The organism is Aeromonas sp. (assembly GCF_051657805.1).
Classification (GTDB): Bacteria; Pseudomonadota; Gammaproteobacteria; order Enterobacterales; family Aeromonadaceae; genus Aeromonas.
In genome coordinates this window covers 286956-400371 of the sequence record NZ_JBOFLJ010000010.1, presented here as the reverse complement: position 1 = coordinate 400371, position 113416 = coordinate 286956, and the positions used below count along the sequence as shown (strand labels likewise).

Genomic DNA, 113416 nt, shown 5'->3' with positions numbered 1-113416 from the left:
TTGCGACCCGCCCCCGGCCGTTCTGGCCAGAGCACCGTAAAATCTAGCCCCTGCCACTGCCAGCGCTGACCCCGTCGGCACAGCCGGGTATCCCGGCTGAACGGGAAGGAAGAGATCTCACTGCGCACCGGCAGGGCCTGTAGCAAGGCGAGGCGGTTGCCCGCGTGATCCTTGTCCTTGTGGCTGATGATGAGGGCATCCAGCACCCGTATGCCGAGCCGGTTCAGTATCGGCAGGATGGCGGCGTCGGCCATGTTGTAGCCGCCAGGGTAGCGATCCCCTGTGTCATACAGGATGCCCCGCTCCCCGCGAGTGATGAGCACGGCAAGCCCCTGCCCCACATCCAGCACCCGCAACTGCCAGGGGCTGGGCGTGGGCCAGGCGGCCAGCAGCAGGGCGGCCCCCACCGGCAGCGCCAGATAGCGGCCACCGGGCAGTCGCCAGCCAGCCCACAGCAGGATGAACAGCAGGCTCGCCGGCATCAGCCAGCCGGGCACGGGCCACCAGAGTTGCAGATGACTGGCCAGCAGGTTCAGCCCCCAGAGCACCCACTCCAGGCCGCACGCCGAGAGCCAGAACAGGCCGTGGGCAAGGGTGGTGGAGATGGGGGCAACCAGCACGCCGATCAGCGCCAGCGGGATGATCCCGATGCAAAACAGCGGCAAGGCCAGCAGATTGAACAACAGCGCCAGTGGCGCCATCCCCTCGAACAGCAGCAGTTGCAGGGGCAGCAGGCCGAGTAGCAACAAGAGTTGCAGACGCACCAGCCCGGGGCTGGCGGCTAGATGGCTCGCCAACAGCAGGAGCGCCACCGCCAGGAAGGAGAGCCAGAAGCCCGCCGAATAGAGGGCGAAGGGATCCCAGAGCGTGAGCACGACCCAGGCCCACAGCCAGATGCGGTGGCTGGGCCAGTCCCGCCTGCGCCAGCGCAGCAGGCTCCAGACCGCCACCATGATGAGGGCCCGTTCGGTGGCCACCGCAAACCCGGCGAGGGAGCTGTAGGTCGCGGCAAACAGCAGGGAGATCAGGATGGCCGAACGCAATCCGAACAACCGCCCCAGCCACCAGCCGAGCACGGCCACCAGGGCGATGTGTTGGCCCGAGATGGCGATGATGTGGGTCAGACCGCTGCCACGAAACAGATCCCACTGGGCATCCGTGATCCCGCCTTGTTCTCCAAAGGTCAGCGCCGCCAGCAGGGGGGCCTGAGCCAGTCCTTCCCAGGCGAGGCTGGCATCGGCCAGCCAGCGCGCCCGCCAACCGGGGGCGACCGCGTCCATCGCCACCACCCGGCGCAGGTTGCCGGTGGCGGTGATCCCCTTGCCGAGCAGCAGCCGTCGTCCATCCAGCCCCGCCTCGTTGGCGAGCCCGTGCGCCGGCTTGAGGGTACTCACCAGGGTGATCTGGCTGCCGGCAGGCAGATCAGGCAACGCCTGGTAGGCGTTGATGCGGATAAGGGGAGAAGGCCGGATGCGCGCGTCATCCAGCGTCTCCAGGCGCAGCAGCAGGCGGACAAATTTCTCACCCTGAGGTTCTGTACTTTGCACCCGTGCGGTTATCATGTGGGTTGTCTGCTCCTCCAGCCTGTCGAGCCAGGCCAGCCGGTATTGCAGACTGGCCTGCATCCAGAGCATGCCAAGCAGCAGGAACAGCCAGGGCCAATGACGCCCATGGGCCAGCCAGAGGGCGAGCACCAGCAGCAGGGCGCCCCATGCAACCGAGGGGAGCCAGGGCCAGAGCAGGGAGGAGCTTGCCCCGAGGGCAAACGACAACAGACGCAGATCCATTGAGCAAGTATTTAGCAAGGTTTCAAACATGCCCAAACGACTCATCAAACGCTGGCTACCCGATCAAGAGAAGCTCAAGGAGCACAAGCATTTGCGGCTGTTTGGCAAGCTGCTGCTCGATGCCAACCTCTGGCACCTCAACCGCCGCTCCGCCGCCGGCGCCTTCGCGGTCGGCCTCTTCATGGCCTGGATCCCGCTCCCCTGCCAGATGTTGCTGGCCGCCGGGGGCGCCATCGCATTTCGGGTCAACCTGCCCCTCTCGGTAGCCCTGGTCTGGCTCTCCAACCCCTTCACCATGCCGCCGCTGTTCTACGGCGCCTATCTGGTGGGCTGTCACCTGCTGGGTCAGCCCTATCAACATATCGAGATCGAGTTCACCTGGGCCTGGCTGGTCTCAGTGTTCGAGACCCTGGCCCCGCCCCTGCTGCTGGGATCGCTCGTGCTCGCCCTGCTGAGCTCCCTGCTCGGTTACGCCTTTATTCGCACCTTCTGGCGCATCAATACCGTGCGCCAATGGCAGAAACGCAAGGTGGCGCGGGCATGCTGAAGCAGTGGATTGCCCGCCTGAAACTGGATCCCGAGACCCTGCGCCAGCAAAAATGGTTTGCCCTGTTCGGGGAACGGCTGCTCTCCCCGGCCCTGTGGCAGGGTGGGCGCCGCGCCCTCTGCGGCGCCATCGCCTCCGGCATCTTCGCGAGCTGGGTTCCCATGCCCATGCACTCTCTGGTCGCGGTGGCGCTGGCCCTCGCCTTCAGTTTCAACCTGCCGCTGGCCCTGCTGGCTGTCTGGTTCAACAACCCACTGACCCTGCCCTTCATGTATCTGTGGGCCTATCGCACCGGCTGTCTGGTGTTGCATCAGACTCCCGAACCCTTCCATCTCACCTGGTCTTTGCACTGGCTGGAGCACGAGGCGGCCACCCTGGTGCCCCCCTTCCTGCTCGGCAGCCTGCTGCTCGCCATGATCACGGCCGCCGCCGGAGCTCTGCTCACCCTGCTGCTGCTGCAACTGGGCCGTCTCGGCAAGGGTCATCCCCAGCGCCCTTGAACCCTTAACTTTGAGGCGAATGAATGACATAAGGGAGGCCGGTGCGGGGCCTTCCCTTGCCATCATCTGGCTCTGCCACCACACTCCTATCAGCCTGTTTCCTCTTTGGTCGACTGCGATAAGGAGCCCTCCATGGCCGAACCACTGACCCTCGCCTACGCCAATGGCCAGCCCATCAGCCTGCTGCCCGCGCTGGCCAATCGCCACGGTCTCATCACGGGTGCCACGGGGACCGGCAAGACAGTCACCTTGCAGGTAATGGCGGAGGGGTTCTCCCGCATCGGGGTACCAGTGTTTCTCGCGGATGTGAAAGGGGATCTCGCCGGGCTGGGTGCCCCAGGTGCCCCCTCCACCAAGCTCGATGCCCGCCTGGCCCAGCTCGGGATCCCCGCCCCCCTGTTTGCCGCCAGCCCGACCCTCTTCTGGGATCTCTTTGCCGAACAGGGCCATCCGGTGCGAGCCACCGTCTCCGACATGGGCCCCCTGCTGCTGGCCCGATTGCTCGGTCTGAACGACACCCAGAGCGGGGTGCTGGAGCTGGTGTTCAAGGTGGCGGACGACGAGGGGCTGCTGCTGCTCGATCTGAAAGACCTGCGGGCCATGGTGCAGTTCGTGGGGGAGAACGCCAAGTTCCTCACCACCCGTTATGGCAATGTCTCCACCGCCTCCGTCGGCGCCATCCTGCGCAACCTGCTCACCCTGGAGAGCGCCGGCGGGGATCACTTCTTCGGCGAGCCCATGCTGGATATCCAGGATCTCCTGCAGACCAATCAGGCTGGCCACGGCCATATCAATGTGCTGGCCGCCACCAAACTGACCCAGTCCAGCCGGCTCTATGCCTGCTTCCTGCTCTGGCTGCTCTCCGAGCTGTTCGAGCAACTACCCGAGGTGGGGGATCCGGAAAAACCCGTGCTGGTGTTCTTCTTCGACGAGGCCCACCTCCTGTTCAACGACGCCCCCAAGGCATTGCTGGAGAAGATCGAGCTGGTGATGCGCCTCATCCGCTCCAAGGGGGTCGGCGTCTATTTCGTGACCCAGAGTCCGGCCGATATCCCGGACACCGTGCTGGGACAGCTTGGCAACCGGGTGCAGCACGCCCTGCGTGCCTTCACCCCGAGCGATCAGAAGGCGGTGCGGATCGCCGCCAACACCCTGAGGGCCAACCCGGCGTTTGACGCCGCCGGCGTCATCACCGAGCTCGGGGTCGGCGAGGCCCTCATCTCCCTGCTCGATGAGAAGGGACGCCCCAGCGTGGTGGAGCGGGCCTTCATAGCCCCACCCGCCAGCCGCATCGGACCGCTGACGGAGGCCGAGCGCCAAGCCCAGATCCTGGGCTCGCTGCTGCACGGCCGCTATGAGCAGACAGAGGATCGGGAGTCAGCCTTCGAGCGGCTCAAGGGAAATGGGGCTCAAGGGGAAGAGGCGCCGGATGGGAGATCAAGCGGCTCCCCGACCCAGAGGAACCAGCCTGCGGGCGGTGGTCTGCTCGATGCCCTCAATGGCATGCTGTTCGGCCGTACCGGCCCCCGCGGCGGCCAGCACGACGGCGTGGTGCAGACCGCCGCCAAGAGCGTGGCCCGCACCCTGGGCAACGAGGTGGGACGCCAGCTGATCCGCGGCGTGCTGGGATCCCTGCTGGGGGGCAAGGGGCGTCGCTGAAACCAGGCGACAGAGTGATGCGATAAGAAATGAAAAAGCCCGCCAAATCTGGCGGGCTTTTTGTCAGCATTCAACATCAATCCAGGTATGCAGGCTCTCGCTTACAGTACCTTGGCGATGGCGTCGCACAGCGGATCTATGTTGGCGCGGGTGATCCCGGCCACGCTGATCCGGCCGGAGCCGACGATGTAAATGGCAAACTCGCTCTTGAGGCGCTCCACCTGATCCTTGGATAGGCCGGAGAAGGAGAACATGCCGTTCTGCTCGCGGATGAAGCCAAAGTCCTGGCTCACGCCCAGGGCCGCCAGCTTCTCCACCAGCAGCTCGCGCATCTCGCGAATGCGCACCCGCATGGCGGTCACCTCTTCCACCCACTCGGCATAGAGGGCCGGATCGCTGACGATGGCGGTGACCACGGCGGCGCCGTGTGACGGCGGATTGGAGTAGTTGGCACGGATGACGGTCTTCACCTGAGTGAAAGCCACGTCGGCCACGGCCTTGCTCACGCTCACCAGGGTGAAGGCGCCGACCCGCTCGTTGTAGAGGCCGAAGTTCTTGGAGAAGGAGCTCGCCACCAGCAACTCATCGTGGCACTCGGCGAAGATCCGCAGACCTTGCGCATCTTCCTCTATACCCCGGGCGAAGCCCTGATAGGCGAAGTCAAACAGCGGCAGCCAACCGGCGGCCGCACTCTGTTTGGCGAGGGCCTGCCACTGCTCGGTGGTCGGATCGATACCGGTCGGGTTGTGGCAACAGCCGTGCAGCAGCACCAGATCGCCGGCCTGCACCTCGGAGAGCGACGCCTGCATGGCGGCAAAGTCCAACCCCTTGGTGGCGGCGTCGTAGTATTTGTACCATTTAACGGAGAGACCCGCGGCCTGGAACACGCTCACGTGGTTGGCCCAGGTGGGGTCGGAGATCCAGATGGTCTTGGCCAGCCCGTTGCGAACCACGAACTCGGCGGCGATGCGCAGGGCCCCGGTACCGCCCGGCGCCTGCGCCGTCTTGGCACGGCCGCTCGCGATCAGAGCCGCATCCTGCCCGAACAGCAGTTGCTGCACGATGTGGGCATATTCGATGTTGCCCTCGATGCCGAGGTAATTCTTGGTCTTCTCGTCACTGAGCAGCTTCTGCTCGGCTTTCTTCACGCAGTGCAGTATGGGGGTGGCACCGGATTCATCCTTGTAGATCCCGACCCCCAGATTGATCTTGTGGCTGCGAGTGTCGGCACGGAAAGCTTCGGTCAGGCCCAGGATAGGATCCGCTGGGGCGGCAACAACCTTTTCAAACATGGTAGTCCCTGTATTCCATTGAATGTGTTGGGTGGCAGGCGCGTTTTTGAAACAAAAAAGTGGCAAACAAAAGCGCCCGCAGGCGAGCGCATCGTCAGCTCTTTATACCACCGTGCTCAATAGGGGAAAACCGCTTTTTCGCAGGCATCTTTGACCGGATCCACCAGCCTATCCACCGACCGCATGCCACTCTGGTGCCAGGGCGCAGACTTCGGTGGACAAACCCCTGTTTGACTCGATCAAATCGCTACAAAGTGCCAACAGTGGCCGCGGGATCCGGCTCGGCTCCCAGGGGCGGGAATCCCCCAAGGGGGATGCATAGGCCTCCTTGATGGGGGCCAGGGTCAGTGGCAGCCACCAGCTCGCCGGCCGACCCAGCCGCTCGGCCAGCGTCAGTACCCGATCTACTCCGGCCGGATCCAGGGCGCCAAGATGGCTCCAGACGACATGGGGAGGCAAAGCGGCAACCAGGGATTGCAAGGCGCCGGGCTCGCCCGGGGGGAGCCAGACCAGCAGGGCATCGACGGGCAGGGCCAGCTCGGCAAAGGCGCCGATGGAGTCGGTGCTGATCACCCGCAGGATCTCCCCTTCCCCCCACAAAACCTTGCCAAGTCCCCCCAGGGTGCGCACGGGGAGCGCCACCTCCCCGAGGCTCTCCAGCCAGGGGCCCGCATCCAGCAGTCGCCCCCCACTGAAGAACAGGCTGAAAGGGTGCATCGCCCGCAGCCGCAGGGATTGATCCCGGCAGAGTCCTATCCCCTTGTCCTCAAAGTTGATCTGCTCGATGGGGCTGAAACTTCCCTGTCCCTTGCGATAGAGCGCCGCCAGCACGCGCTCGTTGACGCGATCCCCCAGCTGCCAACCCTGTTCATGCAGCCACTCCTCCGGCTCGAGGGGCGCGCACGCCATCTCGGCCAGGGTCAGCTCACGGGTCAGATAACGGCGGCCCGCCGGGGTCAGCTCATAGCGATGGTTGCCGAGGGCCAGCAGCAGTTGATTGTCCCTGAGCATGCCGATGAGAGGCTGCCACTGGCGCGCACGGAGCACGGGGGCGGATTCCGCCAGCAGCTGCTGCGCCAAGGCCCGCCACTCGGGGTGGGTAAAATCGATCAATCCAGTGCTTCCCTGTCGGTCAATGTTCCTTCAACGAGTTGAATAATCTAGCGATCCAACCTGGGAGAACCAAGGGAAAAAACGTGGCAACGTGATGCTGCGCGGGAATGGGCGGTGAAATGGGGGAACGAGGGCACAAAAAATAAAACGGCCAAGCTAGGCTTGGCCGTTTCTTCACTAACTCAGTGCCAGGACTGGATTAGAAGTTGTACTGCAGGGCAACGGTGAATTCGTCATCCAGGTTGTCGATACCCTGGATCTTGTACTCGGTGTATGCCTTCAGCTTGGAAGTGAAGTTGTACTGCACGCCCAGCAGGGTTTCGTCAACGATGTCTTCGTAAGAAGCACCGGCAGAGTTGGAAGCAACCTTACCTTCGGTGAAGTTGTAACCGGCCAGGAAGGTCCAGGCGTCAACGTTGTAGGAAGCAGCCAGCTCGTAGCCACGGCCCTTGTCCTTGTTGCTACCGGCAACAGTGTTGTCGTAGCTCAGGTCAGCCTGGGTGTACACACCGGCGAAGTAGAAGCCGTTGATGGCGTAGTGTGCGCCCAGGGCCCACTCTTTCTTGTCGCCAGAAGCGCTGCTGGTGGTGCTTTCCAGATCGGAGTAAGCGTAACCGGCATCGAAGCCCAGACCGAAGTCGAAGTCATAGCCAGCTGCGGCGGCGTAGCCATACTTGCGCTTCACGTTCTTGCCGTATACGGCGTCTTCTTTGATGCCTTGACCGATGTCGGTAACCTTGACGGCTACGTCATCGTTGGTCTGGTAGGACAGCTTGCCGCTGAAACCGCCGAAGCTGTTGGAGTAGATGATCTGGCCTTCTTGACGACCGTCGTAGAAGTTACCTACGTCACCCCATTCGTTGAAGATATCGGTCGGCTCCAGCACGTCGTAGAACGCGGTGTCGGTTTGACCAAAGATGATCTTGCCGTACTGGGTGCCGTCGAAGCCGACGTAGATGTGACGGGAGTTGAACTTGTTGTCGGAGTTTTCGGCAGAAACTTGCCACTCGGTCTTGGCGATACCGGACCAGGTGTTGTTCAGCGCAACTTTACCGGACCAGCCCAGACGGGAAGAACCAACCAGTTCACCATCCACATCAGAGTAGTGTGCAGGAGTACCTGGAGTGAACTCAGGAGCACCAGTGTCACTGAAACCCCAAGAACCGTCAGTTGCGCCAACAGACTTGTTATGGTCTGCATAATAGTTAGCCTGAACACGGCCGTAGATATCAAAAGTGACACCGTCTTTGTCATAAACGACTGCGGCGTTAGCGGCAGAAGCGAACAGAGCCGGGATAGCAATAGCCAGAATTGTCTTTTTCATAATTGTTTCCAATGCCTACTGTAATTAAACACTAAGTCCTTGTTATTCCCTGTGTTAGCGATGTTCTTTGCATCACTATGGGGCCGAGACTATCACCGGGTTTTCCAATCCGCAACGAAAAAACTTGGAACTTTTTGCGAAATGCTTAGTCAAAGCAAAAATTTTGTGAGCTGACTCCCACATTGCCAACCCCACCAGGGAAAACGTTTACAGTCATTCTCTCTGCCTTAACAACCCGGCACTGGTGATTTATTGCACCGATTTGAGTCCTCATACTATAAATGCCGAATCGAGGATGAAGCCCCTGTCGCTCCCTGCCTCGACCCCGGCGCCCCGTTGCGGGTATCCTGTCTCCATCCCCCCCGACACGGCCAGAACTCATTTATGCTATCTACCCGCCTCAAAACCACCATTCGCAATACGTATCGACAGATTGCCGATGGCTTGCCCGGTTTTGTGCCCCGTAAAGAGCAGAACTTTCTGGTGGCCGAGATCGCCAAAACCCTGACCGGTGAATACGACAGGGCCCGCCGCATCCTGGTGGCCGAGGCGGGCACCGGCATCGGCAAATCCCTCTCCTATGCCCAGGGCGCCATCCCGGTGGCGCGCCTCACCCAGAAGAAGCTGGTGATCTCCACCGCCACCGTCGCCCTGCAGGAGCAGCTCATCCACAAGGACCTGCCCTTCTACCACAGGCACAGCGAACTGCCGTTTCGCTTCATGCTGGTCAAGGGGCGCCAGCGTTACTGCTGCGAGTACCTGCTGGAGCAGGCGGCCAGCGGCGGCGAGATGGCCAACTTCGAGCTGGATTTCGGTGCTTTGAGCAAACACAAGCCCTCCGATGCCGACAAGGCTCGCTATCAGGCCCTGTGGCAGGCCTATACCGAGGGGAAATGGGATGGCGATAGAGACAACTGGCCCAAACCCATCCCGGATCTCTGCTGGGACAGGATTGCCGCCGACCGCCACAGCTGCAACAAGGCCCTGAGCCATCACCAGCACTGCCCCTTCCACCGCGCCCGCAACGACATGGACGCCGCCGACGTGCTGGTGGTCAACCACGCCCTGCTGCTCTCCGACCTCACCATGGGTGGCGGCATCATCCTGCCGCCACCGGACGAGTGCATCTACGTGCTGGACGAAGCCCATCACCTGCCCACCATAGCGCGGGATCACGGGGCGGCCTCCGCCAGCGTCAAGGGTTCGCGCCGCTGGCTGGAGAAGCTGGTACAGAGTGCCGGCAAGCTGGCCCGGGCCCTCAACAAGGAGAGCCTGCTGGACCCTCAGCTCAAGTTGCAGGACGCGCTGGCCTCCCTGCAGCCGGACCTCAAGGCGCTGGAGCAGTGGCTTGCCGGCAACGATCATCTCTTTGGCTGCGAGCAGCACTATCGCTTCGCCGATGGCGTGCTACCGGATCCCCTGCCCATGCTGGCGGAGAATCTGAAAGAGGCGAGCAAGAAGGCGCTGCGAGCCCTGGACAGGATGCAGGGGGCCATCGGCGAGGCCCTCAAGGATGGAGAGATCCGCCGCAAGGAGGCCGAGCCCCTGTTGGCGGAGAGCGGCTTCCACCTGCAGCGGCTGGAGAGCTTCTGCGCCCTGTGGGAGATGCTGAGCCGCCACGTGCCTACCGGCAAGACGCCGCTGGCCCGCTGGATGGCCAAGGGGGAGGAGGGCGACATCTGGCTGCACGCCTCCCCCATCGAGGTGGGTTACCTGCTGGAGGAGTGGCTCTGGTCAAAATGCCTCGGCGCCGTGCTGGTGTCCGCCACCCTCACCGCCCTCTCCTCCTTCAGTTACTTCCGCCATCAGGTGGGGCTCAAGGAGCACGATGGCACCCGCTACCTGCGCCTGCGCTCCCCCTTCGACTACCACAAGGCGGAGCTCTATCTGCCCAGGATGGCCCATGAGCCCAGCGCCCCGGCCTTCACCCAGGAGCTGATAGACACCCTGCCCCGGCTGCTGGCGGGCAAGGAGGCGAGCCTGGTGCTCTTCTCCTCCTACCGGCAGATGAACGAGGTGGCGGTGGGACTCCGGGCCAAGGGGCTCTCCCTGCTGGTGCAGGGGGAGGCATCCCGCAGCGCCCTGCTGACCCTGCACAAGCAGAAGTGCGACGGCGGCCAGGCCAGCATACTGTTTGGCACCGGCAGCTTCTCCGAGGGGCTGGATTTGCCCGGCCATTACCTCACCAACCTGGTGATCACCAAGCTCCCCTTCGCGGTCCCCAACTCGCCGGTGGAAGAGGCCACCGCCGAGTGGATCGAGCAGCGTGGCGGCAATCCCTTCCTGCAGCTCACGGTGCCGGAGGCCTCCCGCAAGCTCATCCAGGCCTGTGGCCGCCTCATCCGCAAAGAGGCGGATCGGGGACGGGTCACCATTCTCGACCGACGCCTGCTGACCAAGCGCTATGGCAAGGGGCTGCTGGATGCCCTGCCCCCCTTCACCCGGCGCGTGGAGTAGGCCACAGGAGAGACGGCCCGGCCCTTCTTCTGCGAGAAAAGACGCTGCCAACCCTGTCAGAGACGCCCTAAACACCTATTGCCGCTCTGCGGCAAACCTGTAAAAATGAGCCCCTATTTTTCAGTGGGCACTCGCCTGACTGTTCAAGGAGATGAAATGAAACTGACTGTTCTGGTACCGGCCCTGGCTGGTCTGTTGTGGGCAGGTAGCGCCCTGGCCGCCAGCCAACTGGAAATAACGAACCCCTATGTCATCCAGCTGCTCGATGGTGAACCCGTCAACCCCCAGCTGCTCGACAAAGCCACCGTCTTCTCCCTGGAGCCCGGCAAGCACCAGGTCGTCGTCGCCTTCGAAGGCAACTACTCCAGCCGCAGCGAAACCAAGCTGGTGACCGCCGAGCCCCTGGTGATCAACTTCACCGCCGCCGACAACCAGCAGCTGTTCCTCGACTTCAAGAAGCCCCGCAAGGAAGACGAAGCCAGACGTTTCGTCAAGGATCAGAACGTCGTCCTGAAAGACAAAGCCACTGGCCAGGCCCTGAAATCCGAACAGTTCATCATGCCGACCGTGGGTGGCTTCCAGCTGACCCGGGACTATCAGCAGGAGCTCATCAAGATGGGCAAGGCGTTCAACCAGCCCAAGACAGTTGCCGTCTCCACCGCTGCCGTGATGGCCGCCGCCAGCGCACCGGTGGAAGTGGCCCCGAGCAAGGCCATGAGCAACCCGGAAGCCCTGACCCAGCTGCAGAGCTGGTACAACAAGGCTGACGCCGAGACCCGCAAGGCCTTCCAGATCTGGGTGATCCAGCAGCAATGATGGCGCTTGAGTGCCAGTAATCAGGGGAGCCAGGCTCCCCTTTTTCATTTCGCACGGACTCGGATCCCATGTCCCTTCGCATCTTCCATCACCACAGCTACTCCGCCCTGACGCTGCCCGAACGCCATCGCTTTCCTCTGGCCAAGTATCAGGCGCTCTACCAGATGCTCTCGGAGCAGGGTTATCCGCTCACCCTGGCCAGCCCCGCCAGCCGGGCGCAGCTGATGCGAGTCCATGACGCCACTTATGTGGATGCCGCCCTCGCCGGCACTCTGGAGCGGGACGCCATCCGCCGGCTCGGCTTTCCCTGGTCGCCACTACTCATCGAACGCACCCTCCATTCTGTCGGTGCGACCCTGGCCGCCAGCCGCCATGCCCTGGCCGAGGGGTGCGGCCTGCAGCTCTCCGGCGGCTATCACCACGCCCACCGGGGCTTTGGCAGCGGTTTTTGTCTGTTCAACGATCTGGTGATAGCGGCGCAAACCTGCCTCGACGAGGGGCGCTGCGAGCAGGTGCTGATCGTGGATCTCGACGTCCATCAGGGGGATGGCAGCGCGGCCCTGTGCGCAGACCGCCGGGACATCATCACCCTCTCCCTCCATGGGGAGCGCAACTTCCCCTTCCACAAGCCCGCCTCCCATCTGGACTTCCCGCTGCCCGGCGGCATGCAGGACGATGCCTACCTCACCACATTGGAGCAGGCCCTCACCCTGGCCCTGCGCCTCTATCAGCCGGATCTCATCCTCTATCAGGCCGGCGTGGATGTGCACCATGCGGACGAGCTGGGTTTCCTCTCCCTGAGCGACGCCGGGGTACGCCAGCGGGATGCCATGGTGTTCGATTGCGCACGGCAGCACGGGCTGGCCATCGCCGCCGTGCCGGGAGGCGGTTACCGGCGCGATTGGCAGACACTTATCCCGCTGCATCTGTCCCTGTTTGAGGAGGCGCGCCGCCGTTTCGGCTAACCTTTCGCGCCCCCCATTCACCGTTTGCCCCAAACGAAGAGGCGACCCCAGGGTCGCCTCTTCTTTATATAAAGCACAACAGTGATCCCATGAGCCCGCTCCCGAGCGCTACTCGTCAACAAATGGTTCTATCTCGCAGGGTCATCAGGCATGGGCCACCGGCGTCCTGTGTTCGCCCATCTTGCGCAGCAGCATCAGCAGATAGACAAGGGAGACGCCGGCTATCATGACGAACAGCAGGTTATCGGAGTAGTGTTCCATCAGCAGCGCCGTCAGGGTCGGCCCGAGCAGGCTGCCTATGGTGTAACTCAGCAGCAGCGCCTGGTTCATCGCCACCAGCTGATGCTGTTCGACCTTCTCGCAGGCCCAGGCCATGGCCACCGGATAGAGCGTGAAGCCCGCTACGCCAAGGATAAACAGCGCCGGCCCCATGGCCAGGTTGCCTAGCATTCCCATGGCCCCCAGGATCACCACAAAGACCTGTACCCTCAGCACCGGCAGTCGCCCGAATCGATCTGCCAGGCGGCCGATGGGCCACTGACCCAGGATGCCGGCACTCACCATCACCGCCATCCAGAAGCCGATGCCGGCATCACTCACCCCCTGATGATTCAGGTAGAGCGGCATCAGGCCATACAGAGACCCCAGCACGATGCCGGAGATGATGCAGCCGTTGACCCCGAGGCGGGCCTGACGCAGGCGCAGCATGGGCCACACCAGGGTGGTGGCTTGCGGCTCGCCGCGCTCGTGAACGATGCGGGTGAACAGCAGCGGCAAGATGGCCGCCAGCACCAGACCGGTGACCCAGGGCAGCACCTCCATCAGCCCCGTCGGCACCTTGCTGACCAGCAGTTGCCCCAGCACTGTGCCCACGTAATAGACCATCATGTAGGCGGCCAGCAGACGGCCCCGATTGCGGGCGGTGCCGCTGCACATCAGCGCGCTCTCCACCACCACCCAGATCATGGCGCAGCCGACCCCGGCGATGAAGCGCCAGCCGAGCCAGCTCCAGAAGCCCAGGGTGACGCCTAAGCCCACACAGCCGGCGGCAAAGATCAGGGAGGCCAGGTAGTAGCTGCGGTTGAAGCCGACCCGCTTGATCAGCGACCCCGCCAGCAGGGTGCCCAGCAGGTTGCCGCAGAAATAGGAGGAGCCGACCATGCCCACCTGCCAGGTCGGCAGCTTTTCATGGGCGAGCCAGAGCGGCACGAGTGTGTTCAACACCGCGATGGCCAGGGTAAGCAGCAGCAGGCCACAGAGCAATAACAGCACCGGCCGGGTGTAGGTAGTCATGGGTAAAACCGTGAGGAGAGGCAAAATGCGAGCGCATCATGCCACCGCCGATTGGATTGTCAATCCGCCAGAGATGGCGCCGGCGGCACTTTTCTCACCAAAGGGGTTGAGCCGTTTCTGCTGATGGCCGGACGCATGCCAGACATCACACTTATCCCCTTGATTGACTGGCGTTTTATCTGTCCGCACCAGACATGCATGGGCGAGAAATGTCATCGCACCTTTAGGCAAGCAATCAGGATTAAAGGAGTTGCCGGCCTTCTGCAAAAACGGGCAACGCAACAAGGCCACGGGGATGGCTATCGGCACAACTGGCAGCCACTACCCCCGCGGTCCCTTCCCTATTAAAGAAGACATCATGTCGACCAAGGTACGCCACTATCCTGGCTGGCCCCAGTCCCGGGAAGCCCATACGAGAAGAGGCGACCCTGGGGTCGCCTCTTCTTTATACCAAGCACAATAGCGGCTATTTTTGGCGCTTCTTGGCGTACTTGCGACGGGCGCGAGCCTGGCGCTCCTCTTCCCGTTCGGCCTTCTCCTTGGCCTTCTGTTCGGCCTCGGCATCCGCTTCCACGATTTCGACGGCCACCATCTCCGGGGTCTCCAGGGAGATGCGACCCAGCATGCCGGAGCGGAACTCGTTCACCAGGATCTCGGACGCCTTGTGCAGATCCGCCAGCCCCCCCTTGCGCATGAAGCCGCGCTGGCGGGCGATGAGCTCGAGCAGCTCGATCTCGGTTTCCGGCAGCTCGCTCAGCTGGTAGCGCGCCTTGATCCGCTCGGGGTACGCCTTGATGAAGTAATCGGCGGCGAACATGGCGATGTCGGCGTAGTCGAACACCGTGTCCTTGATGGCCGCGGTGATCGCCAGCCGGTAACCGCAGGAGGGCGGGTTCAGCTTGGGCCAGAGGAACCCCGGGGTATCGGTCAGGATGACGTTGTTGTCCAGCTTGATCCGCTGCTGGGACTTGGTCACCCCCGCCTCGTTGCCGGTGCGGGCTATGATGCGCCCCGCCAGGGTGTTGATCAGGGTGGACTTGCCCACGTTGGGGATGCCCATGATCATGGCGCGCACCCCGCGCAGGTCGAAGTTGCGCTCCGGCAGCATTTCGTGGCACAGGGTCAGCAGCGCCTTGATCTTCTCAGGCTCCTGCTGGGTCAGGGGCAACGCCTTGATCCCCTTCTCTTTCTCCATGTGCGCCACCCACAGCTCGGTGATCTCGGGATCGGCGAGGTCTGCCTTGTTCAGCACCTTGATCACCGGGGTCTCACCACGCAGCTCGGGCACCAGGGGATTTTCGCTGGAGAAGGGGATGCGGGCATCGATCATCTCTATGATGACATCGACCTGGGGCATGACCTCGGCAATCTCTTTGCGGGCCTTGTGCATGTGGCCGGGGAACCAGTTGATGGACATATCCGTGACTCTCTGTAAGGGCTGCGGGCGCTGGCGTGCGGGAACGAGCGGCGAGCGATGGCGGACGTCTGGCGTCGCAAGGGGGCGCATTTTACCCGTTGGCGCCTCAATTTGACAGGTCATTCTAGCCGGATGAAGGCAAACCACCAAGCCACGGCCCCCACCCGACGCTCTTCATCAAGGGCGGTTAAATAACAGAAGCATCATCAATAAGTGGTTGATACAACATAACATTTAGATAACACTTTCATCGGATTGTCATCCAATTTCACTAAAAGTGTCATCTGACGCCTCTAGGCTGCGCTCAGGTTTTACAAGGAGCGAACCCCAATGAGAAAGATGGCAGGACTTGCATTGATGATCGGCGCCGCCCTGGCCGCCGGCTGCAACTCCACGAACGACAGCAATCCCCCCGAGCCCATCGCCAGGAACGTGATCTTCTTCCTCGGCGATGGCATGGGCCTCAACACCCTGACCGCGGCCCGCATCTACGGCGTCGGCGAAGAGGGCAGCCTCACCATAGACACCCTGCCGGAGACGGCCTTCATCAAGACCTTCTCTCACGACTCCCAGGTCACCGACTCGGCCCCCTCCATGGCGGCCTACATGACGGGGGTCAAGAGCAACAACGGCGTCATCAGCATGGACAGCGACGCCACCCAGGAGAGCGATTGCAGCAAGAGCGCCGGCAAGCCGGTCACCACCCTGCTGGAGCTGGCGAAGGCCGACGGTCGCGGCACTGGCGTGGTCACCAGCACCCGGGTGACTCACGCCACTCCGGCCGCCACCTATGCCCACATCTGCAACCGGGATCTGGAGGCCGACATCGCCGCCCAGCTGGTCCCGGGCGGTGCCGGTTACAACGGGGCCCTGAAAGAGGGGCTGGACGTGGTGCTCGGCGGCGGCAGCAGCTTCTTCCTGCCCACCGCAGCCAAGGGCAAGCGCACCGATGGCCGCGACCTCATCGCGGAGATGCAGGCCAAGGGCTATCAGTTTGCCAGCAATCTGGATCAGCTGAACCAGGCCGAGGTGGGCAAGCCGCTGCTGGGGCTGTTTGGCTCGAGCCACATGAAATACGACCTGGACAGGCCCGCCAGCGAGCCGTCCCTGAGCCTGATGACCCTGGCCGCCATCAAGCAGCTCCAGGGCAAGGAGAAGGGTTACTTCCTGATGGTGGAAGGGGGGCGCATCGATCACGCCCTGCACGATACCAACGCCAAGCGCGCCCTGCAGGACACCCTCGCCTTCGACGACGCCATCAAGGCCGCCATCGACGAGGTGAAGAAGACCGACCCCGAGCTCAAGAACACCCTGATCGTGGTCACCGCCGATCACGACCACACGCTGGTGCTGAACGGCTATGCCAAACGTACCGGCAAGACAACGGCCAGCAACCCTGGCGTGCTTGGCCTGGTGAAGAACTACGAGACCGGCGAGCCCAGCAAGGACAGCGATGGCATGCCCTACACCATCATAGGTTTTGGCAACGGCTACAACCGGGTGGAGGGTCCGCGCAGCAGCGTGGCCGCCCTCGATGACACCACCGTCTCGGCCAACGACTATCACCAGGAGGTGGTGGTCAGCACTGGCGACATCGGCAACGAAACCCATGGCGGTACCGACGTCTTCCTCGGTGCCATCGGCCAGGGAGCGGACAGCTTCCACGGCTCTCTCGATAACACCGCCGTGTTCGGCAAGGTCAAGGCTGCGGCCAAGCTGTAAGGAGCATTCTGATGAAATCAGCCATGAATAAAACCCTCGTCTGTACCGCCCTGCTGGGCGCCCTGGCGGGTCAGGCCCAGGCAGCCGATGCCAAGAACGTGATCCTCTTCATCGGTGACGGCATGGGCCCCACGGTGCTCACCGCGACCCGGCTGTTCAAGGTCGGGGAAGAGGGGGATCTGGAGATGATGAAGCTGCCCCGAAGCGCGCGCATCAAGACCTTCTCCAACGATGCCCAGACCACGGATTCGGCCCCCTCCATGGCGGCCTACACCACGGGGGTCAAGATGAACAACGAGGTGATCGCCATGAGCAGCGACACCAAAGCCGTGGCACCCGGTAAGGATGTGAACGGCAACAAGGGGGTCAACAACTGCGCCGGTGACAACGGCACGTCTGTGCCCACCATACTGGAGCTGGCCAAGGCGGCAGGCAAGTCCGTCGGTGCCGTCACCACCACCGAGCTGACTCACGCCACCCCGGCCGCTACCTACTCCCACATCTGCCACCGGGATGCGGCCTATGCCATCGCCGAGCAAGCGGTACCGGGCGGCGCTGGTTTCAACCAGGCGCTCGGGGATGGCGTAGACGTGCTGCTGGGGGGCGGCGCCAACCACTGGACGCCCTACAGCGCCAGCAACAAGGGGGGCCGCGCCGATGGCCGGGATCTCACCGCCGAGCTCAGCGCCCAGGGTTATCAGTACGTCACCACCCAGAGCGATCTCGCCAAGGTGCAAAACGGCAAGGTACTGGGGCTCTTCAGTGCCAAGTCCCACCTCGACTATGAGCTGGACCGCGTCGCCAAGGGGGCCGCCAATACCCAGCCGTCTCTGTCCGAGATGACCGCCAAGGCCATCGATCTCTTGAGCCAGAACAGCGAAGGCTACTTCCTGATGGTGGAAGGGGGGCGTATCGACCATGCCCTGCACGCCACCAACGCCAAGCGCTCCCTCACCGATGCGGTGGCGCTGGACGAGGCGGTCAAGACGGCGCTGGGCAAGGTGGATTTGAGCAACACCCTGATCGTGGTGACGGCGGATCATGACCACACCATGACCATCAACGGCTACTCCGCCAAGGGCAACCCAGTGCTGGATCTGGTGAAGAATCCGGACGGTTCGACTCAGAACGATGCCCAGGGCAAGCCCTTCACGACCCTGGTGTTCGGCAACGGCCCGAACCGCCCGGATGTTCGCCCTACCCTCACCAGCGATCAGGTGATGGCGGATGACTATCTGCAGGAGACAGGCGTCAAGCTGAGCTCCGAGACCCACGGCGGCGGCGATGTCATGCTGTTCGCCGGTGGTGCCGGCAGCACCCGCTTCAAGGGCACGCTCGACAATACCAAGGTGTTCGGCAAGCTGCGGGAGGCGCTCGGCCTGTAAGTGGCAGGGGCCAGCCGATAAACTCTGGCCCCTGCTCTTTCGAGCGAACATCATGATTCGAATCCTGTTTCCTTTATGGCTGCTCGCCAGCCCCTTGATGGCCCAGGCCTATTTCGACGACGTTCCGGATCTCGCCACCCGCATCAGCTACCAGAATCGCGTCACCGGCGCCGATGGCATCGCCCGGGAGAGCCACTGGCAAGAGAAATGGATGCGGGTCGGCAACCAGGTGTGGAGCCAGCGGCTCATCCCCCTGCCGCTCGCCCGCGCCTATCACGCTACCCATGACGCCAATCCGGGTCACAAGCACTTCACCCACCAGATGGCGGCCCGCTGGGTCACGCACGGGGAAGAGGGTGAGCTGCAGCTGCGCTACGCCGACGCCTGGCACAACCAGCTGGTGGAGGTCCCTGCGGAGGAGTACGGCCAGGTGGGCTTCACCCCGGACTGGGACAAGATCCGCCATCTGGTGGATCCGGCCCTGCTGCAGGGGATGACGGCACTGGATGAGGCGGCCCCCGCCCAGGCGCGCTGGTACGAGAAGCGCGAAGGCAAGCAGCGCACCCGCATCCTCTGGTCGAGCCAGTGGCAACTCCCCCTGGTGGTGGAGTCCGCGAGCCTCGACGGCTATCGCAGCTACCGGATGGAGGTGACCCCGAGGCCATTGCCCAAACAGCTGCCCTGGCAGCAACTCGGCGGCTACCAGAGCCTGGATCTGCGGGATTTCTTTGACTGACCCCTCTTATCTATATGGGGCTGGCGGATCCGGGCCGGCAGGATGGTACACTCCCAGGCCTCATCCCCTGGCCGGCTCCCTATGCGTCTTCTTGTCTCCCCCTTCCTCGTCGTCCCGTTCTGGCTGGCGGCCCAGACAGCCCAGGCCGTCACCGTCATCGCCGCCGAGGTGCCGCCCTATGTCATTCGCAGCCAGCAGGGGGCGCCGAGCGGCATGGCCATCGAGGTGCTGGAAGAGGCGGCGCGCCGCCTGCGCGAGCCCCTGACCATAGAGCTGATGCCGCTGGCCCGCGCCCTCAGCCAGGCCCGCTATCGACCCGATACCCTGCTGCTCCCCCCGGTCAGGAACCCCCAGCGGGAGCACCAGTTTCTCTGGGTCGCCCCCCTGCTGGAGGAGGCCTTCGTGCTGGCCAGCCATCGCGACCATCACCCTGCCCCGCTCACCCGCCGCGAGCTGCCAACCCTGGCGCTCGGGGTGATGCGCGGCTCCTACGGCCAGAGCCTGAGCCAACCCCTGCCCAAGGGGAGGGAGGAGGCGGTGACGGAGGAGATAAGCAACGCCAGCAAGCTGGCCATGGGCCGCATCCAGGGCTGGGCCGTGGCCTGGAACACGGCCCGCTACACCCAGCAGCAGGCCGGACTCCCCCTCGCGGACCTGGTGCGGGGCGAGACCCTGCAACAGACCGCCATCTACCTCGCAGCTCACCCCGACTTCTCCCCCAGGGAGGCCGCGCGCTGGCGCCAGGCCATCGAGGGGATGCGACAAGATGGCAGTCTGGCCCGCATCCTCAGGCAGTACGACTATCAGGCCCCCTGAGCGTTAGTGTGGGCAATTGCCAAAGCCGTCAGGAATGGTTATGGTATCCACATGAAAGCGCTCATGATTTTTTCCAGTCTGCTCACACCCCGCTGAGCCCCCGCCCTCGCCCCGCTGCGCGAGTCGCTCGGGGGCATCGCGCTTGCGATCTCATTACACAACCCATATTCATCTTTCGACCAGCTTGCCCGTCATCCTGGTCCCGTCAGCCATTGATAAGGAATGCCCTATGAAACAGCCACATCTCGTGATTTCCAGCCTGGATCTCGATCGCATCGAGCAACTGCTCGGCAACCACCCCCAGCACCTGGCCCTGCAGGAGGAGCTGGATCGTGCCGAGATCCGCGAGCCCGCGGACATGCCGCCGGACGTGGTGACCATGAACAGCACGGTGCGCTTCAAGATGCAAAACAACGACAGTGACTTCTGTCTGACGCTGGTTTACCCCAAAGATGCACTGGGGGATGAGACCAAGATCTCGGTGCTCGCCCCGGTCGGCAGCGCCCTGCTCGGACTGAAGGTGGGCGACAGCATCGCCTGGCCGGGTCCCGCCGGTCGCACCATTCAGGTGGAGATCCTGGAAGTGGTCTATCAACCCGAGCGCGCCGGCGAGCTGCACCGCTGAGCCAGAGGGGCACGCGCTGCCCGCGCCCCGTGGCGCACGGCGCGTGCCCGGCCTGATCCGGATCAAGCTTTGGGCACGGATCGCCACTTATCTTGCTCACAATTTCCCCTCCCCCTTGAGCCAAGGTGACGCCACGGGTATCTTGTTCGCCGCGCCAGCCCCCCTAGGCGCCCATCTCAGGCTGACATCATGATAAACATTGCCCTCATCGACGATCACCAGATCGTCCGCTCCGGCTTCGCCCAACTGCTCAATCTGGAACCCGATCTGCGGGTCGTCGCCGAATTCGGCTCAGCCAAAGAGGCCCTCGCCGGCCTGCCCGGCAGCGGCGTCCAGCTGTGTGTGTGCGACATCTCCATGCCGGATCAGTCCGGCCTGGATCTGCTCAGGCAACTGCCCGTCGGCCTCGCCGTGGTCATGCTGTCGGTGCACGACAGCCCGGCCCTGGTGGAGCAGGCCCTGCAGGCGGGGGCCAAGGGCTTTCTCTCCAAGCGCTGCAGCCCGGATGAGCTGATCGCCGCGGTGCGTACCGCCGCCCTTGGCGGCTGTTACCTGACCCCGGACATTGCCCACAAACTCGCCTGCAACAGCCGGGATCCCCTCACCAACCGGGAACGGGAGGTGGCGCAGCTGCTGGCACGCGGGTTGGAGGTCAAGGCCATCGCCGAGCAGCTCGGCCTCTCCCCCAAGACGGTGCACGTGCACCGCGCGAACCTGATGGACAAACTCAAGGTCAGCAACAACGTGGAGCTGGCCCACCGCATGCTGGACAGCTGGTGATCCCCCGCCTCGCCAGCTATGCCGCCATCTCCCTGGCGGCCAGCTTCATCTTCGCCGCCGGCTGGTTCTGCCTCTGGAGCATAGGCCTTCACCTGGTGGAGCACCCGTCCCTGGCGGTGCTGCTGTTCCCGTTCGGTCTGCGGCTCGGCCTGCTGTTGCAAAGCCCGCTCCCCTACTGGCCGCCACTGCTGATCTGCGAGGCCCTGCTGCTACATTGGCTCGATCAGGAGGTCGGCATCCCCCTGTGGCCATTTCTCCAGGCCGGCAGTCTGCTCACCCTGGTGCCCCTGCTAGTGGCCCGCCGCCAGCGCGTGCGCAACGACTGGCAACAACTGCTGGTGCTGCTCGCCACCGTGACGGTGGCGGCTCTGCTGCAATCCCTGCTCTGGTATCTGGCGGGAGAGGAGGCACTCACCGCCCTGCTGCTGACCCTGACCGGTGGCCTGACCCTCACCTCCACCTGCATGCTGATCTGGCACTACCTGACCCGGGCAACCTGGGTGCCCCTCGGCCCGGCCCTCATCGATCAACCGGTGGACTGGCGCTTTCGCCACCTGTTCTGGTATCTGCTGCTGTTCGTGCTGAGCCTCTGGTTGCAGCTCGGCCTGCCGGACTCCCTGGTGCGCTTCACGCCGTTTTGCCTCGCCATCCCCATCATGGCCATGGCCTGGCGTTACGGCTGGCAGGGGGCCCTGCTCGCCACCCTGATGAACACGGTCGCCCTGATGGCGAGCCAGGCCTGGCACGAACATCCCCTGGATCTGCTGCTCTCCCTCTTGGCCCAGAGCCTGACCGGCCTGCTGCTCGGCGCCGGCATCCAGCGCCAGCGGGAGCTAAACCAGGCGCTCAGCCGCCAACTCGCCCACAATCGCCAGCTCACCGAGCGGCTGCTGGAGACCGAGGAGTGCATCCGCAAGGAGGTGGCCAGGGAGCTGCACGACGACATCGGCCAGACCATCACGGCCATCCGCACCCAGGCGGGCATAGTGCGGCGGCTCGCCCCGGACAATGCCGGGGTCGGCCAGAGCAGCGCCCTCATCGATACCCTGTCGCTGGGCATCTACGACGCGGTGCGCGGCCTGCTCGGTCGCCTGCGCCCCCGTCAGCTCGACGACATGAGCCTGGAGCAGGCGGTACAGGGGCTGCTGCGAGAGCTCGAACTCGAGCGCCGCGGCATCGTCACCCGCCTCGAGTGGCAGCTGCGGGATAGCGATCTCTCCGATGCCCAGCGGGTCACCCTGTTTCGGGTCTGCCAGGAGGGGCTCAACAACGTGGTGAAGCACGCCAATGCCAGCTCGGTGCGCATCCAGGCCCGCCAACAGGACAGCCAGTTGCTGCTGCAACTGGAGGACGACGGCTGCGGCCTGCCCGAGCACAGCCCCCAGGGTTATGGCCTGCTCGGCATCCGCGAGCGGGTACAGGCGCTCGGCGGCACCTTGCAACTTTCCTGCCTGCACGGCACCGAGCTGACCCTCTGCCTGCCCCGCCGCAAACGGGAGGAACCCCATGCCTGAGTCCTTGTGCCAGAAGAGATTGCCATGCTGAGCTTTATCAAGAGCCGCCCACCGGTGCCGCCGCTGCGGGATAAGCGGGAAATAGACGCGACCTATCGCCACTGGCGCATCCACCTGCTGCTGACCATGTATCTGGGCTACGCGGTCTTCTACTTCACCCGCAAGAGCTTCAACTTCGCCATGCCGGACATGCTGGCAAACGGCCTGCTGGACAAGGCCGACATCGGTCTGCTCGGCACCCTGTTCTACCTCACCTACGGGGTGTCCAAGTTCCTCTCGGGCATCATCAGCGACGGAGCCAACCCGCGCTATTTCATGGGGCTCGGGCTGATGGCGACCGGGGTCATCAACATATTGTTCGGGCTCTCGTCGTCGCTCTGGCTGTTCGCGGCACTGATGGTGGCCAACGCCTTCTTCCAGGGCTGGGGCTGGCCCCCCTGCTCCAAGCTCCTCACCAGCTGGTATTCCCGCACCGAGCGCGGCGCCTGGTGGTCGGTCTGGAACACAGCCCACAACGTGGGGGGCGCTCTCATTCCCCTCATCGTCAGCTCCATAGCCCTGCAACACGGCTGGCGTTACGGCATGATAGTGCCCGGCATCATCGCCATCCTGGCCGGACTCTTCCTCTGCTGGCGACTGCGGGACACCCCGAGCACCATGGGGCTGCCGACGGTGGGCCAGTGGCGAAACGATGCCCTGGAAATCGCCCAGCAGACCCAGGATACCGGCCTCACGCCCCGCCAGATCCTGCACAAATACGTGCTCGGCAACCCCTATATCTGGCTGCTGGCCTGCTGCTACGTGCTGGTCTACGTGGTGCGCACCGCCATCAACGACTGGGGCAACCTCTATATGACGGAGGAGCGCGGCTTCAACCTGATGAGCGCGAACTCGGCGATTTCGATGTTCGAGGTGGGAGGCTTTATCGGCGCCCTGGTGGCGGGCTGGGGATCGGACAAGCTGTTCAACGGCAACCGGGGGCCCATGAACCTCATCTTCGCGGTGGGGATCCTGCTCTCGGTGGGCTCGCTCTGGCTGATGCCCTTCTTCAGCTACGTGATGCAGGCAGCCTGTTTCTTCACCATCGGCTTCTTCGTGTTCGGGCCCCAGATGCTGATCGGCATGGCGGCGGCGGAGTGCTCCCACAAGGATTGCGCCGGGGCCGCCACCGGTTTTGTCGGCCTGTTTGCCTACATGGGGGCGGCGCTGTCGGGCTACCCCCTGGCCAGGGTGCTGGAGATCTGGCACTGGAACGGCTTCTTCGTGGTGATCTCGGTGGCGGCGGGCGTCTCCGCCCTGTTGCTGCTGCCTTTCCTCAAGGCCCAGGCGCCGCGCCCACTCACCACCGAGCCGGCCTGAGCGCCAACGTGAATGGAGCGCCCCGTCAGGCGCTCTGGCAGACCCGGTTCTTACCGCTACCCTTGGCTCGGTAAAGCGCCCGATCCGCCTGGCTGAACAGGGTATCGAAGTGCCAGCCGTGCTGGCAGGGCACCAGCCCCATGCTGACGGTGATCTGGATGCCGGCCAGCGGCAGCGCCGCTATCTCCTCGCGGATCTGCTCGCAGCGCGCCTGCTGGGCGATCGGCTCGCGCTCCGATAGCAACAACACGAACTCCTCCCCCCCGAAGCGGCCGGCCACCAGATCCCGCTGGGCGGCGAGATAGGCCCCCACCGCCGCCAGCACCTTGTCCCCCGCCTCGTGGCCGTGGCGATCGTTGATCTGCTTGAAGTCGTCGAGATCCAGCACCACCAGGGCACCTCGTCTGGATGACTTGGCACAGCGCGCCATAAAGCCGCGCCTGTTCAGCAAGCCGGTCAGGGGATCCTGGCTCGCCTGCTGGCGCAGGGCCAGGGCCCGGTACTGAGTGCAGAGCAGCAAGACCCCGAAGGTGGAGAGGTAGTTGCCCATCAGCATGGAGAGGAAGGGCAGCACATTGACCGCGTGCTGATCCATCAGCACCCGCACCTCGCCGCTGAACAGGGCCCCCATCCGCACCAGGTTGAAGCCGTACAGCAGCACGTTGACCACGGTGAACACCAGCACGGCGGGCAGGTAGGCGGGATAGCCGTGGCGCCACACCTGCCGAACTATCACGGCCCCGATCACCATGTAGCTGAGGCAAGCCAGCAGCACCCTGGGCGCCATATGATCGTTGAACAGCACGGTCCAGCAGAGGAGCACCACATAGATCGCCATGAAGAGTGCGAACGCCCGCCAGCTCGGGGCCTGACCGAAGAAGCGTTGCAGCGCCAGCGGCATCAGGGCGATGCAGAAGGTGATGAGCAGGTTGGCGAACCAGATCCCCGCCAGGTTGGGGGAGAAGGCCTGCAGGAAAAACAGGGACTGGGCCGCCAGGGCACAGAGACTGGACCACCACCAGAGCCCGAGGCCGGGGATCTCCCTGTGGGTTGCCCAGATGATGGAGAGGGTGATGAAACCGAGACTGTAACCCCCGAGGGCCATCAGCATCAGGGTGAATACGTCCAGTTCGAGCAGTATTGAGGTGTCCATACCCGGGCCTTCCTGTGAGGATGGCTGAGTATATGGGAAGGCCATGGCAAGACACAGAGGGAGCCCACCCTCCCGCTCAAATAATTCCAGGGTGCACCTTGGACGCGGCAACATAGAGTGTCATATGACAACACACATCAAGGGAAGCGCGCTCGTTTGATCCCCCTCAGCCATGGGAAAGTCGCGCAAAGTGACCCCGACGGCGTTTTGCACTTGAACCCGCGCCATTAGATAGATATGTTGTTTTCGTGTGGTTTTATGAGTCAAGCCACGAGGAAAAATCGTCACTAACTTATTGAGTCTTCTAGCACAATCAAGTTTTGGTACATTTTTCACTCAGCAGACCATTCATAGAATCTCATATGGGGCTTTTGCCCGACCCAAGACAATAATCCTGTCTTGCCTGTTGCCGGATGCAGCAGTCTCTTGTGCCATGGAGTCGCACGGGAGCAGGTTCAAGGCCGAACACACTTTCGACAGAGACGTCACCGATATGATCAAAAAACTCATTCTCTCTACCCTGCTGCTGTGCGGGCTGGCCAACGCCGCCGCCCCCAGTTCCACCCTGGACGCCGTGCTGGAGCGCGGCGTGCTGCGGGTCGGCTTCGACGCCGGCTATCAACCCTTCGAGATGACCAACAAACAGGGCCAGTACATCGGCTTTGACGTGGATCTGGCCAAGATGGTCGCCAAGGAGATGGGGGTCAAGGTGGAGTTCGTCAACACCGCTTGGGACGGCATCATTCCGGCCCTGCTGACCGACAAGTTCGACGTCATCATGGGCGGCATGACGGTCACTCCCCAGCGCAACCTGCGGGTCAACTTCGCCGATCCCTATATCGTCGTCGGCCAGACCATAGTGCTGCGAAAGGACAAGGCGGGCGAGATCAAGTCCTTCCAGGACTTGAACGATCCCAAGTACAAGATCGCGGTCAAGCTCGGTACCACGGGTGAACAAGCGGTCAAGCGCATGATCCCCAAGGCAACCCTGCTGCAGTTCGAGACCCAGGACGACGCCAAGCTGGAAGTGATCAACGGCAAGGTTGACGCCTTCATCTACGACCTGCCCTACAACGCCATCTTCGCCTCCCAGAACCAGGGCGCCGTGGTCCACCTGGACAAGCCGTTCACCTTCGAACCCCTGGCCTGGGCCATCCGCAAGGGGGATCAGGACACCCTCAACTGGCTGAACAACTACCTGCGCCAGATCAAGGGCGACGGCAGCTACGACCGTCTCTACAAGAAGTGGTTTGAATCCACGACCTGGTTGAATCAACTCAAATAACCTCTCAAGGGGCGGCTCGCCGCCCCTTTCACGCAGTCTTTTCCCACAATAACGACAAGAGAGGTTGTGACAGTGATCAACCCCAAATCCACAAGACAGATGGAAAAACAGCCCAACCAGCTGCTCTGGCACGGCGTCTTTCTGCTGATGCTGCTGGTTGCCGTCTTTGGCATCTACAAGGCCGTGCAGGCCGTCGATTACACCTGGCGCTGGGAGCGTATCCCTCAATACATCGCCTATCAGGCCGAACAGAAACATTTTGCCGAATTTGATGGCACCGTGGTCGCAGAGAAGGGACAACTCTTCCTGCAAGACGATGCCGATGCCAGCCGTCGTCAGGCCATCGCCCCCCAGGGCGCGCAGGTGGCCGAAGGGGATACCGTCTTCCTCGGTGATACGCTAGACACTCAGTTAAGCTGGACCGCCGGCCCCATCGCCTGGGGTGTCTGGATGACGGTCAAGCTCTCCCTGGTGGCAGGCGTCTTCGCCATCCTGCTGGGCACCCTGGCGGGCCTTGCCCGCCTCTCCCCCAATCCCGCCCTGCGCAACCTGGCGGTGACCTATGTGGAGCTTATTCGCGGCACCCCGCTGCTGGTGCAGATCTTCATCGTCTACTTCTTTATCGGCACCGTATTAAATCTGGATCGCTTCACCGCCGGGGTGGCGGCGCTGGCGGTCTTCACCGGCGCCTACGTGGCGGAAATCGTGCGTGCCGGCATCACCTCCATCCACAAGGGGCAGATGGAGGCGGGCCGCAGCCTTGGCATGACCTCGGCCCAGACCATGCGCTACGTGATCCTGCCCCAGGCCTTCAAGCGCGTGCTGCCGCCGCTGGCGGGCCAGTTCATCAACCTTATCAAGGACTCCTCCCTGGTCTCCGTCATCTCCATCACGGACTTGACCAAGGCCGGGCGCGAGGTGGTGAGCTCCACCTTCAGTCCGTTCGAGGTGTGGTTCACCGTGGCCCTGCTCTATCTGGTACTCACCGGTACCCTCTCCTTCCTGGTCCGCCGTCTCGAGGTGAAATATGCAAAAAGCAACTAACCCCATCGCTCGAGCCCGGCAGGAGTCTCAACACTTTGCGACGACCGACACGTCCCGCGCCTTTCCGGCCCGGCAGTTGGAGGTGACATATGCAGAAAGCCGCTGATCCCATCATCAAGGCGACGGGCGTCGAGAAGTTTTACGGCAGCGAGGTCCATGCCCTCAAGAACGTCAGCACCCAGGTGGCCGAGGGGGAGGTAGTGGTCATCGTGGGGCCGAGCGGCTCCGGAAAATCCACCTTCCTGCGTACCCTCAACCAGCTGGAGACCATCAACGACGGCCACATAGTGGTGGACGGCATCAGCCTGACCGAGCCCGGTGACGTCAACAAGCTGCGGGAAGAGGTGGGCATGGTGTTCCAGTCCTTCAACCTCTTCCCCCATCTCAGCGTGCTGGACAACATCAGTCTGGCTCCCCAGAAGGTGCGGGGGCTCTCCCGCGCAGAGGCCGAAGAGAGAGCCAAGGCGCTGCTGCTCAAGGTAGGCCTCTCCAACAAGGCCCAGAGCTACCCCTCCCAGCTCTCCGGCGGTCAGCAGCAACGGGTGGCCATCGCCCGGGCGCTCGCCATGCAGCCCCGCATCATGCTGTTCGACGAGCCCACCAGCGCCCTGGATCCCGAGATGGTGGGGGAGGTGCTGGACGTGATGAAGGGGTTAGCGAAAGAGGGCATGACCATGGTGGTGGTGACCCACGAGATGGGCTTCGCCCGGGAGGTGGCGGACCGGGTACTCTTCATGGAGAGCGGCGAGCTGCTGGTGGACGAGAAGCCCGGAGACTTCTTCGACAATCCGCCCTCCCCCCGCCTGCGCCAGTTCCTGAGCCAGGTGCTCTAATCCTGCAAATCAGCTGACAAAAGAGGGAGCCCAGGCTCCCTCTTCTCATTCAGACGACGCCGAGCCAACTTGCCATCAGAAACGATAGTTGCTCACCAGCCCCACATAGTGCGCCTCGGGCAGCACCACGGGTGCCAGCAGCCAGCGATCCGTGCCATAGGCCCCGAGGGCAGCCCCCAGCGCATTGGCGCCCGCATCCAGGGCCGAGAAGTCATCCCCCGATGCTTGCTCGACCAGCTCGCCGGCGATGCCGATGCCGGTGGAGACGCCGAAACCGATCCAGCCCCTGTGTTCCCGATAGCCAAAGTGATCCGCAATGGCCGTAAAGCCCGCCCCCATGGCCGCACCGCCGGCAAAATGACTCAACTCGCTGTTGAAACTGTCATTGGCCCCTGCACTCGCGGTCAACAGGCTGAGCATGACGCAAACCTGGTTTGCTCTCATTCTCTCCTCCTCAGCTGACATCATGCCGCTCGTGGCACCACAGACTCTGGCGCCCGTCCCTTCAGCCTACGTGAAGATCCCGGCCGACAGAGGCCAGGGCTGAAAGCCATGAAATGTTAATGAATTTTTAAATCTCTTCGGTATGCTGGACACCAACTGGTCCAACCGGATGACTGACATGGATGTGCAACTGCTGCTGCTCTACCTCTCCCCCCTCTTCCTGGCCTTCGTCGGCTGGGAGATGCTCTACCTGCGCAAACATGGCGCCGCCTTCCCCACCGCCGGCTATCAATGGCGGGACCTGTTCGCCAATGCCTCCCTGGCCCTGATGCACCAGGGAGGCGATGCCCTGGCGGCCATCGCCATCGCCTACCTCTACGACGGGCTCTGGGGCTGGCGGCTACTGGATATCGAACTCAACCTCTGGAGCCTGCTGCTGCTGTTCCTGCTGCAGGATCTCTGTTACTGGCTGTTCCACTTCGCGAGCCACCACGTGCGCTGGCTCTGGGCCTCCCACGTGGTGCATCACAGCTCGGAGCGACTCAACCTCTCCACCGCCTTCCGCCAGAGCCTGATGTACCCCGTCTCCGGCATGTGGCTGTTCTGGATCCCCATGATCCTCATCGGCTTCCCCCCCGAGGCCGTGGTCGCCACCGTGCTGCTGAGCCTGGGCTTCCAGTTCTTCGTCCACACCCAAGTAGTGGGCAAGCTGGGCTGGCTCGAAGTCATCTTCAACACCCCCTCCCACCACAGGGTGCATCACGCCAGCAACGCCAAGTACATAGACCGCAACTTCGCCGGCGTGCTCATCATCTGGGACAGGCTGTTCGGCACCTTCGTGGAAGAAGATCCCGCCGAACCCTGCCGCTTCGGCATCACCAAGCCCATCCACAGCTTCAACCCGTTTACCCTCACCTTCCACGAGTGGCGCGACATGCTGAGGGACGCCCGCGGCCTGTCCTGGCGGGAGAAGTTCAAGGTGCTGTTTGGCAAGCCAGCAGGCCCTGCCGCCTCCTGAGCCGGCTCAGCGCCAGCAATAGATGAGGCCACCCCGGGGTGGCCTCATGCATTCTATCTTTAGGTGGCTTAGCGTCCCGCCAGTACCCGCTTGGTCTGCTTGACCCAGTCGGAGACGCGCCCCTGCTGGGAGTAGCCTTGCCAGATCTGCTCCCACTGGGCGGGGCTCAGGGGACGACCCAGCCTGCGCTGCACCCCGGCGTAGAGGTAGTCGTGGGCCGTGGTACGGGCCTGGGCCGAGGTGAGGAACTTGGAGACAGGGTCCGTCAGACGCACGTCCCGCATGCCGAGCAGGGGGTAGTCGCTGTGCACCGCCGCCAGCATGGTCTCGCGCATGGCCGATTCGATGTAGCCGCGGGCAAACAGGGCCGTCACCGACTCCAGCGACCCCTGATCCGGGCCGTGGTACTCCTCGTCGAACACAGGGTTCGGCTCCGCCACGGCGCTCTGCACCACGGCATCGGGATCGGGCTGGGGCACCACCACGGCGGCCTCTGGGGCAACGGGCTTGGGCGCGGCGGCTGGCTTTCGCGGCGCGCTCTGGCTACAGGCCCCGAGGGCAAGGGCCAGGGCCACACAGCCAAGGGCACGGGAATAAGACGGCATCTTCATGACTCCTGAACGACCTTCTCGGTCACTATGGTTTCCATTCATGGGTTCCACTTGGCCAGGCAGCTTGTCACCCAGCCCTTTCAACTTGTTGTGCTCGCATATTATCGAAAAACGGCCCATATAGGGCCATTTTTATGCACTGAGGCGGGCGCTACCACTCAAGCCGCCGGGTGCGACTCCTGGGGCAACTTGTCGGCGGCCACGGGCTCGACCCGGGTCACCAGCAACTGATCGATCTTGTAGCTGTCGATGTCCACCACCTCGAACTTGTAGCCCGCGTACTTGACCGAGTCGGTGCGCTTGGGGATCTTGCGCAGCATGTACATGATGAAGCCGGCGATGGTCTCGTAGTTCTGGTTCTCCGGGAACTCCTCGATGTCGAAGGCCCGCATCACGTCCGAGATAGGGGTTACCCCGTCCACCAGCCAGGAATTCTCGTCCCGCTGGACGATCTGCTCCTCCACCACGTGGGTGGCCCACTCCCCCATGACGGTGCTCATCAGGTCATTCATGGTAACGATGCCCACCACCAGGGCGTACTCGTTCATCACCACGGCGAAGTCCCCGCGATGATTCTTGAAGTACTCCATCGCCTCGTAGAGGTTCAGGGTATCCGGGATGATGATGACGCTCTGCACCAGGGAGCCGCTGTTGAGATCGATGCTCTGACCGCCGATGACGCGGATCAGCAGCTCCTTGGAGTCGACGAAGCCCTTGATGCTGTCGAGGTTGTGGTCACACACCAGGAACTTGTTGTGGGGATGTTCGGCGATCTTCGCCTTGATGCTCTCCTCCCCCTCCTGCAGGGTGAAGTAGATGAGGCTCTCACGGGCCGTCATGGCGGATGTCACCCCGAGGGATTGCAACTCGAACACGTTCTCGATGAGCTGATGCTCCTCGCGCTGGATGACGCCGGCCTCGGCCCCCGCGTCCATCACCGCATAGATGTCGTCCGAGGTGATCTCGTCGTTGCGCACCATGGAGATGTGCAGCAGGCGGAACAGGCCGTTGGCCATGCCGTTGAACAGCCACACCAGGGGCATCAACAGGGTGACGCACAGCATCATGGGACGCACGACGATCACGGCGATCCGCTCCGGCATGGTCATGGCGAGGCGCTTTGGCATCAGATCCGCGATCAGGATGAACATGCCGGTGACGAACACGAAGGAGGCGGCTGAGCTTATCTCCGAGAGCCAGGGGCCCTGATAAAACTCGGAGATGAAGGTCTTGATGGCGGGGTTCAGGGCGGACTCGCCCAAAATGCCGCCCAGGATGGCGACGGTGTTGAGACCGATCTGCACCACGGTAAAGAAGTTGCCCGGCTGGGCCTGCAGCGCCAGCACCTTTTCGGCATGGCGGTTGCCCTCGTCGGCCATCACCTGCAACTTGATCTTGCGGGAGGCGGCGAGAGAGATCTCGGAGAGCGAGAAGAACACGCTGCTGGCGACCAGCAACATCAGGAAAAACAGACTATCGGCAAAACTCATGATTGACCTATTGCGACAGCCGCCTTGACACAAGACGGCAAACTGGGCCCGGGAAACCGGGCCGTGAGTCCATCCGGGACTCACACAGGGGCCATATTCTAGCAGATAAAGCCTCCATGGGGTGGCGTTATCTTAAGATGACTCTCAATGCAACAAAAAAGGCGCTTTGCGCGCCTTTTTATTCACTTTTTGCTCAGTGCTTGCCCAGCAGGTCGCTCAGCTCGTCCGCCTTGGTGTGGCGCACGTCCTTGCCTTTGACGTAGTAGACGATGTACTCGCAGATGTGCTGGCAGCGATCGCCGACCCGTTCGATGGCCCGCGCCGCCCACAGCACGTTCAGCACCTGAGGTATGGTGCGGGGATCTTCCATCATGTAGGTCATCAGCTCGCGGATGATGGACTCGTACTCCCGATCCACCTTGTCATCTTCCTTGTAGACGACGATGGCCGCATCCAGATCCATGCGCGCGAAGGCGTCCAGCACGTCGTGCAGCATCTTGATGGTGCGGCGGCCCATGTTCTCGAGCGACACCAGCGGCGGCTGCGGCTTGTTGGCGTTGTCGGTCAGCATGCGGGCGATCTTGTCCGCCACGTCGCCGATGCGTTCCAGATCCGTGATGGTCTTGATGATGGCCATCACCAGGCGCAAATCGGAGGCGGTGGGCTGACGCTTGGCGATGATGCGAGTGCACTCTTCGTCGATGGCCACTTCCATGGCGTTGACCTTGTGGTCGTTGGCCACGATTTTGCGCGCCGCGTCCAGATCCTGGGTGTGAATGGCGGCGATGGCGTCGGTCAGCTGCTGCTCCACCAGGCCCCCCATCACCAGCACCTGGTTGCGGACGTTCTCCAGCTCGGCATTGAACTGACCGGAGATGTGTTTATTGAGGTTCATATTATCCATACGAGTAATCCTTGATGCTCCGATTATGCCTTAGCCGTTGAACCGACTACCAATCTGTTCACTGATATTCATGCGCTTCATCCCCTTGCCCCTGTTCCCTGCGACGACCTTAGCCATAACGGCCCGTGATGTAGTCTTCGGTCTTCTTTTTGGCCGGGGTGGTGAAGATGGTGTTGGTGTTCGAATACTCGATGAGCTCCCCCATGTACATGAAGGCGGTCTGATCCGAGACCCGCGCCGCCTGCTGCATGTTGTGGGTGACGATGACCACGGTGAACTGGCTCTTGAGCTCGTTGATCAGCTCCTCGATGGTCAGGGTGGAGATGGGGTCGAGCGCCGAGGTCGGTTCATCGAGCAGCAGCACCTCCGGCTCGATGGCGATGGCGCGGGCGATCACCAGACGCTGCTGCTGGCCACCGGACAGACCGAAGGCGTTGTCGTGCAGGCGATCCTTCACCTCCTCCCAGAGGGCGGCGCCGCGCAGTGAACGCTCGGCAGCCTCATCCAGGGTGCGTCTGTCGTTGATGCCCTGCAGGCGCAGGCCATAGACCACGTTCTCGTAGATGGATTTCGGGAAGGGGTTCGGACGCTGGAACACCATGCCCACCTGACGGCGCAGGGCGGAGACATCCACCCCCTTGTCATAGATGTTGTGGCCGTGCAGCTGGATCTCCCCCTCGATGCGGCAGATATCCACCAGATCGTTCATCCGGTTGATGCAACGCAGCAGGGTGGACTTGCCGCAGCCAGACGGGCCGATGAAGGCGGTCACCTGACCTTTCGGGATCTTCATGTTGACGTTGAACAGCGCCTGCTTGTTGCCGTAGTACAGGTTGAGATCCTTGACCTCGAGGGCCGTCTGCTCAGGGGTCAGGTTGAGCAGGTCGGTCGCGGTATGCTGGGTCGAGTTCGGTGTTACGTTGATCATCTATTACCTCAATCTATTCAAGGTGGCCGGAGCGACTCCAGCGACCGTCTCATGCGTTGTTTCGAAGGTGCGGCCCGCCCTCGGGCCGCACCTTCCTCATCTCAGTCTGGGTCAGCCGGATCAATGTTCCAGCGACCGGAATGTTTCGCGTAAATGGTTCCGGATGCCCGTGATGCCGGTCAGCTTCACCTGCATCAATGTTCCAAAGAGCGGAATTTCTCGCGCAGGTGGTTACGTATGCCGATGGCTGTCAGGTTCAGACCCACGATCACCGTCACCAGCAGGAAGGAGGTGGCGTAGACCAGGGGGCGCGCCGCCTCGACGTTCGGGCTCTGGAAGCCCACGTCATAGATGTGGAAGCCCAGGTGCATGAACTTGCGCTCCACGTGCAGGTACGGGAAGTTGCCATCCATCGGCAGGGTCGGCGCCAGTTTCACCACCCCCACCAGCATCAGGGGCGCCACTTCACCCGCCGCACGCGCTATCGCTAGGATAAGGCCTGTCATGATGGCCGGGCTCGCCATGGGCAACACGATGCGCCACAGGGTCTCGGCCTGGGTGGCCCCCAGGGCCAGGGAGCCCTGGCGTATGGTGCTAGGGATCCGGGCCAGCCCCTCTTCGGTGGAGACGATCACCACCGGCAGGGTCAGGATGGCCAGAGTCAGGGCCGACCAGATGACGCCGGGGGAACCAAAGGTCGGGCTCGGCAGCGCCTCGGGGTAGAACAGCTGGTCTAACGAACCACCGAGCGTGTAGACGAAGAAGCCCAGACCGAACACCCCGTACACGATGGAGGGCACACCCGCCAGGTTGATCACCGCGATGCGGATGATCTTGGTCAGGCTGTTCTTGCCCGCGTATTCGTGCAGGTAGACCGCCGCCACCACCCCGAGGGGGGTCACTATGATGGCCATCAGCAGGACCATGAAGACGGTGCCGAAGATGGCCGGGAAGACGCCGCCCTCGGTGTTGGCCTCACGGGGATCGTCGGAGACGAACTTGCCTATCTGGTGGAACCAGTGCCCCACCTTGGCCGGCAGGCTCATGTCGTTGGGCCAGACCACGTCCAGCACCCTGGACATGGGCATGGTCACCAGCTCGCCGCGCATGTCCTTGACCGTGATGCTGTCCCTGTCTGCCTGGGTGCGCAGGGAGAAGAGCTCCTTCTCCAGCACCTGGTAGTTGTCGTTGAGGGCCTGACGCTGACGTGCCAGATCGGCCTTGAGTTCGTCGGTCAGCTTGTCTTCCAGCTCGGCCTTGCGCTCTTTCAGGCGCAGCCGCTCCAGCTGGTAGTTGATGCTGCCGATGTCACCCTTTTGCAAGTCATTGGCTTTCTCGGACAGGGCGTTGGCACGCTCCAGCACCCGCTGCAGGGCGGGATGCAGGTCCTCGGTCAGCGCCTTGCCATCCTCCTTCACCCCGACGATGTAACCGTAGAAGTTGCCGTTGGTGGTGCGCTCGACCATGGCGAGCTCGGCCGGCTGGGTCTGGGACTTGATGTCCGTCTCCAGGATCCAGCGAAAATCGAGGTCGACGAACTCCCGGTTGCCGGTCTTGACCAGATAGCGGGTCAGCAGCTCGCGCTCCTCCCCGGCCAGGGCCAGCCCGGCGGAGCGCAGCCGCTCCACCGGCACCTGCTCGCGGTCGTTGATCTCGCCGATGAGCACGCTCTTGTTGCCCTGCTCATCCTGCAACTGCCACTCATAGATGGGGTGAGGCCAGAAGTAGACCAGACCACGCCAGCCTATCAGCAGCAACAGGCCCAGTACGGCAACCAGACTCAGGCTGACGGCACCGCCTGTCATCCAGATCCAGGGAGCCCCTGATTTAAACCACTTACCCATTGTCGATTCCTTGTCCATGACAGAGTCGTTCCTTACAGAGAGCTGTATTTTTCACGCAGCCGCTGACGCACGAACTCTGCCAGGGTGTTGAACATAAAGGTGAATACAAACAGGACGAAGGCCGCGAGGAACAATACCCGGTAGTGGGAGCTGCCCACTTCCGATTCCGGCATCTCCACGGCGATGTTCGCCGCCAGGGTGCGCAGCCCCTGGAACATGGAGAAGTCCATGATGGGGGTGTTGCCGGTGGCCATCAGCACTATCATGGTCTCACCCACGGCGCGGCCAAGGCCCATCATCACCGCCGAGAAGATGCCCGGACTCGCGGTCAGGATCACCACCCGGCTCAGGGTCTGCCAGGGGGTCGCCCCCAACGCCAGTGAGCCCTGGGTGAGGTGCTTGGGCACCGAGAAGACCGCATCTTCGGCGATGGAGAAGATGGTGGGGATGACCGCGAAGCCCATGGCGATGCCGACCACCAGGGAGTTGCGCTGGTCAAACTTGATGCCCATCTCGTGGGTCAGCCAGATGCGCGAATCACCGTGCATGAAGGCGTTCTCGATGAGCGGGCTCAGGGCGAAGGCCCCCCAACCGATGAAGAGCAGCACCGGAATGAGCAGGATGGCGTGCCAGCCGTCCGGCAGCCAGGTGCGGCCGCGCTCCGGCAGGTAGTTCCAGATAAGCGCCGTCAGCAGCATGCCCATGGGCAGCAGGATCAGCAGCAATATCACCCCGGGCAGGGCCCCTTCGATGATGGGGGCGAGCCAGAGACCGGCCAGGAACCCCAGGATCACGGTCGGCAGCGCCGCCATGATTTCCACCGTCGGCTTGACGTATTTGCGCAGGCCCGCCGACATGAAGTAGGCGGTATAGATGGCACCGGCCACGCCCAGCGGCACGGCAAACACCATGGCGTAGAAGGAGGCCTTGAGGGTCCCGAATACCAGGGGCACCAGGCTCAGCTTGGCTTCGAAGTCGTTGCTCGCCGAGGTGGACTGCCACACATACATGGGCTCGGGGTAGCCTTCGTACCACACCTGCTGCCAGAGCGCCGACCAGGTCACCTCGGGGTGATCGTTTTCCACATCAAACAGCTTGAACCCATCCCCCTGCTGGGCCAGCAAGAGGTTGTGGCGCGGGGAGATGGCGAGCGCCGCCATGGCGCCGCCTTCCACCTTCTCGGTCAGCAGCTTGGTCTCGCCGGTGGCGTGGAAGAAGTTGATGGTCCCATCCTGAGCCGCACTGATGAAGCCCTTGCGAAAATGCTCGGGAGTCAGCAGCGCCACGGCGCCATCGCCCTTAAAGTCACGGATCTGGGTAAACTGGCGCTTGCCATCCTTCGCCACTTCGAACCACTGGGAGATGACACCGTTGTCGTTGCCCACCAACAGGGAAGAGGCGCCGGAGAGCAGCTCGACCCGGGTCACGTTGGCATCGGGGGCGTTGATCTCCATGACGTCCCGCAGGGAGATATCGTTCAGGTTGTGAATGTCGTAAACGGAGAGGCGGTTGCCATCGCGCACGAACAGGATGCGCAGGTTAGGGGTCAACAACATCTGATCCACGTGACGCGGCAGGGAGGGAATGGCGTAGTTCTCGCTACTCCACTCTACTTCCCCAGAGAGGAAGTTCTCCTCGCCGCTCATCACCGTCATCACACCGCGGCCGTCTTCGGTCACGGCGGCGGCGGCCATCTTGTCCTTGGTCGCCTCGAACACCAGGCGTGTCAGGGCCTTGCCCTGCGGATCCACCACCATGGGCTCATCGCCGAAGGGATGCTGCAGGCTGGGCTCGATGACCCGCACGTCATTGGGATAGGAGACCTTGAAAGCGGGCTGGACCACCAGCGCCTTGCCATCGGCGAAGCCGTAGGCGATGAGTTTCTGGCCCGGGGCCGGAGCCGCCACCGAGGTGATCTGGCCGGCCACCTGGCTCTGACCCAGCACCTGACCCACCTTGAGGTTGCCATCGGCCTGGACGGCGAAGAAGCTGACCTGGCCCTGGTCGCTGAAGCGGTAACCGATCTCGTTCTGCTCCTCGACACCGAGCCAGGCGGTCTTGCCCTGCACCGGCAGCGTGAAGGAGGAGGTCGCTTCCATGCTGGCGCCATTGAAGATGGGCTTCACCACATAGAGCAGGTAGAAGAAAATAAGCAATAAGGCCACCAGCACCAGGCCACCACCCGTGGTGACCCCGTACTTGGCCAACTTGTCCTTGATCCGGCGTTTTCTACTGCCCGCCATGACCAGGTTGATCGATTCCGATGACATGCAAAACCTCAATGTGAGCTAGGCTTGGCGGCATTATATGGCGGTTGCATGACAGTTTTGTTACATGAATACGCCGATGAGACGCTTCTTTTCGGGGCGGGAAACCGGGCCGATCGGCCGGTAAATAGGGAGTGCTTCTCCCACCTTATATAGGCAGGGACGAGAAGGGACCAGGTTGCTCCGCCCGACATAGGCAAAGCCCCAAATAGGCCAGGCCCCAAGGGGACAGGGAGCCCCGCCAGATCAGGCTGAGGGGAGTTCCGTTGGCTTGGCAGCCTGCTTCGCCGCCTTCTTTTCGGCGCGGCGCCGCTTGAAGAAAGCAGACAGCTGGGCCGAGCAAACCTCGGCCAGCACGCCCCCCTGCAGTTCAACCCTGTGGTTGTGACGAGGGTCCTGCAGGATCTCGAACACAGATCCCGCTGCTCCCGTCTTCAGATCCTTGGCCCCATAGACCACTCGTTTGACCCGGCTGTGAATGAGGGCGCCGGCGCACATGCAGCAGGGCTCCAGGGTCACGTAGAGCACGGTATCGAGCAGCCGGTAATTCTGCAGCCGCTCGCCGGCGGCGCGGATCGCCATGATCTCCGCATGGGCGCAGGCGTCGTGCTCGCTGATGGAACGGTTCCACCCCTCCCCCACGACCTCACCGTCTCGCACCAGCACGGCACCGACCGGGATCTCGCCGATCCCCTCTGCCTTGTTGGCCAGCGCCATCGCATGCCGCATCCAGCGCTCGTCTTGCGCCGTCTGGCTCATCTCGTCACTCTTCTCTGATGGCGTCACGCCCGCTCCTCTCTCGTCAATCCCGGATATTCTGGCCACGGGCAAGGGTTGTTGCTGCCGCAGCAGGCTGCGCACGCATGGCGCTGTGCCGAGTGGGCGGCGATTATGCCAAATCTCCCGCCGGCGCCCAAGTTGCATCGACTCTGAACAATAAAGAAGCAGTCGGCATCTCTCTGATAAAAAAGGAGTTGCGTCCGCAGAGCCAGTTCATTAGACTCCTTTCCCGTCAGCCGAGCTGACTCCGTCGGTGTGTAGCGCAGCCAGGTAGCGCATCTGCATGGGGTGTAGAGGGTCGGAGGTTCGAATCCTCTCACACCGACCAAATTCCCCGAAAATAGCCCAGTCCCTCGACTGGGCTATTTTTTTATTCGCGTGTCCCGACACCTCCTGCATGTCACCCTCCTCCATCACAGTCCATCGACGCTCTGTTTCTTAGGGCGCTTTATCCCTGTTTTTTTCTGATATGGCTGTTTTCACTGCGCATTCATGCTGCCATCAAGGGAAAACACAGCGGCGGCATGTTTTTTATACAGAACCGCTTGAAGCTTTTTGAAAGTCTCGCTAGGATACGCCACTTTTCCGCCGGCCATGCAAACAGGGAGGTGGATATTCGGGTGAGGGAGTCACCAACCGGCTTGCAATCCAATGAGGCAAGCACCCATGACGCAAGCAGTTGATACCCAACCCGACCAGCCCCTGCTCCCGACCCCGGCCAGCGAATCCGGCAGCACAGAACACGGCAACATGGTGCACCTCGACGTGATCGATCTCGCCGCCCCGGACGAGGACTATTGAGAGACATTCAGCCCTCCACCCTGGTCAATGCCCCCTCCATGAGGGGCTTCTTTTCCCTCCCAAACCCCATCTGGAAGTGCTTCCTTCCCCCGATGTTTAAAATAACAACAAAACGCTACTAAACACCAAACCAACAGCATAATCAGCTAGTCCATTCTGTTGCACCCTCGCCTCCGAGCCATCGGCCCTCCGATACAAACCTACGTTATTGCCCGTCATTTTCAGGGGGCATGCCCGCCTGCGACGCTTGCTCGATTTTCAGTCATTCAGTTTTAAACAGCAGTTCATCATCAAGCCCTCTGCTGAGTTGGACGCCGACTGAGTTTACGATGGGAATTTCATACAGATGTTTTTTCAAAGCCTGGAGTGAGGTCGGGATTTGTTTTTGCAATGGTAATTTTATTACGTAATAAATTACATTTTCTATTCCTGACCCCATCCCCGCCCCCACCCTCTGGCGAAGCCTAGAGGTGAGAGCATAACCATCTGCACAGAGCTTTTGCACTAATCACATAAATCCATTAAAAACAGCATCTTAACCATCAGTAAAAAACAGGCGTTTTAAAAATCAGGTTGACGAGCCGGACAAACTTTTGCACCTTATGAATCGTGTTACCCCGCTGTTACGGGGTCTTTAAGAAAAACAGGGAACGACGTTAGTCGTAGTTAATAAGTTCAAAATGTAACTTTCAAAGGAGTGAGCCCTATGTCGGCACCGGCCCAGACCATCAGCAGCACCCGTCTGCGCATACAAGGCGAGATGCTTCCCGAATACGCGCAAATCCTGACGCCGGATGCGGTGGCCCTGGTATCCGAACTGGTGGAGCGCTTTGCCCCCCAGCGCAATGAACTGCTCAAACAGCGCGTGGCCCGTCAGGCACGCATCGATGCCGGTGAATTGCCCGATTTTCTGCCAGAGACCGCCCATATCCGTGAAGGGGGCTGGACCATACGCGGCATCCCCGCCGACCTGCAGGACAGGCGCGTGGAGATCACCGGTCCGGTCGAGCGCAAGATGGTGATCAACGCCCTCAACGCCAACGTGAAGGTCTTTATGGCGGACTTCGAGGATTCATTGGCCCCGGCCTGGAATAAGGTGATCGAGGGTCAGATCAACCTGCGTGACGCGGTCAACGGCACCATCTCCTACCAGAGCCCGGAGGGAAAATCCTATTCCCTCAAGGTCGATCCCGCCCTGCTTATCTGCCGGGTGCGCGGCCTGCACCTGCCGGAGAAACACGTCACCTTCGACAATGACCCCATTCCCGGCGGCCTGTTCGACTTCGCGCTCTACTTCCTGCACAACCACAAGGCGCTGCTGGCCAAGGGCTCCGGCCCCTACTTCTACCTGCCCAAGCTCCAGAGCCATCTGGAGGGTCGCTGGTGGAGCGAGGTGTTCGCCTGGACCGAAGACCGATTCGGCCTGCCCCGCGGCACCATCAAGGCGACCGTGCTCATCGAGACCCTGCCGGCGGTGTTCGAGATGGACGAGCTGCTCTATCAGATGAAGGATCACATAGTCGCGCTCAACTGCGGCCGCTGGGACTACATCTTCAGCTATATCAAGACGCTTAAAAATCATGGGGATCGGGTACTGCCGGACCGTCAGGTAGTGACCATGGACAAGCCGTTCCTCTCTGCCTACTCCCGCCTGCTGATCCAGACCTGCCACAAGCGCGGCGCCCTGGCCATGGGCGGCATGGCGGCCTTCATCCCGGCCAAGGATCCGGCGGTAAACGCCGAGGTCTTCGCCAAGGTGAAGGCGGACAAGGAGCGTGAGGCCAACAACGGCCACGACGGCACCTGGGTGGCCCACCCCGGTCTCGCCGATACCGCCATGGCCGTGTTCAACGCCGCCATCCCGGCTGGCGCCAGCAACCAGATCGGCGTACTGCGCGAGCAGGATGCTCCCATCACGGCCGCCGAGCTGCTGGCACCCTGCGAGGGCGAGCGCACCGAGGCGGGCATGCGCACCAACATCCGGGTCGCCCTGCAATATCTGGAGGCCTGGATCAACGGCAACGGCTGCGTGCCCATCTACGGCCTGATGGAAGATGCGGCCACCGCCGAGATCTCCCGTACCTCCATCTGGCAGTGGATCCACCACGGCAAGTTCCTGTCAAACGGCCAGGCGGTAACCAAGGCCCTGTTCCGCCAGATGCTGGCCGAGGAACAGGAGGTGGTCAGACGCGAAGTGGGTGAGGCCCGCTGGCAGGCTGGCCGCTTCGCGGAGGCGAGCGAACTGATGGAGCAGATCACCTGCGCCGACACCCTGATCGATTTTCTGACGCTGCCCGGTTACGAGCGGCTCTGAAGATGAGCCCCTCGCGGGGCCTACCAATAACAAGTCAATGGACACGTGAAATCAATGAAAGAGGGAACTGATATGGCACTGACCCGTGAGCAACAGATCCAGGCTATCGAGAAAGACTGGGCGGAAAACCCCCGCTGGAAAGGGATCAAGCGCGGCTACAGCGCCGAAGACGTGGTGAACCTGCGCGGCAGCTTGCAGCCGGTGCACACTCTGGCCCAGCGCGGTGCCGACAAGCTGTGGGAGCTGATCCACGGCGGCGCCAAGAAGGGCTATGTCAACTGCCTCGGCGCCCTGACAGGCGGCCAGGCGGTGCAGCAGGCCAAGGCGGGTATCGAGGCCATCTACCTCTCCGGCTGGCAGGTGGCGGCGGACAACAACTTGTCCTCCACCATGTACCCGGATCAGTCCCTCTACCCAGCCAACTCTGTGCCGTCCGTGGTGGAGCGCATCAACAACTCCTTCGCCCGCGCCGACCAGATCCAGTGGGCCAACAAGGTGGGGCCGCAGGACAAGGGCTTCATCGACTACTTCCTGCCGATCGTGGCGGATGCCGAAGCCGGTTTCGGCGGCGTGCTGAACGCCTTCGAGCTGATGAAGGGGATGATCGAAGCGGGCGCCGCCGGCGTGCACTTCGAAGATCAGCTCGCCTCCGTCAAGAAGTGCGGCCACATGGGCGGCAAGGTGCTGGTGCCGAGCCAGGAAGCGGTACAAAAACTCATCGCGGCCCGTCTGGCGGCGGACGTGTGCGGCACCACCACCCTGGTGATCGCCCGTACCGACGCCAACGCGGCCGACCTGCTGACCACGGACGCAGACCCGTACGATGCAGGCTTCCTGACCGGTGAGCGCACCAGCGAGGGCTTCTACAAGGTGCAGGCCGGCATCGAGCAGGCCATCTCCCGCGGCCTGGCCTATGCCCCCTACGCCGACATGGTGTGGTGCGAAACCGCCAAGCCGGATCTGGACGAGGCTCGCAAGTTTGCCGAAGCCATCAAGGCGCAATACCCGGACAAGATCCTGGCCTACAACTGCTCCCCGAGCTTCAACTGGAAGAAGAACCTGGACGATGCCACCATCGCCCGCTTCCAGCAGGAGCTGTCCGACATGGGCTACAAGTACCAGTTCATCACCCTGGCGGGCATCCACAACATGTGGTTCCACATGTACGAGCTGGCCTACCAGTACGCCCGTGGCGAAGGGATGAAGCACTACGTCGAGATGGTGCAGCAGCCTGAGTTCGCCGCCGCCGAGCGGGGCTACACCTTCGTTGCGCACCAGCAGGAAGTGGGCACCGGTTACTTCGACAAGGTCACCACCGTCATCCAGGGCGGCCAGTCCTCGGTGACCGCTCTGACCGGCTCCACCGAAGAAGATCAGTTCCACTGATAACTTGCTGATAGCAATAAAAAACCCCGGCCTGGTGCCGGGGTTTCTTTTGGTGTTTTTTCTCACTCTGTCGAGAGTCAGCCCTAGGCCATGTCAGCGCGGGATCAAAGCTCGAGGATCTCTTTGACAAAGGGAATGGTCAGCTTGCGCTTGGCGCGAAAGGAGGCGTTGTCTAGCTGATTCAAGGTAGTGAGCAGGGTGCGCATGTCGCGCGACAGCCGGTTGAGCAGGAAGCGGCCCACATCGATGGGGAGCTTGAAGCCTCTCAGTTCGGCGCGCAGCTGCAGGGCGCTGAGCTTGCCCTCGTCATCCAGCTCGTCCAGATGAAAGCTCACACCCCAGTCGAGGCGAGAGGCGAGATCCGGCAGTTGCAGCCCCAGCTTGCGCGGCGCGCTGCAGCCGGTCACCACCAGCGTCCCCTCTCCCTTCTCCTTCCAGCGATTGTAGAAATCGAACAGGGCCCGCTCCCACAGAGCATTGCCGGCGATGGCCTCCAGGCTGTCGAGGCAGACCAGGGGCAGACTCTCGAGGGCGTCGAGCATGCTGGGATCCAGCTTCTCGAACTGATCGAGGGAGAGGTAGGCGGCGGCGGCGTCGCGGGCATTGACCTCGGCGCAGGTAGCGTGCAGCAGGTGGGAGCGCCCGGAGCCCTTGGCACCCCAGAAATAGAGGAAAGGCGAGCCCTGACCGATGGCCGCGTTCTTGAGGGCGGTGATCAGATGGGCGTTGTTGCCGGGATAAAAACTGACGAAGGTTTCATCATCCGGTAATTGTACGGCTAAAGACAGTTGGGCCGGTTGCTTCACTCGTTGGGCTTTGACTGTGATATTTGTTCCCAAGTGTACCACCCAAGCAGCAGATAGAGAACCGCCCGGACTCGGCCGGGCGGTTGGGATCCTCGAATTGGATCAAGGGTGCGACCCTAGGTAGCGCAGGCGGCGACGCCTCAGACTACGAGGAGAACCGCGCAACGACGCTCAGCCACCTACATCAGGATCAGGGCTGCGACCATTGATAGCGCAGGCCCTGCTCATTGTCTTCAACCTGGCGCAGTCGGCTCTCCAGTTTCAGACCCCGCACCAGCTCGGCCTTGTCTCCCTGCAGGGTGAGGTTGAAGGTGACTCTGTCCCCTTCCAACTGGCCGATCGTCACCTTGGTGACCGTGGCCATGCCCTGCAGCATCTTCTGCAGCTGGATCATGCCATCGATGCCGGAGAGGCCCTCCACCACCAGCACCTGGCTGGAGACGACCCCCGAGATGCGCGAGCCGTAGTGCTCCACCAGCCAGCCGGCCAGGGCATCCGCAAACCCTTGCGCCACCTCGGCCTGAGTGCCAGAACCCGCCCCCTTGGTCAGCTCGGTCAGCTCACCGCCGCTCTGGGCACCCTGCTTGGGACCGTAGAGGTCCCAGTCAATGCTCCACTTGCCCTCTTCCTTATCGTCAGGGGTCAGCTTGCCGAGCACCACCATCTCGGCGCCGTAGCGCTGGCTCGCGGCGAGGATGGGATCGGCGAAGCGGCCCCAGACATCGGTGGCATTGACAGCCATGTTGTCATCGAGATCCATCAAGGGGATGCTCACCGGCAGCCCCATGGCCTGGGCCTGGGTGCGCAGGGCGGCGGCCCAACCATCGCTGGACTGATCCGCTAGGATGCGGCGCTCCCCCTGATCCACCACCAGCCAGATGGCCATCTGCGGGCGCGCGGGCCCGAGCAGGGCAAACTTGCTCTGACCGATCAGGGCGTTGACCTTGGCGACGTTGAAGTCCGCCTTGAGAAACTTGACCGGCCCCACGTCCTGATAACCATATTGCTGCACATAGTCCGCCGGTGCCGCCAGCGCCTTGACCACCTCGGGCTGGGTCAGGATGTCGCGTTTGCCGCTCACCTTAATGAGCACCTCCCCGAGTGCCTGGGACTGGGCGGCGGCCGTATCGCCACTGGTGGGCGCCTTGCCCTGATAGAGATCACTCACCTGGGCTGCCGACACCACCAAGGGCAGACAACAGCAGAGAAGTGTTGCTAAGCGTTTCAGCATAAAGAAGATTCTCGAAATGGGAGATGGTGCTTATGGTAGCGGCAAGGCCGCTTTCTCAGCAAGGCGAGCGGCCGGTGCAGCACCAAAAAGCGTGAAGCCGGCGCTGGGCCGGCTTCACGGAGAGAGAACCAGGACTTACTTGGTGCCGAATATCTTGTCACCGGCATCGCCGAGGCCAGGGACTATGTAGCCCTTCTCGTTCAGACCCTGATCGATGGAGGCGCAGTAGAGCTCCACGTCCGGGTGAGCGGCTTCCAGCGCCTTGATGCCTTCGGGGGCGGCGACCAGCACCAGCACCTTGATGGACTGGCAGCCCTTCTTCTTGAGGAGATCTATGGTGGCGATCATGGAGCCGCCAGTGGCCAGCATGGGATCGATGACCAGAGCCAGACGCTCCTCGATGTTGCTGACGATCTTCTCGAAGTAGGGCACCGGCTGCAGAGTCTCTTCGTCGCGGTAGATGCCGACCACGCTGACACGGGCACTCGGCATGTGCTCGAGCACACCGTCCATCATGCCAAGACCGGCACGCAGGATGGGCACGACGGTGACCTTCTTGCCCTTGATCTGGTCAACTTCTACTGGCCCGTTCCAGCCATCGATGGTAACCTTCTCCGTTTCGAAGTCAGAGGTCGCTTCGTAGGTCAACAAACTGCCCACTTCTTTGGCCAGTTCACGGAAACGCTTGGTGCTGATATCGCCTTCACGCATCAGACCGATCTTGTGCTTGACCAGGGGGTGTTTGACTTCAACGACTTTCATTATTATCTCCTCTAACTGCCGCAAAAAAATCGCGGAATCATACAACAAAAGCTGCCGCTTGTAGAGCATTTCCGCGCAAAAACGCGCAAACGATTTCCTTTCTGCTTTTACCCTCCCACTGTTAGAATACGCCCCGAATTTTACCCTCCACTTGTTTATATGACGGGGAATACGCGTGACTGACAAAACCTCACTGAGCTACAAGGATGCTGGCGTGGATATCGATGCCGGCAATGCACTGGTTGAACGTATCAAGGGCGTGTCAAAACGCACTCGTCGTCCTGAAGTCCTTGGTGGTCTTGGCGGCTTTGGGGCCCTGTGTCAGATCCCTGCTGGCTACAAGGAGCCGGTGCTGGTCTCGGGCACCGACGGGGTGGGCACCAAGCTGCGTCTGGCCATCGATCTGAAGAAACACGACACCGTCGGCATCGATCTGGTGGCCATGTGCGTCAATGATCTGATCGTCCAGGGCGCCGAGCCCCTGTTCTTCCTCGACTACTACGCCACCGGCAAGCTGGACGTAGACACCGCCGCCGCCGTGGTGACCGGCATCGGCGCCGGTTGCGAGCAGTCCGGCTGTGCCTTGGTGGGCGGCGAAACCGCCGAGATGCCGGGCATGTATGAAGGGGAAGATTACGACATCGCCGGCTTCTGCGTCGGCGTGGTGGAGAAGAGCGAGATCATCGACGGCAGCAAGGTCGGTGACGGGGATGCCCTGATCGCCCTGGCCGCGAGCGGCCCCCACTCCAATGGCTTCTCCCTGGTGCGCAAGATCCTGGAAGTCTCCAAGGCCGACGTGCATCAGCCGCTGGGGGATACTACCCTGGCCAACGCCCTGTTGGAGCCGACCCGCATCTACGTGAAACCCGTGCTCAAGCTCATCAAGGAGTGCGAAGTTCACGCCCTGTCCCACATCACAGGCGGCGGCTTCTGGGAGAACATACCCCGCGTGCTGCCCGCCAACACCCAGGCGGTGATCGACGAGCAGAGCTGGCAGTGGCCGGCGGTGTTCAGCTGGCTGCAGCAGGCCGGCAACGTTACCCGCCACGAGATGTACCGCACCTTCAACTGCGGCGTCGGCATGATCATCGCCCTGCCAGCGGATCAGCTGGAAAAAGCCCTGACCCTGCTCAAGGCAGAGGGCGAGAACGCCTGGCACATCGGTCATATCGCCAAGGCGGCCGATGGTGAGGAGCAGGTCATCATTCAATGAATGATCGGATCAACAGCCAAATGACCTCTCCGATGAAACGCATCCTGGTGCTGATCTCCGGCAACGGCAGCAACCTGCAGACCGTGCTGGACCATTGCGCCAACGGCAAGATTGTGGGTCAGGTGGTCGGCGTCATCAGCAACAGGGCCGATGCCTATGGGCTGGTGCGTGCCCAGGAGGCCGGCGTCGCTACCAGCGTACTGGCTCAGCAGCAGTTTGCCTGCCGGGAGGATTACGATCTCGCCCTGCAGGGGCTGATGGCGGGCTATCAGCCGGATCTGGTGGTGCTAGCGGGCTTTATGCGGATCCTGAGCGGCGATCTGGTACGCCACTTCGCCGGGAAGATGATCAACATCCACCCCTCCTTGCTGCCGAAGTACCAAGGCTTACACACCCACCAGCGCGCCATCGACGCCGGTGACAGTGAACACGGTGCCAGCGTCCACTTCGTCACCGAGGAGCTGGATGGCGGTCCCGTCATCCTGCAGGCCCGCGTGCCCATCTTCAAAGGGGATGACGCAGACGAGGTGGCGGCCAGGGTGCAGGCCCAGGAACACAGCATCTACCCCCTGGTAGTGCAGTGGTTCTGCGAAGGGCGCCTGCGGATGCAGGAGGGCGCGGCCATTCTGGATGGCGTGACGCTCGGCCCTGCGGGTTATGCCAGCGAATGAGCCGATCCGATTCGACCTGTGAAAAAGGAGGCCCATGGCCTCCTTTTTATTTCTTTAAATTCGTCTTTGTCAGCACATCTACAAACTTGATATCCATTGCATAGCCTGAATATCCATCACGGCGATTTCAGGCTGTACGATACGCTGCTCTTCTAGACCGGGTTATCGATATCGATAAAGGTGACATCCAGCCCGTGCACCGTCGCCAGCCACTCCCCCAGCGCCTTGACGCCGTAGCGTTCGGTGGCGTGATGGCCGGCGGCGTAGAAGTGCATGCCCATCTCGCGGGCGGTGTGGATGGTCTGCTCCGAGGCTTCTCCCGAGATGAAGGCATCGATACCCTGCTCCGCCGCCTGGCTGATGTAGCTCTGACCGCCGCCGGTGCACCAGGCCACGGAGCGGATGAGCTCGGGGCCGCTGTCACCACAGTGGAGCGGCTCGCGGCCGAGGCGCTCGGCGATGAGTTTCGCAAAATCGCTGCCGCTCATGGGCTCCTCCAGCTTGCCCACCATGGCCACGCTCTTGCTGTTCCAGGGCTCCAGGCCGCGGCGCACCTTGATGCCGAGCAGCTTGGCGAGCTGGGCGTTGTTACCCACCTCGGGGTGCACGTCGAGCGGCAAATGATAGGCGAACAGGTTGATGTCGTGGGTCAGCAGAGTCTTGAGGCGACGCTGCTTCATGCCGGTTACCTGAGCCGGCTCACCGCTCCAGAAGTAGCCGTGATGAACCAGGATGGCGTCGGCGTTGACCGCCACCGCCGCATCGAGCAGGGCCTGGCTGGCGGTGACGCCGGTCACCACCTTACGGATGCGCTCACGCCCCTCCACCTGCAGGCCGTTGGGACAGTAGTCCTTGATGGCGTGGGGTTCGAGCAGGTGGTTGAGCAGGGATTCCAGTTTTCGATGAGAGATCATGGGGGTCTCCTAACAGGGGCTGTCGCCGGCCATGGCGGCGCCAGCCCGGATACGGAACATCAGGTCCCCATGATAATCGAGCCGGGCCGGCAAGGCCACGGCGCAGGAGGGCGAGTGTCAGGCGGGCAGCTCGATGCCGGCGTCCCGCATCTGTGCCAGCTTGTAGCGCAGGGTGCGCGGGCTGATGCCGAGCCGATCCGCCACCGCCTTGCGGCTGCCGTTACACTCCTGCAGGGTGTCCAGGATGATCTGGTGCTCCTGCAATTTCAACTCGCTGCCGAGCCCCTCGCTCGCGGCTGGCCGCTCCAGCGGGCGCAGGGCCTCGCTCATGTCCTCGTCGCTCTCCTCCAGCAGCAGCTCGGGCTCCCCTATTACCCCGTCCGGGCTCAGGATCAGGGCGCGCTGCACCACGTTGTCGAGCTCGCGCACGTTGCCGGGCCAGGGGTGGGCCAGCAGCCGTGACTTGGCGCTCTCCTTGAGTCTTGGGGCTGGCAGCCCCATCTGGCTGGCGTGCAGTGCCAGCAGGTGCTCCGCCAGGGGGATGATGTCGCCGGGTCTCTCCCAGAGCGCCGTCCAGCGCAGGGGGAATACGTTGAGGCGGTAGTAGAGATCCTCGCGGAACAGGCCGTCCTGCACCGCCTTCTTGAGATCCCGGTTGCTGGTGGCGATGACCCGCACGTCCAGCGGGATCATCTTGCGGCTGCCGAGCCGCTCCACCTCTTTCTCCTGCAGCACCCGCAGCAGCTTGGCCTGCAGGCCGAGATCCATCTCGGTGATCTCGTCAAGCAGCAGGGTGCCGCCCTGGGCCTGCTCGAACTTGCCGGGGCAGCCCTGCACGGCGCCGGTGAAGGCGCCCTTCTCGTAACCAAACAGGGTCGCCTCCAGCATGTTCTCCGGAATGGCGGCACAGTTGATGGCGATGAAGGTCTGCTCCGCCCGGTTGGAGTTGTCGTGAATGTAGCGGGCCAGCACCTCCTTGCCGGTGCCGCTCGGGCCGGTCACCATGACGGTGGCCTCGCTGCGCGCGACCCGGGTCGCCAGCTGGAACAGCTCGGCGGTCTTGGGATCCCCATGGACCACGGCCCGCTTCTCGATCTTCTGGGGTGGCACGTAGCGGCTCACCTGGTTGAGCAGCACCTCGGGGGAGAAGGGCTTGGCGAGATAGTCGATGGCCCCCTCCCGCATGGCCCGCACGGCGCCGTCGATGTTGGCGTAGGCGGTCATCAGCAGCACGGGCACCTGGGGATATTGCAGGCGGATGTTAGCCAGCAGGGTCAGACCGTCCATGCCCCCCATCTGGATGTCCGAGATGACCATGTCGAAGCTCTGGCGAGAGAGCGCCAGCAGGGCCCGCTCGCCGCTGTCGGCCTCGCGGCACTCGTAACCGCCGAGCAACAGGGTATCCACCAGGGCCTCGCGCAGGCCGCCGTCATCCTCCACCACCAGAATACGGGCCTGAGTCATGCCACACCTCCAAGGCGCACCACGGCCTGATGCAGGGGGAAGGAGAGGGTAAAGCAGGTCCCCTCACCGGGCACGGAGGCGACGCTGACCTCCCCCTGATGGGCCCGCACCACGGATTGCACCACGGCCAGACCGAGGCCTGTGCCCTGGGAGCGGGTGGTGAAGAAGGGTTCGAAGATCTGGTTGAGCAAGGCGGCGGGCATCCCCTTGCCGTTGTCGAGCACGCGCAGCTCCACCCGGGCGCCGCGGCGCACCGCACTCACCAGCAGGGAAGTCGCACCAGCCTGCTGGGCGTTGGCGATCAGGTTGTTGATGGCCCCGGCCAGGGCGCTGTTGTTGGCCAGCAGGCAGAGATCCGGCTCGGGAGCCTCGATGTGCAGGGTGCAGCCCTGCTGCTGGCAGAAAGCCTCGGCCCCCGCCTGCACCTCAGCCAGCAATCCCTGTACCGAGACCGGGGCCACCACCTGGTTGTCGCCGTTGCGGGCGAACAGCAGGATGTCGTTGATCTGCTTTTCGAGATCCTGGAGCCTGGCCATCAGTTTTTGCTGGAACTGGCTGCGGGATTCGGGTTTGAGGGTACGGTTCGCGAGGTTGGCCGCGTAGAGCATGGCGGCGGAGAGGGGGGTGCGGATCTGGTGCGCCAGGGAGGCGGCCATGTTGCCGAGGGCAGACAGCCGCTTCATGTGGTTGACCCTGTCCTGCAACTGGCGGGTCTCGGTGAGATCCGTGATGAACACCAGCTGGCCGGGTTGATCCGCCAGGGGCTGGGTCGAGAGCTGGACCCGGCGCCCGTCCCGCAGGGAGATCTCATGGCCGTCGTCTTCACGGGGCTGGAAGCTGCGGGCGATGATCTCGCGCCAGGGCTGACCCTCCAGCGGCTCCCCCAGCAGCGCCAGGGCGGCCGGGTTGGCGCGGGTGATACAGCCCTCCCCGCCCAGCAGCAATACGCCGGTCGGCAGTGCCTGGAAGATGGCGTAGAGCTGGCTCACCTCGTGAGACTGGAGCGGATTGTCCTGCTGGAGAATTGTCATAAACCTGACCTCAAACTGGGTTTGGGGTAAGCCTATTCAATTTCCATGCCATTAAAATATCTGTTTAATATCAATATGTTGAAGTCAGGCGTCAAAGCCTTGACCTCAGGCTTCCTTGCTCATGCCGTACTTCTTCATCTTCTCCACCAGGGTGGTGCGGCGCATGCTGAGCAGGTCGGCGGCGCGGGCCACCACCCCGTCCTGGGACTCCAGGGCCTGGCGGATCAGCTCCACCTCCAGATCCGCCAGCATCTCCTTGAGATTGACCCCCTCCTGGGGCAACTGCATGGGCAGTGCCACGGCGACCGGGGTGTCCAGCTCGGGGGGGCTCTGGAACACGGCGGCCAGGGCGTCCCGCTCATCCATCTCGGTGAGGCGCTCGTCCCGCGGCTCGCAGGGGAGCAACCGGTAGCGGCCGGGCAAGTCCGCCACGTCGACGATCTGGTTCGGGTAGAGGATGAGCAGCCGCTCGATGAGGTTCGAGAGCTCCCGCACATTGCCGGGCCAGGGGTACTGCATCAGGGATTCCATGGCGCGCTGGGTCAGGCGGATGATGCCCTTGTGCTGCTCCGCGTGGCGGTTCAGCAGCTCCTGCAGCAGCAGGGGGATGTCGTCCGAGCGCTCGCGCAGGGGGGGCGTCTCGATGGGGAAGACGTTGAGGCGGTAGTAGAGATCCTCCCGGAACACCTGGGTGCGGATCATCGCCTCCAGATCTCGGTGGGTCGCGGCGATGACTCGCACGTCCGCCTGCACCGGCTTGCCGCCACCGACCCGATCAAATTGACGCTCCTGCAGCACCCGCAGCAGCTTGACCTGCATGGGCAGCGGCATGTCGCCTATTTCGTCGAGGAAGAGAGTGCCGCCCTGGGCCAGCTCGAAGCGACCGCGACGGGCGGCGATGGCACCGGTGAAGGCCCCCTTCTCGTGGCCGAACAGCTCGCTCTCCAGCAGCTCGGCCGGGATGGCGCCGCAGTTGATGGGGACGAAGGGGCCCTGGTTTCGGGCAGAGAGTTCATGGATGGCGCGGGCCACCACCTCCTTGCCGGTCCCGGATTCGCCGAGGATCAGCACGTTGGCGTCGGTCTCGGCCACCTGGCCGATGAGGCGGCGCACCTCCTGAATGCCCCTCCCCTTGCCCACCAGCAGGCGCAGCAGGGCCTGGCCCTTGTCGTGCAGTTGCTGACGGGGATGCAGGGAGAGGAAAGCCTGACAGAAGTGCAGATGGCGGGTCAGGGATTCATAGGTGAAGGGCTCGTCGCTGCCACCGATGAAGTTGCTGTTGGGGTGATCCGCCTGCTGCAGGGAGAGGAAGGGGATACGGGGGAAGGCGCCGAGCAGCTCGACGAGGGGGCGCTCAAGCAGCTCGCCCGCCAGGATCCCTTGCAGTGGGCCCGAAGACTCAACCGCCATGTCGAGCTCGGCCTCTTCCACCTCCTGCCAGGGGATCCCCATGAAGGAGAGCACAGTACCCAGTTGCTGACGCCGCTGTTCATCGGCATCGACAATCAATACCCCCATCGCCATCATATCCATCCTGTCGAAGCCTCTGAAATAACTTATTGTTTTTTAACTATTTTAATCTGGACGCGTCGATGCATCGCCCATTTTGTCGAGATGCACAAGGTGCCAAAATTCTGGCGGATTGTCAAAAAGTGTCGCATCTGACCCGTCCCTCTGTGGGCGGGATCACGGTGTGGGCATCTTGCCTGAGGAACAGGGAGAGAAGATGACAGGGGAAAGTCGGTAAAAAGAGGAAGGGCCCGCAAGGGGGCCCTTTTGGAGACTCAGTGGCGCATCTGCTCCCGGGGAGCGGCGTAACGGCATGCCGGGAAACGGCTACAGGCCAGGAACAGACGACCGGCATGGGGGCCCTTCTTGGCCTCTCGCTCCACCAGCAGGGCATCGCAGCGCGGGCAGTGGGGCTGCGCCTTGGGATGCTCCTCTTCGTCATCCGGATCGCTGAACAGGTTGTCCAGCAGCTCGGGCTCCGGCAGCCCCTTCCCCGGTGCCGCCGGAGCTGGGTCTGGCTGCGGGTTGCCCAGCTTGTGCCCATGATGGCTCTCGCTCAAGTCCACTCCGTCGAGTTGCAACGGATTGAAGGTCGGCTCGCGGCGCTCACCGGGCAGCAGATCCTCGGTGGGGGCCGCCGCCCTGGAGAGCAGCGGCAACAGCTGCTCGCGCAGCTCCTCCACCTGATAGTGGCTGCTGGCGGGGATCTGCAGCAGGGGCAGGCCGGCGCTGTCGCAGGCCTCCTTCAGGAATTGATCCCGCGCCTTGCGCTTCTGGTGGCGGTGGGAGCTGTCATCGAGCTCGACCGCGCAGAGGAAGGAGAGATCCCCCGGGTGGCAGAGCAGGTAGTCAAAATGCTTGGCGCTGATCTTGTTGAAAGCCTGCTGCCACTTGCTCTTGCCCATGCGCGCCTCCGGCGTCAGCACGTCCGCCACCCGCACCTTGGCAAAGACCCGCGCCTTGTCACCCACAGCGAGATCCAGCACCCCGAGGAAGGAGCGCTCCGCCGGGCTGAACAGGGTCTCCTGCAGATCATAGGGCAACGTCTTGCCTTGCTTGCCGCGGGACCAGAAGATCGCCAGCAGCAGGAGCACCAATAACACCAATCCCGATACGACAAGGGTATTCATGAGGGCACTGTCCAGTTCACAAAATGAGAGAGAAGGAGCGCCACTCTAACACAGGGGGGCGACGACACGCATCGCCCCGCGAACGGCGACCGCGGGTATCGGTGTTTTTCATGCGATTTGCGCGTGACGGGGCTTCATATGACCTGCCACAGCAGGCACAATGCTGGTGGAACTCATTCAAAGGAGAGCAGGATGCAAAAGCAATTGGTGGTCACCGTCATCGGGGCAGACAAGCCGGGTATCGTCGAGAGCCTGGCCAATACCATCAGCCATGAGCAAGGGAACTGGCTGGCCAGTTCCATGAGCGAGCTGGCCGGACAATTTGCCGGCATCTTGCACGTCAGCGTCCCCGATGAGCACTATCGCAGCCTGTGCGAAGCGCTGGTGATGCTGCCCGGCCTCACCGTCAGCTTCGCCGAAGGCCAGCTCAGCCCGGAACCCGCCCGCCAGGTGATGCTGAGCGTCACCGGCAACGACAGGGCCGGCATAGTCCACGAGGTGGCCAGCATCTTGCGCCAGCTCAACATCAACGTGGCCGATCTCACCACGGGCTGCGAGCCTGCGCCCCACTCCGGCGCCCCCCTCTTCTATGCCCATGCCCTGGTGGCCCTGCCCCCCCAGCTCGAGCTGGATGCCCTCATCAGTGCGCTGGAGTCCCTCTCCGATGATCTGGTGGTCGATATCGATCAAGACCTCACCGAATAGCGCTGGCTGTCATAAATTTGTCATGGTTTGACCCCATAACTGCCGCCCAGACGCAAGCTGATCACAGAGGCACATATGAGCACCGACAAGCAGTATGAAGAGAAAGAGCTGAGTTGGCTCTCATTCAATGAACGGGTGTTACAAGAGGCGATGGACAAGACGGTCCCCCTCATCGAGCGGGTCCGCTTCCTCGGGATCTTCTCCTCCAATCAGGACGAGTTTTTCAAGGTAAGGGTCTCGGACGTCAAGCGCCGCATCCTCATCAACGAGGTGCACGGCGGTGACGACGAGGCCAAGGTATTGCTGCGCGCCATCCAGCAGAAGGTGATGGCCCTTGGGGAGGCGTTCGACAACACCTACAAGGATCTGCTGATCGCCCTCGCCCGCCACAACATCTTCCTGGTCAACGAGAACCAGCTCTCCGACGCCATCCAGCAGTGGCTGCGGGTCTTCTTCAAGGAGAAGGTGCTGCGCCACATCATTCCCATCCTGCTGAACAAGGAAGTGAACCCGGTCAAGTTCCTGAAGGACGAGCACACCTACCTCGCCGTCGAGATGAAGAAGGCCGGCCAGGTGATCCAGTACGCCCTGGTGGAGGTCCCCACCGACGATCTGCCCCGCTTCTTCCAGCTGCCGCCGGAGGGCACCCGCCGCAAGAAGCAGATCATCATATTGGACAACGTCATCCGCTTCTGTCTGGACGAGATCTTCAAGGGCTTCTTCGACTACGACGAGATCGCGGCCTATGCGGTCAAGCTGACCCGGGACGCGGAGTACGATCTCTCCGACCAGCTGGACTTGAGTCTGGTGGACAAGATGAGTGATGGCTTGAAGCAACGCCTCACCGCCATGCCGGTGCGCTTCGTCTACGAGCGGGAGATGCCCGCCGCCATGATAAGCTTCCTGAAACTCAAGCTGCAGATAAGCTCCTACGACGCCATCATGCCCGGCGGCCGTTATCACAACTTCAAGGATTTCATCGGCTTCCCCAACGTGGGTCGGGACTATCTGGAAAACCCCAAGCTGCCGGCCCTGGATTGCCGCGACTTCGACGGCTTCGTCAACGCCTTCGACGCCATCGCCAAGCAGGACATACTGCTCTATTACCCCTACCACAAGTTCCATCACTTCACTGAGCTGGTGCGCCAGGCGGCGTTCGATCCCATGGTGAGCGCCATTCGCATCAATATTTACCGGGTCGCCAAGAAGTCGCGCATCATTCACTCCCTCATCGACGCCGCCAACAACGGCAAGAAGGTGACGGTCGTGGTGGAGCTGCGCGCCCGCTTCGACGAGGCGGCCAACATCGACTGGGCCAACATACTCACGGATGCGGGAGTCAAGGTGGTGTTCGGGGTGCCGAGCCTTAAGATCCACTCCAAGCTCTGCCTCATCACCCGCCACGAGCACGGCGAGGCGGTGCGCTACGCCCATATAGGCACCGGCAACTTCAATGAGAAGACGGCGAAGATCTACACCGACTTCTCCCTGCTGACCCGCCATCCGGACATCACTGCCGAGGTGGAGGGAGTGTTCGAATACATCGAGTACCCCTATAGGCGCTACAAGTTCAACCACCTGCTGGTCTCTCCCATCAACAGCCGCCGTCAGCTCTATCGCCTGATCGACAACGAGCTGGCCAACGCCAAGGCGGGGCAACCGAGCGGCATCACCCTCAAGATCAACAATCTGGTGGACAGGGATCTCATCAACCGGCTCTACGCGGCCGGTCAGGCGGGGGTGCCCATCCAGATGATCATCCGCGGCATGTGCGCCCTGCGCCCAGGGGTGCCGGGCCTGAGCGAGAACATCCAGGTCATCAGCATCATAGACCGCTTCCTCGAGCACCCGCGGGTCATGGTGTTCCACAACAAGGGCAACCCCCAGCTGTTCATCTCCAGCGCCGACTGGATGAGCCGCAACATCGACGGCCGGATCGAGGTGGGCACCCCCATCTACGACGAGCGCCTCAAGCAGCGCATCCTGGACATACTCCAGTTGCAGCTGAGCGACACCTGCAAGGCAAGGGTCATCGATGCGGATCAGAGCAACGAATACGTGAAGCGGGGCAACCGCCGCAAGGTTCGTTCTCAGGTCGCGATTTACGATTATCTCAAACGCATAGAGTCAAACCATGGACAATAGTCTGTACGCCGCTGTCGACCTGGGCTCGAACAGCTTCCACATGGTCATAGCCCGCCTCGCCGAGGGGCGGATGCAGATCGTCGATCGCATCAAGGAGCGGGTCCGGCTGGCGGAGGGGATGGACGAGCAGCGCCGCATGTCCGAGGAGGCCATGGCCCGCGGCCTCGACTGCCTTGGCCTGTTCGCCGAGCGCCTCACCAACATCAAGCCGGATCAGATCCGCATCGCCGGCACCTACACCCTGCGCCGCGCCAGCAACGCCCGTGAGTTCGTGCGCGAGGCGGCCCAGGTGCTCAATCACCCGGTCGAGATCATCAGCGGCCAGGAAGAGGCCCGCCTCATTTATCAGGGGGTGGCGCACACCCAGCATATCGAAGGTCAGGTGCTGGTGGTGGACATAGGCGGTGGCAGCACCGAGCTCATTATCGGCGAGGGGTTCGAACACAAGGCCCTCACCAGCCGCAAGATGGGTTGCGTCAGCTTCACCCAGAGCTTCTTTGCCAACGGCAAGCTGAGCGAGAAAGCCTTCAACAACGCCGTGTTGGAGGCTCAACATCAGCTCGCCCCCATCGTCAACCAGTACCGCAAGCTCGGTTGGCAGAGCTGTCTCGGCAGCTCCGGCTCCATTCGCACCGTGCGCGACGTCTTGCAGGGGGAAGAGTGGACCGATGGCAGCATCACGCTGGCGGGGCTGGAGCGCCTCAAGGCCGAGATGCTCAAGCACAAGAAGGTCGATCAGCTCAAACTTGTGGGTCTGACCGAAGAGCGCCAGGGGGTGTTCGCCGCCGCGGTCGCCATCCTGCTCGGGCTCTTCACCTCCCTGCCCATCGAGCGGATGGAGTATTCCGACGGCGCCCTGCGCGAAGGCCTGCTGTACGAGTTCGAGGAGCGGCTGCAGCACCACGACATCCGCGAGCGCACCGCCCTTGCCCTCATCAGCCACTACCGCATCGACAAGCGTCAGGCGGCCCGGGTCGAGCAGAGCGTGCTCTCATTGTTTGATGCCCTGAGCGATCCCTGGCAGATGCCCATCGAGCCCTACCGCGCCATCCTCGGCTGGGCGGCGCGGCTGCACGAGATTGGCCTTGCCATCAACTACAGCGGCATCCACAAACACTCCGCCTACATATTGCAAAACACCGACCTGCCCGGTTTCAACCAGGACGATCAGGCCCTGCTCGCAGCCCTGGTGCGCTTCCAGCGTAAGGGGCTCAAGCTCTCGGAGCTGCCCGCCCTGCCCAACCATGACGAGCAGACGGTGCTGCGCTGCATCCGCATCCTGCGCCTCGCGGTGGCGGCCCATCACAGGCGCCAGGACAATTTGCTGCCGCCGCTCAATGTGCTGGCGGCCGGGGATCAGCTGGTGGTCACCTTGCCGACCGAGTGGTGTGAAGACAACCGCCTGCTGATGCAGAACCTGGAAAAAGAGCACCGCTATTGCCAGGAGCAGGGCTGGCCCCTGCTGTTTCAACTGAGCTAGGTTCGATTTCCCCATGCAAAAGAGGCAGCCCATTGGCTGCCTCTTTGTTTATCGCGGGTTTATTGTCTGCTCAGTGCAACTCCGGCAGCAGCAACTTGGCTATTTCGAAGTAGATGATGAGGCCTGTGCCATCCACCAGGGTGGAGATGAAGGGGGCAGAGACCACGGCCGGATCTATCTTGAAGCGGCGTAGCACCATGGGGATCACGGAGGCAACGGTGGCGCTCCAGAGCACGATGGCGATGATGGTCAGGGTCACGACCATGCCGATCTCCGGGCCCACCCCCAAGCTCCAGGCCCGTACCCAGGCCGCCAGCGCGATGGCCACCGAGATGAGCAGACCGGTGGAGAGCTCCTTCTTGAGCACAGTGCCCAGGTTCTTCATGCTCACCTCCCCCACCGCCATGGCACGCACGATCGTGGTGGTGATCTGGGTGCCGCTGTTACCGCCGGTGCCGATGAGCAGCGGAATGAAGAAGGCCAGGGCGATGGCCGCCTCCAGCTGCTCCTCGAAGGCCCGCAGCACGGTGCCTGTGTAGGCTTCGGCCACGAACAGGATCAGCAGCCAGCCCACCCGCTTGCGCCACAGCTGCCAAGGCGTTGCCTGCAGATAGGGGATATCCAGCGGCGATGAGCCCCCTTGCAGCTCGGCATCCTCGGTGGATTCGAGCTCCAGGATGTCGGCGGCATCGTCCACGTGGAAGACCCCCACCAGCCTGCCCTGCTCCTCCACCGGCAGGGTCGAGATGTCGCGATCGATGAGCAGACGGGCCGCCAGCTCCTGATCCGCCCGGGCGTTGATGCGCACCGCCTCTCTGTCCATCAGCTCGCTCACCGGTCGCAGGGGATCGGCGATGAGCAAGGACTTGAGGGAGAGGCTGCCGAGCAGACGCTGATCGCCGTTGACCACGTACAGCTGCTGGAACAGCTGGCCCTTGTCCCAGGCGTCGTGGATCAGCTGCTTGGCGTTGTCGACCGTCTCCCCCTCGTGGATGGAGAGAAACTCGTGGCGCATGTTGGCCCCCACCGATTCACTCGGCCAGTTCAGCAGAGCATAGAGGCCCGACTGCACCGACTCGGGGAAGCGGGAGAGCAAGGTGTTGCGATCGCTGTCATTGAGCTTGCGCAACATCCCCAGCAGCTCGCGCCGCGGCATGGCCCCCTGCAGCACGCCGACTATGCTGGCATGCAGCCGCAACAGGAGGCGACCGGCACAGTCCGGTGGCAGGGAGACGAGCAGCTCGGCTCCCTTGGGTATGGGCAGGGTATCGAAGATACAGTTGAGCTCTTCCGGACGCAGGGTCAGCAGTTGGTCGGCCCGCTGCACCGGATCCAGGTTGCGGGCAAGCCAGCCCTGCAGGGCGGGGAGATCGAGCAGTTGATGACGGTTGAGCAGGGTGTGTGTTTTCTTCATCACAGATGTCCTCATGTGATTCCGGGTCAGGCCCGGAAGCAGCCGATACGGCCGCCGTTTGCAAGAAAACAGCAATTTGATTGACGAGTAACAGGCAGGAAATGACGCCGTCCGGCGTGTATTCATCCCCACGTACCAGCTTTAGCACTGCATAACGTATCCGGCATGCCGGAAGCCACTTGGGTTAACACCTTAATCCGATGAAAACTGTCCTGATCTTGGGCGTCTCTGGACGTCGTGAGATCAGTGGCCTGTGTTTATGCAGGAGCCTCGCCTAACGAGATGCTGCGAAATAGGCAGGGCCTTGGGCCATGCGGGCGGCATCATCGGCGAGGCGCCGGCCCGAGTCAAGCCAAACGGTCACTCAGCAATGGGTTGTTACAAATGGCGGGAAGCAGGGCAGATAAGATGGAAACACGATGGAAAAGATGACGCAGCGGTGAGCGAGGCTCCCCCGCAGGGGAGCGCAACGGTCAATGGACAGGCATCAGCGGATATAGTCGAACAGGGTCAGCCGGCTTATCTTGCTGAATGCGAGCTGGGAGGCGCTCATGGCCGCGTCTTCCTTGGAGAGGGTCGCGATCACTTCATACATGTCCGCCTCCGAGACCTTGGCCCTCGCCTGCTGATTCAGGGTGCTGAGGCCATCGTTCGAGCTCATCACCTGCTCCAGGCTGTTGAGCCGGCTGCCCAGATCCCCCTGCCCCCGATCGACCTGAGTCCTGGCATTGCTCATGTGGGTGGTGGCATCGGCCACCGCCAGCTGGAAGTCATCCGCCGAGATGTTGGGGTCGCGCAGGGCTGAGATGAAGTCGGACATGCCGTTGAGCACGTTGTCGTTCTTGGGGGCATCGAGGGCGAAGGTCTGATCCGCTCCGCCAGCGGGCAGGTCTAAGGTGAGCTCCAACCCGTTGAACGAGATCTTGTTGCCCGCGCTGTAGTCGCCGCTTTGCATCACTGTGCCGCCAGCATCCTTGATCTCGTAGCTGGCCGGCGGCCCCGCCAGGGTACTCACCGTGAAGCTGTTGCTGGCCAGCGACGAGTCGTAGTTGTTGCGATAGAAGCTCTCGAAGTTGCCCTGATCCCCCACCCCCACCTTGATGTTGGCGCTGGTGGCACTGGCGGTGCGCCGGGTCGCCACCATCTCGAACAGATCGAACCCCGAGTCGTTGGCCGGGATCTGCACAGTCGGAGAGACCTGGATGCTGCGCTGACCCGTGTCCCCCTGGAACACATAGTTGCCGCTCGCATCCTTGACGAAGGGCTGGGTCTTGCTCTGGTTGCCGCCGAAGATAAACTCCCCCTGGGAGTTCTTGCTGTTCATCAGGTCGAACATCTGCTTTTGCAGCCCCTCCAGCTCGCTCGCGATGGCGTTGCGCTCCTCGGAGCCCATGGCCGAGCTGTTCGCCTTCTGGATCAGGGTCTTGGCACTGAGCATGGCGTTGTTGATGGAGGTCAGCACAGTATCCGCGTGACCCAGGCTGTTCTCCAGCAGGCTGCCGTTGACGCCGTACTGCTTGAAGAGATCTATCTCCTTGGTCAGGGCCAGCTTCTGGCTCATACCGGAGGGGTCCTCCCCCGCCCGGGTGAACTTGTCCCCTGTCATCAGCTGGTTGTAAGCCGTGTTCTGGCGCTCGCTGACCTTGCTCATGGTGGCCAGATTGCGATCGTAGATCATGTTGGTGGTGATGCGCATGGGTTACCTCACGGAGGAGAGCAGGGTGTCGAAGATGGTCTTTGCCGTGTTGACTATCTGGGCCGAGGCGGCATAGGACTGCTGGAAGCGGATGAGGTTGGCCGCCTCCTCCTCCAGGTTAACCCCGGAGACGCTCTCGTAGATGCCGGTGCTCTGGGTCAGCTTGGCCTCGTTGGCCTGCAGCAGTGTCTTGGCCTGGCTGGTCTTGTTGCCCACCCCTGTCACCAGGGCGCTGTAGGCGTCGTTGAAGGTCATCTTGTCGTTGCTGGTGGCGGCGTTGTTGTTCTTGCGCACCAGCTCCTTGTTCTGCAGCTCCGCCAGGGCCAGACCGTTGGCGTTGTCGGCAAAACCATTCTTGTTGTAACTCAGGGTGAAGCTGTCTTTCGCCTCCACCTTGCCGGTAATGCTGAAGTCATACCCCGGCGCCGTCTTGGGATCGGCATAGACCTTGGGGCCTCCCAGCGGGCTCTCGAGGGCGGCCATCAGGTTCTGCCCCTTGCTGGAGGCCGGCGCCACCCCGATGAGGGTGGTGCCATCCGCCGCATAGACTTCGTAGTTGCCGCTGTTGTCTATCTTCACTACCTGAGGCGCCGCGGGATCCAGGCTGTTGGTACCAAAACCCGAGCCTGTGCCCGTGTTGTAGACACCTGTCATCTTTATCTCGCCAGAGCCGATGTTCTGAGCGTTCTTATCCGCCTTGATGGGGGAAGCCAGCGCGATATCCTCCGGGCGAGTGATGGCGGCTTCGAGTCCTGCGGCGGCATGCTTGGTCGGCTGCAGCAGTATCTTGTCGCCGGCGGCCGGGGTACCGGAGAGATCGATCTCGATGCCATGCCCCGCCACGCCCACCTTGGCGGGCGGCGTGGTACCCGTCATGAGGGAGGTACGGTTGCCGCTGCCATCGATGGAGAAGATCTCATAGCCGGTGGCGCTGCTGAACTGCACCTCGTAATCGAAGGTGGTCACCTCGGTGCCCTTGCCGGGTACGAAGCTGACGCTGGCGGCGCCGCTGCCGGTGTTGCTGCCATAGGGCAGCCCCTGGCTGGGCTTGAGGGAGAAGAGATCCCCGCCAATCTCGTTGTCCAGATCCATCCCCAGGCGGTTTTGCTGGTTCATGGCATCCGCCATGGCGGCAGCCAGCTGCCCCAGCTCCCGCTTGGTGGGCTCCAGATCCCGACGGGCGGCGAAGAGGCCGCCGATGCCGCCACCTATGTCCTTGTCGTTGACATCGGCCTTGTTGTTGCCGAGGGTGAGCTGCAGGGTCGAGTCCCGGGAGTCCGGGTTGCCCGCGACCACCTTGAACTGTGCCACCCCGCCGTCCAGCACCAGGGAGTGACCCGTGCTCATGTTCACCAGCATGCTGCCGTTGGGCTGGGTCACGGTGCGGATCTCCATCTTCTCGGAGAGCTGGCGCACCGCCTCGTCCCGCTGATCGAACAGCATCAGGCTCTCTTCCGGCGTCCCCTGGGTACGGATGATGGCCTGGTTCAGATCGTTGATACTGTTGAGCAGGCTGTTGACCCTGTCGGTCTCGTCGCTGATGGTGGCGTTGATGGTGTCGGACTGCTTGTCGAGCTGGGCGGAGAGGGTGTGGTACCTGTTTACCATGCCGTTCAGCTCGCTAAGCGTGGTCTTGCGACCGCCGATCTCGGCCGGCGACTCGTTGGCGGTGTGGAATGCCTTGAAATAGGAGGTGATGGTGGTGCCCACGCTGTTGCTGCTGTCGCCGAGCAGGCTGTCGAGCTGGAATAGCTGGTCGTAGCGATTGCCGGAGGCGTGGTAGGCGGAGGTATCGCGGCGCACCTCCCCCTGGGCATAGCTGTTGATGACCCGCTGGGTCACCATGTCCCCCGTCCCCAATCCGACGGAATTGGTGTACACCAGGGTGCGCTCACGTACATAGCCCTGGCTATTGACGTTGACGATGTTGTTACTGGTGGTCTGCAGCAACCGCTGCTGGGCCATCACACCCGAGGTTCCAATTCCAAGCAGATCGCTTGCCATAGCTTACAACTCCATCTCTGTGTTGCTGCTTGCGGAGTAGCCGGCGATGGCGTCACTGCGCAAGACCTGTTTCAGTTTGCTGGCGTATTGGGGATCAGTGGCATAACCGGCCTGCTGCAGTGCCTCGAAGTAGCGATCCGGACTGTCCACCTTGGCCAGCGCCCCCTTGTAACGGGAGCCGGAGGTGAGGAAGTCCACGTAGTCGTTGAAGCTCTCCTCGAACGACTCGTAGGAGCGAAACGCCGCCTTCTGGCGAGAGGCCACCCCTTGCTCATACTCCAGGGTACTCACCACCGCCTTGGGCCCCTCCCAGCGGGGATCGGCCTTGATGCCAAACAGGTTGTGGGTTATCTGTCCCTCCCCGTCCTTGATGACCCGCTTGCCCCAGCCGCTCTCCAGCGCCGCCTGGGCCACCAGTACCGCCGGGCTCAGCCCCAGCTTGTCCGCCGCCTTCTTGGCGAGCGGCATCAGCCTCTCGACGAACTCTTCCGGGCTGTCGAACACCAGCGCCGTCTTGTCCAGGACCCGGTCACGATGCACGGCCTGTATGCCTTGCGCCGGTCCCATGGGGGGAATAGCGCGACGACGGTGAGAGCTGGCCGTCGATTGGCTCCCTCCCATCTCGTTATCAGCAAAATCTTTGCCAACTTTTGAGGCGGCTATCAGATCGTTCGGCGCCGAGGTAGGGGGCTGGTAGGGTTTGTAGACCCGCTCGGTACGCTCCGGCAGCCTGAGCACCCGGCCGTCGTTGTGAGTGAAGGTCTTCTGCTCGGGGGCCAGCTGCTTGGCCACCATCTCGGCGATGCCAATCCCCCCCTTGCTCGACATGTCGGCCACCCGCTGCTCGTCCAGCATCCCCTCGTAGAACTGGGTGTAGCTGCTGTTCATGGGGTTGCCTTCCGTCAGCACGGAGTTGGCCTGGCGCATCCCCTTGAACAGGGTCTGGGTAAAGATGGACTCGAACTGGCGGGCCGCCGCCATCAGCGCCTCCCCCTTGCCTTCCTTGCTCTGGCTCATACGGCGCAGCTTGTCCAGATTCTGGACGTCCTGCACCATGCCAAGGTTGATCCCGCTCTGGGTGTCGAACTCTGCCATAACCTACCTCTTTGCCGCCCGTGGCAAGCCCTTGCCGCCCAACACCGACCGGATGGCCGCCCGCCCAGCGGCGAGGCCCATCATCCCCTCATCACCCCAGCGACCCATTTACAGGATCACCAGCTGACCCTGGATGGCGCCCGCCTGCTGCAGGGCCTCCAGGATGGCCATCAGATCGCCGGGAGCCACTCCCACCTGATTCACCGCCCGCACCAGATCGTCCAGGGTCGCGCCGGTGTCGAGTTTGAACATACGTCCGGGTTCCTGCTGCACGTTGATGGTGGAGTTGTTGGTGATGGCGGTCTGGCCGCCCGCCAGCGGATTGGGCTGGGAGACCTGCTGGTTCTCGGCGATGGTGACCGTCAGCCCCCCGTGGCTGATGGCCGCCGGCCGCAGCTTGACCTGGCTGCCGATGACTATGGTGCCGGTACGGGAGTTGACGATGATCTTGGCGGCTTCGCTCGCCGGATCCACTTCCAGGTTCTCTATGGTGGAGAGATAGGAGACCCGCTGGCCCGGATCCCGCGGCGCGAACACCTTGATGGAGGTGGCATCCAGCGCCTGTGCAGTGTTCGGCCCCACCAGATCGTTGACCACGTCTGCCACCCGCCTGGCCGTGGTGAAGTCGGGCCGGTTCAGGTTGAAGGTGATGGTGTCCCCCTGGCTGAAGGAGTTGGGTACCTCCCGCTCCACGGTGGCACCGTTGGCGATGCGCCCCACGGTCGGGGTGTTGACCACCACCTTGGAGCCATCCGCCCCCTCGGCCCCGAGGCCCCCCACCACCAGGCTGCCCTGGGCAACCGCATAGACACGGCCGTCCAGCCCCTTCAGGAAGGTCTGCAGCAGGGTGCCGCCCCGCAGGCTCTTGGCCTCACCGATGGCGGAGACGGTGACGTCTATGGTCTGACCCGGCTTGGAGAAGGCGGGCAGATCCGCGTGGATGGCCACCGGCGCCACGTCCTTGATCTTCGGCTTGATGTTGTCCGGCACCTTGATGCCAAAGTTGTTGAGCATGGTCCTGAAGGTCTGCTCGGTGAAGGCGTTGTTCTTCTCCCCCGTGCCGGGCAGGCCCACCACCAGGCCGTAGCCGATCAGCTGGTTGCTGCGCACCCCTTCCACCGAGGTGAGATCCTTGATGCGGGAGGCGTGCGCCAGCCCGAGCGGCAGGCAGCAGCACAGCAAGGCGAGCAGACGAAGTCGATTCATGAGAGCTCCTAAAAGACCACCAGGGCCCTGAATGCTAGATGGGCCACCAGGGGCCGTTGAAGAAGCTGGTGAGCCAGCCCTGTTCCTGGGTATTGGCCAGATCGCCGGTACCGCCGTAGTGGATGCGCGCGTTGGCGACCCGCTGGGAGGAGACGCTGTTTTCCGAGCTCACGTCCTCCGGGCGCACCAGGCCGGTGATGCGGATGTATTCGTTGCCGTTGTTGAGCATGATCCACTTCTCGCCGCGCACCAGCAGGTTGCCGTTCGGCAAGACCTTGACCACGCTGACCGAAATGTTGCCCTGCAGGCTGTTGCTCTGATCCGCCTTGGCCTGGCCCTTGAAGGCGCTGCTCTGATCCACGGAGGCCGACAGGTTGTAGGGGCTGGCCGTCACCGGCACCCCGCCAAGGCTCACGGGTGACAGGTCAAAGCTGTTGTCCTTGCCGCTCTGGGTATTGGCCTTCTTGGACGCCGAGGTGGACTCCGCCAGCTCTATGGTGATGATGTCGCCGATCTTGTGGGCCTTGATGTCCGAATAGATGCCGTTGACCTGCTCGGGCTGGAAGATGGCGCCGGTGGGGCGCACCGACACGGGCTCGGATTCGCCGTAGACGGGGGCGAATTCGGGATCATCGGGCCTGGCGGTGTTGGGGGTACTGGTACAGCCTGCCAGCGTCAGCAGGCTCAGCATCCATATGGCTTTCATCATGGGTCTCCTACATCAGGTGCGCTGGGTCAGGAAGGACATCATGGAGTCCACCGCCGAGATGACCTTGGAGTTCATCTCATAGACCCGCTGGGCTTGAATGAGGTTCACCAGCTCCTCGGTCACGTTGACGTTGGAGGTCTCCAGCATGCCCTGCTTGATGACCCCGAGCCCGTCCGCACCGGCGGTGCCCTGAATGGGCGCGCCGCTGGACTGGGTCTCGAGGAAGAGGTTTTCCCCCATGGGTTGCAGGCCGGTGGGGTTGACGAAATCCGTGGTGTTGATCTGGCCCACCACCTGGGACTGGCCATCCCCCTTGAGCTGCACCGACACCTGGCCATCCTCCCCCACGGTCACGCTCTGGGCGTTCTCGGGGATCTGGATCTCAGGCTGCAGCGGGTAACCGTTGCCCGGGGTGACGATAGTGCCCTCGTCGTTCAGGGTGAACTGGCCGTTGCGGGTATAGGCCGCGCTGCCATCCGGCAGCTGAATTTCGAAGTAACCGCGCCCGCTTATCATCAGATCCAGGGAGTTGTCCGTGGTCTGCACGTTGCCCTGACTGTGGTTCTTCTGGGTGGCGACCACCTTGGCCCCCGCCCCCAGCATCAGGCCGGAGGGCAGCTCGGTATCCGCCGAGGAGCGACCACCCGGCTGGTTGATGTTCTGATAGAGCAGATCCTCGAAGATGGCGCGCGCCTTCTTGTAACCGACCGTGCTGGCGTTCGCCAGGTTGTTCGAGGTGACCGAGATGTTGGTCTGCTGGGCATCGAGGCCGGTCTTGCTGATCCAGAGTGCAGGATTCATTTAATGCTCCTTGATTAGCTGATACGCAGCAGCTGGGTTTGGGCCTCGTCATTCTCCTCGGCGGTCTTCATGATCTTGACCTGAGTTTCGAACTGACGTTGCAAGCGAATGAGGTTGGTCATCTCGTCGACCACGTTGACGTTGCTGCCTTCCAGCGAGCCCGCCAGCAGGCCGACATTGGCGGAGGCCGGTTCAGTCTGGCCATCCTTGCGACGGAACAGGCCATCCTGCCCCTTAGCCACCGCATCGGCGGGAGGATTGACCAGCTTGATGCGCTGGAAATCCTCCGGCAGGTTGGCGGCGGCCCCTTCCGGACGACCGCTGATGGTGCCGTCCCGGTTGATCTCGATCTTCTCCATGGGCAGGGGCAGCACGATTGGCTGACCGCCGTCATCCACCACGTTGAGACCGGTGGAGGTCTGCAGGTTGCCGGCTTCGTTCAGCTGCAGGTTGCCCATACGGGTATAGGCCTCACCGCCGTTGGGATCCTGCACCGCAATCCAGCCCGGACCGTCGACGGCGACGTCAAGATCCCGACCCGTGGTCTGCAGCAGGCCATGCTGCAGGTTCTGACCCGGACTCTCCGTCATGGCAAACACCCGCGTGGGCAGCCCTTCGCCAAACGCCTGCATGCTGCGTGCCTGCTCGAAGTCAGACTTGAAGCCGATGGTGTTGGCGTTGGCCAGATTGTTGCCACGCACAGCCAGGCTGTTCATGTTCTCCTTGGCCCCGGACATGGCGATATAAAGCAGGTGATCCATGGGATCCTCCGTCAAACTGATGACTCTCGGGGGACAACTGCAAGTAGGATGCCAAGTGAGGGGAGTGGCTAGACAGGCAAGGAAAAAGGCAAGGAATAAAGAGAACGACAAGGGGCGCCGAAGCGCCCCTTTATGACCGGCCTGCAGATTAGCGGATCTGCAAGATGCTCTGCTGCAGGGAGCTGTTCACCTCCAGGGAGCGGGAGTTCGCCTGGAAGTTGCGCTGGGCGGTGATGAGGTCCACCAGCTCAGTGGTCAGGTCCACGTTGGACTGCTCCAGGGCCGAGGACTTGATGGAGCCGAAGGTGCCGGAGTTCGGGGTGCCCGGCAGGGCGTCACCGGAGAGCATGGACTGACGCCAGGAGGTGTCCCCCACCTGGGTCAGCCCCTGGGAGTTGGCAAACTTGGCCATGGCCACCATGGCCACCTTGACCGTGGTCGCGTTGCTGTAGGTGGCGGAGACGATGCCGTCCGCCCCGATCTCGACCTTGGTCAGACGACCGACGGTGGATCCATCCTGGGTCAGCTTGCTCACTTCAAAGGGCGAGGCGTACTGGGTGACTGTACCCAGCTTGAGCTCGATCTCCTGGGTGCCGTCGGCACCATTGGTGATGATGCCGGCCCCCGCCGCCCCCAGTTGTTCGGTCTTGATGACGGCCGGCGTGGTCGGCGTCACCATCTTGCCGGAGGCATCGAAGGTCACGCGGGCACTCAGAGGCGCCTGGCTGACGCCGGTCGCCATGGTAGTGGCAACCCCACCCGCGACGTCGATGGGCTTGTCCCCCTGATAGAGGTACATGCGCCAGGCCGTCGGCACAGCCGCCTGGGTCGGATCGGCCGGATCGGCTTCTTTCACGAAGTACTGGGTGATGGTGTGGGGCTCACCCAGGGAGTCGTAGACCACCACTGAGGTGGAGGATGAGTAGGTGCTCGAATCCTTGGGATCAAACTTGGAGGCATCCCCCGCTCCATTGCCCGCCGCCAGCGCCTTTGCCGTAGAAGGCAAGTTGAAACCGGCCTCGACCTTGGAGGTCTGTACCGGCTCACCGGCCCTGTCCGGGATCTGGATGGGCTTGGTGGCGTTGATGCTGACTGCCTTGGGGGTGCCGTCTGAGTTGATCTCATACCCCTGCAGGTAGCCGCCGGAGTTGCTCACCATGTAGCTGCTTTCGTTCAGCTTGAAGGCGCCGGAGCGGGTGTAGGTACGATCCAGATTGGACAAGCCATCAGAGGTCACGAAGAAACCGTTGCCCTGGATGGCGAGATCCAGTGCGTTGTTGGTAAATTGCAGCGCCCCCTGGTGGAACTGCTGGGCCACGGCGCCGGTCGCCACACCATTACCCACCTGGGTCTTGGCGTTGACGAAGATGGAGTTCGCATAGACGTCAGCAAACTCGGCGCGGGACTCCTTGAAGCCGGTGGTGTTGACGTTGGCAATGTTGTTCGCGGTGACGTTCAGGTCTTTTTGAGCCGCATTGATGCCGCTGAGGGCATTGTTGAATGACATGTCTTTATCTCCTTAGATCACTGCGTTAGGGGCCGGTTCCGGGGTCGTGGTCGACTTGCCGGTCGTCCCGCCAATTTCCAATACGTCGGTCAGATAGATGCCACCCAGTCCCTTGAGTTTGAGGGTGCTGGGGTTGGAGCTGGTACCCAGGGTCACGCTCTCCACCTTGGCGTAGGTGAGGGCCGGCATGCTCTCGGACTTGCCATCCACTGTGCCGTGCGCCTCGATACTGTATTTGCCGCTCTTGACCAGGTTGCCGTCCTTGTCCTTGCCATCCCACTCGAAGGCCACGTTGCCCTTCTTGTCTCCCTCGAGGGAGAACTCCTTGATGACTTGGCCGCTCTCATTCTTCACCGTCACCTTGATGTTGCTGGCGCCGTCGCCGGTGGCGATCACACCCGAGATGTTCTCCCCCTTCTCCAGGTAACCGGTATTGGAGGGTATCAACACGTTCTGGCCCACCAGGGCCGACGCCTGCAGCGCCTGGCTGGAGGTCATCAAGCTGTTGAGACTCTCCATCTGGGTGGAGAGGCTGCTGATCCCCTGGGAGGTCGACATGGATGTCATCTGGGACAACATCTGGGCGTTATCCACCGGCTTGAACGGATCCTGATAGGAGAGCTGCATGGTCAGAAGCTTGAGGAAAGACTCCTGATCCAGCTCCTTCTTCTGGGTGCTGGTGTTGGCCGTACTGGTCTGGTTCGTGGTCCGGTTGACCCCCAGCAGGCTGTCGTAGGTATCTGCCATCTGTGCGCCCCCTTATCAGGACTTGCCGAGGCCAAGGGTCTGCTGCAGCATCTTCTTGGCTGCATCGGCGACCTGGACGTTGGTCTGGTAGCTGCGGGAGGCGTTGATCATGTCCGCCATCTCTTCCACCATGTTGACGTTGGGCTTGAAGATGAAGCCGTCCTTGTCCGCCATGGGGTGATTGGGGTTGTACTCCTTGAGCAAGGGGGCATCGCTCTCGACGATCCCCTTCACATCCACCCCGACCGAGGCCTGCTTGTCGGACATGGCCTGATCCAGCTGGGCGGCAAAGACTGGCCGCCTGGCATGGTAAGTTTTTTCCACGCTGGAGCTGACGCTGTCGGCGTTGGCCATGTTGCTGGCCACCGTGTTGAGGCGAACGGACTGCGCGCTCATGGCAGAGCCTGCAATGTCAAAGACCTTGAACAAACTCATTACTGTTCTCCTTTCAGCGCCTTGAGCAGGCCGCTTATCTTGCCGTTCATGAACTCGAGGGAGGCCTGGTACTCCAGGCTGTTGCGCAGGAACTCGCTGCGCTCCTCCTGCACATCCACGGTATTGCCGTCACCGGTATCCGGTTGCAGGGGGTTGCGGTACTGGGTCGTGCCCGGGGCATCCATCTGCAAGGCGAAGTGTTTCTCGCTGGTGGTGGCAAGACCGAACCCTTGCTGGCTCTGGGCTTGTTGCAACGCCTGTGAGAAATCGATGTCCCTGGCCTTGAAGCCCGGGGTATCCGCGTTGGCGATGTTGCTGGATAGCACCTCGGCACGCTTGGCGCGAACGCTCAGCGTGTACTGGTGAACCCCGAATGCCTTGTCGAATGAAATTGCCATAGCACACCTCCTGCTTCACGAATGTTTAGCAAGAGGTGTGCCAAAGAGGGACTAGAAGGGTGTTATTTGACTTTGTAGACGATGCCGGGATTGCAGCGGATCATCTCGAACTTGTCGGTGAGGCCGGCCAGGGACTCCGAGGCCCCCAGCATCAGATAGCCGCCAGGATTGAGGCTGCTGGCAAACTGGTTGAGGATCTTGGACTTCACCTCGGGGGCGAAGTAGATGAGCACGTTGCGACAGAAGATGATGTCGAACTTGCCGAGCAGGCTGTAGCTCTCCAGCAGATTCAGGGGACGGAAGCTGGTCAATTTTCTGACACGCTCCGACACCCGCATCTTGTTGTCACCGCAGGGCTCAAAGAACAGCCGCTTGCGCTCGGGGGAGAGGCCTCGGGCCAGGGCCAGGCTGTCATAGACCCCCTCCTTGCACTGGTTCAGCATGGTGCTGGAGATGTCGGTGCCCACGATCTGCACGCCCCCTGGCAGGGTACCCGGCCGCTTGACCTGCTGCTCCAGCGCCGTCATGGCGATGGAATAGGGCTCCTGGCCGGAGGAGGAGGCGGCAGACCAGATTTTGATGGGACGGCCGCTCTTGCCCAGCTCGGGGAAAATCTTGTCGCTCAATAACTGAAACGGATAGGTATCGCGAAACCACAGGGTCTCGTTGGTGGTCATGGCGTCCACCACGGCCATCTTCAGCTCCCGCTCCCGGATCCCCATGGAGCGGGTCACCAATTCAGACAGACTCTCGATACCAAACTGAGTCATCAAGGGCGACAGGCGGCTCTTGACCAGATACTGTTTGTTGTCACCCAGCACGATCCCGCTCTGTTGCGCCAGAAAATTGCTGAATTGTTTGTATAAGTCGTCCGAAAGTGTCTTCATGCAGTTTTTTCTTCTTTATTAGAGTGCGCCTTGTACGGCCTTGGCCAACTCATCCGGCTGGAACTTGGCGATGAAGTTGTTTGCACCAACCTTCTGAACCATGGCCTGATTAAACACCCCACTGAGGGAAGTGTGCAGAATAACATGCAAATCCTTGAGTGCGGGATTGTTGCGGATCTCGGCGGTGAAGGTGTAACCGTCCATCTCCGGCATCTCGATGTCCGAGATGACCAGGGCCAGCTGATCCAGGATGGGCCCCTGCTTGGCCATCTCCAGCAGCATGTTGAGGGCCTCGCGCCCGTCCTTGGCCAGCACACACTGCACGCCGATCGCCTCCAGCGCCCGCTGCACCTGCTTGCGCGCCACCGAAGAGTCGTCCGCCACCAGCACGGGACGGCCGTGGGGATTGCGCTCCACGCTGGCATCCACCAGCTCGGCGCTCACCTCGGTGGAGACCGGCGAGATCTCGTTCAGGATCCGCTCCACGTCCAGAATTTCCACCAGCTCGCCGTCCACCTCTGTCACCGCCGTCATGTAGTTGATGCGACCGGCCCCCTTGGGAGGTGGCAGGATGGACTCCCAGTTCATGTTGATGATGCGCTCGACCGAATGCACCAGGAATCCCTGAATGGATCTGTTGTACTCGGAGATGATGATGAAGCACTTGGAGAGATCCTGGATGGGGCGCTTGCCCATCGCCATGCTGAGATCGATGACCGAAATGGTCTGGCCACGGATGTGAGCCACCCCGCGGATGCAGGAGTTCAGCTTGGGCATGACGGTCAGGGGAGGACACTGCAGCACCTCGCGCACCTTGAAGACGTTGATGCCAAATCTTTGACGTCCGTTGAGACGAAACAACAATAACTCCAGCCGGTTTTGCCCCACTAGCTGGGTACGTTGATTGACCGAATCGAGAATACCCGCCATAAACACTCCCTAAAAACGCTTGGCATTAATCATGCATATGTCTTCGCATACAGGCTGGCGTGCGTCAGACTCTTGTTGTCTGGGCTGCCGAATTCTGCAGCAAGCATAGTTAACTACGGTGGTATACGTGAACAGCTTATCGACCGGCAAGCAAAAATGATTAGTAGACTTTTCCTCATCTTACTGCCCTTTTGCGGCCTCTCTCAGGCCATGGCGTCCGAGGTCACCCAATACCTGCAAGAGCAGGCACAGGAGTTCGTGCTCGGCCAGCTGGATATCCCCCTGGATGCCCAAGCCGAGGTGACCGCCGCATCCATCGATGAACGCCTCCCCTTGAACCGCTGCGAAGAGGCGCTGACCATCTCCTTCCCCGGCAAGATAGAGATCCGCCGCAACACCACCGTCTACCTCAAGTGCGAGGGGGACAAGCCCTGGGATCTCTACCTGCCGGTGCGGGTCAGCATTCAGAAACCCTATGTCACCGTTTCGGCTCCCGTGGCCAAGGGGGATATCCTGAGCGAGGGCATGCTGACCCTGGCCTATCAGGATCAGACCCTGATCCGCGGCGACTATCTCAGCGACCCCGCCCCCCTCATCGGGGTGCGCAGCAAGCGCGAACTCAAACCGGGCCAGCCCATCCGCCTCACCCAGGTGTGCGTGGTGTGCAAAGGGGATCAGGTCACCCTGAGCGCCGAAAACAGCAGCATGCAGATCAAAACCATGGCCCGAGCCTTGCAAGATGGCAGCTTCGGAGACATGATCAGGCTCGTCAACATCCGCTCGGGCAGGCAGGTACAAGGCAAGGTCGATGCCGTCGGCTCGGTGGTGGTCACGTTCTGATTGTTTTGTTAATGATCCGATATTTTTTTCTAAAGTTCTGACCGCCGTCACCGATAACCAGATAAGCGAACAGCAAAGCAGACGAAGGTAACCCTATGGCTATCAACAATATCAACAACTTGGCTAACAGCCGGCTGCAAAATAATGCAACCAGCACCGCCAACAAGTCTACGACTTCGGCCGAAGGCAGCCGCGCGACCCCCGTCAAGGCTGACTCTGTCTCCTTGACCAGCGAGGCACAGCAATTGCAACAGATGAGCAAAACCCTCAACACCGTCTCGACCGGCAACGAGAGCCGCGTCGAGAGCCTGAAGAAGGCCATCGCCAGCGGTGAATACAAGGTCGATAGCGAAGCCGTCGCCAAGAAGATGTTCAGCTTCGAAGCGGATCTGGATAAACGGCTCGGATGATGGACCTGCCTTCGCTGCTCCGCACCCAGGACGACAACCTCTCCCAGATGCAAGGCGTACTGGCAGAGGAGTTTGACCTGCTCAAACAGCACAGGGCATTGGCCCTACCGGCCCTGGCCGAGCGCAAGCAGCAACTGCTGACAGCCATCGAAGCCCTGGACAAGACCCTGGCCGAGCAGCCGGATCTGCGCCAGCAGCTCAGCGCCTTCCCCGCCCAGTTGCAAGCCCTGCAAAGCAAGCTGGATGCCTGTCAGGAGCAAAACGACCTCAACGGCCGCCTGCTCGAACTCAGCATCATCTCCAACCGCCGTCTGGCCAGCTTCCTCAGCAAGCTGAGAGACAGCAGCTCCCTCACCTATGACGCCAAGGGCAACACCCGCTCGGGGACGCGATCCCTCGGCATCAAGGCCTGATAGCCCCTTTTCTTCCTCTTACCGTTACAACGCCAGCCGCATCAGCTCTGCCCCATCGGCGCAGCCGTGAATGCTCAGGATGCCCTCTTCGTAACGGCCATAACTTGCCGCCCACTCCCCCCGCGGGAAACAGACAGACCCAGGATTCATCAGCACCAACTCTCCCTCCCGTTTGAGCACTGGCAGGTGGGTGTGACCGCTGATGAACAGGCTGCCCGCCGGCAGGGGCACCGCCTCAGGCTGATAGAGGTGGCCGTGGCTGACGAACCAGCGCCGCCCGTCCACCAGCAGCTGGTTGTAGGGCGCCGTGATGGGGAAGTCGAGCAACATCTGATCCACCTCGGAGTCGCAGTTGCCCCGCACCGCCATGATCTTCGGCGCCAGCTGATTGAGCCGCTCGGCCACCGCCGCCGGGGCATAGCCCTCGGGTACCGGATTGCGCGGACCGTGGTTGAGCAAGTCCCCGAGCAGCAGATAGTGATCCGGTTGCCAGGGCTCGAGCCGCGCCAGGGTCGACTCCAGCGCCGGCAGGCTGCCGTGCAGGTCGGAGATGATGGCTATCTTCATGGTACGCTCCCTTCCTGTGCCACCGACGGCTGGCTGAAATAGAGATCCTTGGTGGCGATGGATCCCTTGAGATTGCTGCTCGGCAGGCCGTGCAGGGAGGGGTCCACCAACCGCATCTGGTTGTAGTGATAGACGGGAATGGCGGGCATCTCCTCCATCAGCAGCCGCTCGGCCTGATGGTAGAAGCCGTTGCGGGCGTTGCCATCCAGGCTGTCCGCCGCCTGTTGCAGCAGGGCATCGAAGGCGGGGTTGCAATAGCCGCTCTCGTTCTGGGGATCCTGACAGCGGAAACTGCCGAGCATGGAAGAGGGCTCGACATAATCACCAAACAAGAATGACCTGGCCAACATGAAATCACCGCTGTCCTTCGCCACCTGGTAGGCGTTCCACTCCATGTTGTTAAGCGCCACCTCCACCCCCAGGGGCTTCCACATGGCGGCCACCGCCAACGCCAGCTTCTTGTGATTCTCCGAGGTGTTGTAGGTCAGGGTCAGCTTGAGGGGGTGGGCGCTGTTGAAACCCGCCGCGTTCAGCAAGGCCGTGGCCTTGGCGAGGCGAGTCGGCTGATCCAGCGTGGACCAGTCTGAACCGAGCTCCTCATAACCCGGCATGGCGGGCAGCAGGGACCAGGCCGGCGGCTCCCCCTGGCCGCTCACCTTCTCGGTCAACAGCCGGCGATCGATGGCCATGGCGAGCGCCTGACGCACCCGCACATCCTGCAGCTCGGGGCGGCGCAGGTTGAAGGTGTAGAGATAGGTGCCGAGCAGGGGCAACCCCCAGATCCGCTCAGGAGTCGCCTCCCTGGTCTTCTGGTAATACTCCAGCGCCACCTTGTTGGTGAGCTGGATTTCCCCCGCCTCGTAGCGCAGTCGCTCCGCATGCTGGGAGGCCAGCGGCAGATAGGTGACCCGCTGGATGCGGGTATGGGCATCGTCCCAATACTGGGCGTTGCGCTCCGCCTCGATCCGCTCGTTCGGCACCCAGTTCACCAGCTTGTAGGCCCCGTTGCTCACCAGCTTGCCGGGCTGGGTCCACTGCCTGCCGAACTGCTCGATCACCTGCTGGTTCACCGGCACGAAGGGGCGCTGGCTGATGAGTTGCAGGAAGTAGGGCACGGGCCGCTCCAGAGTCACCTTGAGGATCTGGTCGCTCTCGGCCTCCACCCCCAGGGCGTTGAGATCCAGGGCGCCGGCATAGATGGACTGGGCGTTGTTGATGCCGGTGGCGAGCAGCAAGCCAGCGGACGGGGAGCCTTGCGCCGGGCTCAGCAGTCGCCGCCAGGCATAGACGAAGTCCTGGGCTTTGAGGGGGTCGCCGTTCGACCACTTGAGCTGGGGACGCAGGAAGAAGCGCCACACCAGCCCATCCTCGCTGGTCTCCCAGCGCTGGGCCTGGGCCGGCACTATCCGGCCCTGCCCATCCTCGCTCACCAGCCCCTCGAACAGGTCCACCAGCACCACCTCCCCGGGAAAGCCTGAACGGATGTGGGCCGGATCCAGAGACTCGGGCTCTGCCCCGTTCCCCTTGACCAGGGTCTGTCTGTCCGCCAGCACGGGGGCTTGCACGACCGTGGTCGCCTGCAAGGGGGAGGCCAGTATCAGGCCAAGCAGAAAGGGGGGAAACCAGCGGCGAGCGGGTTTGGGGGCAAGGGGGTAAAGCATGACATCAACCTCATTCAATTCTGTTCACTGCAACATTGGGGGAAGGCCGGCGGCGCGCCTTGAACAAGAATGCATGATGCCGCGCTTGTTATCCCCGAAGACGGCCCGTATTGTATCGGGCTTGCCCGGCAGATGGAGTCTTTCGGGCTATTTTTTTCAGAAGTTTTTTGCGATGTCCGCCAGCCTGGGAGCCTCCAAGACCTGGCACGCCTTTTCGACCATGTATGCAGGGATATGTTATGGGGTACGAGTGGCTGGCGCTGGCCGCAGCCGGCTTATGGGCGGTCGCCGCCCTGATTTCCGTCAAACCGGCCCGTCATCTGGGGGCCTTCGCCTACAGCCGCTGGCGGATGTTCCTGGTCAGCCTGATGCTGGGAGGCGCCAGCCTGACCACCGGCGGCTGGCAGACCCTGACCGAGAGTGCCCTGCCCCTGCTTGCCTTGTCCGGGCTCATCGGCATCTTCGTCGGTGACACTGCTCTCTTTGCCTGCATGAACCGGCTGGGCCCGAGGCGCAGCGGCCTGCTCTTCTCCTGCCATGCGCTCTTCTCCGCCCTGCTCGGGCTCTGGCTGTTTGGCGAGCAGCTCGGCGGCTGGCGGCTGGTGGGGGCCTTGCTGGTGCTGGCCGGGGTCATGCTGGCCATTCTGTTCGGGCGGCGCGGCGGCGCGCAGGACAACGAGTGGGAGCAGGTACGCGGCCACCTCGCCATCGGCATCGCCCTCGGGCTCACGGCCGCCCTGTGCCAGAGCCTGGGCGCCATCATCGCCAAGCCGGTGATGATGGGCGGCGAGGTGGATGCGGTGAGCGCCTCCGGCGTTCGCATGGGCAGCGCCCTGCTGGCGCACTGCACCCTGCGGCTGTTGCGGGTACCGCTGGCCATGCCGCACCACCCCATCAACCGGCGGGTGCTCGGCATGATAGGGATCAACGGCTTCCTCGCCATGGCCCTCGGCATGACCCTCATCCTGGTGGCCCTGCGCCAGGGGGATGTGGGCATGGTGGCCATCCTCTCCTCCACCACCCCCGTCATCCTGCTGCCCCTGCTGTGGTGGCATTCGGGCACTCGCCCCGCCCTGCCCGCCTGGGCGGGCGCCCTGCTGGCGACCCTGGGCACGGCCCTGGTCCTGGGGATGGGGGGAAGCTGATCCCCTTGGCCTCTTCCCGCTCAACGAGTCCGGGCGGGGGAAGGTAAGCGCTTCCCCCGCCCGGCGGTCTTCCTCGTCATCCCCTCCATCCTGCCGCTTCGTTAGCCCCGTCATCATCGACGACGGTTACTGCGTGGCAGGATCGGACATCCGTTGCCGGGTCGGGAGATTAGAACTGAGCGATCTCCTCGGCGGTCAGCTCGCGGTACTCCCCTTCTGCCAGGTCGTCATCCAGGGCCAGGGCGCCGATCCGTTCCCGATGCAGCCCCACCACCTTGTTGCCGATGGAGGCAAACATCCGCTTCACCTGGTGATACTTGCCCTCGTGGATGGTCAGGCGCGCCTCGCACTCCCCGAGCAGTTCGAGCTGGGCCGGCTTGGTCTTGTCGCTCTCGTTGCGAAGATAAACGCCGTCGGCGAACAGGGAGATGGCATCCTCGCTCACCGGATCCGCCAGCCAGACATGGTAGGTCTTGGCGCATTCGTGGCGTGGCGAGGTGATGCGGTGGGACCACTGGCCATCGTCGGTGACCAGCACCAGCCCTGTGGTGTCGAGATCCAGACGCCCCACCACGTGCAGCTTGCCCATGGAGGGCTCGTCCATCAGGAAGAAGACGGTGGGGTGATCCGGGTCTTCGTTGGAGCAGACATAGCCTTCCGGCTTGTGCAGCATGAAGTAGCGGTTCTGCTGGCTCAGGGTCAGCATGACGCCGTCGAACTCGATCTGACTCTGCTCGTTGATATGAAAGGCCGGCTGCTTGACCTGAATGCCGTCCACCATCACCTCCCCCTGGCGGATCAGCTTGCCCGCCTGGGAGCGAGTCAAATCGGAGCAATCGCAAATAAATTTATCGAGCCGCATGCACAACCTCGGAGTCCATGATGAAAGGGGCGTCATTATATCGGCCAGGCCCCGCAACGCCAGCACTATGGCCGCACTCTGGCAGGCACCCTGGCGGACGGCTCGCCGCCTACGGCCATGACGCCACCGCCGCCCGGTGGTAGACTGCCGAGAGAGGGCCCACGTTACGCATAATAAGAATCGCAGGAAGTCGTATGAAGTCGAACACGCCTCATCCCGTCATCCCCGTCAGCCAGTTACAGCCCGGCATGTATGTCATCGCCATCACCAGCCAGACCGGCACCATGGAGATCGCCCAGATGGGGCTGGTCACCGATCGCAAGCAGATAGCCTCTCTCGTTCGCCGCGGCGTCAGCACGGTGCGGGTGGATCTCGCCCGCAGCAAGCTGGCGGGCATCGACCAGATCCTCTCCCCCGACCCCGCCGCCCCTACCGCCGGTCCCCAACGGCCGGGCAGCCCTGCCAACGGCGAGGGGCGCGAACTCAAGATCCGCCGCCTCTATCAGGAGGCGCGGGAGCTGCAGGGCAAATTCATCCGGCAACTCAAAGCGGGAGAGCCCATCGACATCACCCCCCTCGCCGCCGTGGCCGAGGAGATGGTGGACACCATGTTCAGCCACGGGGATGCCATGCTCTGCCTCGCCCGGATCCGGGCCAAGGATGCCTACCTGATGGAGCACTCCATGAACGTGGCCATCCTGCTGGCCAACTTTGGCCGATACCTCGGGCTGGAACGCGGCGTGCTCAAGGAGCTGACCCTGGGGGGATTGCTGCACGACGTGGGCAAGATCATGACCCCGGACGAGGTGCTCAACAAGCCAGGCAAGCTCACCGATGAGGAGTTCGGCATCATGCGCCAGCACGTGGTGCACAGCCACGACATCCTGCTCGCCACCGCCGGCATCACCCCCACCATGCTGGAGGTGGCCGCCAACCACCACGAGCGGCTCGACGGCAGCGGCTATCCCCGCCATCTGAAGGGGGAGCAGCTCTCCCTCTACACTCGCATGAGCGGCATCGTCGATGTCTACGACGCGGTGACGGCGGACAGGGTCTACAAGCAGGGGATGCAGCCGACCCAGGCGTTCCGGATCCTGCTCAAAGGGGCGGATCACCACTTCGACCGGGAGCTGGTGACCCGTTTCATCAAGTGCATGGGGGTCTATCCGGTCGGTACCCTGGTACAGCTCTCCAACCAGCGTCTCGCCATCGTCATGCAGCGCAATCCCCAGGAGCCCCTCAAGCCGGTGGTCAAGGTGATCTATCACGCCGCCCAGCGCCACTACCTGGAGGTGCAGTGGCTGGATCTCGCCAGAAGCGGGGGGCAGGAGACCATAGAGTGCACCGTGGACCCCAAGGAGTTTGGCATCAGCCTGGCCCACTTCGTCTAGCGGCTCTGGGCGCCGGGGGCCTGTTCACGGCAATGGCGGATAAGAAACTCCTCATCCAGGGGGGACAGATCAAAACGCAGGCTCGCCTCCTCGATGGCCCGCAGATCGTGCTGATGGTGCTCGCCCAGCCAGCGTATAGCGCGGCGCAAGTCTTCACCGTGAGGCAGCAGGGAGTTATCGCTCATGGGGTTAGCTCCGACCAAGGGGCCCGGGATGCCGGGCCCTCCCCCAGAGTCTAGTATTCCCTCCCCTTCCCGGCCTTAACCGAAGGCCCGCTGCCAATCCTCATCAAACTTCACTAGGGCCGCATCCACCGCAGGCACCCTCAGCAACTGCTCGGCCACATCCAGCGGCAGGGTAATGGACTGACAACCCGCCAGCAGACAGTCCAGCGCCTGGCGCGGGGTACGGAAGGAGGCGGCCAGCACCTTGCTGCCCGGTGCATGCAGCGCCAGCAGCTGCTGCAGCTCCTGCACGGTGGCGATGCCATCCCCCCCCTGGGCATCGAGCCGATTGACATAGGGCGCCACATAGTGGGCGCCGGCCAGCGCCGCCAGCGCGCCCTGCAACGGGGTATAGACAGCGGTGCCCAGGGTCGGTACGCCGTTGGCCGAGAGGGTCTTGATGGCCGCCAGCCCCTCTTCACACACCGGGATCTTGACCACCAGATCCCGGTCAAGATCACGCAGGGAAAACGCCTCGCGCACCATCTCTGTCTCGGTTTTCGCCATCACCTGGGCAAACAGCCGCCCCTTGGGTCCCAGCACCTCCCGCAGGGCGGGCAGCAGCTCGGGCAGCGGCATGCCGCCGGCAGCCGTGATGGACGGATTGGTGGTGACCCCCGCCAGCGGCAGGATCCTGGACCAACGACGTACCGCGGCCACATCGGCCGTATCGAGATAAAGCTCCATCTCTGACTCCTTAATGGGATGTTCAAGCCGCCCCATTCTAGCGACAACCGATCCCGAGAACACTTGATCAAAATCAAATCAACTTACGAACGAAAGCAAATAGAATATCGAACATAGCATTTGAGCGAATATCGCTCGCCACCTTCAGTCAGCGCAGCGTGCCACCGGCAGCCCCGAGCACCATGATGAGGTCCCATGATTTTCGATCTGCAGCGTTATTCCACTCACGATGGCCCCGGCATCCGCACCCTGGTGTTCCTCAAGGGTTGTTCGCTGGCCTGTCGCTGGTGCCAGAACCCGGAGAGCCGCTCCCCCAGAGCCGAGCTCCTGTTCGACCCCAGGCGTTGCCTGAGCGGTTGCGACCTCTGCCAGAACGCCTGCCCGACTGCCATCAGCCGCCGGGAGGAGGCCCTGCAGATCGATCGCGCCCGTCTGACCCGGGACCATCTGCTGTCCCTGCGGGATCTCTGCCCGAGCGAGGCGCTGACCGTCTGCGGCCGTGAGCCCTCTCTCGATGAGCTGATGACCGAGATCCTGCGGGATCGTCCCTTCTTCGAGCGCAGCGGCGGCGGGGTAACCCTCTCGGGCGGTGAGCCCTTCATGCAGCCGGAGCTTGCCGCCACCTTGCTGGCTCGCTGCAAGGCCGAGGGGCTGCACACCGCGGTGGAGACCTGTCTGCACGTGCCCTGGCAGCAGATAGAACCCAGCCTGCCCCACCTCGACCTAGTGCTGGCGGATCTGAAACACGTCGACGAGCAGCGCTTCTTCGACTGGACCCGCGGCAAGGCGGCGCTCGTGCTCGCCAACCTCAGGCGCCTGGCCGAACAGCGCATTCCCCTGCAGATCCGGGTGCCCCTCATCCCCGGCTTCAACGCGGATGAGGATTCCATCAAGGCCATCATAGAGGCCGCCGCCGGCCTGAAGGGGGTGACCGAGATCCACTTCCTGCCCTATCACACCCTCGGCATGGGCAAATATGCCCTGCTGGACTTGCCCTACGAGGCGCCGGACCGGCCCCTCGATGATCCGGATTTGCTTCACTTCGCCCACACCCACGCCCAACGCCAGGGGTTGACCCCTGTCACCCGAGGATAAGATCATGACCCAGCTCGACTTGAATACCCTGAGCCCCCGGATCCGCGCCCACAAGGAGAGCCTGATCCACATAGTCCAGCCACCGGTCTGCACCGAGCGCGCCCGCCACTACACCGAGGCCTATCAGTCCCATCTGGCCCGCCCGCTGCCGGTGCGCCGCGCCCTGGCCCTGGCCCATCACCTGGCCGAGCGCACCCTCTGGATCAGGCACGACGAGCTCATCGTCGGCAACCAGGCGAGCCAAGTGCGCGCCGCGCCGCTCTTCCCCGAATACACGGTGGGCTGGATCGAGAAGGAGATAGACGAGCTGGCCGAGCGGCCCGGCGCCGGTTTTGCGGTGAGCGAGGCAGACAAGCAAGTCATCCATGGCCTCACCCCCTTCTGGCGCGGCCAGACGGTGCAGGATCGCTGTTTTGGCATGTTCACCGAGGAGCAAAAAGCGCTGCTGGAGAGCGGCATCATCAAGGCCGAGGGCAACATGACCTCGGGGGATGCCCACCTCGCGGTCAACTTCGAGGAGCTGCTCAGCAAGGGGCTAGAAGGCCTTCAGACCCGCGTGAGCGAGCGCCGCGGCCGGCTCGATCTCGCCGACTGGGCCGATCTGCAAAAAGAGCAGTTCCTGCAGGGGGTTGCCATCACCCTGGATGCGGTCAGCGCTCACATCGAGCGCTACGCCGCCCTGGCCCGGGAGATGGCCCGGCAGGAGCCGCGCACCGAGCGCCGCGAAGAGCTGCTGCAGATCGCCGCCAACTGCGCCCATATCGCCCACCAGCCGCCGGAAACCTTCTGGCAGGCGCTGCAGCTCTGTTACTTCATCCAGCTCATTTTGCAGATCGAGTCCAATGGACACTCGGTGTCGTTTGGCCGCATGGATCAATATCTGTACCCCTGGTACCGCAGGGAGGTAGAGCTGGAAGAGACTCTGCCCCGCCCCCGCGCCATCGAGCTGCTGCAATCCTGCTGGCTGAAGCTGCTGGAGGTGAACAAGATCCGCTCCGGCACCCACTCCAAGGCCTCCGCCGGCAGCCCCCTGTACCAGAACGTCACCATAGGGGGCCAGAGCTGGCGTAACGGTGAGGCGAGTGATGCGGTCAACGGCCTCTCCTACACCATCCTGGAGTCCTGCGGCCAGTTGAGATCCACCCAGCCGAACCTCTCTGTGCGCTACCATGCCGGCATGAGCGAGGACTTCCTCGACGCCTGCATCCAGGTGATCCGCTGCGGCTTCGGCATGCCCGCCTTCAACAACGACGAAATAGTCATCCCCGAGTTCATCAGGCTCGGGGTAAGCGTGGAAGATGCCCACCACTACGCCGCCATCGGCTGCATCGAGACCGCCGTGCCCGGCAAGTGGGGCTATCGCTGCACCGGCATGAGCTTCATCAACTTCGCCCGCATCCTGCTGGCGGCCCTGGACGGTGGTCGGGACACCACCACGGGCAAGGTGTTTCTGCCCCAGTCAGAAACCCTGCGGGACGGCTCTTTCGGCGCCTTCGAGGAGGTGATGGCCCGCTGGGACGAGCAGGTGCGCTACTTCACCCGCAAGTCCATCGAGATCGACTGCGTGGTGGACAGCGTGCTGGAGGCCCAGGCCCACGACATCCTCTGCAGCGCATTGGTGGACGACTGCATCGAGCGCGGCAAGACCATCAAGCAGGGGGGCGCCGTCTATGACTGGGTTTCCGGCCTGCAGGTGGGGATAGCGAACCTCGGCAACAGCCTGGCGGCCATCAAGAAGCTGGTGTTCGAGCAGGGGGTCATCGATCAGACCGTGCTGGCCGAAGCTTTGGAGCAGGACTTCGCGGGGCTGTCCGGCGAGCTACTGCGCCAGCGCCTCGCCAATGCGGCACCGAAGTACGGCAACGATCAGGACGAGGTGGATCTGCTGTTGGTACGTGCCTACCAGAGCTACATCGATGAGCTCAGGGGGCTGCACAACACCCGCTTCGGCCGAGGCCCCATCGGCGGCACCTACTATGCCGGCACCTCCTCCATCTCCGCCAACGTGCCCTTCGGCGCGGCCACCATGGCCACCCCGGATGGGCGCCATGCCAAGACACCGCTGGCGGAGGGGGCGAGCCCGGCCTCCGGCTCCGATCGCCTGGGGCCCACAGCGGTGTTCAATTCGCTGGGCAAGCTGCCCACCGCGGCCATCCTCGGCGGCGTGCTGCTCAACCAGAAGCTGAGCCCGGCGAGCCTCGAAAACGAGCGGGACAAGGCCAAGCTGATGAGCCTGCTGCGCACCTTCTTCGAGGTACACAAGGGCTGGCACGTGCAGTACAACATCGTCTCTCGCGAGACCCTGCTGGCGGCCAAGGCCCATCCGGATCAGTACCGGGATCTGGTGGTGCGGGTGGCGGGTTACTCCGCCTTCTTCACCGCCCTCTCCTCGGATGCCCAGGACGACATCATAGCCCGTACCGAGCACAGCCTCTGAGGGGCGGACGAGGCGGTGAAAATACCGAATCAACAGGCTTTTCACCGCCTTATCGCCGCCGGCACAAGATGCTATCATCCCGCCCATCGAGCACAGTCTCTGACGGGTATCTTCATGGCGGCCACGGCCGCCATGCCTTTTCATCGTTCGCATCGAGCCACAGCCATGAACCTACGCCGCCAACAGATCCTCACCCTGGTCCACCAGGCCCGCAAGATGAGCGTGGCCGAGCTGGCCGCCCAGACCGGCGTGTCCGAGGTGACGGTGCGCAACGACCTCACCGCCCTGGAGAGGCAGGGGCTGCTCAAACGGGTGCACGGCTCCGCCATGGCGCTGGACAGCGACGATCCCGACGCCCGCATGAACATCAACTACCCCCTCAAGGAGCGTCTCGCCGAACGGGCCGCCCAGTTGGTGGAGGACGGGGAGACGGTATTTATCGAGGGGGGCAGCGCCAACGCCCTGCTGGCCCGCTACCTGGCTCTGCACAAGCGGGTCACCATCATCACCATCAGCAGCTTCATCGCCCACCTGCTCAAGGACACTCAGACCCAGGTCGTGCTGCTGGGGGGCCTCTACCAGCAGCAGAGCGAAAGCGTGGTGGGGCCCCTCACCCGTCTGTGCATAGAGCAGGTACACTTCTCCAAGGCCTTCATCGGTGTCGATGGCTTTCACCCCGAGATGGGCTTCACCGGCCGGGACATGATGCGGGCCGACGTGGTCAACAGCGTGCTGGCCAAGGGGGTGACCAACGTGGTCATCACCGACAGCAGCAAGTTTGGCGCCATCCATCCCAGCCCCCTCGGCGCCCCGGGCCAGATAGGCGTGCTGGTCACCGACGACGCCCTGCCCGCCCCCATGCGCAGCGCCCTCGAAGCCCGCGGGGTGACCCTGCACTGCGTCGCGGCCTGAATCCTGAGCCGCCATCTGACCGGTTCCCCATTACACATCACGGGTTGACGCCGATCACCCCTTAGCGGTTATGCTCGAGCCTCTGCCCGAGCGCCGGCCCGTCCGACGCCTTCTCATACCAAGCCATGCGAACAAGGACGTATATGCAAGCCAAGGACAAGTGTCTGGCCGCTCTGGTCATTCTCTGTTGGGGACTCAACTTCGTGGTGATCAAGTGGGGGCTGGAGGGGATACCGCCCCTGCTGCTGGGAGCACTCCGTTTCATCGGGGTGGTGTTCCCCGCCATCCTGCTGGTGCCGAGGCCCGCCATGCCCTGGCGCTGGCTGCTGGCCTATGGGGGCGCCATCAGCCTGGGACAGTTCGCCTTCCTGTTCAGCGCCATGAAGTTCGGCATGCCGGCGGGCATGGCCTCTCTGGTGCTGCAGTCCCAGGTGCTGTTCACCCTGCTGTTCGCCATGATCTGGCTGGGGGAGCGCTGGCAGACCCATCACTGGGTAGCCTTGCCCTTGGCCGGGGGCGGCCTCTACCTCATCGCCGCCTTTGGTGAGGGCAACCTCACCCTGCTCGGCTTCGTGCTCACCCTGTGCGCCGCCGCCTGCTGGGGCCTTGGCAACGTCATCAATCGCCAGATCGGCCTGCGCTACCAGACCACCTTGCCGAGCCTCATCGCCTGGGGCGGCCTGGTGCCCATATTCCCCTTCCTCGCCCTCTCCTGGTTGTTCGAGGGGCCGGAGCGCATCGCAGACAGCCTGTTGCACTTCAGCTGGCAGGGGCTCCTGTGCGTCATCTATCTGTCGTTTATCGCCACCTGGCTCGGCTATGGCCTCTGGGGGCGGCTGCTGATGCGCTACCCGGTCGCCCAGGTGGCTCCCCTCTCCCTGCTGGTGCCCTGTGTCGGCATGGTGACCGCCGCCCTCTTGCTGGACGAGCACCCCAACATGCTGCAATGGCTGGGCTCGGCCCTGGTGCTGCTCGGCTTCGTGGTGCACCTGCTGGGAGGGCGCCTGCGGCTGTTCAAGCCACAGACCGATCACTGAGGCGACAACCCATTGACCCGCACGGATAAACTTTCCATATTGAAACAGGCCCCTCGGGGCCTGTTATCGTTTGTTGCCGGCAGGACGCCTATCATCAGGAGAGCAAGGATATGCTGCACCCCTCGTCACCGACCCTTTCACGGCTTTCGCACATCTCACGATTCACAGCCCTCACTATTCCGCTGCTCTTTAGCACCTTCGGCTGGTGCGCAGCCTTGCCGGCCGACCTTGTGTGGGAGAGCAACGACACAGACCCCGTCTACGCAGATCCCGCCGCCCAGCGAGGGGGCACCTTTCACGACTTCATGACCAGCTTCCCCCTCACCCTGCGCAAATACGGGCCGGACTCCAATGGCGGCTTCGCCGGTTACATCCGGGAGGGGACCCTGCCCCTGCTCGCCACCCACCCGATCACCGGCAAGCCCATGCCCATGCTGGCGAACCAGTGGGCGTTCGGGGCCGACAACAAGACCCTCTATTTTCGCATCAACCCCAAGGCCCGCTGGTCGGACGGCCAGCCGGTCACCACGGACGACTGGCTGTTTACCCTCAAGATGATGCGCAGCAAGGAGATCAACGACCCCTGGTACAACAACTACTACTCGACCCAGATAGCCGATGTGACCAAGTTCGACGACCACACCTTCTCCATCACCAGCGGCACCGAGAAGAGCCGGGAGGATCTGCTGGACTCCCTCCCCTTCTCCCCCGAGCCGAGCCACGCCATCGCGCTCACCGCCAACTGGGTCAAGGAGTACAACTGGAAGGTGTTGCCGGTCACCGGCGCCTATCGGATCGGCGAGGTCAAGAAGGGCAAATCCGTCACCTTCCTGCGGGTCAAGGATTGGTGGGGCAACGACGAGCGCTACTTCCAGCACCGCTTCAATCCGGACAGGATAGAGGTCAAGGTGCTGCGGGATCAGAACATCGCCTGGCAGCACTTCCTGCGCGGCGAGCTGGACACCTTCGGGCTCGTCATGCCTAACTGGTGGCACGACAAGAGCAAGACGGTGGAGTTCGAGAAGGGCTATATCGAGCGGCTCTGGTTCTATACTCAGACCCCCCAATCCCCCATGGGGCTCTACCTCAACACCGCCGATCCCCTGCTGAGGGATCTCAACGTGCGGCTCGGCATCCAGTATTCCCTCGCCATCGACAAGATGATAGCGACCCTGTTGCGGGGGGATTACCAGCGCCTCAACACCTATGGCTCCGGCCAGGGAGTCTTCACCAACACCGATCTCAAGGCGCGCCCCTTCGATCCCAAGCTGGCGCGGGAGTACTTCGCCAAGGCAGGCTTCACCAAGGTTGGGCCGGACGGCGTGCTGCGAAACGACAAGGGACAGACTCTCTCCCTCACCATCACCTACACCACGGCGGAGCATGCCCAGCGGCTGACCCTGCTGCGGGAGGAGGCGAAGAAGGCGGGCCTCAATCTGGAGCTGAACCTGATGGACGCCTCCGCCGGCTTCAAGTCCATGCTGGAGAAGAAGCACCAGAGCGCCTGGATGGGCTGGAGTACCGGCCGCTACCCCGCCTACTGGGAACATTTTCACAAGGTCAACGCCAACAAGCCCCAGACCAACAACATCATGAATATCGACGACGATACCATCTCAGCCCTGGTGGAGCAGTACGACAAGGCGTTCGACTTCGCCAGGAAGGCCGAGCTGTCGCGCCAGATCCAGCAGCGGCTGTTCGAGCTCGCGAGCTTCGTGCCCGCCTATCAGGTGCCCTACACCCGGGCCGGCGCCTGGCGCTGGATCAAGCTGCCCAAGGCGCCGGCAACGCCCCAGAGCGATCTGCTCTACTGGCCGCTGGACGGCGCCAACTCGGGTTACAGCTACGGAGGCCTGTTCTGGATAGATGACAAGGTCAAGCAGGAGACGCTCGCCGCCATCAAGCGCGGCCAGGGCTTCCCCCCCGTCACCCTGGTCGATACCCGCTATCAGCAGCACTGAGGATGATCCGCTCCCGAATCCGGGATCCCGCACTCAGGATGTGAGATCCCGGGGCAAGAGCAGGCTGGCCGGTACAATAAACAGAGAGCCCTCTCCGGGAATGGGCCCGGGCAACGCTGGATTGCCCTATTGAATAAACAAAAGACCCCGCTCGGTGACGGGGTCTTTTGTTGACAGGGGCGAGGCACTTAGCCGCGCTTGGCCTGCTTCTCGGCGATGGCATCGGCCACGTCGGCCGGCTCCAGCACTATGCCTTCCTGCTCCGGGGTCGGGAACACGGCGACGCACAGCTCGTCTTCCGCCATGCCGTCGATCCAGCGCTCCAGCCATACCTTGAGGGTGATGGACTGCGGTTTGCACTCGGCCCACTCCCCTTCGGCCCAGGCCTTGGCGTATTCGGGATGCGGCCAGACCGGGATGCAATCTTCATCGTCAGTGGTCAACATCATGACGCCGTGCTCGTCGGTCAGGACAAACAGCTCTTCGTGCTCGACCAGCTTGCTGATGAAGTGATCGAAGCGGTAATCGGCGTTCAGTTGCAGCGCGGCATTGCGCTCGGTGTCGCTAAGTTCATAGCTCATCGGTCAAGTCTCTCATGCAATAAAGGGCGACATGTTCACATCTTGCCGTCGGCTTGTCCAGCCGAGCATGCAGGGCCGCCACAAAGCCTCAGCCCAACGCCGGGGTGACGAGGGTGATCTCGGCCGCTTCGCTCAGGCGCTGGCGCAGCCAGTAGGCGGATTCCACCTCCACGAAGCAGAGCTGATCCCGCCCGGCCCTGGCCCCTTGCATGATCTGCTCGAAGCGCGCCTGCAGCTGCTGCTCCCAGGCGGCCGCCAGCTTGGCGCCATGGGCCTCGTCCACCACCTCCCGGCGCAGCTCGAACAGGTTATCGGTGATCGGGCTGTTGATCTTGGCCGGATGGCTCCAGTACATCAGCAGGTTATCCAGCATCTCCTCGTCATAACTCGCCAATGCATCGAGCTCCGGCGTATCTCCACCATGACCGGTCGCAAAGTCACACCAACCCGATGCGAGGGAGGCCAGCAACTGGGCACCCTTGCCACGTTGTTCCAGGACCGTCATCTCGCCTCCCTTGATGGCGGGCAACCAGAGATCCCCCCGATGCTCCTCGACCAGCGGCAACAGCAGCGCTGCGGAATAGTGAGGGAAGCGCGGGCCGAGCCTGTGCAGCAGAGAAACCAGAGTGACAGTGATCATGAGAGGCGCCTTGGGCAAAAAGGCCGGATCATCCGGGCCAGAAAAACAGAAGAGAAGCTAGTCTACCATGTTTGATGAGGTCTTTGATGGCCCAGCCCCTGTTCACCTGTGGGCCCCAGGCCAAAAAAGCAGCGCTTGCACAACGCCAGCCCTCACAAAGCCCAATACTTTGAGCCAGCGCCCACTAAAGTGAAACCGGGAATGCTAGTTTGCATACATCTTTAGCGTTAAGGAGTGCATCCATGAGTGGGATCGACCAGGTTTCCGAGGATTTTGTGAATGAGCTGAAAATACTGGCATGCTTTGATCCGGCCAACATGAGCCAGGGGATCAAGCTGCGCAGCGATCTCTCCCCGGCGCTGAGCCTGGCGGCAGAGCGCCTGCACAGCCAGGGCATGATCAGTGCCGTCGACGGCGGCTACCTGACCCCCTTTGGCATGACCATGCTCGAACATCTCCAGCATTTGTTGGTGGCGCTCAAGCCGAATTGAGCTCCTGCGGCGCCCAGAGCGAGAAGTTGAGCAACTCCCAGCTCTTCTGGTGTCGCAACAAACAGGCAAACAGCAAAGGACCTTCGGGTCCTTTTACTTGGCCGTCCACCAGCCACTCCCCCGCTCGCTTGGCCACGGGTCGAGCCTTGACCTCCTCGGGCTGGGCCGTCTTACCCAGGCGAACCTGCACGAATTGCTGGCACACGGCCACGGCCTTGTCGGCCACGGGATCGGGCGCAGGCGTCGCAGCAAGCAGGGAGGCAGTCAGCAGCAGGGATGGGATCATGGTGATTGGCACGACTCAGACATGGTTCAAGAATATGCCATAAACAAAAAGCCGCGGTACCAGAGGTAACGCGGCTTTCTTAAATTCTGTAAGAATTACAGAGCAGTTACGTTCTCAGCCTGCGGGCCTTTCTGACCTTGGGTCACAGAGAACTGTACGCGCTGACCTTCAGCCAGGGTACGGAAGCCGTTACCGCTGATGGCGCTGAAGTGAACGAAAACGTCCGGGCCGTTTTCTTGCTGGATGAAGCCAAAACCTTTGGTTTCGTTGAAAAACTTAACGGTACCGGTGATCATGTTGGACATATCTTTAACCTGTATTCAAAATAATTACTTATGCTTTTCAGCGGGTAAAGCTCAAAAACGGGATTTACTTATGAACAACAGGAAAAGATGTAAAACATCGTATTCATTGACATAACAATCGCCTTTTCAAGCTGCCTGAGATTATACGTCCCTTTGTCGATTACGCAAACAAATTCGTACCCTGCCGGCGGCAGGGTACGAGTGCTTACACATCGGCAGATTCCAGTGCCTGGACCAGGGCTTTGAGGAAGCGCGCCGCCTCGCCGCCGGTGCAGGCGCGGTGGTCAAAGGTCATCGACAAGGGCAGCGCGCGAACCGGTCTCGCCTCCCCGTGGATGAACACCACCCTCTCGAACAACTTGCCCGCCCCGACGATGGCCACCTGGGGCGGCGTGACCACTGGGCTGGCGTAGCGGCCCGCGATGGCACCGAAGTTGGTGAGGGTGATGGTCGCCCCCTGCAGCATCTCCCGCGGCACGGCGCGCGCCTTCACGTCTGCGATCATCCGATCCAGCCCCTGGCGGATGTCCGCCCGCTCCCGCTCGGCCACGTTCTCCATCACGGGCACATAGAGGCCGTGTTTGGAGTCGACCGCAATGGCCACGTTGACCTCCTGGAACAAGCGTCTAGACAGCGTATCCCCGTCAAACCAGGCGTTCATGGAAGGCTCGGCCCGGCACGCCACCCCGATGGCCTTGATGAGGCGCACGGTGACGTCTTCATCGGCGCGCCAGTGACGCAGGTCTACCTCGTCGGTGAGGCTGACCGGCACTACCGTCTTGTGAGACAGCTCCATCGCCTTGGCCATGGCACGGCGAGAGCCCTTGAGGAACTCGTTGCCGCTCTCCAGCATCGCCTCGAACGCCGACTGCACGTCCTGCTCGATCACCATGCCGGCACTGCCGCTGCCCTGGATCTTGTCGATGTCGAGGCCGAGTTTTTGCGCCAGCAACCGCACCGCGGGCATGGCCTGCACCAGGCTGCCACCGGGCGCCATGGCGCCGACCACGAAGTGATCCTCGATGTGCTGCTGATGGGCGCTCACCTTGCCCACCACTGTGCCATCATCTTCCCCCCCTTCAAACTCCACCAGGGGGGCGCCGATGTGGAGGATGTCCCCCTCCTGGCCGCACAGACGAGCGATGACCCCGGCCACCGGCGAGGGCACGTCCACCAGCGCCTTGGCGGTCTCTACCGACAACAGCACCTGATCGACACTCACGGTATCGCCGGCGCTCACCTTCCATTCCACTATCTCGGCCTCGGCCAATCCTTCGCCCAGATCCGGTAATTTGAAAAATTTCATGACCCGTTCTCCATCCGCTGGGAAATCACCGCACGTTGAAAAATTCCATGCCCGTCGTTTGCGCGGCCGTTCAACCGCCCATCTGTGTACAAGGTCATAGCCAATTCTTCTCCATCAGCTGGTGAGCCGCATCCGCAATATCCTGCTCGGTGATGAGGTAATACTCCTCGTTGCGATAGTAGGGCACGGCGGCGTCCACCCCGGTAAGGCGTTTCGGCGGCGCCTTGAGGAAAGTCAGCGCCTCCTCGGTGACCCGCGCCACTATCTCGGCACCGACCCCGAAGCTGCCGCAGGCCTCGTGCACCACCAGCAGCCGACCTGTCTTGCGCACCGAGCTGAGGATGCTCTCCATGTCCAGCGGCTTGATGGTGGCAAGATCCAGCACCTCGCACTGAATGTCCTGCTCCGCCAGTTGGGCGGCGGCCCGCATCACCTCCTGAATGCAGGCCCCCCAGGCGACTATGGTGAGATCCCGCCCGGGCCTCAGGGTGAAACAGACGTCGAGCGGCAGGCCGATACCGTCGTCCACCACGTCCGATTTCATGGAGCGGTAGATGCGATCCGGCTCGAAGAACATCACGGGATCCGGGTCGCGGATGGCGGAGAGCAACAGGCCATACGCCCGCTTGGGGCTCGATGGGATCACCACCCGCAACCCGGGAATATGGGCGAACAGCGCCTCCACGCTCTCGCTGTGGTGCTCAGGCGAATGGATGCCGGCGCCATAGGGAGAGCGGTAAACCAGGGGGCAGGAGAGGCGGCCGCGGGTGCGATTTCGCATACGTGCCGCCTGACAGATGATCTGCTCTATGCCGGGGAAGATGAAACCCTGGAACTGGAACTCGGCCACGGGCTTGAGCCCCTGGGTGGCCATGCCGACCGCCACGCCGGCGATCAGCCCCTCGGCGAGCGGGGTGTCTATCACCCGCTTGAAACCGAACTTGTCGCGCAGACCCACGGTGGCGCGAAACACCCCGCCGTTGACCCCCACGTCCTCCCCGAGCACCACCACGTCCGGGTCGCGCTCCATCTCGTGATGCAGAGCCAGGTTGACTGCTTCAAGCAGCGTAATTTCACTCATGATGTGTCTCCCCGCCCTGCAACTGCATCCCCTTGGCGATGATGCGTTGACGCTGGGTGCGATAGTCCTTCGGCAGCTCGGCGAACTGGTAATCGAGCAGGGTTTCCGGCGCCTGGGGCGCCGTGCCCTCGTAGACGGCGACGGCGCGCTCGACCTCACGGGCGGCTTCCGCCAGCAAGGCCTGCTCCTGCTGTTCGTCCCACCAACCCTGCTCGGCCATGAACTGGCGCAGCCGCTTGACCGGCTCCTTGGCCCAGGCGGCTTCCACCTCGGCGGATTCCCGATAGCGGGTGGCATCATCAGCTGTGGTGTGATCCCCGAGCCGGTAGCTGACCGCCTCGATCAGGGTCGGCCCCTTGCCGCTGCGGGCCCGCTCCATGGCGGCGCGGGTCGCCTCATAGACGGCCACCACGTCGTTGCCGTCGACCTGCAGGCTGCGCACCCCGGCCCCTATCCCCTTCTGGGCCAAAGTGGGGGCGCTGGTCTGCAGCTTGCGCGGCACCGAGATGGCCCACTGGTTGTTGTTGATGATCATCACCATGGGCAGGTGCCAGACGCCGGCGCAGTTGAGCCCCTCGAGGAAGTCCCCCTTGGAGGTGCCCCCATCGCCTATGGTGACCACGGCGACCCTGGGTTGATTGCGCAGCTTGAAGGCCGCGGCGATGCCGGCGGCATGGGTGATCTGGGTAGCGATGGGCACGCAGATAGGCAAGTCTTCCGATAATTCGCCATCTGGTTTATAGAAAACACTGCCCCGCTCATCCCCACCCCAATATTGCAGGTTTTGCTCCATGGGCACGCCTCTCACATAGAGGGTCGGCATGTCCCGGTAATAGGGTACGTAGACATCCTCTGGCCGCATGGCGAGCCCGACCCCGATCCCCACCGCTTCCGCCCCCAGGTGAGAGGGAAAGGTGCCGAGTTTGCCGGTTCGCTGCAGCGCTATCGCTTTCTTGTCATAGCTGCGCACCATCACCATGTTGCGGTAGAAGGTGTGCAGTGTCGCCTTGTCCAGCCAGGTCGGCAGTGTCGCGACCGGGCGCCCCTCCTCATCGAGGTAACGAAGGAAAGGGATGTCGACATGGGTCATAACTGGCTCCTTGCCGTTGTCAACGTCACCACCATGAGGTGACCCTCAAAATGTAAACAACATGTTAACTTGGTGGCAATGGGATTTCGTCAGGTTAGACCAGTAGAAACTTCTTTAATTTCAGAAAGAAGATGAGATTTTCGGCGAGCAGGAACGAAGAAGGGAGCCCGTTCGGGCTCCCTGTCAGGGTGATTTCGGGATCACTCCCAATCTCTGTTCTGCCCCCGCGGCCGCCTGGGGCGCCACTTCGTCGGGCAGAATCGGGCTCAGATCACTCCCATAACCGGGTCGGCACCACCAGCAACATGGTGCGCTGGCCGATGGCCACGTTGGCGTTGGGGAAGACCACCGCCTCCCGCGGTTTCTCTACCCTGTACTGCTGATCCCCGTCCTCCGCCAGCACAAATCCCTGGGGAAACTCGGTAAAATTGTCCACGTCGCTGGCAAACAGGAAGCGGAACTGCTCGGAGCGCTTGTTGATCACCCGATCGATGGCGAACAGGGTGAAGTCATCCGCCCGCCAGGGTTCCAGCGCCATCTCGTCCTGGGTCACCAACTCCTGCAACGCCTGACGCGCCTCGAGGAAGCGGGTCATGTCGTTCTCGCCAAAGGGGCGCACCTTGCCGAGCTCCACCGTGAAGGCGTGGGCACCGTGGCGATGGGAGCTGTAATAGCTGAAGGTAGTGGTCGGCCCGCCGGAGAGCAGTATGGTGCGCACCCCGCAAGCTCCGAGGAACTGCACCTGCTCCCTGCAGTGGGGCCGCTCGTGGGGGAAGGGGTAGACCGCAAACTTCTCGTGGCGCGAGCCGCGAATGGCTGTGTGCAGATCGTAGTGATAGCGGGGCCGCGCGGGGTCTGCGAAGAAGCGGCTCACATACTGCTCGAGGCGCATGGCGCGGATCCGCTCCCGGTTGCACAGCCCCTCCCCCTTGCTGTGGGCGCCGGAGAAGAGGCGGTTCATGTTCTCCTCCACCTCCCGCAGCCCCAGGTTCATGGCGGCCGGGTTGCCAAACAGGAAGAGCACCCGGTGGCGGGCCTGCAACTCACCACTCAGCAGCCGCGTCAGCAGCAGGTTGCAGATCTCAATGGGGGCGGTCTCATTACCGTGAACCCCGCAGGAGAGCACTATGTCCTTGCGCCCGCCCGGCTCGTCGCCTGCGCCGCTGGCGGGCTCCAGGCAGAGCACCCCCGTGTCCCACACGCTCACCATGTCACCGTTTGGCAGCGCATAGGCGAAGGGGTCGAGCTGCCACTCGTGGCGGCGGGTCAGGGCCAAAAAGTCATGCTGGGGAATCATCCATCTCACCCTCTTGTCGGTTCACACTTGTCGATGTCAGACAAGGCGGATTATACGCAAGGCATCCCGGCTTAGAATCAGTTTTTAAACAAATTCAAACAGTAAGGATACAAATGTGACAACAAGTGATGCTATGGGGATGGCGAGCGGAAAGCGTGGACGTACAGGGCATTCAAACGGGGCGGTGCGAGGGGGGGCAGGCCAGTGATGGCGGTACTACAGGGACTATGGGTAAAGAAACACTATCAACAGAAAAACGAGGCATCCATGCCCGGTCGATCAACCACGCCAGAACGGCTTGGTGGTCTCTTGATAACGGTCGGCTTCGTTCAGGCCGATGTCTTTGAGCAGGTAGGCGGGCAGCTCGGAGAGCTGGCGACGGCTGCGGCTGCGTTCCAGCCAGGTCAGGACGGTCGTTTTGACGCGAGCCATCAGATTGGTCTGGCTGGAATGCTGGTAACCGGCTTCGGTATAAGTCATGTTGGCCATGGGATGGCTCCTCTCAATTGAGTTCGACACTGGGTTCAAATTTGTTGCGCAGAGCTTAGTCAGGGAGCAGAGGCGTCTCAATTGACGAATTTTGATACAATGGATTAGTAAAACTAATGATCAGGCTCACAGAAGGTGTTTTTGTAACCAATTGATTTTAAACGATAATGTTATTTTAATGCTCTGAATGGTGACCCCGCAGCATTTTCTCCTGCCGCCTTCGCTTCTAACTATGCAATTTCTCGCAGTAGCTATGCATGCCATCCCGCCGACAAGGGGCCCGATAACCACGAGTTCACAGCCAGTTGTTAATCAAGTGATCTTTCATTGATCCTTATTTAACAGACGGATACAAACAACCAATACTCAAACGACGCCAGCTTTTCCGCCCCGACTGGCGGATTGTGAAGGGGACACTTGGCGCCCTAATGGCATGCTGGTATGGTTATTTATACAGTAGTTTAGCCAGCCCCGTTGTTCGTCCGTCACGGACAAGCGTGGAGCCGACCACAGGATATGCCGATGGATACCTTTACCCCCACCGCCGCCCTGCGCCAGCAGATGGAAACCCTGGAAGCCGCCCTGGCGCGCCTCGCCGACCTGCTAGGCCGGCTCCCGCTGCTGGAGGCCCATGTCTATCCCCTGCCCGCCGTTCCCTTGGGGGAGGAGCACGATCCCATCGACACCATAGAGGTAGGCTATCTGGGCGGCGAGGCCGCACTGGTCGCCACCCTGGCCGCCTATCGGGATCACAGCGCCCGCCCCGGTTGCTCCACCAAGGCGACCCTGCGCCTGCCCGGCTGGCTGCGCTTCCCCGCCGCCAGCGCCTCCCTGCTCACCCCGCTGATCGAGGAGATCAACGGCCACAAACTCGCCTTCAAGGCACTGGTACAAGAGGCCGGTGGACGGGATGAGAAGTTCGAACTGGTGCACGGCGCCCTGCCCGGCGTCATCACGCTGCAGGTCTATCGTAAGCTGACCCTGCTACAGGGGGAGCTGCATTCCCTTGGCTTTACCTGGGCGGACAAGCAGAGCATCAGCCGTCTAAGCCGGGAGCAGGTGCTGGAGATGCTGGAGCGCAGCCGCCGCTATGTGCCGGCCCTGTCGGACAACGAGGAGTGGAGCAAGATGGTGGATCAGGAGGTCTACGACATCCGCCGCCTGCCGGCGGACGTTGAGCTGCGGATCCGGCGGCCTGTCAAGACCCACCCCATGATCAACCTGCTGTGGCAGGACAGGGAGCCGCGCAAGCAGCAGCTGAAGGCGAGCCTGCCCCTGCTGCTCTGCTCGGACACTGCCCCCAGCGTCACCCATCTCGGCCACTATCCCCCCAAGCTGCGCCAGGCGCGGCGGGATCGCAAGATTGGCGGCGAGGCCATCATAGAGCGGCTGCACCTCTACCGCTATCAGGGGTAGGCAGGGCTTCGCCCGTGGTCCCAAACAACGAGGGGAGCATCGCCGGATGCTCCCCTCGTTGCTTTCACCCGAAAAGGTTCTCAGCTCATCAGCAGGGCACGCAGGCTCTCCACATCCAGCCCCTTCACCTCGGACTGGCCGCTCAACAGGCCGTCGGCCAGCGCCCGCTTCTCGTCGTGCAGGGCCACGATCTTCTCCTCCACCGTCTGCTCGCACACCAGGCGATAGACGGTCACCGGCTGGGTCTGCCCCATGCGGTGGGCTCGATCGCTCGCCTGATCCTCCACCGCGGGGTTCCACCAGGGATCCAGGTGCAACACGGTATCGGCCTGGGTCAGGTTAAGACCGGTGCCTCCCGCCTTGAGGCTGATGAGGAACAGGGGCACCGGCTCGTGGCGGAACCGCAGTATGGACTCCTGGCGGGACTTGGCGGAGCAGCCGCCATCCAGATAGCAGTAGTCCCACTGCTTCTGTTCGATGCGCGCGCGCAGCAGGCTCAGGAGATCCACGAACTGGCTGAACACCAGCACCCGGTGGCCGCCGTCGATGGCCTCCTCCAACAAGTTCATGGCCTCGTCCAGCTTGCTGCTGGTCTGATCCCATTCCGGCATCACCAGCTGGGGGGAGCAGCAGAGCCGGCGCAGCCGGGTCAGGCCGCTCAGCACGTGCATCAGGGCGCGGCCGTCGGCGCTTTGCACCTGCTGCACCACCTCCCGCCTCGTCGCCTCGTAAAGCTGGCGCTCCTCCGGGGAGAGGCTGATGTGGTGGATGATCTCCGTCTTGTCCGGCAACTCGGTCAGCACCTGCTGCTTGAGGCGGCGCAGGATGAAGGGGCTGATCACCGCCCGCAGCAGCGCCATGTGGCGGGGATCCTTGACCGCCTTGCCGAAGCGGCGCTTGAACTCCCCCAGGTTGCCGAGCAGGCCCGGGTTGATGAAGGTGAAGAGACTCCACAGCTCGCCGAGGTGGTTCTCGATGGGAGTGCCGGAGAGGGCGAGGCGAAAATCGCCGTCGAGCTGGAACAGCAACTTGGCGCGCTGGGTACCGGCATTCTTGATCTGCTGCGCCTCATCCAGCACCATGCTCGCCCAGTGGCGAGACTTGAGGGCCTGGGAGAGGCTGCCGAGCATGCCGTAGTTGACTAGGATGATCTGGCCGGGTCTGGCCTCCTGGATCAACGCCTCCCGCTCGGCCGGGTTCTCGAAGATGACCACCTCCAGCTCGGGGGCGAAGCGGGCCACCTCCTCCTGCCAGTTGGTGACCACTGACTTGGGCACCACCACCAGGGCCGGCCCCAGATGCTGGCGCATGCGCAGCAGGATCAGGGCCTGCAGCGTCTTGCCAAGGCCCATGTCGTCCGCCAAGCAGGCGCCGAAGCCGTGGTGCGCCAGGGTCGCCATCCAGCGCACCCCCTCCTTCTGGTAGTCCCGCAGCGCCGTCAACAGCTCGGGCGGGCACTCCACCTCCTGCTGCCACTCCTGCTGGAGGGACTGCCAGGCATCATCCCCCGCCGTGGTCACCGCCGACAGCAGGCGGGCCAGGGGGTAGGCCAGCTTGTTGTTGATGCGCTGATCCGTGTCCAGCATGGACCCCAGCATGGTGAGGCGCTCCACCAGTTTGTCGGTCAGCATCAGGCTGGTCTTGTCATCGAGCTGAACGGTGCGTTGGCCCGGGGTGAGCTGGCGCAGGATGAGGCGCAAATCGAGGATCTGGTGCTCGTCCAGGGCCAGGGCCCCCTCCACCTGGAACCAGTCCTGACGCCGCTCGATGCGAAGGCTCAGGGCCGCCTCGTCCAGGCTCTTGAGCCGTGCGCTGTCCTGGTGCCAATGAATGACCACTCCGGCGTCCACCAGCTCGGGCAGGGCGTTGACCAGGGTCAGTGCCTGCTCACCCTCCAGCTTCCACTCGTTGCCCGGCAACCCGATGGGCAACTGGTTGCGCAGCCGCTGGGCCTCCTCCTTCTCCGCCGCCAGATCCCGCTGCCAATAGTGGTACGCCTTCATCCCCTGACGGACGATGGCCTCCCCCTTGCCGAGGGGCAGGGGGGGCAAATCCCCTTCCCGGGTCACCAGCTGGACCACCAGCTGGCCATCCTGCCAATCCAGCTGCACCGAGGCCCCCCCCGGCCAAGGGCTGAGCTCGGCATTGCCGTGCAGGCCCGCCACCTGGCTGTGCCAGGGGAGATCCGGGATGGCATCCAGGGTGCGTTGCAACTCCGCCAATCCAGCCTCGGGCAGAGGGGGAATGGCGGCCAGGGCAGGCAGCCTGTCCAGCAAGGCTTGCGGCGTCAGAATAAGCTGCCACAGATCCTGCGCCAACGGCACTATATGGGCCCCACGGGCCGCCGCCTGGGGGTTTAGCAGGGCGCGCATGCCCGGCATCTGGGCAGCATGCTCCGAGACATGAGCTGTTTGTTCCAAAGCCTGGGGGTCGCTCTGACTCTCGTCCGGCACGATCTGCAACAGGGGAGCACTGATGGCCAGTTGCAGCTTCTGTCCCTTGGCGTTGAACAGGCGGGGATGCTCGGCAAGGGGGGCCCAGGCCTCCCGCGGCAACTTGCCGAGGGTACGCGGCAGGGTGCGCACCAGCGCCCAGTCGGCCTCGTCCAGCAGGGCCGCATACTGGGTGGAGAGCAGGGCCGGATCCACTCGCCGACCGGCGGTCCACTCCCCCTTGGTGCTCTGCTTCTGGATCTTGCACTCGAGCTCGGGCCCCTCGGCGTGGAGCAGCCACACCAGCCGCTCCTGCGCCTTGCGCACGCCGCTGGAGCGCCCAAGGCCCTGCAGCCAGTTCAACCAGCTGGCGGAGGCGGGCGCCTTGTCATCCTCCGGATCCTCACTGCCCTGCCCCGCCGTGGCGACCTGCAACTGATTGAGGGGGAGGCGCTGCGCCCCCAGCCCCAGCAAGCTGCGCAGCAGATCCTGGCAAAAGCCCATCAACCGATGGCGAGGCTCGGCCTCCAGCAGATGGGAGAGATCCCACTTGTGCAGTATGGCCACCTGGGGGCTCTGCTCCCCGTGGCGCGCGAGGGCGCAGAGATCGAGCCAGAGATAGCCCCAGTGCAGCTCCTCGAGAGGCAGTTGCAGGGTATCGAACAGGCCGACCGCCTGACCGTGGCGATCGCCGGCCCACTGTCCCAGCAGATCGCCGAGCAGCGGGAAACCGTTGCGCGAGCCCGGCTGGCCGAGGCTGCGTTGCCACTGCTTGCGCTGCTCGCTGGCGAGCACGGGATCGGCCTGTTGCAGCCAGCCAAGCCAGAGCAGGGTGCTGAACATGGGCGGCCAGGCGGGGCGATCCCCATCGGCCTGCCGCCTCTCCTTCCATTGCGCCAGGGCCCCGAGCAGACGCTCCCCCAAGGGTTGCTCATCGGCCTGCTCCGCCAGCCGCTGCAGTGTCGGCCAGTGCGTGGCAGCCTCGCCCCTTGCCTCATCCGAGCCGCAGAGCCATTGCCATTCGGAAGACAGCGCCAGGACTCGCGCAGACAGAGGGGCCGCGCAGGCGGCGGCGACCTCTGCCAACGGCCAGCGGGCCTCGGGCTCGGCATCCAGCAGGGCTTGCAGGGCGAAGTGGTCCAGCAGGAGTCGTTGCCAGGCGGGGCTGGCCCCCGGCAACAGGCGATGGGCATCGGGCAAGTCCAGCAGGCTCAGCAACTCGGCACTCTGGTAGTAGGCGGGGATCTGGCCCGCCTCCCCCAGACAGAGCTCGCGCACCAGGGATTGCGCCATCTCCTGACCGGTGACGGAGGGCACCCGTGACCAGTCCGGCATGGGGCAATGACCGCCGCGTACCCCCAGGATCAACGCCAGCGTTCCCTCGGCCGTCAGGCTCCACTGCTGCTCTCCCCGCAGACGCACCAACCCCTGCTGCTGCAGCCGTGCCAGCTCCTCGGCCAGCAGTCCGGGGGACTGGGGTCTTGACCTCGATGCCTGCAAGGCGTCGAGCAGATAGCGGGGGCTGGCGGCGCGCTGCAACTGCAGCTCGCTGAGCAGGGCATAGCAATCCGAAGAGAGGGTGAAGGCTGACATCAGGACTCGTGGGCTGGTGCAAAGGCGGAATTTTACCGAGAAAGGGGCGACGGCTCGACCCTTAAGCGCGAATTAGTACAAAAAAAGCGGGCGGCCTCATAAAACCCGGCAGGGGAAATGTGGCAAGGATCGGCAACAAGAGGGGGAAAATAGGCAGGAAGGCGGTGAGATGGCGGACGTTGGCAACGATCAAGGGATGCCGCCATCACGCAATAGACCAGCTCAATAAAAAAGGCGCCGAAGCGCCTTCTTGCAAGCCATCAACGGATTTCAGCCTTCCAGCTGTGCCAGGCGGGACTCCAGGGCCAGCAGCCGAGTCTTGAGGTTCTCCACCTCCTCCTCGAGCTGACTCAGGCGATCGGCGTCATGGCCGCTGGCGGGCGCAGCCTGTGCCAGCGCCTGCAGATCGATCTCCCCGCTGAACAGGTGGGCATATCGGGACTCCCGCTTGCCCGGCTCCCGGGGCAGCTTGACCACATAGGGGCCCCGCTCGGCGAGGCCGGCCAGCACGGCATCCACCTGGGTCACGTCGTCGAAACTGCACAGGCGGTTGGTGCGCGAGCGCAGCTCACCCGGAGTCTGGGGGCCCCGCAGCAGCAGCTCGCAGATGAGACCAAGCTCCTGGGCCGTGAATTTGAGCTCACCGAACTCGGTGTTGCAGAAGCGGTGCTGATAGCGCGGCACCCGCGCATTGAAGCCGGCGGTGTTGACCACCAGGCGGCGGCGGATCAGCTCGTCGATCACGGCGCGAATGTCCAGCTCGGCGAGATCCAGCACGGGCTCGCGATTGCTCTTCTGGTTGCAGGCGTTGACCAGCGCGTTGAGGGAGAGGGGATACTGATCCGGCGTGCAGATCTCTTTCTCTATCAGACAGCCGATCACCCGGGCCTCCAGCGGGCCTAGCACTAACTCCATTTCAACCTCCCTTGTCAAACGTTAAGAAACTCATCTTAACCAAGGCGTGCGCAGCGTCCAGCCCTGAACCGCAATTTTGCGACCAGGGGAAACAGTTGATGAAACATCGCACAGTGATGGGTCAAAATCAGAGTCACTAGAGCCCTGAAGCTAGGCATTCCAAGGCTGACGGCTCAGTGTCCCGGCCCGGGCCCAGCGATCATTGCGATAGGATCATGGCGCTTAGAGAGACTTGTCGACGCTGGTGTCAGAGCCCGAGGTCAGGATGCGCACCCTGTCCCCCTTGGTGAAGCTGAGCCTGGGATCGCTCGCCTGCACCACGCTGAGCACCTTGCCCCCGTCCGTCTTGATCTGCAGCTCCACCGATTGGGTCGACTCGGACTGGCCATGGCTGCTCTGGCGCCGGCGGGAAACCTCGGCACCCGCCACGGCGCCGGTGACTGTGGCTATGGTCTGACCCGAGCCGCCACCGAACTGGTTGCCGACGGCCGCGCCGAGAGCCGCGGCCCCTATGGTACGAAGGGGTCTGGCCCCTTGATGGGAAGGCTCAGTGGTCTGGGTGATGAGATGACTCTCCTGTACCGTGCCGTATTCGACCTGGGCGCTGGTCCCAGCCATGGCGGATGAGCTGAGGATAAGCAGACTGGCGGCGATGAGTTCCACTTTCTTCACGATATAGACTCCGATGGCGAATGAGTGCCCAGAGCTCCGGGCGACTGGTTGATGAGTGGCTGGTAGATGATCGGTCGTTTTTGCCATTTTCCAGCGAGACTACACCGCCAAAGCTGACTGCAAGCTTGCCTGACATGGAAATGATAACGGCCGCAGAGCGGCCGTTATGAAAGAGTGCAGAATCGTCCAACCATCAGGAAGATGGCTTGCGCTCCAGAGTCGCGGCGACCGATTTGGCCGCCGAGGCGGTGAGCAAGGGCTCACCCGGATAGAGCACCAGGGCCTGAATACGCAGCCGATTGGCCTCCTCCGGGCGACCCAGGGCATTGAGGGCTATCACCATGTTGGCGTAGATATTGGCCCGCGGGGTATGGCGCACGAACTCCTTGCCCCAGTCGAGGTAAGCCTCCAGCTCGGCCTTGTTGTTGGTCTGCAGGCCCACCATCAAGCGCACCGCGTTGACGTCGAACTCTACCCGGGTCAGCCAGGCCATGGGGTTGACCACCTCCAGCAGCAGGGTCGGCTCCTTGTAACCGCCGCGCTCATACTTGGTCACCACCCAGGCGGTATGGATAGCGGTCAACATGAAGGGAACCACCACCAGGGGGATCGAGATGGCCGCGAAACGCAGCAACAGCCAGGGGCGATAGACATATTTCCGCCAGCTGGTCTGGCTCCCCTCCTCCACTTCCGCATCCACCACATAGATGAGCAGCAGCAGGGCCCACCAGAGAGCGATGGCATGGTAGAAGGGATACTCGGTCTGGCTATGCAACAAGATGGGGGTCACCAGCGCCAGCATCGCAGCCCCCTTGACCCAACCCGCCCGACTCAACCGCCACAACAGGGCCCCACCCATCAGCACCATGCCGAGCATGGGTGCCAGCCCCCCCTCCACCGCCCAGTAGAGGAACTCGTTGTGGGGGTGATCGAGGTTGTATTCTATCTGTACCATGGCCGGGTTGAGCGCCTTGTCGGCCATATAGTGTTCGAGAAACACCGACTCGAAGCTGCCATAGCCCCAGCCAGTCCAGGGGGACTCGGCAATCAGCTTGGCGCAATATATCCAATAGATAGGGCGATACCCCCCGGATTGATAAATCTCCATTCCTCGCCGAATCCCCGACATCCCGTACAAGGAAAATAGGCCCAGGATTATGCCTATCCCGACTAGTCCAAGGATGCACCCCAGCAGTCGTTGGCGTTTCAACTGCGGCATAAGCAACAGCAGGGCCAGCAAGCCGCCAAGCTGGCCGACCCGGGATTGCAGTACGACCAGCAGCACTGAGGCTGCGAGGATCACCCCATAACGCAGCCCCCTGAGCCAGGGGCTGGTACTCCCTCTCAGCTCGAGCCAGACCGCCAGCGACAGGCCGGTCGCCATAAAACTCGCCATCACATTGGGTTGCTGGAAGATGCCGTAGGGACGGTTGGCGCGGGTGTCGTATCCCAACCAGTTGCCCGGTGTCAGTAGATAGAACTGCACCAGGCCGAGAGCAGCCTCGATAGCCACTGCCCCCAGCAACAGATAAAGCAGCTTATCCCGCTCCCGACGCTCCCATTTCCATTGATAGAGACAACTCAGAAACAGCAAACCGGCAAAGAGCCCCAGCAGCCGGGGAATGGCGTAGTCCTTGAGCTCGAAACCCGAGTAAGCCATGGGCAGCAGCAGCAGCATGCCCCCCAGCCAGAGCCCTATTTGCAACGGGGAGACAACCAACTGCTGGTGCAGGGTCACCTGCCAGAGCCCGAAACCCATCACCAGGCTCGCAAAGATCCAGCCCCAGGCATTGAACGGCAGATAAAGCCCGGAGCCCCCCGGGTTGTGCATAAAGAAATGCATGCCGAGCAGCCAATAAAGCGCGCTTATCACCCCAAAAGACTTGGCCGTCGTCGTCATTTTCCTTGGCTCCTTACACCCATTCTCTTGCTATCATCTTGTGCCACAAAAAACAAAAAAGGGGGCTAATGCCCCCTCTCACTTATGGATAAACATTATACTTGTTCCGGTCTACGAAACGCATGACGAACCAACACAATCCCCACCCCCAGCATGCCTCCCAGCAGAGTCGCAAGCACCACGATCAGCGGGCGCTTGGGTTTGTCGCGACTCACCGGCTCTTCAGGAGAGTCTATGGTATAGAAGGATTCGAAGGATGCATCCTTGAGATCCAGAGCCTTCAGACTACCAAGCTGGAGACGGATCTTGCTCAGGGCCGGATTGAGCAATTCTGGGTTTTTCATTTCTTCGAGGATTTTCAATTTCTCGGCCAGCGCCTTACTACCGAGATCGATATTGAAGATATCCTTGGTGCTCAAGTTTTCAAGGGGTCTCTCAACACCGGCAGCTTCACTGATGCGCAGACTATATTGAGTTCGACGGATCATATCAAGACGATCCTGAATTGTATCCGCCTTGATATTGGCATACTGAGTCGTCAGGGTATTGATACGATTCTTCCAGATGGATTTTAGCTCGGCATTCTTCTGCTCAATCTGACCTTTCTGAATAAACGCTATATACTTGACCAACCGGTCCTGCGCTTCTTCAGCTGTCTCGGCCGAAAAGATTAGCGTCATATCTGTGCTAGCTTTGTCAAGCGCTCTGGCAGAAATCCCATCGGCTAAATTATTCATCAGACCCCGCTCATCGCGGTGATCGGAGATGTTCTCCCGCTTCACTTCATCAACAAAAATACCTTCTTGAATAAGGAAAGTACGTTTATTGTTCATCGAATTGAATGCCGAGATAAATCCCTGATATAAAGCGGGACGCTGCAAAGTAGAAAAATCCACTCCTTCAATACCTGATGCTGCACGGAACTGATCAAGACTAAGCTGCAGATTTGCCACCTGAGTCACCGTTGGTTCACTCACTAACGCTTGGCTGGTCCAGACCTGACGAGCTAGCAAAGCATAAGTAACCCCTAGGGCAGCGAAAATGAGGGAGATCGTTAAAATCATCCCCTTTTTCTGCCACAACACTAGTATCACCTCACGTAAGTCAACCTCATCAGAAGTTGATCTCCAATCCTTTGGTAAATGGGAGTTAGGGCTATGGGTTATATCTTTATTGGTCATAATTGTATTAGTTTCCTGATTTTTTCAGTGAAATACTCAATAGATTTCTCGATAACTATTGATTATATTACGTCCATATTAACAATATAAGTATAGTATCGATAACACCGGCTATTTTTATCAACACCAGATGAGTAGATTATTGCAACAGAATAAACAAATTCATTCCATTATAGATATATTCTAAATCAATATCCTCATTAATACCTACAGACCTTTCCATTTCAACAAATAGGTAAAATGATAATAAATCACCATAAAAATCAGTATGCGCCATCACGCTTCAAAACAACGTTAATGGTCTTAAATAGAATGGCTATATCATTCCATAACCCCCAGTTTTTCACATACCAGCTATCAAAATAAACACGAGTAGCGTAATCAACATCATTGCGACCACTCACTTGCCAAAGTCCAGTCATACCCGGCTTTGCCATCAAATAATAAGTTTTGTCATCGCCATAACGTTCAAGTTCTTCTTCGACAACAGGGCGAGGGCCGACAAGACTCATCTCACCACACAACACATTAATAAGTTGTGGCAATTCATCTAAACTAGTCTTTCTAAGAAACTTTCCAATAGGGGTGATCCGTGGATCATTTTTTAATTTAAAATCTTTTTCCCACTCAGCCTTGGCTTCCGGATCTGTAGCTAACAGATGGGCAAGCATTTCCTTAGAATTGATATTCATTGATCGAAACTTGAGACATTTGAATTTTTTCCCAAACTGACCAACACGTTCATGTCCGTAAAAAGAGGATGCCCCATCTCGAGATACTTTAAATGCAATATACATAAAGAGCGGTGATAACAGACACAGCAGAGATATCGATGTAAGAATATCAAAACTTCTCTTGATAACTCGAGAGGAACGCCTCGCTAAATTATTCTTAACCCTCAGCATCATTAATTCATGACTAAAGAAGTGAGACATATCTGTTCCATATAGAGGAACGCCACGCATAGCAGGTACGACTGATATATTTCTCACACCGTGAGAGCATAAATATCTTAGCCACTTATCGCTAAGAGCACTCTGCTCATATTCAAGTGCAATAAAAAACTTGCAGTCTTTATATTTATTGACCAAGTTTTCTGCATTCCCCATAAACAATGGTATGGAAGATATTGGTGAATGTTCACAATGCTGGTCTGGCGAAACAAATGCCACTACTTCGAATCCAAGCATTTTTTCGCTATTGATCGCAAGGAAAGCTTCTTCGGCATTATTATCGCAGCCAATGATAAAGCTCGGCATATTCCAATATCCAAACTTCATCAATTGATATTTGACAATCCAACGAAAAGAAGGCAAAAACAAGATGGCTAGTGACCAGAAAAAGAACCATTGATAACGGGAAAAACTCCATTTCGAGATAGCAACTACAGCTAGATCAGCAATAGCAAAACATACGAGCATGAACAGAATTTCTTTCAACTCGCTCCAGAATGGCTTACGGTAAGTGTAATGACGTAGATAAGTCCATGAACATAAAATAAATGCAATAGCTATGACCAAAAAGCTCCAAGTACGAGCCAGATCAGAGCCAGTTCGCAAAACCTGTGACCATGATAAGCCGGTTCGTAAACTTTCAAACCACCATGAGAATGCGAAAGCAGCAGCCATAGCAATAAAGTCACCGCACATAATAGCTAAGCGATTTATATTGACTGAGTACTTACTTGAACGAGTTTTAATATCATCCCGTACATGACTAAAATTCTTGAAGTCCATATATACTATCCGCATTATTACAATAACGATAATGACACAATCAATGATGTATCAAATAATATTATTCTGTATGGCATTCAGCACATCAACAACAATCTTATGGGCAGCGGTAAAATCATTAGCCTCTGCATAACAACGTAACTCTGGCGCATTCCCGGAGGGACGAAGATGAACAATCGCTTTATTATCCAGATAAAGTCGCAAGCCATCGGTTAGATCAAGTGATTCAACCTGACAATGAGGTAGCGCTAGCTCATTTAATAATGATTGGGGGGATACCTTTCCCTGCTCAATAATCTTTTGACTGAGCGAGGCTGGGAAATTGATAAGGCGATCAGAATGAGTGAATCGCTGAGGGAGGTCTTCACTTAAGTGTGATATTCCCTGTTTATGCCCCGAGTTGATGACCATCAAGGCTGGCAACACGGCATCACGAGTCGGTAATGCGCTCAAAAGGCGGCCTGACACAACTATATTACTACCAAGTAAGAAACCACCATTAGCCTCAAAACCAGCAACACGTTCATATTCCTGTGTTAATTTAGAAAACTGCTCAATCACATAAGGCGAGCCAATTTTGGTCAATGAAACAGTTTTGAAGCGTCCGCAATGCACGACGGACGTATTGCAACTGATTGGAACAGCAAGTGCTTCTATCGACAAGGCATCTGCACAGAGCAAGCCCAGAATATCCCCACGCAACCACTCCCCTCTTTCATCAGCCAACAGAGGGCGATCCCCATCGCCATCGGTCGAAAAAATCGCATCCAGACGATACTCTTTGGACCAAAGGCGAGCTCGGTTTTTGTCCTCTTCGCTTACCGCCTCCGTGTCGATGGGGACAAATTCATCGCTGCGACCGATCCGAATTACCTCGGCACCCAGTGACTCAAAGAGCGGTGCATAAAGATCCCTGCCAGCACTGGAATGCTCATAAATGCCGATCCGCTTGCCGATCAATAAGTCAGAGGAGAACAGCGAGCGATAACGTTTACAATAGGACTCTGCAGCACGGGAGCAGGTCATCAATGAAGGTAATTCAAGACAGGATAAAAAATCGACATTGGCTGAAAGGATCGCCAACTCATCGTCTTTGGTGATCTCGCCATCTGGTCGATAGAACTTGAGGCCATTGCGATCAAAGGGAATATGACTGCCCGTTACCATGATACAAGGCATGTTATCTTGCATCGCTTGATATGCCAGAGCCGGAGTCGGTATCACGCCATAATAAACCGGCTCAATTCCCGCTTGCATAAGAGCAGCAGCGCAGGCCTGTGCCATCCCATAACTGCTTGGCCGATTGTCTATCGCAAGCGCCATGCGTACCACATCAAACTCAGATCGCATCACTGCGACAAAGGCATGGGTGAATGCCGCGCAGATTTCAGGTGTGAAATCGACGACCAACCCACGGGCGCCGCTGGTACCAAAAGCAACGCCGCCACTGGATATCAGAGATGAACTGTTGAGAACTGTCATATGAGAATTTCCTACTAACGCCAGAGGGCCCTATCAGAGCACACTGACGGTCTTAGAGAACCAAGGTCAAATAAAAGAAGAAGGGGCAGGCAGACAATCATTCAATACGAACGATATCGTCTTCACCCAGATAAGCCCCTGAACGCACTTCAATAAGTTCAAGCGGGATCTTGCCTGGATTTTCTAAATCGTGCACTGCCCCGACAGGAATAAAGGTGGACTCATTCTCGGTAATAAAGAACACATCGCTGCCATTGGTCACCTTGGCCGTTCCAGATACAACTATCCAGTGCTCGGCGCGATGATGATGCATCTGCAGAGACAACTTCTCACCCGGTTTGACCGTGATACGCTTAACCTCGTAACGCTCCCCTTTATCGATGGCATCCTGCCGTCCCCAGGGACGATAAATTTCACGATGCACTTTATGCTCACTGCGCCCAGCCGCTTTAAGCCCATCGACGATCTTCTTAACGTCTTGCACCTTATTCTGCTTAACGACCAGCACGGCATCCTTAGTTTGCACTACGACGAGATTCGCTACCCCAACCAGGCTCACCAGACTACTTTCGGCAAACACATAGTTGTTCTGACTGGCGTGCAGCATTACATCGCCACGCAACACATTCCCAGCCTCATCTTTCTCCGATATTTCCCATAAGGATGACCAAGAGCCAACATCAGACCAACCGGCATCCATCGGCACTACCACCGCATCTGCCGTTTTCTCCATCACCGCATAGTCAATGGAATCACTCGGGCAAGCCAAAAAAGCAGGTTTATTAATACGCACAAAATCCAGATCCGGATTGATAGTCCCGACCGCCTGTACGCAAGCAGCATGAATATCAGGACGAAATGTCTTCAATTCTTCAAGAAAGCAGCTAGCACGGAACAGGAACATACCGCTATTCCAGTAATATTCCCCACTGGCCAGATATTCGTTGGCGGTTGTCATGTCAGGCTTTTCAACAAACTGCGCAACCGCAAAGGCTCCGCTCTGCTCAGCACCACGGCGGATATAGCCATAGCCCGTCTCGGCATGAGTCGGGACTATACCAAAGGTCACTAGCTTACCAGTCTCAGCGTGAGGAATTGCCTTCTGCACGGATGCGATAAATGCAGCATCATCACGAATAACATGATCAGCAGCCAACACCAGCAGTAAGGGATCCTCAGCGTCACCGGTTGTTTGTAGCGCAGTTAGTGCCGCCAGAGCGATAGCAGGTGCAGTGTTACGCCCAGCGGGTTCCAGAATGATGTTATGGGCTAGCTTGCCCAGGTGACGTAGTTGCTCTGCCACCAAAAAACGGTGATCTTCGTTACAGATTACCAGTGGCTGATCGCAAGAGAGCTGTTCCAAACGGTTGACTGTCGCCTGCAACAGGGTGACATCACCATCGATCGCGAGAAACTGCTTGGGATACTGTTCACGAGAAAGTGGCCATAGACGACTGCCAGAGCCGCCAGCCATAATAACAGGCAGAATAACCAATGTTTGTCCCTTTTCTATTTGCTTTGTTGCAACCAGTAGCTTTTATACATACTTAATTTTGGTCGCCAAGAGTGGGGTAGAATCTTATAACGTTTACCCAATTTATAACCGACCAATTTACAAGCTGTTGTCAATAAAGCACGCGGGATCCATAGAGGTGCATGACGCCAGAGGTAAATCAGTTCCGACTTGACAAACTGCAGCCCTTCACCTGATGCCCCACCGAGTCTTTCCTGTATCCAGGGTTCGCAAGCATGAAAAACACCGGTGTCAAAATAACGCCGAAACTCTTCCCACGGTGTGTAGTTATGAGAATGCCTAACCACGGCCTCAGCACAATAAGCGACTTTATAGCCAGCCAGGATCATCTTGCTCGCCATATACATATCTTCGGCAAGTATTGTAGACTCAGGAAAACCACCGAGCTTTTCAAATACATCTCGACGATAGGCTGCAAATGAGTTAGACATAAATGCAACCTTTAACCCTAGTCTTTTAATATCATCAGTACTTTTCGTTTCACTTTCCAAGGGGTAGTTAAAGAGTCGAGCATGTGTAGCTAATGGATTTGCATCAAGGTGGGGTAACTGCCGTCCACAGACCGCCGCTACATGTGGATTAGAAAAACCGTCAAGGATTTTTGCTAATGCATCTGAATCATTGAAAATGGCATCCTGAGTCAAATAAATAATGACATCTGAATCAAATGCATATTTTAAGGCGAAGTTTCGTGTTCCCCCATGATTGAAATCCTTGGGAGATATAATGATTGGTTCAATACCAACCTGACGTGATAAAGATACTGTGTTATCAGTAGAACTAGAGTCAACCATTATAATCTGAGATGGATTAATTACCTGCATCTTTAACGATTCAAGCCATTCAGTCCAGATGTCACCTGCTTGATAAGTCAAAACAATCAATGTGAACTTCATTTTTATATTTTCTCAATCCATGAGCTTATCATATCTTGCATAACATCCGAAGTATATTTTTCAGCGCATGCTTGAGCGTAAAAAAGAGATGTATTATCGAGAGGTAATTTTTTTAATGCGAGAGTCCAGCTTACCCTTGAACTTGGATCAACATAAATTGCCGCATCACCTAAAATTTCATGAAATACTTTAATATCAGAGACAATCACAGGAGTAAGAGAAGACATAGCCTCAACAGGTGGAATTCCAAATCCTTCATCTAAGGAGGGATAAATTAATGCCGAAGCGGCACTATATAAATCAACCAAATCAGTAAACTCTATATTATGTCTAAATTCTACACATTCTGAAAGATTGTTTTCGACAACATATTTTTTTAGATCAGAAACATAAGCCGTCTCCCCACAAACGATTATCAGCTTAAACTTATCAATCCAGAGAGAATGTACTTTTAGGAATGAATCAATATTTTTATGATGCCAAGATGAGCCAACAGCAAGAAGAAAATGCTGCTTCTCTAACATAGGCTTAAACTCCTTTGCATTTATTGAATTAAAAATCACTGAAATCTTATTCATAGGGTATTTATAGCACTGTGATATTTTCTGCTTTACCGTCTGCGAAACGGTAATAACATGACAACAACGCTTCAAAGCAATCGGCAACAATACACGAAAAAAACACCTCTGAAGTAGTGAATCGGGATATTTATAAGGCCGTAGATCATGTATTGTTATAATCTGTTTTTTAATAATTGGTAAGGAATGATGAGTGGTTGAAACTATAACTTCACTACCTCCTCTACACATAATACGCAATGAAATAAAGAAACTGTATACGAACCAAAGCAAAGGTCTTATCTTTGAAATTTTAGAGGTATTGGAAACCAAATCAGGCACTCGTATTATTTCAACCCCAAACTTTGATAACTTCTCGACATTGCCTTCTGAACAAATAATTGCAGATAATAACTCTAGTTTCTTAAGCCCCTCAATAAAATTCAAAGAGTAATTCCACATACCTGTTCCTGAGCGACCTATTCTAGAAAGATTTACTATAAACATTTGATAGTCTCACAAAAAAAATCATACAGATAAAAATAAAAACAGCTAGTAATATATGTTCTATAAAAAGCCATCCAGTTCCAAGAGTGAGTAATTCTACTCCAGCAAGAAAAATAAATGGAACAAAGATATACGCCCCTCCATCTATTCTAAGCTGATTTCTGAACATTCCAACGAGGATGCCTTTAAAGAAAAACAAAATAGATATGATGATATGGGTTAAATATCCGAAATCCGCATAGTAAGAACCGAAGCCAAACGATGGCGCGCCTTGATTCAAATAAAATGCCTCAGGAAAATATATCTTAGCCAGCTCAAGATAACCAAAGTCATTAGGTTTATCAGGGAAAAGTGCTCGTGGGATTCGAGAATAAAACTCTGTTTCAATCAACAACCTCCCCATTTCGAAGTCAATGCTTTTCTCATAAAGCAATATAGCATTTCTTGTGTAATCGGAATATCCAGCCATTGCCAAAAACACTTGCGTAATTTCAATATTAAATGTCAACCAAAAAAACATAGACATC

General features: G+C 61.2%; 101 protein-coding genes, 1 tRNA gene and 1 riboswitch (1 of these 103 running past the window's edge). Of the genes, 39 read left to right on the top strand and 63 right to left on the bottom strand.

The genetic code is table 11. From position 1 onward, the window contains the following. Positions 1–1787 carry the 5' portion of a DNA internalization-related competence protein ComEC/Rec2 gene (locus tag ACRCYW_RS04480; protein ID WP_438548954.1) on the bottom strand. The gene continues 427 nt to the left of window position 1, outside the view, so the window shows 1787 of its 2214 coding nt (coding positions 1–1787); it begins with the start codon at positions 1785–1787; its stop codon lies beyond the left edge, outside the window. A gap of 28 nt (positions 1788–1815) precedes the next feature. On the opposite strand from ACRCYW_RS04480, the gene ACRCYW_RS04475 reads away from it, so the two are divergent. The 3 genes from ACRCYW_RS04475 to ACRCYW_RS04465 all read left to right on the top strand — a co-directional run bounded on the left by ACRCYW_RS04475 (position 1816) and on the right by ACRCYW_RS04465 (position 4493). Then, entirely contained in the window at positions 1816–2334 is a 519-nt protein-coding gene (locus tag ACRCYW_RS04475; RefSeq protein ID WP_438548953.1) for a DUF2062 domain-containing protein, read from the top strand. After that, positions 2328–2834 carry a DUF2062 domain-containing protein gene (locus ACRCYW_RS04470; RefSeq protein WP_438548952.1) on the top strand — a complete coding sequence of 169 codons (507 nt, stop codon included), beginning with the start codon at positions 2328–2330 and terminating at the stop codon, positions 2832–2834. The genes ACRCYW_RS04475 and ACRCYW_RS04470 overlap by 7 nt, the downstream gene beginning before the upstream one ends. Positions 2835–2966: 132 nt before the next feature. Continuing rightward, a complete protein-coding gene (locus ACRCYW_RS04465) occupies positions 2967–4493 on the top strand; it encodes a helicase HerA-like domain-containing protein (protein WP_438548951.1) in 1527 nt (508 codons plus the stop codon). A gap of 101 nt (positions 4494–4594) precedes the next feature. Here ACRCYW_RS04465 and ACRCYW_RS04460 read toward each other — a convergent pair whose 3' ends face one another. From ACRCYW_RS04460 to ACRCYW_RS04450, 3 genes are all read right to left on the bottom strand, one after another. Continuing rightward, on the bottom strand, positions 4595–5785 hold the full coding sequence (locus ACRCYW_RS04460) for an amino acid aminotransferase (protein WP_438548950.1): 1191 nt from the start codon (positions 5783–5785) through the stop codon (positions 4595–4597). Positions 5786–5953: 168 nt separating this feature from the next. Continuing rightward, positions 5954–6898: a hypothetical protein gene (locus ACRCYW_RS04455; protein WP_438548949.1), complete on the bottom strand. Its 945-nt coding sequence runs from the start codon at positions 6896–6898 to the stop codon at positions 5954–5956. A 199-nt stretch (positions 6899–7097) separates the two neighbouring features. Beyond that, positions 7098–8222: a porin gene (locus ACRCYW_RS04450; RefSeq protein ID WP_438548948.1), complete on the bottom strand. Its 1125-nt coding sequence runs from the start codon at positions 8220–8222 to the stop codon at positions 7098–7100. 384 nt (positions 8223–8606) lie between these two features. Here ACRCYW_RS04450 and dinG point away from each other — a divergent pair, with 384 nt between their 5' ends. From dinG to ACRCYW_RS04435, 3 genes are all read left to right on the top strand, one after another. Next, on the top strand, positions 8607–10679 hold the full coding sequence (gene dinG / locus ACRCYW_RS04445; protein ID WP_438548947.1) for an ATP-dependent DNA helicase DinG: 2073 nt from the start codon (positions 8607–8609) through the stop codon (positions 10677–10679). Between the two features lie 156 nt (positions 10680–10835). After that, a complete protein-coding gene (locus ACRCYW_RS04440) occupies positions 10836–11495 on the top strand; it encodes a YccT family protein (protein ID WP_438548946.1) in 660 nt (219 codons plus the stop codon). A gap of 68 nt (positions 11496–11563) precedes the next feature. Further along, complete coding sequence (locus tag ACRCYW_RS04435) at positions 11564–12460, top strand: histone deacetylase family protein (protein WP_438548945.1); 897 nt, start codon at positions 11564–11566, stop codon at positions 12458–12460. A gap of 144 nt (positions 12461–12604) precedes the next feature. Here ACRCYW_RS04435 and ACRCYW_RS04430 read toward each other — a convergent pair whose 3' ends face one another. From ACRCYW_RS04430 to ylqF, 3 genes are all read right to left on the bottom strand, one after another. Then, positions 12605–13753, bottom strand: a complete 1149-nt coding sequence (locus ACRCYW_RS04430) for an MFS transporter (RefSeq protein ID WP_438548944.1) — start codon at positions 13751–13753, stop codon at positions 12605–12607. A gap of 36 nt (positions 13754–13789) precedes the next feature. Next, a complete protein-coding gene (locus ACRCYW_RS04425; protein WP_438548943.1) occupies positions 13790–14062 on the bottom strand; it encodes a hypothetical protein in 273 nt (90 codons plus the stop codon). Positions 14063–14219: 157 nt separating this feature from the next. Then, positions 14220–15170 (bottom strand): ribosome biogenesis GTPase YlqF, encoded by a 951-nt coding sequence (gene ylqF, locus ACRCYW_RS04420; protein ID WP_438548942.1) that lies wholly within the window; start codon positions 15168–15170, stop codon positions 14220–14222. Positions 15171–15500: 330 nt separating this feature from the next. Here ylqF and ACRCYW_RS04415 point away from each other — a divergent pair, with 330 nt between their 5' ends. The 8 genes from ACRCYW_RS04415 to ACRCYW_RS04380 all read left to right on the top strand — a co-directional run bounded on the left by ACRCYW_RS04415 (position 15501) and on the right by ACRCYW_RS04380 (position 24107). Beyond that, positions 15501–16892 carry an alkaline phosphatase gene (locus tag ACRCYW_RS04415; protein WP_438548941.1) on the top strand — a complete coding sequence of 464 codons (1392 nt, stop codon included), beginning with the start codon at positions 15501–15503 and terminating at the stop codon, positions 16890–16892. An 11-nt stretch (positions 16893–16903) separates the two neighbouring features. After that, positions 16904–18277 carry an alkaline phosphatase gene (locus ACRCYW_RS04410; protein ID WP_438548940.1) on the top strand — a complete coding sequence of 458 codons (1374 nt, stop codon included), beginning with the start codon at positions 16904–16906 and terminating at the stop codon, positions 18275–18277. 52 nt (positions 18278–18329) lie between these two features. Next, positions 18330–19013: a hypothetical protein gene (locus ACRCYW_RS04405; protein WP_438548939.1), complete on the top strand. Its 684-nt coding sequence runs from the start codon at positions 18330–18332 to the stop codon at positions 19011–19013. An 81-nt stretch (positions 19014–19094) separates the two neighbouring features. Then, the gene (locus ACRCYW_RS04400) at positions 19095–19829 is read left to right on the top strand and encodes a substrate-binding periplasmic protein (RefSeq protein WP_438548938.1); all 735 of its coding nucleotides are present in this window, start codon (positions 19095–19097) and stop codon (positions 19827–19829) included. Positions 19830–20058: 229 nt separating this feature from the next. After that, the gene (gene rnk / locus ACRCYW_RS04395; RefSeq protein ID WP_438548937.1) at positions 20059–20454 is read left to right on the top strand and encodes a nucleoside diphosphate kinase regulator; all 396 of its coding nucleotides are present in this window, start codon (positions 20059–20061) and stop codon (positions 20452–20454) included. A gap of 189 nt (positions 20455–20643) precedes the next feature. Then, positions 20644–21234: a transcriptional regulator UhpA gene (gene uhpA / locus ACRCYW_RS04390; protein ID WP_438548936.1), complete on the top strand. Its 591-nt coding sequence runs from the start codon at positions 20644–20646 to the stop codon at positions 21232–21234. After that, positions 21231–22748, top strand: coding sequence for a signal transduction histidine-protein kinase/phosphatase UhpB (uhpB, locus tag ACRCYW_RS04385; RefSeq protein ID WP_438548935.1), 1518 nt, complete (start codon positions 21231–21233; stop codon positions 22746–22748). The genes uhpA and uhpB overlap by 4 nt, the downstream gene beginning before the upstream one ends. Positions 22749–22772: 24 nt before the next feature. Then, positions 22773–24107 carry an MFS transporter gene (locus tag ACRCYW_RS04380; RefSeq protein WP_438548934.1) on the top strand — a complete coding sequence of 445 codons (1335 nt, stop codon included), beginning with the start codon at positions 22773–22775 and terminating at the stop codon, positions 24105–24107. Positions 24108–24132: 25 nt separating this feature from the next. On the opposite strand, the gene ACRCYW_RS04375 is transcribed toward ACRCYW_RS04380, so the two are convergent. Beyond that, positions 24133–25260 carry a diguanylate cyclase gene (locus ACRCYW_RS04375; protein ID WP_438548933.1) on the bottom strand — a complete coding sequence of 376 codons (1128 nt, stop codon included), beginning with the start codon at positions 25258–25260 and terminating at the stop codon, positions 24133–24135. A gap of 493 nt (positions 25261–25753) precedes the next feature. Between ACRCYW_RS04375 and ACRCYW_RS04370 the strand changes: the two genes are divergently transcribed. From ACRCYW_RS04370 to ACRCYW_RS04360, 3 genes are all read left to right on the top strand, one after another. Further along, complete coding sequence (locus tag ACRCYW_RS04370; RefSeq protein ID WP_100859300.1) at positions 25754–26545, top strand: transporter substrate-binding domain-containing protein; 792 nt, start codon at positions 25754–25756, stop codon at positions 26543–26545. Positions 26546–26644: 99 nt separating this feature from the next. Continuing rightward, entirely contained in the window at positions 26645–27589 is a 945-nt protein-coding gene (locus ACRCYW_RS04365; RefSeq protein WP_438548932.1) for an amino acid ABC transporter permease, read from the top strand. Positions 27590–27678: 89 nt separating this feature from the next. After that, positions 27679–28422, top strand: a complete 744-nt coding sequence (locus ACRCYW_RS04360) for an amino acid ABC transporter ATP-binding protein (protein WP_438548931.1) — start codon at positions 27679–27681, stop codon at positions 28420–28422. Positions 28423–28497: 75 nt separating this feature from the next. On the opposite strand, the gene ACRCYW_RS04355 is transcribed toward ACRCYW_RS04360, so the two are convergent. Beyond that, positions 28498–28866 (bottom strand): hypothetical protein, encoded by a 369-nt coding sequence (locus ACRCYW_RS04355; RefSeq protein WP_438548930.1) that lies wholly within the window; start codon positions 28864–28866, stop codon positions 28498–28500. A 178-nt stretch (positions 28867–29044) separates the two neighbouring features. On the opposite strand from ACRCYW_RS04355, the gene ACRCYW_RS04350 reads away from it, so the two are divergent. Then, positions 29045–29884, top strand: coding sequence for a sterol desaturase family protein (locus ACRCYW_RS04350; RefSeq protein WP_438549029.1), 840 nt, complete (start codon positions 29045–29047; stop codon positions 29882–29884). Between the two features lie 68 nt (positions 29885–29952). On the opposite strand, the gene ACRCYW_RS04345 is transcribed toward ACRCYW_RS04350, so the two are convergent. The 7 genes from ACRCYW_RS04345 to tadA all read right to left on the bottom strand — a co-directional run bounded on the left by ACRCYW_RS04345 (position 29953) and on the right by tadA (position 38687). Next, complete coding sequence (locus ACRCYW_RS04345) at positions 29953–30495, bottom strand: hypothetical protein (protein WP_438548929.1); 543 nt, start codon at positions 30493–30495, stop codon at positions 29953–29955. 158 nt (positions 30496–30653) lie between these two features. Then, positions 30654–31985 carry a hemolysin family protein gene (locus tag ACRCYW_RS04340; RefSeq protein ID WP_438548928.1) on the bottom strand — a complete coding sequence of 444 codons (1332 nt, stop codon included), beginning with the start codon at positions 31983–31985 and terminating at the stop codon, positions 30654–30656. Positions 31986–32178: 193 nt separating this feature from the next. Next, a complete protein-coding gene (phoU, locus tag ACRCYW_RS04335) occupies positions 32179–32889 on the bottom strand; it encodes a phosphate signaling complex protein PhoU (protein ID WP_438548927.1) in 711 nt (236 codons plus the stop codon). A gap of 109 nt (positions 32890–32998) precedes the next feature. After that, a complete protein-coding gene (gene pstB, locus ACRCYW_RS04330) occupies positions 32999–33817 on the bottom strand; it encodes a phosphate ABC transporter ATP-binding protein PstB (protein ID WP_438548926.1) in 819 nt (272 codons plus the stop codon). A gap of 194 nt (positions 33818–34011) precedes the next feature. After that, positions 34012–35661: a phosphate ABC transporter permease PstA gene (gene pstA, locus ACRCYW_RS04325; RefSeq protein ID WP_438548925.1), complete on the bottom strand. Its 1650-nt coding sequence runs from the start codon at positions 35659–35661 to the stop codon at positions 34012–34014. A 32-nt stretch (positions 35662–35693) separates the two neighbouring features. Next, the gene (locus tag ACRCYW_RS04320; RefSeq protein ID WP_438548924.1) at positions 35694–37931 is read right to left on the bottom strand and encodes a phosphate ABC transporter permease; all 2238 of its coding nucleotides are present in this window, start codon (positions 37929–37931) and stop codon (positions 35694–35696) included. A gap of 243 nt (positions 37932–38174) precedes the next feature. Further along, on the bottom strand, positions 38175–38687 hold the full coding sequence (gene tadA / locus ACRCYW_RS04315; protein ID WP_438549028.1) for a tRNA adenosine(34) deaminase TadA: 513 nt from the start codon (positions 38685–38687) through the stop codon (positions 38175–38177). A gap of 272 nt (positions 38688–38959) precedes the next feature. Between tadA and ACRCYW_RS04310 the strand changes: the two genes are divergently transcribed. From ACRCYW_RS04310 to aceA, 4 genes are all read left to right on the top strand, one after another. Next, positions 38960–39036 (top strand) — tRNA-Pro (locus tag ACRCYW_RS04310). Between the two features lie 338 nt (positions 39037–39374). Further along, complete coding sequence (locus tag ACRCYW_RS04305) at positions 39375–39509, top strand: hypothetical protein (protein ID WP_438548923.1); 135 nt, start codon at positions 39375–39377, stop codon at positions 39507–39509. A gap of 706 nt (positions 39510–40215) precedes the next feature. Then, positions 40216–41823 carry a malate synthase A gene (gene aceB / locus ACRCYW_RS04300; RefSeq protein WP_438548922.1) on the top strand — a complete coding sequence of 536 codons (1608 nt, stop codon included), beginning with the start codon at positions 40216–40218 and terminating at the stop codon, positions 41821–41823. Between the two features lie 72 nt (positions 41824–41895). Continuing rightward, positions 41896–43209, top strand: a complete 1314-nt coding sequence (aceA, locus tag ACRCYW_RS04295) for an isocitrate lyase (protein ID WP_011706620.1) — start codon at positions 41896–41898, stop codon at positions 43207–43209. Positions 43210–43313: 104 nt separating this feature from the next. Here the strand turns inward: aceA and hda are convergent, their stop codons facing one another. From hda to upp, 3 genes are all read right to left on the bottom strand, one after another. Further along, positions 43314–44015, bottom strand: a complete 702-nt coding sequence (hda, locus tag ACRCYW_RS04290; RefSeq protein ID WP_438548921.1) for a DnaA inactivator Hda — start codon at positions 44013–44015, stop codon at positions 43314–43316. Between the two features lie 190 nt (positions 44016–44205). Beyond that, positions 44206–45246 (bottom strand): DUF2066 domain-containing protein, encoded by a 1041-nt coding sequence (locus ACRCYW_RS04285; protein ID WP_438548920.1) that lies wholly within the window; start codon positions 45244–45246, stop codon positions 44206–44208. 135 nt (positions 45247–45381) lie between these two features. Then, positions 45382–46008 carry a uracil phosphoribosyltransferase gene (gene upp / locus ACRCYW_RS04280; RefSeq protein WP_434663023.1) on the bottom strand — a complete coding sequence of 209 codons (627 nt, stop codon included), beginning with the start codon at positions 46006–46008 and terminating at the stop codon, positions 45382–45384. Positions 46009–46183: 175 nt separating this feature from the next. On the opposite strand from upp, the gene purM reads away from it, so the two are divergent. After that, complete coding sequence (purM, locus tag ACRCYW_RS04275; protein ID WP_438548919.1) at positions 46184–47221, top strand: phosphoribosylformylglycinamidine cyclo-ligase; 1038 nt, start codon at positions 46184–46186, stop codon at positions 47219–47221. 32 nt (positions 47222–47253) lie between these two features. Further along, positions 47254–47892 carry a phosphoribosylglycinamide formyltransferase gene (gene purN / locus ACRCYW_RS04270; RefSeq protein WP_438548918.1) on the top strand — a complete coding sequence of 213 codons (639 nt, stop codon included), beginning with the start codon at positions 47254–47256 and terminating at the stop codon, positions 47890–47892. 152 nt (positions 47893–48044) lie between these two features. Here the strand turns inward: purN and ACRCYW_RS04265 are convergent, their stop codons facing one another. From ACRCYW_RS04265 to ACRCYW_RS04245, 5 genes are all read right to left on the bottom strand, one after another. Beyond that, positions 48045–48806, bottom strand: a complete 762-nt coding sequence (locus ACRCYW_RS04265) for a Nif3-like dinuclear metal center hexameric protein (protein WP_438548917.1) — start codon at positions 48804–48806, stop codon at positions 48045–48047. A gap of 117 nt (positions 48807–48923) precedes the next feature. Beyond that, the gene (locus ACRCYW_RS04260) at positions 48924–50270 is read right to left on the bottom strand and encodes a sigma-54-dependent transcriptional regulator (protein ID WP_438548916.1); all 1347 of its coding nucleotides are present in this window, start codon (positions 50268–50270) and stop codon (positions 48924–48926) included. Continuing rightward, complete coding sequence (locus tag ACRCYW_RS04255) at positions 50267–51301, bottom strand: sensor histidine kinase (RefSeq protein ID WP_438548915.1); 1035 nt, start codon at positions 51299–51301, stop codon at positions 50267–50269. The genes ACRCYW_RS04260 and ACRCYW_RS04255 overlap by 4 nt, the downstream gene beginning before the upstream one ends. Positions 51302–51406: 105 nt before the next feature. Next, on the bottom strand, positions 51407–52828 hold the full coding sequence (locus ACRCYW_RS04250) for a sigma-54 dependent transcriptional regulator (protein ID WP_438548914.1): 1422 nt from the start codon (positions 52826–52828) through the stop codon (positions 51407–51409). A 257-nt stretch (positions 52829–53085) separates the two neighbouring features. After that, a complete protein-coding gene (locus ACRCYW_RS04245) occupies positions 53086–53940 on the bottom strand; it encodes a DUF2726 domain-containing protein (RefSeq protein ID WP_438548913.1) in 855 nt (284 codons plus the stop codon). A gap of 192 nt (positions 53941–54132) precedes the next feature. Between ACRCYW_RS04245 and ACRCYW_RS04240 the strand changes: the two genes are divergently transcribed. The 3 genes from ACRCYW_RS04240 (at position 54133) to ppx (ending at position 58270) form a co-directional block, all read left to right on the top strand. Continuing rightward, a complete protein-coding gene (locus ACRCYW_RS04240) occupies positions 54133–54645 on the top strand; it encodes a glycine cleavage system protein R (protein ID WP_349918476.1) in 513 nt (170 codons plus the stop codon). Positions 54646–54720: 75 nt separating this feature from the next. Next, a complete protein-coding gene (ppk1, locus tag ACRCYW_RS04235; RefSeq protein WP_438548912.1) occupies positions 54721–56790 on the top strand; it encodes a polyphosphate kinase 1 in 2070 nt (689 codons plus the stop codon). Further along, positions 56780–58270, top strand: a complete 1491-nt coding sequence (gene ppx / locus ACRCYW_RS04230) for an exopolyphosphatase (protein WP_438548911.1) — start codon at positions 56780–56782, stop codon at positions 58268–58270. The genes ppk1 and ppx overlap by 11 nt, the downstream gene beginning before the upstream one ends. Before the next feature lie 70 nt (positions 58271–58340). Here the strand turns inward: ppx and mgtE are convergent, their stop codons facing one another. From mgtE to ACRCYW_RS04160, 14 genes are all read right to left on the bottom strand, one after another. After that, complete coding sequence (gene mgtE, locus ACRCYW_RS04225; protein WP_438548910.1) at positions 58341–59684, bottom strand: magnesium transporter; 1344 nt, start codon at positions 59682–59684, stop codon at positions 58341–58343. 119 nt (positions 59685–59803) lie between these two features. After that, positions 59804–59973: riboswitch (M-box (ykoK) riboswitch) on the bottom strand. 198 nt (positions 59974–60171) lie between these two features. After that, the gene (flgL, locus tag ACRCYW_RS04220) at positions 60172–61380 is read right to left on the bottom strand and encodes a flagellar hook-associated protein FlgL (protein ID WP_438548909.1); all 1209 of its coding nucleotides are present in this window, start codon (positions 61378–61380) and stop codon (positions 60172–60174) included. A 3-nt stretch (positions 61381–61383) separates the two neighbouring features. Beyond that, on the bottom strand, positions 61384–63384 hold the full coding sequence (locus ACRCYW_RS04215; RefSeq protein ID WP_438548908.1) for a FlgK family flagellar hook-associated protein: 2001 nt from the start codon (positions 63382–63384) through the stop codon (positions 61384–61386). A gap of 3 nt (positions 63385–63387) precedes the next feature. Next, positions 63388–64479: a flagellar assembly peptidoglycan hydrolase FlgJ gene (flgJ, locus tag ACRCYW_RS04210; protein WP_438548907.1), complete on the bottom strand. Its 1092-nt coding sequence runs from the start codon at positions 64477–64479 to the stop codon at positions 63388–63390. Positions 64480–64587: 108 nt separating this feature from the next. Beyond that, positions 64588–65685: a flagellar basal body P-ring protein FlgI gene (locus ACRCYW_RS04205; RefSeq protein ID WP_438548906.1), complete on the bottom strand. Its 1098-nt coding sequence runs from the start codon at positions 65683–65685 to the stop codon at positions 64588–64590. Between the two features lie 34 nt (positions 65686–65719). Then, positions 65720–66391 carry a flagellar basal body L-ring protein FlgH gene (gene flgH / locus ACRCYW_RS04200; protein ID WP_438549027.1) on the bottom strand — a complete coding sequence of 224 codons (672 nt, stop codon included), beginning with the start codon at positions 66389–66391 and terminating at the stop codon, positions 65720–65722. Between the two features lie 15 nt (positions 66392–66406). Beyond that, positions 66407–67195 (bottom strand): flagellar basal-body rod protein FlgG, encoded by a 789-nt coding sequence (gene flgG, locus ACRCYW_RS04195; RefSeq protein ID WP_010675290.1) that lies wholly within the window; start codon positions 67193–67195, stop codon positions 66407–66409. 14 nt (positions 67196–67209) lie between these two features. Further along, positions 67210–67956: a flagellar basal-body rod protein FlgF gene (gene flgF / locus ACRCYW_RS04190; protein ID WP_438548905.1), complete on the bottom strand. Its 747-nt coding sequence runs from the start codon at positions 67954–67956 to the stop codon at positions 67210–67212. 148 nt (positions 67957–68104) lie between these two features. Then, positions 68105–69463 (bottom strand): flagellar hook protein FlgE, encoded by a 1359-nt coding sequence (gene flgE, locus ACRCYW_RS04185; protein WP_438548904.1) that lies wholly within the window; start codon positions 69461–69463, stop codon positions 68105–68107. Positions 69464–69475: 12 nt separating this feature from the next. Next, positions 69476–70210 (bottom strand): flagellar hook assembly protein FlgD, encoded by a 735-nt coding sequence (locus ACRCYW_RS04180; protein ID WP_438548903.1) that lies wholly within the window; start codon positions 70208–70210, stop codon positions 69476–69478. A 15-nt stretch (positions 70211–70225) separates the two neighbouring features. Continuing rightward, the gene (flgC, locus tag ACRCYW_RS04175; RefSeq protein ID WP_349918491.1) at positions 70226–70645 is read right to left on the bottom strand and encodes a flagellar basal body rod protein FlgC; all 420 of its coding nucleotides are present in this window, start codon (positions 70643–70645) and stop codon (positions 70226–70228) included. Further along, a complete protein-coding gene (flgB, locus tag ACRCYW_RS04170; protein ID WP_349918492.1) occupies positions 70645–71043 on the bottom strand; it encodes a flagellar basal body rod protein FlgB in 399 nt (132 codons plus the stop codon). Before flgB ends, flgC begins: the two co-directional genes overlap by 1 nt. A gap of 62 nt (positions 71044–71105) precedes the next feature. Continuing rightward, on the bottom strand, positions 71106–71930 hold the full coding sequence (locus tag ACRCYW_RS04165; protein WP_349918493.1) for a CheR family methyltransferase: 825 nt from the start codon (positions 71928–71930) through the stop codon (positions 71106–71108). Between the two features lie 18 nt (positions 71931–71948). Continuing rightward, entirely contained in the window at positions 71949–72860 is a 912-nt protein-coding gene (locus tag ACRCYW_RS04160; protein WP_438548902.1) for a chemotaxis protein CheV, read from the bottom strand. A 234-nt stretch (positions 72861–73094) separates the two neighbouring features. Between ACRCYW_RS04160 and flgA the strand changes: the two genes are divergently transcribed. From flgA to ACRCYW_RS04145, 3 genes are all read left to right on the top strand, one after another. After that, entirely contained in the window at positions 73095–73700 is a 606-nt protein-coding gene (gene flgA / locus ACRCYW_RS04155; RefSeq protein WP_438549026.1) for a flagellar basal body P-ring formation chaperone FlgA, read from the top strand. 95 nt (positions 73701–73795) lie between these two features. Then, positions 73796–74110 carry a flagellar biosynthesis anti-sigma factor FlgM gene (gene flgM / locus ACRCYW_RS04150; RefSeq protein WP_438548901.1) on the top strand — a complete coding sequence of 105 codons (315 nt, stop codon included), beginning with the start codon at positions 73796–73798 and terminating at the stop codon, positions 74108–74110. Then, complete coding sequence (locus tag ACRCYW_RS04145; RefSeq protein ID WP_438548900.1) at positions 74107–74523, top strand: flagella synthesis protein FlgN; 417 nt, start codon at positions 74107–74109, stop codon at positions 74521–74523. The genes flgM and ACRCYW_RS04145 overlap by 4 nt, the downstream gene beginning before the upstream one ends. Positions 74524–74547: 24 nt before the next feature. Here ACRCYW_RS04145 and yfcE read toward each other — a convergent pair whose 3' ends face one another. Beyond that, positions 74548–75090 carry a phosphodiesterase gene (yfcE, locus tag ACRCYW_RS04140; protein ID WP_438548899.1) on the bottom strand — a complete coding sequence of 181 codons (543 nt, stop codon included), beginning with the start codon at positions 75088–75090 and terminating at the stop codon, positions 74548–74550. Beyond that, a complete protein-coding gene (locus tag ACRCYW_RS04135; protein ID WP_438548898.1) occupies positions 75087–76751 on the bottom strand; it encodes a peptide ABC transporter substrate-binding protein in 1665 nt (554 codons plus the stop codon). Before ACRCYW_RS04135 ends, yfcE begins: the two co-directional genes overlap by 4 nt. Before the next feature lie 239 nt (positions 76752–76990). On the opposite strand from ACRCYW_RS04135, the gene ACRCYW_RS04130 reads away from it, so the two are divergent. Continuing rightward, entirely contained in the window at positions 76991–77896 is a 906-nt protein-coding gene (locus ACRCYW_RS04130) for a DMT family transporter (RefSeq protein WP_438548897.1), read from the top strand. Positions 77897–78065: 169 nt separating this feature from the next. On the opposite strand, the gene rsuA is transcribed toward ACRCYW_RS04130, so the two are convergent. Next, positions 78066–78758 (bottom strand): 16S rRNA pseudouridine(516) synthase RsuA, encoded by a 693-nt coding sequence (gene rsuA, locus ACRCYW_RS04125; RefSeq protein ID WP_438548896.1) that lies wholly within the window; start codon positions 78756–78758, stop codon positions 78066–78068. Between the two features lie 194 nt (positions 78759–78952). On the opposite strand from rsuA, the gene ACRCYW_RS04120 reads away from it, so the two are divergent. Beyond that, the gene (locus tag ACRCYW_RS04120) at positions 78953–80149 is read left to right on the top strand and encodes an HD-GYP domain-containing protein (RefSeq protein ID WP_438548895.1); all 1197 of its coding nucleotides are present in this window, start codon (positions 78953–78955) and stop codon (positions 80147–80149) included. Here ACRCYW_RS04120 and ACRCYW_RS04115 read toward each other — a convergent pair. Further along, the gene (locus ACRCYW_RS04115) at positions 80146–80334 is read right to left on the bottom strand and encodes a hypothetical protein (protein ID WP_438548894.1); all 189 of its coding nucleotides are present in this window, start codon (positions 80332–80334) and stop codon (positions 80146–80148) included. The two genes, ACRCYW_RS04120 and ACRCYW_RS04115, sit on opposite strands and share 4 nt — an antisense overlap. A gap of 75 nt (positions 80335–80409) precedes the next feature. Further along, positions 80410–81060 carry a fructose-6-phosphate aldolase gene (gene fsa, locus ACRCYW_RS04110; protein ID WP_438548893.1) on the bottom strand — a complete coding sequence of 217 codons (651 nt, stop codon included), beginning with the start codon at positions 81058–81060 and terminating at the stop codon, positions 80410–80412. A gap of 195 nt (positions 81061–81255) precedes the next feature. Between fsa and ACRCYW_RS04105 the strand changes: the two genes are divergently transcribed. From ACRCYW_RS04105 to ACRCYW_RS04085, 5 genes are all read left to right on the top strand, one after another. After that, positions 81256–82155, top strand: a complete 900-nt coding sequence (locus tag ACRCYW_RS04105; protein ID WP_438548892.1) for a glycyl-radical enzyme activating protein — start codon at positions 81256–81258, stop codon at positions 82153–82155. Between the two features lie 4 nt (positions 82156–82159). Continuing rightward, positions 82160–84592 carry a formate C-acetyltransferase/glycerol dehydratase family glycyl radical enzyme gene (locus ACRCYW_RS04100; protein WP_438548891.1) on the top strand — a complete coding sequence of 811 codons (2433 nt, stop codon included), beginning with the start codon at positions 82160–82162 and terminating at the stop codon, positions 84590–84592. A gap of 165 nt (positions 84593–84757) precedes the next feature. Further along, positions 84758–85504 carry a DeoR family transcriptional regulator gene (locus ACRCYW_RS04095; protein WP_438548890.1) on the top strand — a complete coding sequence of 249 codons (747 nt, stop codon included), beginning with the start codon at positions 84758–84760 and terminating at the stop codon, positions 85502–85504. A 143-nt stretch (positions 85505–85647) separates the two neighbouring features. After that, on the top strand, positions 85648–86541 hold the full coding sequence (locus ACRCYW_RS04090; protein WP_438548889.1) for an EamA family transporter: 894 nt from the start codon (positions 85648–85650) through the stop codon (positions 86539–86541). Positions 86542–86651: 110 nt separating this feature from the next. Further along, complete coding sequence (locus tag ACRCYW_RS04085) at positions 86652–88502, top strand: extracellular solute-binding protein (RefSeq protein WP_438548888.1); 1851 nt, start codon at positions 86652–86654, stop codon at positions 88500–88502. 188 nt (positions 88503–88690) lie between these two features. Here ACRCYW_RS04085 and ACRCYW_RS04080 read toward each other — a convergent pair whose 3' ends face one another. Continuing rightward, positions 88691–89083 carry a DUF2750 domain-containing protein gene (locus tag ACRCYW_RS04080; RefSeq protein ID WP_349918508.1) on the bottom strand — a complete coding sequence of 131 codons (393 nt, stop codon included), beginning with the start codon at positions 89081–89083 and terminating at the stop codon, positions 88691–88693. Between the two features lie 88 nt (positions 89084–89171). Next, positions 89172–89723 (bottom strand): hypothetical protein, encoded by a 552-nt coding sequence (locus ACRCYW_RS04075; protein ID WP_438548887.1) that lies wholly within the window; start codon positions 89721–89723, stop codon positions 89172–89174. A gap of 242 nt (positions 89724–89965) precedes the next feature. Here ACRCYW_RS04075 and ACRCYW_RS04070 point away from each other — a divergent pair, with 242 nt between their 5' ends. Further along, positions 89966–90214, top strand: a complete 249-nt coding sequence (locus tag ACRCYW_RS04070; RefSeq protein ID WP_438548886.1) for a TIGR02647 family protein — start codon at positions 89966–89968, stop codon at positions 90212–90214. On the opposite strand, the gene ACRCYW_RS04065 is transcribed toward ACRCYW_RS04070, so the two are convergent. The 7 genes from ACRCYW_RS04065 to ACRCYW_RS04035 form a co-directional block, all read right to left on the bottom strand. Next, the gene (locus tag ACRCYW_RS04065) at positions 90201–90500 is read right to left on the bottom strand and encodes a hypothetical protein (protein ID WP_438549025.1); all 300 of its coding nucleotides are present in this window, start codon (positions 90498–90500) and stop codon (positions 90201–90203) included. The two genes, ACRCYW_RS04070 and ACRCYW_RS04065, sit on opposite strands and share 14 nt — an antisense overlap. A 95-nt stretch (positions 90501–90595) precedes the next feature. Continuing rightward, entirely contained in the window at positions 90596–90805 is a 210-nt protein-coding gene (locus tag ACRCYW_RS04060; RefSeq protein WP_005331438.1) for a cold-shock protein, read from the bottom strand. Positions 90806–91010: 205 nt separating this feature from the next. Further along, on the bottom strand, positions 91011–92111 hold the full coding sequence (locus tag ACRCYW_RS04055; protein WP_438548885.1) for a dihydrolipoamide acetyltransferase family protein: 1101 nt from the start codon (positions 92109–92111) through the stop codon (positions 91011–91013). Between the two features lie 94 nt (positions 92112–92205). After that, positions 92206–93192, bottom strand: a complete 987-nt coding sequence (locus ACRCYW_RS04050) for an alpha-ketoacid dehydrogenase subunit beta (RefSeq protein WP_438548884.1) — start codon at positions 93190–93192, stop codon at positions 92206–92208. After that, entirely contained in the window at positions 93185–94282 is a 1098-nt protein-coding gene (gene pdhA / locus ACRCYW_RS04045) for a pyruvate dehydrogenase (acetyl-transferring) E1 component subunit alpha (RefSeq protein WP_438548883.1), read from the bottom strand. Before pdhA ends, ACRCYW_RS04050 begins: the two co-directional genes overlap by 8 nt. A 271-nt stretch (positions 94283–94553) precedes the next feature. Beyond that, complete coding sequence (gene astE / locus ACRCYW_RS04040) at positions 94554–95579, bottom strand: succinylglutamate desuccinylase (protein ID WP_438548882.1); 1026 nt, start codon at positions 95577–95579, stop codon at positions 94554–94556. Between the two features lie 279 nt (positions 95580–95858). Beyond that, on the bottom strand, positions 95859–96068 hold the full coding sequence (locus ACRCYW_RS04035; protein WP_438548881.1) for a DUF1127 domain-containing protein: 210 nt from the start codon (positions 96066–96068) through the stop codon (positions 95859–95861). Between the two features lie 522 nt (positions 96069–96590). On the opposite strand from ACRCYW_RS04035, the gene ACRCYW_RS04030 reads away from it, so the two are divergent. Further along, positions 96591–97484 (top strand): DNA replication terminus site-binding protein, encoded by an 894-nt coding sequence (locus tag ACRCYW_RS04030; RefSeq protein WP_438548880.1) that lies wholly within the window; start codon positions 96591–96593, stop codon positions 97482–97484. Between the two features lie 80 nt (positions 97485–97564). Here the strand turns inward: ACRCYW_RS04030 and ACRCYW_RS04025 are convergent, their stop codons facing one another. The 11 genes from ACRCYW_RS04025 to ACRCYW_RS03975 form a co-directional block, all read right to left on the bottom strand. Next, positions 97565–101509 (bottom strand): DEAD/DEAH box helicase, encoded by a 3945-nt coding sequence (locus ACRCYW_RS04025; RefSeq protein ID WP_438548879.1) that lies wholly within the window; start codon positions 101507–101509, stop codon positions 97565–97567. 270 nt (positions 101510–101779) lie between these two features. After that, entirely contained in the window at positions 101780–102424 is a 645-nt protein-coding gene (locus ACRCYW_RS04020; protein WP_438548878.1) for a YceH family protein, read from the bottom strand. Positions 102425–102646: 222 nt separating this feature from the next. Next, the gene (locus tag ACRCYW_RS04015) at positions 102647–103096 is read right to left on the bottom strand and encodes a glycine zipper 2TM domain-containing protein (protein WP_438548877.1); all 450 of its coding nucleotides are present in this window, start codon (positions 103094–103096) and stop codon (positions 102647–102649) included. Between the two features lie 193 nt (positions 103097–103289). Then, positions 103290–104996: a Wzy polymerase domain-containing protein gene (locus ACRCYW_RS04010; RefSeq protein WP_438548876.1), complete on the bottom strand. Its 1707-nt coding sequence runs from the start codon at positions 104994–104996 to the stop codon at positions 103290–103292. 95 nt (positions 104997–105091) lie between these two features. Further along, positions 105092–106177 (bottom strand): LPS O-antigen chain length determinant protein WzzB, encoded by a 1086-nt coding sequence (locus ACRCYW_RS04005; RefSeq protein WP_438548875.1) that lies wholly within the window; start codon positions 106175–106177, stop codon positions 105092–105094. 263 nt (positions 106178–106440) lie between these two features. After that, a complete protein-coding gene (wbaP, locus tag ACRCYW_RS04000) occupies positions 106441–107913 on the bottom strand; it encodes an undecaprenyl-phosphate galactose phosphotransferase WbaP (RefSeq protein WP_438548874.1) in 1473 nt (490 codons plus the stop codon). 51 nt (positions 107914–107964) lie between these two features. Then, on the bottom strand, positions 107965–109395 hold the full coding sequence (locus ACRCYW_RS03995; protein ID WP_438548873.1) for a phosphomannomutase: 1431 nt from the start codon (positions 109393–109395) through the stop codon (positions 107965–107967). Between the two features lie 97 nt (positions 109396–109492). Continuing rightward, complete coding sequence (locus tag ACRCYW_RS03990) at positions 109493–110890, bottom strand: mannose-1-phosphate guanylyltransferase/mannose-6-phosphate isomerase (RefSeq protein WP_438548872.1); 1398 nt, start codon at positions 110888–110890, stop codon at positions 109493–109495. A gap of 14 nt (positions 110891–110904) precedes the next feature. Then, positions 110905–111825 carry a glycosyltransferase family 2 protein gene (locus tag ACRCYW_RS03985; RefSeq protein WP_438548871.1) on the bottom strand — a complete coding sequence of 307 codons (921 nt, stop codon included), beginning with the start codon at positions 111823–111825 and terminating at the stop codon, positions 110905–110907. Between the two features lie 2 nt (positions 111826–111827). Next, positions 111828–112889 (bottom strand): glycosyltransferase family 4 protein, encoded by a 1062-nt coding sequence (locus ACRCYW_RS03980; RefSeq protein WP_438548870.1) that lies wholly within the window; start codon positions 112887–112889, stop codon positions 111828–111830. Further along, the gene (locus ACRCYW_RS03975; protein ID WP_438548869.1) at positions 112867–113409 is read right to left on the bottom strand and encodes a hypothetical protein; all 543 of its coding nucleotides are present in this window, start codon (positions 113407–113409) and stop codon (positions 112867–112869) included. Before ACRCYW_RS03975 ends, ACRCYW_RS03980 begins: the two co-directional genes overlap by 23 nt. Positions 113410–113416: the final 7 nt, after the last annotated feature.

Excerpts from the sequence above, each read along its gene's own strand:
- ACRCYW_RS04475 (WP_438548953.1), top strand. The coding sequence starts at position 1,816 with ATGCCCAAACGACTCATCAAACGCTGGCTACCCGATCAAGAGAAGCTC.
- ACRCYW_RS04470 (WP_438548952.1), top strand. The coding sequence starts at position 2,328 with ATGCTGAAGCAGTGGATTGCCCGCCTGAAACTGGATCCCGAGACCCTG.
- ACRCYW_RS04465 (WP_438548951.1), top strand. The coding sequence starts at position 2,967 with ATGGCCGAACCACTGACCCTCGCCTACGCCAATGGCCAGCCCATCAGC.
- ACRCYW_RS04460 (WP_438548950.1), bottom strand. The coding sequence starts at position 5,785 with ATGTTTGAAAAGGTTGTTGCCGCCCCAGCGGATCCTATCCTGGGCCTG.
- ACRCYW_RS04450 (WP_438548948.1), bottom strand. The coding sequence starts at position 8,222 with ATGAAAAAGACAATTCTGGCTATTGCTATCCCGGCTCTGTTCGCTTCT.
- dinG (WP_438548947.1), top strand. The coding sequence starts at position 8,607 with ATGCTATCTACCCGCCTCAAAACCACCATTCGCAATACGTATCGACAG.
- ACRCYW_RS04440 (WP_438548946.1), top strand. The coding sequence starts at position 10,836 with ATGAAACTGACTGTTCTGGTACCGGCCCTGGCTGGTCTGTTGTGGGCA.
- ACRCYW_RS04435 (WP_438548945.1), top strand. The coding sequence starts at position 11,564 with ATGTCCCTTCGCATCTTCCATCACCACAGCTACTCCGCCCTGACGCTG.
- ACRCYW_RS04430 (WP_438548944.1), bottom strand. The coding sequence starts at position 13,753 with ATGACTACCTACACCCGGCCGGTGCTGTTATTGCTCTGTGGCCTGCTG.
- ylqF (WP_438548942.1), bottom strand. The coding sequence starts at position 15,170 with ATGTCCATCAACTGGTTCCCCGGCCACATGCACAAGGCCCGCAAAGAG.
- ACRCYW_RS04415 (WP_438548941.1), top strand. The coding sequence starts at position 15,501 with ATGAGAAAGATGGCAGGACTTGCATTGATGATCGGCGCCGCCCTGGCC.
- ACRCYW_RS04410 (WP_438548940.1), top strand. The coding sequence starts at position 16,904 with ATGAAATCAGCCATGAATAAAACCCTCGTCTGTACCGCCCTGCTGGGC.
- ACRCYW_RS04405 (WP_438548939.1), top strand. The coding sequence starts at position 18,330 with ATGATTCGAATCCTGTTTCCTTTATGGCTGCTCGCCAGCCCCTTGATG.
- ACRCYW_RS04400 (WP_438548938.1), top strand. The coding sequence starts at position 19,095 with ATGCGTCTTCTTGTCTCCCCCTTCCTCGTCGTCCCGTTCTGGCTGGCG.
- rnk (WP_438548937.1), top strand. The coding sequence starts at position 20,059 with ATGAAACAGCCACATCTCGTGATTTCCAGCCTGGATCTCGATCGCATC.
- uhpA (WP_438548936.1), top strand. The coding sequence starts at position 20,644 with ATGATAAACATTGCCCTCATCGACGATCACCAGATCGTCCGCTCCGGC.
- ACRCYW_RS04380 (WP_438548934.1), top strand. The coding sequence starts at position 22,773 with ATGCTGAGCTTTATCAAGAGCCGCCCACCGGTGCCGCCGCTGCGGGAT.
- ACRCYW_RS04375 (WP_438548933.1), bottom strand. The coding sequence starts at position 25,260 with ATGGACACCTCAATACTGCTCGAACTGGACGTATTCACCCTGATGCTG.
- ACRCYW_RS04370 (WP_100859300.1), top strand. The coding sequence starts at position 25,754 with ATGATCAAAAAACTCATTCTCTCTACCCTGCTGCTGTGCGGGCTGGCC.
- ACRCYW_RS04365 (WP_438548932.1), top strand. The coding sequence starts at position 26,645 with ATGGAAAAACAGCCCAACCAGCTGCTCTGGCACGGCGTCTTTCTGCTG.
- ACRCYW_RS04360 (WP_438548931.1), top strand. The coding sequence starts at position 27,679 with ATGCAGAAAGCCGCTGATCCCATCATCAAGGCGACGGGCGTCGAGAAG.
- ACRCYW_RS04355 (WP_438548930.1), bottom strand. The coding sequence starts at position 28,866 with ATGAGAGCAAACCAGGTTTGCGTCATGCTCAGCCTGTTGACCGCGAGT.
- ACRCYW_RS04350 (WP_438549029.1), top strand. The coding sequence starts at position 29,045 with ATGGATGTGCAACTGCTGCTGCTCTACCTCTCCCCCCTCTTCCTGGCC.
- ACRCYW_RS04345 (WP_438548929.1), bottom strand. The coding sequence starts at position 30,495 with ATGAAGATGCCGTCTTATTCCCGTGCCCTTGGCTGTGTGGCCCTGGCC.
- ACRCYW_RS04340 (WP_438548928.1), bottom strand. The coding sequence starts at position 31,985 with ATGAGTTTTGCCGATAGTCTGTTTTTCCTGATGTTGCTGGTCGCCAGC.
- phoU (WP_438548927.1), bottom strand. The coding sequence starts at position 32,889 with ATGGATAATATGAACCTCAATAAACACATCTCCGGTCAGTTCAATGCC.
- pstB (WP_438548926.1), bottom strand. The coding sequence starts at position 33,817 with ATGATCAACGTAACACCGAACTCGACCCAGCATACCGCGACCGACCTG.
- pstA (WP_438548925.1), bottom strand. The coding sequence starts at position 35,661 with ATGGGTAAGTGGTTTAAATCAGGGGCTCCCTGGATCTGGATGACAGGC.
- ACRCYW_RS04320 (WP_438548924.1), bottom strand. The coding sequence starts at position 37,931 with ATGTCATCGGAATCGATCAACCTGGTCATGGCGGGCAGTAGAAAACGC.
- tadA (WP_438549028.1), bottom strand. The coding sequence starts at position 38,687 with ATGAGCCAGACGGCGCAAGACGAGCGCTGGATGCGGCATGCGATGGCG.
- ACRCYW_RS04305 (WP_438548923.1), top strand. The coding sequence starts at position 39,375 with ATGACGCAAGCAGTTGATACCCAACCCGACCAGCCCCTGCTCCCGACC.
- aceB (WP_438548922.1), top strand. The coding sequence starts at position 40,216 with ATGTCGGCACCGGCCCAGACCATCAGCAGCACCCGTCTGCGCATACAA.
- aceA (WP_011706620.1), top strand. The coding sequence starts at position 41,896 with ATGGCACTGACCCGTGAGCAACAGATCCAGGCTATCGAGAAAGACTGG.
- ACRCYW_RS04285 (WP_438548920.1), bottom strand. The coding sequence starts at position 45,246 with ATGCTGAAACGCTTAGCAACACTTCTCTGCTGTTGTCTGCCCTTGGTG.
- upp (WP_434663023.1), bottom strand. The coding sequence starts at position 46,008 with ATGAAAGTCGTTGAAGTCAAACACCCCCTGGTCAAGCACAAGATCGGT.
- purN (WP_438548918.1), top strand. The coding sequence starts at position 47,254 with ATGAAACGCATCCTGGTGCTGATCTCCGGCAACGGCAGCAACCTGCAG.
- ACRCYW_RS04265 (WP_438548917.1), bottom strand. The coding sequence starts at position 48,806 with ATGATCTCTCATCGAAAACTGGAATCCCTGCTCAACCACCTGCTCGAA.
- ACRCYW_RS04260 (WP_438548916.1), bottom strand. The coding sequence starts at position 50,270 with ATGACTCAGGCCCGTATTCTGGTGGTGGAGGATGACGGCGGCCTGCGC.
- ACRCYW_RS04255 (WP_438548915.1), bottom strand. The coding sequence starts at position 51,301 with ATGACAATTCTCCAGCAGGACAATCCGCTCCAGTCTCACGAGGTGAGC.
- ACRCYW_RS04250 (WP_438548914.1), bottom strand. The coding sequence starts at position 52,828 with ATGATGGCGATGGGGGTATTGATTGTCGATGCCGATGAACAGCGGCGT.
- ACRCYW_RS04245 (WP_438548913.1), bottom strand. The coding sequence starts at position 53,940 with ATGAATACCCTTGTCGTATCGGGATTGGTGTTATTGGTGCTCCTGCTG.
- ACRCYW_RS04240 (WP_349918476.1), top strand. The coding sequence starts at position 54,133 with ATGCAAAAGCAATTGGTGGTCACCGTCATCGGGGCAGACAAGCCGGGT.
- ppk1 (WP_438548912.1), top strand. The coding sequence starts at position 54,721 with ATGAGCACCGACAAGCAGTATGAAGAGAAAGAGCTGAGTTGGCTCTCA.
- ppx (WP_438548911.1), top strand. The coding sequence starts at position 56,780 with ATGGACAATAGTCTGTACGCCGCTGTCGACCTGGGCTCGAACAGCTTC.
- mgtE (WP_438548910.1), bottom strand. The coding sequence starts at position 59,684 with ATGAAGAAAACACACACCCTGCTCAACCGTCATCAACTGCTCGATCTC.
- flgL (WP_438548909.1), bottom strand. The coding sequence starts at position 61,380 with ATGCGCATCACCACCAACATGATCTACGATCGCAATCTGGCCACCATG.
- ACRCYW_RS04215 (WP_438548908.1), bottom strand. The coding sequence starts at position 63,384 with ATGGCAAGCGATCTGCTTGGAATTGGAACCTCGGGTGTGATGGCCCAG.
- flgJ (WP_438548907.1), bottom strand. The coding sequence starts at position 64,479 with ATGGCAGAGTTCGACACCCAGAGCGGGATCAACCTTGGCATGGTGCAG.
- ACRCYW_RS04205 (WP_438548906.1), bottom strand. The coding sequence starts at position 65,685 with ATGAATCGACTTCGTCTGCTCGCCTTGCTGTGCTGCTGCCTGCCGCTC.
- flgH (WP_438549027.1), bottom strand. The coding sequence starts at position 66,391 with ATGAAAGCCATATGGATGCTGAGCCTGCTGACGCTGGCAGGCTGTACC.
- flgG (WP_010675290.1), bottom strand. The coding sequence starts at position 67,195 with ATGAATCCTGCACTCTGGATCAGCAAGACCGGCCTCGATGCCCAGCAG.
- flgF (WP_438548905.1), bottom strand. The coding sequence starts at position 67,956 with ATGGATCACCTGCTTTATATCGCCATGTCCGGGGCCAAGGAGAACATG.
- flgE (WP_438548904.1), bottom strand. The coding sequence starts at position 69,463 with ATGTCATTCAACAATGCCCTCAGCGGCATCAATGCGGCTCAAAAAGAC.
- ACRCYW_RS04180 (WP_438548903.1), bottom strand. The coding sequence starts at position 70,210 with ATGGCAGATACCTACGACAGCCTGCTGGGGGTCAACCGGACCACGAAC.
- flgC (WP_349918491.1), bottom strand. The coding sequence starts at position 70,645 with ATGAGTTTGTTCAAGGTCTTTGACATTGCAGGCTCTGCCATGAGCGCG.
- flgB (WP_349918492.1), bottom strand. The coding sequence starts at position 71,043 with ATGGCAATTTCATTCGACAAGGCATTCGGGGTTCACCAGTACACGCTG.
- ACRCYW_RS04165 (WP_349918493.1), bottom strand. The coding sequence starts at position 71,930 with ATGAAGACACTTTCGGACGACTTATACAAACAATTCAGCAATTTTCTG.
- ACRCYW_RS04160 (WP_438548902.1), bottom strand. The coding sequence starts at position 72,860 with ATGGCGGGTATTCTCGATTCGGTCAATCAACGTACCCAGCTAGTGGGG.
- flgM (WP_438548901.1), top strand. The coding sequence starts at position 73,796 with ATGGCTATCAACAATATCAACAACTTGGCTAACAGCCGGCTGCAAAAT.
- ACRCYW_RS04145 (WP_438548900.1), top strand. The coding sequence starts at position 74,107 with ATGATGGACCTGCCTTCGCTGCTCCGCACCCAGGACGACAACCTCTCC.
- yfcE (WP_438548899.1), bottom strand. The coding sequence starts at position 75,090 with ATGAAGATAGCCATCATCTCCGACCTGCACGGCAGCCTGCCGGCGCTG.
- ACRCYW_RS04135 (WP_438548898.1), bottom strand. The coding sequence starts at position 76,751 with ATGCTTTACCCCCTTGCCCCCAAACCCGCTCGCCGCTGGTTTCCCCCC.
- ACRCYW_RS04130 (WP_438548897.1), top strand. The coding sequence starts at position 76,991 with ATGGGGTACGAGTGGCTGGCGCTGGCCGCAGCCGGCTTATGGGCGGTC.
- rsuA (WP_438548896.1), bottom strand. The coding sequence starts at position 78,758 with ATGCGGCTCGATAAATTTATTTGCGATTGCTCCGATTTGACTCGCTCC.
- ACRCYW_RS04120 (WP_438548895.1), top strand. The coding sequence starts at position 78,953 with ATGAAGTCGAACACGCCTCATCCCGTCATCCCCGTCAGCCAGTTACAG.
- ACRCYW_RS04115 (WP_438548894.1), bottom strand. The coding sequence starts at position 80,334 with ATGAGCGATAACTCCCTGCTGCCTCACGGTGAAGACTTGCGCCGCGCT.
- fsa (WP_438548893.1), bottom strand. The coding sequence starts at position 81,060 with ATGGAGCTTTATCTCGATACGGCCGATGTGGCCGCGGTACGTCGTTGG.
- ACRCYW_RS04105 (WP_438548892.1), top strand. The coding sequence starts at position 81,256 with ATGATTTTCGATCTGCAGCGTTATTCCACTCACGATGGCCCCGGCATC.
- ACRCYW_RS04100 (WP_438548891.1), top strand. The coding sequence starts at position 82,160 with ATGACCCAGCTCGACTTGAATACCCTGAGCCCCCGGATCCGCGCCCAC.
- ACRCYW_RS04095 (WP_438548890.1), top strand. The coding sequence starts at position 84,758 with ATGAACCTACGCCGCCAACAGATCCTCACCCTGGTCCACCAGGCCCGC.
- ACRCYW_RS04090 (WP_438548889.1), top strand. The coding sequence starts at position 85,648 with ATGCAAGCCAAGGACAAGTGTCTGGCCGCTCTGGTCATTCTCTGTTGG.
- ACRCYW_RS04085 (WP_438548888.1), top strand. The coding sequence starts at position 86,652 with ATGCTGCACCCCTCGTCACCGACCCTTTCACGGCTTTCGCACATCTCA.
- ACRCYW_RS04080 (WP_349918508.1), bottom strand. The coding sequence starts at position 89,083 with ATGAGCTATGAACTTAGCGACACCGAGCGCAATGCCGCGCTGCAACTG.
- ACRCYW_RS04075 (WP_438548887.1), bottom strand. The coding sequence starts at position 89,723 with ATGATCACTGTCACTCTGGTTTCTCTGCTGCACAGGCTCGGCCCGCGC.
- ACRCYW_RS04070 (WP_438548886.1), top strand. The coding sequence starts at position 89,966 with ATGAGTGGGATCGACCAGGTTTCCGAGGATTTTGTGAATGAGCTGAAA.
- ACRCYW_RS04065 (WP_438549025.1), bottom strand. The coding sequence starts at position 90,500 with ATGATCCCATCCCTGCTGCTGACTGCCTCCCTGCTTGCTGCGACGCCT.
- ACRCYW_RS04060 (WP_005331438.1), bottom strand. The coding sequence starts at position 90,805 with ATGTCCAACATGATCACCGGTACCGTTAAGTTTTTCAACGAAACCAAA.
- ACRCYW_RS04055 (WP_438548885.1), bottom strand. The coding sequence starts at position 92,111 with ATGAAATTTTTCAAATTACCGGATCTGGGCGAAGGATTGGCCGAGGCC.
- ACRCYW_RS04050 (WP_438548884.1), bottom strand. The coding sequence starts at position 93,192 with ATGAGTGAAATTACGCTGCTTGAAGCAGTCAACCTGGCTCTGCATCAC.
- pdhA (WP_438548883.1), bottom strand. The coding sequence starts at position 94,282 with ATGACCCATGTCGACATCCCTTTCCTTCGTTACCTCGATGAGGAGGGG.
- astE (WP_438548882.1), bottom strand. The coding sequence starts at position 95,579 with ATGATTCCCCAGCATGACTTTTTGGCCCTGACCCGCCGCCACGAGTGG.
- ACRCYW_RS04035 (WP_438548881.1), bottom strand. The coding sequence starts at position 96,068 with ATGGCCAACATGACTTATACCGAAGCCGGTTACCAGCATTCCAGCCAG.
- ACRCYW_RS04030 (WP_438548880.1), top strand. The coding sequence starts at position 96,591 with ATGGATACCTTTACCCCCACCGCCGCCCTGCGCCAGCAGATGGAAACC.
- ACRCYW_RS04025 (WP_438548879.1), bottom strand. The coding sequence starts at position 101,509 with ATGTCAGCCTTCACCCTCTCTTCGGATTGCTATGCCCTGCTCAGCGAG.
- ACRCYW_RS04020 (WP_438548878.1), bottom strand. The coding sequence starts at position 102,424 with ATGGAGTTAGTGCTAGGCCCGCTGGAGGCCCGGGTGATCGGCTGTCTG.
- ACRCYW_RS04010 (WP_438548876.1), bottom strand. The coding sequence starts at position 104,996 with ATGACGACGACGGCCAAGTCTTTTGGGGTGATAAGCGCGCTTTATTGG.
- ACRCYW_RS04005 (WP_438548875.1), bottom strand. The coding sequence starts at position 106,177 with ATGACCAATAAAGATATAACCCATAGCCCTAACTCCCATTTACCAAAG.
- wbaP (WP_438548874.1), bottom strand. The coding sequence starts at position 107,913 with ATGGACTTCAAGAATTTTAGTCATGTACGGGATGATATTAAAACTCGT.
- ACRCYW_RS03995 (WP_438548873.1), bottom strand. The coding sequence starts at position 109,395 with ATGACAGTTCTCAACAGTTCATCTCTGATATCCAGTGGCGGCGTTGCT.
- ACRCYW_RS03985 (WP_438548871.1), bottom strand. The coding sequence starts at position 111,825 with ATGAAGTTCACATTGATTGTTTTGACTTATCAAGCAGGTGACATCTGG.
- ACRCYW_RS03980 (WP_438548870.1), bottom strand. The coding sequence starts at position 112,889 with ATGTTTATAGTAAATCTTTCTAGAATAGGTCGCTCAGGAACAGGTATG.
- ACRCYW_RS03975 (WP_438548869.1), bottom strand. The coding sequence starts at position 113,409 with ATGTTTTTTTGGTTGACATTTAATATTGAAATTACGCAAGTGTTTTTG.